The following is a 115,343-nucleotide window of genomic DNA, read 5'->3' as shown; positions in this document are numbered from 1 at the left end:
CATTCGACCCAAATTATCTTTATTACTGTGCGAAATCAGACTATTACGGCTCGAACGGGCGTCTCTGGAACTGGTCGTGACCGCATTTCGGGCATAGCGTCAGCACTTCCGGCGTGTAGATTGGGAGATGAAAATGACATTTCTCGCAGACCAGATTCCCCAGCCCTACCACTTCTCCGCTGTGGTAAACCCCGTGATGGTTGAGATCCTGGAAAACTTCGCGCCACTCAAGCTGCGTTTTATCGGTGATATCCGCCAGCTCCTGCCACAAGCTTTCTTTAATCACCCGCATAAAAACACTGTCAGATTCTTCTTTCAGACTCTCTTCATAGCTCATAGCGAACTCTTCCAGGTCACGTCTGACGGCGCGTGTCAGTTCATCGACCTCGGTTCGCGTTAACTCCCCTGTTTTTATTACGCGCTCGCGCGCCTGTTCTACCAGCGCGTCGATATCACGCTCGCCATTGCGCAGGCGTTCGCTCAGTGACGCGACCAGTTCACGGTAATATTGAGCAACCTTGTTCATCGTTTCATCTCCCGGGTCGTTAACTGACTATAATAATAGACGTTCTTTGTTCCTTACTTTGCTAATACGCCCACAAACTCTGTAAATTAATGTATGAATAATCCGGGCATCATTTCAACGTCGAGTGCGCGAAAGGCTGTTTTGACGCGGACGTTTGGGCTATGCTATGCGGATCTGAAAAACCACCTCAACGCTACATTTGTAGCCGTATTGAAAACAGGACCACTGGCTGCCATGCAAGAGCAATACCGCCCGGAAGAGATAGAATCCAAAGTACAGCTTCACTGGGATGAGAAGCGCACATTTGAAGTAACCGAAGACGAGAGCAAAGAGAAGTATTACTGCCTGTCTATGCTTCCCTATCCTTCTGGTCGACTACACATGGGCCACGTTCGTAACTACACCATTGGTGACGTGATCGCCCGCTACCAGCGTATGCTGGGCAAAAACGTTCTTCAGCCGATCGGCTGGGATGCGTTTGGTCTGCCTGCGGAAGGCGCAGCGGTGAAAAACAACACCGCGCCAGCACCGTGGACGTATGACAACATCGCGTACATGAAAAACCAGCTCAAAATGCTGGGCTTTGGTTATGACTGGAGCCGCGAGCTGGCGACCTGTACGCCAGAATACTACCGTTGGGAACAGAAATTCTTCACCGAGCTGTATAAAAAAGGCCTGGTATATAAGAAGACTTCTGCGGTCAACTGGTGCCCGAACGACCAGACCGTACTGGCGAACGAGCAGGTTATCGACGGCTGCTGCTGGCGTTGTGATACCAAAGTTGAACGTAAAGAGATCCCGCAGTGGTTTATCAAAATCACCGCTTACGCTGACGAGCTGCTTAACGATCTGGATAAACTGGATCACTGGCCAGACACTGTTAAAACCATGCAGCGTAACTGGATCGGTCGTTCCGAAGGCGTGGAAATCACCTTCAACGTTAACGACTATGACAACACACTGACCGTTTACACTACCCGCCCTGACACCTTTATGGGTTGTACCTACCTGGCGGTAGCGGCAGGTCACCCGCTGGCACAGAAGGCAGCGGAAAATAATCCTGAACTGGCGGCCTTTATTGATGAATGCCGTAACACCAAAGTTGCCGAAGCTGAAATGGCGACAATGGAGAAAAAAGGCGTCGATACCGGCTTTAAAGCTGTTCATCCATTAACTGGCGAAGAAATTCCGGTTTGGGCGGCAAACTTCGTATTGATGGAGTACGGCACTGGCGCAGTCATGGCCGTTCCGGGTCACGACCAGCGCGATTACGAATTTGCCTCTAAATATGGTCTGAACATCAAGCCGGTTATCCTGGCGGCTGACGGTTCTGAACCGGATCTCTCCCAGCAGGCGCTGACGGAAAAAGGCGTGCTGTTCAACTCTGGCGAGTTCAACGGTCTTGACCATGAAGCGGCCTTTAACGCCATTGCCGACAAACTGACGGCAATGGGCGTTGGCGAGCGTAAAGTTAACTATCGCCTGCGTGACTGGGGTGTTTCCCGTCAACGTTACTGGGGTGCGCCAATCCCAATGGTTACGCTGGAAGACGGTACTGTAATGCCAACTCCGGATGACCAACTGCCGGTGATCCTACCGGAAGATGTGGTGATGGACGGCATTACCAGCCCAATCAAAGCAGATCCTGAGTGGGCGAAAACCACTGTTAACGGTATGCCAGCACTGCGTGAAACCGACACCTTCGACACCTTTATGGAGTCCTCCTGGTACTATGCGCGCTACACTTGCCCGGAGTACAAAGAAGGTATGCTGGATTCCAAAGCAGCTAACTACTGGCTGCCGGTAGATATCTACATTGGTGGTATCGAACACGCCATCATGCACCTGCTCTACTTCCGCTTCTTCCATAAACTAATGCGTGATGCAGGTATGGTGAACTCTGACGAACCAGCGAAACAGTTGTTGTGTCAGGGCATGGTGCTGGCAGATGCTTTCTACTACGTTGGCGAAAACGGCGAGCGTAACTGGGTTTCTCCGGTTGATGCCATCGTTGAGCGTGACGAGAAAGGCCGTATCGTGAAAGCGAAAGACGCGGCAGGTCATGAGCTGGTGTATACCGGCATGAGCAAAATGTCCAAATCGAAGAATAACGGTATCGACCCACAGGTAATGGTTGAACGTTATGGTGCGGACACCGTTCGTCTGTTTATGATGTTCGCATCTCCGGCAGATATGACGCTCGAATGGCAGGAGTCCGGCGTTGAAGGGGCTAACCGCTTCCTGAAACGTGTCTGGAAACTGGTTTACGAGCACACTGCAAAAGGTGATGTTGCGGCACTGAACGTCGATGCACTGACTGAAGATCAGAAAGCTCTGCGTCGCGATGTTCATAAAACTATCGCTAAAGTAACCGATGATATCGGCCGTCGTCAGACCTTCAACACCGCAATTGCGGCGATTATGGAGCTGATGAACAAGCTGGCGAAAGCGCCGACCGATAGCGAGCAGGATCGCGCGCTGATGCAGGAAGCTCTGCTGGCCGTTGTGCGTATGCTTAACCCGTTCACGCCGCACATCTGCTTCACCTTGTGGCAGGAGCTGAAAGGCGAAGGCGATATCGACAACGCGCCGTGGCCGGTTGCTGACGAAAAAGCGATGGTGGAAGATTCCACGCTGGTGGTTGTGCAGGTTAACGGTAAAGTCCGTGCCAAAATCACCGTTCCGGTGGATGCAACGGAAGAGCAGGTTCGCGAACGTGCTGGCCAGGAACATCTGGTGGCAAAATATCTTGATGGCGTTACCGTACGTAAAGTGATTTACGTACCGGGTAAACTCCTCAATCTGGTCGTTGGCTAAGCGCGGGAGGAAGCGTGCGATATCTGGCAACATTGTTGTTATCTCTGGCGGTGTTAATCACCGCCGGGTGTGGCTGGCATCTGCGTAACACCACGCAGATTCCTTCCACCATGAAAGTCATGATCCTGGACTCTGGCGACCCGAACGGGCCGTTAAGCCGTGCGGTGCGTAATCAGTTGCGTCTGAACGGTGTTGAGCTACTTGATAAAGAAACTACACGCAAGGATGTCCCATCTCTGCGTCTGGGGGCTGTATCAATCTCTCAGGATACCGCTTCAGTCTTCCGTAATGGTCAAACCGCTGAATATCAGATGGTGATGACTGTCAGCGCGTCAGTATTGATCCCTGGCCGTGACATCTACCCGATTAGCGCCAAAGTCTTCCGTTCGTTCTTCGATAACCCGCAAATGGCGTTAGCGAAAGATAATGAGCAGAGCATGATCATTCAAGAGATGTACGACCGTGCCGCCGAACAGCTTATTCGTAAGCTGCCAAGCATTCGCGCTGCGGATATCCGTTCCGACGAAGATACGTCGACAACAACGGATACTACAGCAACGCCTGCACGCGTCTCCACCACACTGGGTAACTGATGATTCGGTTGTACCCAGAACAACTCCGCGCGCAGCTCAATGAAGGGCTGCGCGCGGCGTATCTTTTACTTGGTAACGATCCCCTGTTGTTGCAGGAAAGCCAGGACGCTGTTCGTCAGGTGGCTGCAGCACAAGGATTCGAAGAACACCACACTTTCTCCATTGATCCCAACACGGACTGGAATGCGATTTTTTCGTTATGCCAGGCCATGAGCCTGTTCGCCAGTCGACAAACGCTGTTGCTGTTATTACCAGAAAATGGGCCAAATGCAGCGATCAATGAACAACTATTCACGCTCACCGGACTTCTGCATGACGATCTGCTGTTGATCATACGCGGCAATAAGTTAAGTAAAGCGCAGGAAAATGCCGCCTGGTTTACCGCACTTGCCAATCGAAGTGTGCAGGTAACCTGTCAGACGCCGGAACAGGCCCAGCTCCCTCGCTGGGTTGCCACGCGAGCCAAACAGCTCAACCTGGAACTGGATGACGCCGCAAATCAGGTACTCTGCTATTGTTATGAAGGTAACCTGTTGGCGCTGGCACAGGCACTGGAGCGATTGTCGTTACTCTGGCCTGACGGCAAACTGACGCTGCCACGCGTTGAGCAAGCGGTGAATGATGCCGCGCATTTCACCCCTTTTCATTGGGTTGATGCTTTGTTAATGGGCAAAAGCAAGCGCGCGTTGCATATTCTTCAGCAACTGCGTCTGGAAGGCAGCGAGCCGGTTATTTTGTTGCGCACGTTACAACGTGAACTGTTGTTACTGGTTAACCTGAAACGCCAGTCTGCCCATACGCCATTACGCGTGTTGTTTGATAAGCATCGCGTTTGGCAGAACCGCCGGGGCATGATGGGTGAGGCGTTAAATCGCCTAAGCCAGCCGCAGTTACGTCAGGCCGTGCAACTTCTGGCACGAACGGAACTCACCCTCAAACAAGATTACGGTCAGTCGGTGTGGGCAGAGCTGGAGGGGTTATCTCTTCTGTTAAGCCATAAACCACTGGCGGACGTATTTATCGATGGTTGATATGAAATCTTTACAGGCTCTGTTTGGCGGCACCTTTGATCCGGTGCACTATGGTCATCTTAAGCCCGTGGAAACACTGGCGAATTTGATTGGTCTGACGCGGGTTACTATCATCCCTAACAATGTTCCTCCGCATCGTCCGCAGCCGGAAGCGAACAGCGCACAGCGAAAACACATGCTTGAACTGGCGATTGCCGACAAGCCTCTGTTTACCCTGGATGAACGCGAGTTAAAGCGCAATGCCCCCTCTTACACTGCACAAACACTAAAAGAGTGGCGGCAAGAGCAAGGACCAGATGTGCCGCTGGCGTTTATTATCGGTCAGGATTCATTGCTGACCTTTCCGACCTGGTACGAATACGAAACTATTCTCGACAATGCACACTTGATTGTCTGTCGGCGTCCCGGTTATCTGCTTGAAATGGCGCAACCACAGTATCAACAGTGGTTGGAAGATCATTTGACGCATAACCCGGAAGATCTGCATCTTCAGTCTGCCGGTAAAATTTATCTTGCTGAAACGCCGTGGTTTAACATTTCTGCGACCATTATCCGCGAACGTTTGCAAAACGGTGAATCGTGTGAGGATTTGTTGCCGGAATCAGTATTGACCTACATTAACCAACAAGGCTTGTATCGCTGATACCTGTCATCACGGAGGGAATGATGCGACTATGGTTAATTCGTCATGGAGAAACGCAAGCGAATGTCGATGGTTTATATAGTGGTCATGCGCCAACGCCACTGACCGCGCGCGGTGTCGAGCAAGCGCAAAGCCTGCATACCCTGCTGCGTGATGTTCCCTTCGATATAGTTTTATGCAGTGAACTGGAACGTGCGCAGCATACCGCGCGGCTGGTTCTCAGCGATCGTCAGCTCTCCCTACACACCGTCCCTGAACTCAACGAAATGTTTTTTGGTGACTGGGAGATGCGGCACCATCGCGATTTGATGCAAGAAGATGCTGAAAATTACAGCGCGTGGTGCGATGACTGGCAGCATACCATCCCGACTAACGGTGAAGGGTTTCAGGCGTTTTCGCAACGCGTAGAGCGCTTTATCGCCGGGCTTAAGGAATATCAGCAATATAAAAATATATTAGTCGTCAGCCATCAGGGCGTGTTGAGCCTGTTAATTGCCCGTTTAATTGGCATGCCCGCCGGGGCAATGTGGCATTTTCGCATCGACCAGGGATGCTGGAGCGCCATTGATATCAACGAAACATTTGTAACCTTGCGTGTCCTCAATAGCCGTGCCATCGGGTTCGAGAGCGCATGACTTTTCTGTTTTTTTACGGGTAAGCCGCAACGACCATTGACAGCCCCGGGCAGGCTGATATTCTCCGCAGCCAGACTTTTTCCGCTAAACACGACTTTGTAGAAATTGTTTTACAAAAATGGCGATGCAATCTGCGGCGCGGGGTGGGATGATAGCCCACTTTCGAAGCCGATTCGGAGACAATTGTCCCGAAATCGCCTCTGGTTCAGGTATACTGACAGACCATTTTTATCTTTTTTGATTCACCCAGGGGGAAAACTTGCAGGGTAAAGCACTCCAGGATTTTGTTATCGACAAAATTGATGACCTCAAAGGTCAGGACATCATCGCCTTAGACGTTCAGGGCAAATCCAGCATCACCGACTGCATGATCATCTGTACGGGTACATCCAGCCGTCATGTCATGTCTATTGCCGACCATGTGGTGCAGGAGTCCCGTGCAGCGGGTCTGTTGCCGCTCGGCGTTGAAGGTGAAAACAGCGCTGACTGGATCGTCGTCGATCTGGGCGATGTGATTGTCCATGTTATGCAGGAAGAGAGCCGTCGCCTGTATGAGCTGGAAAAACTCTGGAGTTAATGTGTGAAGCTGCAACTTGTCGCCGTAGGAACGAAAATGCCGGACTGGGTACAAACCGGTTTTACCGAGTACCTGCGTCGTTTTCCAAAAGATATGCCTTTTGAGCTGATTGAAATACCGGCCGGAAAACGCGGCAAGAACGCGGACATCAAGCGCATACTCGACAAAGAGGGTGAGCAAATGCTGGCAGCCGCAGGTAAAAACCGCATTGTCACCCTCGATATTCCAGGCAAGCCCTGGGACACGCCGCAGTTAGCCGCTGAACTGGAACGCTGGAAACTCGATGGCCGCGACGTCAGCCTGCTTATTGGCGGGCCGGAAGGGTTATCGCCTGCCTGTAAAGCAGCAGCAGAACAAAGCTGGTCGCTTTCCGCGCTGACACTCCCCCATCCGCTGGTTCGCGTACTGGTTGCAGAAAGTCTGTACCGGGCGTGGAGCATCACCACCAACCATCCTTATCATCGTGAGTGATAAGAAAGCTTTGAGTAGAAAACGCAGCGGATGAAACTACAGAACTCTTTTCGCGACTATACGGCAGAGTCCGCGCTGTTTGTGCGCCGGGCGCTGGTCGCCTTTTTGGGGATTTTGCTGCTGACCGGCGTGCTTATCGCCAACCTGTATAATCTGCAAATTGTTCGTTTTACCGATTATCAGACCCGTTCTAATGAAAACCGCATCAAGCTGGTGCCTATCGCCCCCAGCCGCGGCATTATATACGACCGTAACGGCATCCCTCTGGCACTCAATCGCACTATCTATCAGATAGAGATGATGCCAGAGAAAGTCGATAACGTGCAGCAAACGCTGGATGCCCTGCGCAACGTGGTCGATCTGACCGATGACGATATTGCAGCCTTCAGAAAAGAGCGCGCACGTTCACACCGTTTTACCTCCATTCCGGTGAAAACTAATCTGACCGAAGTACAAGTTGCACGCTTTGCCGTCAATCAGTACCGTTTTCCGGGGGTGGAAGTGAAAGGCTATAAACGCCGTTACTATCCCTACGGCTCAGCACTGACGCATGTCATCGGTTACGTCTCGAAAATCAACGATAAAGATGTCGAACGCCTGAATAATGACGGCAAACTGGCCAACTATGCCGCGACGCATGACATTGGTAAGTTGGGAATTGAGCGTTATTACGAAGACGTGCTGCACGGTCAGACGGGTTATGAAGAAGTTGAAGTTAACAACCGTGGTCGCGTTATCCGTCAGTTAAAAGAAGTCCCACCGCAAGCCGGGCACGATATTTACCTGACGATTGATCTCAAACTCCAGCAGTATATTGAGACACTGCTGGCAGGCAGTCGTGCGGCTGTCGTGGTCACCGATCCGCGTACAGGTGGCGTTCTGGCGCTGGTTTCCACGCCAAGCTATGACCCGAACCTGTTTGTTGACGGCATCTCCAGCAAAGATTATTCCGCGTTGCTGAACGACCCGAACACACCGCTGGTGAACCGCGCCACGCAGGGGGTTTATCCGCCAGCCTCGACTGTTAAGCCGTATGTGGCTGTTTCTGCGCTTAGCGCGGGCGTCATTACCCGCAATACCAGCTTGTTCGACCCCGGCTGGTGGCAACTACCGGGTTCGGAAAAACGTTACCGTGACTGGAAAAAATGGGGGCATGGCCGCCTGAATGTCACGAGATCGCTGGAAGAATCTGCGGATACCTTCTTCTATCAGGTTGCCTACGATATGGGGATCGATCGCCTTTCCGAATGGATGGGTAAATTCGGTTACGGTCATTACACCGGTATCGATCTTGCTGAAGAACGTTCCGGTAACATGCCTACCCGCGAATGGAAACAGAAACGCTTTAAAAAACCGTGGTATCAGGGTGACACCATTCCGGTCGGTATCGGTCAGGGTTACTGGACTGCAACCCCTATCCAGATGAGTAAAGCACTGATGATCCTGATTAACGACGGTATCGTGAAGGTTCCACATTTGCTGATGAGCACCGCCGAAGATGGCAAACAAGTGCCGTGGGTGCCGCCACATGAACCGCCAGTTGGCGATATTCATTCAGGTTACTGGGAGCTGGCAAAAGATGGCATGTTCGGGGTTGCCAACCGCCCTAATGGCACGGCGCATAAATACTTTGCCAGCGCACCGTACAAAATTGCGGCGAAATCTGGTACGGCGCAGGTCTTCGGTCTGAAAGCGAACGAAACTTATAATGCGCACAAAATTGCCGAACGTCTGCGTGACCACAAACTGATGACCGCATTTGCACCGTATAACAATCCGCAAGTGGCTGTCGCTATGATTCTGGAAAACGGCGGCGCGGGCCCGGCGGTCGGTACGCTAATGCGCCAGATCCTCGACCACATTATGCTTGGCGATAACAACACCGATCTGCCTGCGGAAAATCCAGCGGTTACCGCAGCGGAGGACCATTAATCATGACGGATAATCCGAATAAAAAAACATTCTGGGATAAAGTCCATCTTGATCCCACAATGCTGCTGATCTTACTGGCATTGCTGGTCTACAGTGCTCTGGTAATCTGGAGCGCCAGCGGCCAGGATATCGGCATGATGGAGCGTAAAATTGGCCAAATCGCAATGGGTCTGGTCATTATGGTGGTCATGGCGCAAATCCCTCCGCGCGTCTATGAAGGCTGGGCACCCTATCTCTATATCATCTGTATTATTTTACTGGTGGCAGTAGATGCCTTTGGTGCCATATCCAAAGGCGCTCAACGCTGGCTGGATCTCGGTATCGTCCGTTTCCAGCCATCGGAAATCGCCAAAATAGCCGTACCGTTGATGGTAGCTCGTTTTATCAACCGTGACGTTTGTCCGCCATCGTTAAAAAATACCGCCATCGCGCTGGTGCTGATTTTTATGCCAACACTGCTGGTGGCAGCGCAGCCAGACCTGGGGACATCAATCCTCGTTGCGCTTTCCGGGTTGTTTGTGCTTTTCCTCTCTGGCCTTAGCTGGCGCTTGATTGGCGTTGCGGTGGTGCTGGTAGCAGCATTCATTCCAATTCTGTGGTTCTTCCTGATGCATGATTACCAGCGCCAGCGCGTAATGATGCTCCTTGACCCGGAATCAGACCCACTCGGCGCGGGCTATCACATTATTCAGTCTAAAATTGCTATTGGCTCCGGTGGATTACGCGGCAAAGGCTGGCTGCACGGCACTCAGTCACAGCTTGAATTTCTGCCCGAACGCCATACCGACTTTATCTTCGCGGTACTGGCGGAAGAACTGGGGTTAGTAGGCATTTTGATTCTGCTCGCCCTCTACATTCTGTTGATCATGCGCGGACTGTGGATAGCCGCCAGAGCGCAAACCACCTTTGGTCGCGTCATGGCTGGCGGTTTAATGCTGATATTATTCGTTTATGTCTTCGTAAATATTGGTATGGTAAGCGGTATTCTGCCGGTTGTAGGGGTTCCGCTCCCACTGGTCAGTTATGGAGGATCGGCGCTCATAGTGCTGATGGCTGGGTTCGGGATTGTTATGTCAATCCACACCCACAGGAAAATGTTGTCGAAAAGCGTGTAAGAGGTGTGCAATGCGTAAGCAGTGGCTCGGGATCTGCATCGCGGCAGGAATGCTCGCGGCATGTACAAGCGATGATGGTCAGCAACAGACGGTAAGTGTGCCGCAGCCTGCGGTATGTAACGGCCCAATAGTTGAGATTGGCGGGGCAGAACCGCGTTTCGAACCACTGAACGCGACGGCGAATCAGGATTACCAGCGCGATGGCAAAAGCTACAAAATCGTGCAGGATCCTTCTCGCTTTAGTCAGGCGGGCCTGGCTGCTATTTATGATGCCGAACCTGGCAGCAATCTGACGGCCTCAGGTGAAGCATTCGATCCGATGCAGCTAACAGCGGCGCACCCGACGTTGCCGATCCCCAGCTATGCGCGAATCACTAACCTGGCTAACGGTCGGATGATTGTGGTGCGCATTAACGATCGTGGTCCTTATGGCAATGATCGCGTAATTTCGCTTTCTCGCGCAGCAGCCGACCGTCTTAACACGTCGAACAACACCAAAGTTCGCATCGATCCCATTATTGTGGCGCAAGATGGTTCGCTGTCTGGTCCCGGTATGGCCTGCACCACCGTCGCCAAGCAAACTTACGCCCTGCCCGCACCACCTGATTTAAGCGGCGGAGCGGGAACAAGTTCAGTATCTGGCCCGCAGGGCGATATTCTTCCCGTCAGCAATTCGACGCTGAAAAGCGAAGATCCAACCGGAGCCCCGGTAACCAGCAGCGGCTTCCTCGGCGCGCCAACCACCCTGGCACCTGGCGTGCTGGAAGGCAGTGAACCGACGCCTGCACCACAGCCCGTGGTCACAGCACCGGCTACAACGTCAGCAATGGTGACACCACAAGCCGCGTCGCCAGCCTCCAGCGGTAACTTTATGGTGCAAGTTGGCGCCGTTAGCGATCAGGCGCGCGCGCAACAGTATCAGCAGCAGTTAGGACAGAAGTTCGGAGTACCCGGGCGTGTGACGCAAAACGGCGCAGTCTGGCGTATTCAACTTGGCCCATTTGCCAGCAAAGCCGAAGCCAGTGCTTTGCAGCAACGTTTACAAACCGAAGCCCAATTACAGTCATTTATTACCACCGCGCAGTAGCGTAAAGCAGGCATCTGAAATGTCAATTTCTGTAAATGACATTAACAAAGTCACGCGGAAAGTCAGATGCCTGGCGGTAGTGCATTTGCTATAGTAGGGCACTTTTTTAATTCCATCACGGATGTCGTAGTTCAGACCATGAATACCATTTTTTCCGCTCGTTTCATGCAGCGCCTGGCGCTCACCACGGCTCTTTGCACAGCCTTTATCTCTGCTGCACATGCCGATGACCTGAATATCAAAACTATGATCCCGGGTGTACCGCAGATCGACGCGGAGTCCTACATCCTGATCGACTATAACTCTGGCAAAGTGCTCGCTGAGCAAAATGCAGATGTCCGCCGCGACCCTGCCAGCCTGACAAAAATGATGACCAGCTACGTTATCGGTCAGGCGATGAAAGCAGGTAAATTTAAAGAAACGGATTTAGTGACCATCGGTAACGACGCCTGGGCTACCGGTAACCCGGTGTTCAAAGGTTCTTCACTGATGTTCCTCAAACCTGGTATGCAGGTGCCGGTTTCACAGCTGATCCGCGGTATCAACCTGCAATCCGGTAACGATGCTTGTGTGGCGATGGCAGACTTTGCCGCCGGTAGTCAGGATGCTTTTGTTGGCCTGATGAACAGCTACGTTAACGCGCTGGGTCTGAAAAATACCCACTTCCAGACTGTACATGGTCTGGACGCTGACGGTCAGTACAGCTCCGCACGTGATATGGCGCTGATCGGACAGGCGTTGATTCGTGATGTGCCAAATGAATACTCTATCTATAAAGAGAAAGAGTTCACCTTTAACGGTATTCGTCAGCTCAACCGTAACGGCCTGCTGTGGGATAACAGCCTGAATGTTGACGGTATCAAAACCGGTCACACTGACAAAGCAGGTTACAATCTTGTCGCTTCCGCGACAGAAGGTCAGATGCGTCTGATCTCCGCAGTCATGGGCGGGCGCACTTTCAAAGGCCGTGAAGCCGAAAGTAAAAAACTGCTGACCTGGGGATTCCGTTTCTTCGAAACCGTTAACCCGCTGAAAGTCGGCAAAGAATTTGCCTCTGAACCGGTATGGTTTGGTAATACTGACCGCGCTTCGTTAGGTGTCGATAAAGATGTTTACCTGACTATTCCGCGTGGCCGCATGAAAGATCTGAAAGCCAGTTACGTGCTGAACAACAGCGAACTGCATGCGCCGCTGCAGAAGAATCAGGTGGTCGGCACAATTAACTTCCAGCTTGACGGCAAAACCATTGAACAGCGTCCGCTGGTAGTGTTACAGGAAATTCCGGAAGGTAACTTCTTCGGTAAAATCATTGATTACATTAAATTAATGTTCCATCACTGGTTTGGCTAAAAATTGAACACTTGAAAGTGTAATTTCCGCCCCCATATACTAAACATCAGTAAAAACTCCCGCCTTCTGGCGGGAGTTGCTATTTAATTACGTTACGCCGGAGCTGACATGAAAACCAAACTTAACGAACTGCTTGAATTCCCTACTCCGTTTACCTACAAAGTAATGGGGCAGGCGTTACCTGAGCTGGTTGATCAGGTGGTTGAAGTGGTACAGCGCCATGCGCCAGGTGACTACACCCCAACGGTAAAACCAAGCAGCAAAGGCAACTACCACTCGGTATCTATCACTATCAACGCCACTCATATCGAGCAGGTTGAAACTCTGTATGAAGAGCTGGGCAAAATCGATATTGTCCGCATGGTACTGTAATTCGTTTCTCCGTTACCCGGCCCTGGTCGGGTAACTCCCCTCCCCCCGCTGTGATATACTTTTTCTCCTCTTTTACTCATTCTCCACGGAGATGCCGTTTTGTATCAGGATAAAATTCTTGTCCGCCAGCTCGGCCTTCAGCCCTATGAGCCTATTTCACAGGCTATGCATGAATTCACCGATACCCGCGATGAAAACACCCTGGATGAGATCTGGTTGGTAGAACATCCCCCTGTATTTACTCAGGGGCAGGCGGGGAAAGCAGAACATATCTTAATGCCGGGCGATATTCCGGTGATCCAAAGCGACCGTGGCGGTCAGGTGACTTATCACGGCCCAGGTCAGCAGGTGATGTACGTTCTGTTCAATCTTAAACGCCGCAAACTGGGCGTGCGTGAGCTGGTGACCTTACTCGAACAAACGGTCGTTAATACCCTGGCTGAACTGGATATTGAAGCGCATCCTCGTGCTGATGCCCCTGGGGTCTATGTCGGGGAAAAGAAAATTTGCTCACTCGGCTTACGTATTCGTCGCGGTTGTTCATTTCACGGTCTGGCATTAAACGTCAATATGGATCTTTCTCCATTTTTACGCATTAACCCTTGTGGCTATGCGGGAATGGAAATGGCTAAAATATCGCAATGGAAACCTGATGCGACAACCGATAATGTAGCACCGCGTTTGCTGGCAAATATTTTAATGCTGCTAAACAACCCTGTCGTAGAATACATCCCTGTTTAATGGCTCTCATAAATGGCCCAACTTACACTGGGTCATTGCTTTCCCGCCCACGTTTATGTCCTCTTTAGCCGTTGCTGGCCTCTGGAGAGATAGCCCTTTCCAACATTAAATGAAGAGCAAATTGATTTTGCTGTTCATTACAAACGATTCATCCGCCCCCCCCTACTTCACGGTGAATGATTGATGTTACCGATAACGCATTTTGAAAAAAGTATTGTTACAGCCAGTTCACAGCGTAGAACGATAAAATGGCACAATCCAACAACAATTTTACATTTTCGCGACCGCTTTGGCTGCTTTCAGGTTCGTTTCAATGATATACTGCCAGTCGTTAATTCAAAAATAGTTGATAATTACAACAATCTATTGAATTGAAACGCTTTCCTTCGTAATTCGCAACTGGAACACGCACGCTATGAGTAAACCCATTGTGATGGAACGCGGTGTTAAATACCGCGATGCCGATAAGATGGCCCTTATCCCGGTTAAAAACGTGGCAACAGAGCGCGAAGCCCTGCTGCGCAAGCCGGAATGGATGAAAATCAAGCTTCCAGCGGACTCTACACGTATCCAGGGCATCAAAGCCGCAATGCGCAAAAATGGCCTGCATTCTGTCTGCGAGGAAGCCTCCTGCCCTAACCTGGCGGAATGCTTCAACCACGGTACAGCAACGTTTATGATCCTCGGCGCTATTTGTACCCGCCGTTGCCCTTTCTGTGACGTTGCCCACGGTCGCCCGGTAGCTCCGGATGCCAATGAGCCGGTGAAACTGGCGCAGACCATTGCCGATATGGCACTGCGCTATGTGGTTATCACTTCCGTTGACCGCGATGACCTGCGCGATGGCGGTGCTCAGCATTTTGCAGATTGCATTACTGCCATCCGGGAAAAAAGCCCGGAAATCAAAATTGAAACTCTGGTGCCGGATTTCCGTGGTCGTATGGATCGCGCGCTGGATATTCTGACCGCCACACCGCCAGACGTGTTCAACCATAACCTGGAAAACGTACCACGTATTTACCGTCAGGTACGCCCGGGTGCAGATTACAACTGGTCGCTGAAACTGCTGGAACGCTTTAAAGAAGCGCATCCGGAAATCCCGACCAAATCTGGTCTGATGGTAGGTCTGGGTGAAACCAATGAAGAAATTATTGAAGTAATGCGCGATCTGCGTCGTCATGGCGTGACCATGTTAACGCTGGGGCAATATTTGCAGCCAAGCCGCCATCACCTGCCGGTTCAACGTTACGTTAGCCCGGATGAGTTCGACGAAATGAAAGCCGAAGCGCTGGCGATGGGCTTTACCCATGCTGCATGCGGTCCGTTTGTCCGCTCTTCTTACCACGCCGACTTGCAGGCGAAAGGGATGGAAGTTAAGTAATTCTGTAATAATTACTTACATCTGTCTGATAAAAAACCCGCTATCTGAAGCGGGTTTTTTTATCGAACAAGATATTGAGGGAGCGTCCTGCTCGCCACGTCACTCTTTATGAGAGAGCTTTTCAGCCTGAAGATCAACATCTGCGCTTTTCTTCGCCGCAGCATCGTCGTCATTCATCGCTTTCTTGAATCCCTTAATGGCCGCTCCAAGGTCTCCGCCCAGCGTACGTAACTTCTTAGTCCCAAACAGCAGAACGACCAGTGCCGCAACTACCAGCAGTTTGGTAATACTAATCTCACCCATAGATACCTTCTTGACATAAAACAGGCAGCAGAACGCGCCTTAAAAACCAGAGAATATTAACGGTCATTCGACGCGCGCACACAATAGCAATCTGTAACAAGGTGAATCAAGCACCGAGTAAAAAAACATCATAATAATTGCGGCGGCGCAAACCGTCGGTTGTTTAAGACGGGGAGTTGCGCGCGCACCTGACGCACACGTTCGGGCGTCACTTCCGCCATAATGAGTGCAGGCATTTCAGCCGCTGCGGCAATAGTGACACCAAAAGGATCAATGATACGGCTTTGCCCGATGTTTTTGTTACCACACTCCCCCGCCGCCACCATATAACAGGTGGTATCCAGAGCACGAGCGGTGAGTAAGGTTGACCAGTGATGCTCTTTCAGCGGTCCGCGAACCCAGGCAGCGGGAAGTACAAGGATTTCTGCTCCCTGTAAAGCCTGTGCCAACGCCAGCTCCGGGAAACGCAAATCATAGCAAGTCATCAGACCGACTTTCATCCCCTCCACGTCCAGCAGTGGAGCAACCATATCCCCGGCATCCACGTGACGCGATTCCTGAATGGAGAACGCATCATAAAGATGCAGTTTGGCATAACGTGCGATGATTTTTCCCGCCTGGAGGGCCACCAGCATATTCCACGCGCGCCCCGGCGTTGAAGGAACATGAATCGTCAGAATCGTCGTCATCATGTTACGTTTACTTTCTCGCAGTAAACGTCCGAGAAATTCACCTTCCAGCAACTGTGCTGATTTAACAGACAGATCGGGATCATGATCGTCTCGTGCCAGCAGGGCTTCCGGCAGGACAAACAAAGAGACATCGCTTTCCGCCGCCTGCGCCATCAACGAGGCGCAAATTTCAGCGTTCTTTTCCCATACAGATGTAACAGCAAACTGTCCTGCGGCAACCAGCATTACTACCTCCTGTCAGAGTCGTAAAATTCGCCAACGACGATTATTCGGCGTTACACTTATCACTCATACAAATCAAATAGCAGGATTTTGCAGTGTTACAACTCCTTTTAGCAGTTTTTATTGGCGGTGGTACGGGAAGCGTGGCGAGATGGCTGTTAAGTATGCGGTTTAACCCGCTGCATCAGGCTATTCCGTTGGGGACGCTGGCAGCAAACCTGATTGGGGCATTCATCATTGGAATGGGATTTGCCTGGTTTAGCCGGATGACGAACATTGATCCCGTGTGGAAAGTGCTAATCACTACCGGGTTTTGTGGCGGGCTGACGACTTTCTCTACATTTTCAGCAGAAGTGGTGTTTTTGTTGCAAGAAGGACGCTTTGGCTGGGCGTTACTGAACGTCTTCGTTAACCTGTTAGGTTCATTTGCCATGACCGCGCTGGCTTTCTGGCTTTTTTCGGCGTCAACAGCACATTAAAGGCAAAAAAAACCCGCTGATTAAGCGGGTTTTGAATTCTTGCTGACGTATCTTACAGAGCGATTACGTTTGCAGCAGAAGGGCCTTTGGCACCGTTAGTGATTTCGAACTCTACGCGCTGACCTTCAGCAAGAGTTTTAAAACCATTAGTCTGGATTGCAGAGAAGTGTACAAACACGTCTTTGCTGCCGTCTTCCGGAGTAATGAAACCGAATCCTTTGGACTCATTAAACCACTTAACGTTACCTTTAATCTTAGACATCAAAATTACCTTTACATGAAAAATAGACACAAATGCTGTGTCGGTTACCAGTACACCAATTGTGGTACGCTTTGTCCAGTGCAACTTTGCTAAAAAGTGATAAAAGTCGCGTTATTTTTGATGCTCCTTGCCTTACATTATGTTTTTTAAGGCTTTTATAAAACCGCAACTTGTCTAAAACTGAAACCGCATCCAGGCAAAGTAAACATTGCCATTGTTGTAGATACCAGGAATGTAAGTCATCTGAAAGATAGCCAGCGGCTTTCACGGCCCTATCCAGCAACAGGCTCCCATTTATTCCACGAATCCTCAAATGTCATCACGTACAAACCGTGCCAGTTGCCTTTCTCATCCCAACGCGACTAACCGAAACCGCCGCCCCACGTTTTTAGTTATAGCGATCAGCTTTTTCTTTATCGTAAGCGAAACGTGCATGTCTGGTGATGGCAGGAATATACAAATCATATGTTCTGGCTGCCGTCATGTTGCTGCGACATTCTCTCTAAATGCCGTAATCCATTGTTCTGTACAGACAGAAATTTCATCACGCTGATTAACTTAATAAAAACAAAGGGAATTACGGTAATACATTCACTTATATCCATTAGTGACTATAAAATATTTATCAAAAATTCACTTCCAGCATAGCTGGACTAAAATGAACATAACCGTATTAACACCTACATAAAGAATACTATTAATATTTTATAGGCTTACACAAATAAATATCACCAAATTATTCTGGAGACTTAAGCAATATTTCCTTCCAAATGACAACTTAAGCAAAAAAAATCTTCCCCGACATAGACAGCAATAAACAAAAGAAAAAATCTCTTGCTTTTTAATCAGATGCAATGACAAGCTAACAAATAAATATCACTAACACTACCAGCGCGCACACATGAGCGCATATTTTTTAAACAAGTAAAGAAACCACTATCGCGCAATTTAACAAAATCACATCATTAACTTATCAATTAATACACATTATCACACTGGTAATTACCAACTATAAAAATTCATTTTGTTATTCATGTATAAAAAACAACAACATCAATGTATTAATGGTCGCTTTTCTTGATTTTAATCAGCATTCACCACCCATTTGTTCGGCATATTTTTCACTAGTTTTAGGAATTTGTTATTATTTATCTTGGAGTCTGGAACAGGAAAAATTATGCTGACAGTTATTGAGCTCCTTATTGGAGTTGTAGTTATTGTGGGTGTAGCTCGCTACATCATTAAAGGGTATTCCGCCACCGGGGTGTTATTTGCAGGCGGTCTGTTATTACTGATAATCAGTGCCATTATGGGGCACAAAGTTTTACCATCCAGCCAGACTTCAACGGGCTACAGCGCCACGGATATCGTTGAATACATTAAAATATTACTGATGAGTCGCGGTGGCGACCTCGGCATGATGATCATGATGCTGTGTGGCTTTGCCGCTTACATGACCCATATCGGCGCAAACGATATGGTCGTCAAACTGGCGTCAAAACCATTGCAGTACATTAACTCCCCTTACCTGCTGATGATTGCCGCCTATTTTGTTGCCTGTCTGATGTCACTGGCAGTTTCCTCCGCAACCGGCCTGGGCGTTTTACTGATGGCAACGCTGTTCCCGGTCATGGTGAACGTTGGTATCAGTCGCGGCGCGGCGGCTGCCATTTGTGCCTCACCTGCGGCGATTATTCTCGCGCCGACTTCAGGTGATGTGGTACTGGCGGCGCAGGCTTCCGAAATGCCGTTAATTGACTTCGCCTTCAAAACGACACTGCCAATCTCAATTGCTGCAATTATCGGCATGGCGATTGCCCACTTTTTCTGGCAGCGCTATCTGGACAACAAAGAGCATATTTCCCATGAAATGTTAGATGTCAGCGAAATCACGACCACCGCTCCTGCGTTTTACGCCATTCTGCCGTTCACCCCAATCATTGGCGTGCTGTTTTTTGACGGCAAATGGGGGCCGCAATTGCACATCATCACCATTCTGGTGATATGTATGCTAATTGCCTCCATTCTGGAATTTATTCGCAGCTTTAATACGCAAAAAGTCTTTTCTGGCCTGGAAGTGGCTTATCGTGGCATGGCTGATGCCTTCGCTAACGTAGTAATGCTATTAGTTGCCGCCGGTGTTTTTGCCCAAGGCCTTAGCACCATTGGCTTTATCCAGAGCCTGATCTCAATCGCTACCTCATTCGGTTCAGCGAGCATTATCCTCATGCTGGTGCTGGTTATCCTGACGATGCTGGCGGCGGTGACTACTGGTTCCGGCAATGCGCCGTTCTATGCATTCGTTGAGATGATCCCGAAACTGGCGCACTCTTCCGGAATTAACCCGGCATACCTGACAATTCCGATGCTACAAGCATCAAACCTGGGTCGTACACTTTCGCCAGTCTCTGGCGTGGTGGTTGCGGTTGCCGGAATGGCGAAAATTTCACCTTTTGAAGTGGTAAAACGCACCTCGGTGCCGGTGCTTGTTGGGCTGGTAATTGTCATCGTGGCCACGGAGTTGATGGTCCCCGGTACAACCGCCGCCGTTACTGGTAAGTAATTCTCTGGCCGGAGGCGTGCTTCCTCCGGCACTCTCTTCACCCACTGTGGTAAATACGCTGCGGTCTGCCGACTTTGCCGTGAACAATCTCGGCAATAACCAGATGGCGGCTGGCACAATATTCGAGATAACGTCTGGCGGTAGTGCGGCTGATGGTCAATGCCTGTGCTACCGTCTCCGCCGTATGTTGCACATCCGGCTCTTTGAAAAGTTTCCGCACTGCATTCAGTGTCAACGCATCAATACCGGTCGGAAGATCGTCCTTCGGTTCCCCGCGAGCATAAGCATTAAACATCTCATCAATTTGCTTTTGACTGGCACTATCAATACTTTCCAGCATATGTTTACGCTGGCGAAAGCGGGTCAATGTCTGCCCCAGACGCTCATAAGCAATTGGCTTGATCAGATAATCAAACACACCGCAGCGTACTGCTTCAGACACCGTTTCCATATCGCTGGCAGCAGTAGTAAACACCACATCGCCGGGATAATGCGCCTGCACCAGCTCATGCAGCAAATTAATACCTCTACCGTCAGGGAGATAGTTATCCAGCAAGATAAGCCCCGGCTTAAAACGCTCGATCATCATTCGGGCCTGCGCCAGGTTTCCCGCCAGCAATATCTGACTGAATCCAGGGATGTGACGAATATATTCCGCATGCATCTCTGCCAGCGGCGTCTCGTCCTCAACGATCAATAGAGTTAATGGAGCTGTCATTAGGTTTCACTTTCGGAATATAGATTGAAAATAAAGTACCGCAGGGATCATTATCTTCGAGAGTGATAACTCCCCCGCAGCGCGTTACATAGCTGGCAATAAGATACAACCCAATGCCATGCTCACCGGGTTCATCAGCACGCGTACTGACGCCCTGCTCAAATATTTTGTCGCGCAGAGACTCTGGGACGCCGCAACCCTGATCGGCCACTTCAATCACCACATCATCGCCTTCGTCGCTCAGATATAATTCGACGATCTTATTCCCTTTATCGTTGCGCAGACTGGCTTCGAAGGCATTGTCGAGTAAGTTGCCCACAATCGCCGCAAACTCAGTGCTGTCCAGCCCTGGCGGCAGTTGGGAAAGCTGGCTGCCGGGGACGATTGTCATTTTTAGCCCCAGTTCACGAGCGCGCTGCACTTTACCAAACAGCAACCCCGCCACCTGGCGATCGACAAATGCCTCGCGCAGGCTGTCAATAAGCTGTTGCTGGGCCTGAGACTCTCCCTGAACCATCGCCAGCACGCGATCATACTCTTTCATTTGCAACAGACCATTGAGCGTAGACATCCAATTGAGATGTTCATGACGCAATGTGCGCAGGCTTTCGACGTATTGTTTAATTTGCGTCAGTTGCGCATTAAGGGTGGAAATTTCGTCTTTACTACGAAAGCTGATTATTGCCCCCAGCAAATCATCACCAGAACGAATAGCTTCCCGATTAGCAATGACGCTCAGGCCGTTAAAATTTGTCACCACATCCTGGCGTTTTTCATCAATCTGCTCGATGAAGAAATCTGCGGGCCTGACCACTTCAGCAATGGGTCTGCCCAGCCACTGCCGTCCGGGAGAACTCAGCCCCAGCATTTTTCTTGCGTTACGGTTGATGGCGGTAATGTAACCGTGTGGATCCACCGCAATCAGTCCTTCATAAACAGAACTAAATAGCGCCTCTTGCTGACGAACCACGCGCGCAATTTGCTTCGGTTCCATCCCCATCATCTGGCGGCGAATATGCGCGGCTAAGAACCACGACAACAGCATCAGAATGCCCAACAGCACGACAAACACGCCTGCCATCGGTAATAAAAATTCGGCGCGCCAGCTATCGATTTTACTGACCAGATAACCCACCGACACCACGCCGATGACGTTGTCATCATCATCAAAGATCGGTGTTTTGGCGCGCATCGCCATACCTATCGACCCTTTACCCGTAATGAAGTAACTCTCTCCTTTCTCCAGTGCGCCGGGTTTGGTGAATTGCATAGGATGACCAATTTTCTCCGGATTAGGATGGTAAAGGCGGATCGAGTCGCGGTCGCCAATCACCACATAATCGAAATCAGTATCTCTTTGTAATTTGTTGGCAATGGTCGCCAGTCGTTTGTAGTCACGCGTTTTAACCGCCGTGATGATGCTGTCATTGGAGGCAATAATTTTTGCCTGATTCATTGCCATGTCACGCACATGGAGCGTTAAATAGTCCTCGAAACTGGCCGTAAAATATTGCGCCAGTGCTGCGATGACAAATATTGAGAACACCAGAATCAGCAGGAAGATACGCAGCGGAAATGCCAGTCGTTGGAAAAAAGCAAACTGTTTATTCTCATTAAACTGCAACATTGTTTTCCTTGCGGGGTAAACCCTGTTTTTGGTGAATGTAATTAAAATGTTGAATCTTGACAGATAAAAATAAAATATAATCGTGGCAAAATTCATTCATTAAATCAATTAAACAACTTAAAACCACGCGCCAATTCGCAATTACATTAATTAAAAAACTTAAAACCATTAAATAAATAAAAAACCACTAACTCTATGTGAAATAAATCAAAATTTCTCACTGCAATACTCCTTAGGATGTATAGCAAAAGGAGAAACAGATATACCTCACTCGCAGCCCTTTCTCCCAACTGAAAATAAATGATTACCAACTTGCAACATTCATTGCAAATTGATAACAACACATACCTTCAGGATACGACTTATTATGTTCGGCAATGATATTTTCACCCGGGTAAAACGTTCAGAAAATAAAAAAATGGCGGAAATCGCGCAATTTCTACATGAAAATGATTTGAGCGTTGACACAACAGTCGAAGTATTTATTACCGTAACCCGCAATGAAAAACTTATCGCTTGCGGTGGAATTGCCGGAAATATTATTAAGTGCGTGGCTATCAGTGAATCTGTTCGCGGTGAAGGACTGGCGCTGACATTAGCCACCGAACTAATAAACCTCGCCTATGAACGGCACTGCTCACATCTGTTTATTTATACCAAAACCGAATACGAAGCGCTGTTCCGCCAGTGCGGTTTCTCCACGCTGACCAGCGTACCAGGCGTGATGGTACTGATGGAAAACAGTGCCACGCGGCTGAAACGCTATGCTGAATCGCTGAAAAAATTTCGTCATGAAGGGAAGAAGATTGGCTGCATAGTGATGAACGCCAATCCCTTTACCAACGGCCACCGTTATCTGATTCAACAAGCCGCAGCACAGTGCGACTGGCTGCATCTATTTTTAGTCAAAGAAGATTCTTCGCGCTTTCCCTATGAAGACCGGCTGGATTTGGTGTTGAAAGGCACCGCTGATATTCCGCGCCTGACAGTGCATCGCGGTTCCGAGTACATCATTTCCCGCGCCACGTTCCCTTGCTACTTCATTAAAGAACAGAGCGTCATTAACCATTGTTACACCGAAATTGATCTGAAGATTTTCCGTCAGTACCTCGCTCCTGCGCTTGGCGTAACCCACCGCTTTGTCGGTACTGAACCGTATTGTCGCGTGACCGCCCAGTACAACCAGGATATGCGCTACTGGCTGGAAACACCGACTATCTCAGCACCGCCCATCGAACTGGTTGAAATTGAGCGACTGCGTTACCAGGAGATGCCGATATCCGCTTCACGGGTGCGCCAACTACTGGTGAAAAACGATCTCACGGCTATCGCGCCGCTGGTTCCGGCAGCCACGCTGCATTACTTGCAGAATCTGCTTGAACACTCCCGCCACGACGCGGCAGTTCGTCAAAAGACCCCCGCATAAAAAACAGGTGAAAAATGAAAATAAACCAGCCCGCCGTTGCAGGCACCCTAGAGTCTGGGGATGTGATGATACGCATCGCCCCACTCGATACGCAGGATATCGACCTGCAAATCAACAGCAGCGTTGAGAAACAGTTTGGCGATGCAATTCGTAGCACCATTCTGGACGTTCTTGCCCGCTATAACGTGCGCGGCGTACAGCTAAATGTCGATGACAAAGGCGCACTGGACTGCATTTTACGTGCACGACTGGAAGCTCTGCTGGCGCGCGCCAGCGGTATCCCGGCTCTGCCATGGGAGGATTGCCAATGATTTCCGCTTCGTTGCAACAACGTAAAACCCGCACCCGCCGCAGCATGTTGTTCGTACCTGGCGCTAATGCCGCGATGGTCAGCAACTCTTTCATCTACCCGGCTGATGCCCTGATGTTCGATCTCGAAGACTCCGTGGCACTGCGCGAAAAAGACACCGCTCGCCGCATGGTCTACCACGCGCTGCAACACCCACTGTATCGCGATATCGAAACCATCGTGCGTGTTAACGCGCTGGATTCTGAATGGGGCGTTAACGACCTGGAAGCTGTCGTTCGCGGCGGCGCAGACGTTGTACGTCTGCCGAAAACCGATACCGCTCAGGACGTTCTGGATATCGAGAAAGAAATCCTGCGCATTGAAAAAGCCTGCGGTCGTGAACCGGGTAGTACCGGTCTGCTGGCAGCGATTGAATCTCCGCTGGGCATTACCCGCGCGGTAGAAATCGCTCACGCTTCCGAGCGCTTAATCGGTATCGCGCTGGGCGCAGAGGACTATGTGCGCAACCTGCGTACAGAACGCTCCCCGGAAGGAACTGAGCTGTTGTTTGCTCGCTGCTCCATTTTGCAGGCCGCGCGCTCTGCCGGTATTCAGGCGTTTGACACCGTCTATTCCGACGCCAACAACGAAGCCGGATTCCTGCAAGAAGCTGCCCACATCAAGCAACTGGGCTTTGATGGCAAATCGCTGATCAACCCGCGTCAGATTGATCTGCTGCACAACCTCTACGCACCAACCCAGAAAGAAGTGGATCACGCACGCCGCGTCGTAGAAGCCGCTGAAGCCGCTGCTCGCGAAGGCCTCGGTGTGGTTTCTCTGAACGGCAAGATGGTTGACGGTCCGGTTATCGATCGCGCCCGTCTGGTGCTCTCCCGCGCAGAACTTTCCGGCATCCGCGAAGAATAAGGCAATCAAAATGACGCATAAAATTGAACAATCTCAACGACAAGAACGGGTAGCGGCCTGGAATCGTCACGCTGAATGCGATCTTGCCGCTTTCCAGAACTCACCGAAACAAACTTATCAGGCAGAAAAAGCGCGCGATCGCAAACTGTGCGCCAACCTGGAAGAAGCGATTCGTCGTTCTGGTTTGCAAGATGGCATGACCGTCTCTTTCCACCACGCTTTCCGCGGTGGTGACCTGACCGTCAACATGGTGATGGACGTCATCGCGAAAATGGGCTTTAAAAACCTGACCCTGGCATCCAGTTCCCTGAGTGATTGCCACGCGCCACTGGTAGAACATATTCGTCAGGGCGTGGTAACCCGTATTTATACTTCCGGTCTGCGCGGCCCACTGGCAGAAGAAATCTCCCGTGGTCTGCTGGCTGAACCAGTGCAAATCCACTCCCACGGCGGTCGTGTGCATTTGGTGCAGAGCGGTGAACTGAACATCGATGTGGCCTTCCTCGGCGTCCCATCCTGTGATGAGTTCGGTAATGCCAACGGCTACACTGGCAAAGCCTGCTGCGGCTCCCTCGGCTATGCGATGGTCGATGCCGACAATGCAAAACAGGTCGTGATGCTCACCGAAGAGCTGCTGCCTTATCCGCATAACCCGGCAAGCATTGAACAGGATCAGGTTGATCTGATCGTCAAAGTTGATCGTGTTGGTGATGCCGCGAAAATCGGCGCTGGCGCGACCCGTATGACCACGAACCCGCGCGAACTGCTGATTGCCCGCAGCGCCGCGGACGTGATTGTCAACTCCGGCTACTTCAAAGAAGGTTTCTCCATGCAAACCGGCACCGGCGGCGCATCGCTGGCGGTAACGCGTTTCCTGGAAGACAAAATGCGTAGCCGTGACATTCGCGCCGATTTCGCCCTCGGCGGCATCACCGCCACGATGGTTGATCTGCATGAAAAAGGTCTGATCCGCAAACTGTTGGACGTACAGAGCTTTGACAGCCACGCCGCACAATCACTGGCCCGTAACCCGAATCACATCGAAATCAGCGCCAACCAGTATGCCAACTGGGGTTCTAAAGGTGCATCAGTTGATCGTCTCGATGTAGTGGTACTGAGCGCGCTGGAAATTGACACCCAGTTCAACGTTAACGTGCTGACTGGTTCTGACGGCGTACTGCGCGGTGCTTCCGGCGGTCACTGCGATACCGCAATTGCCTCTGCGCTTTCCATCATCGTCGCGCCACTGGTTCGCGGTCGTATTCCAACTCTGGTGGATAACGTGCTGACCTGCATTACCCCTGGCTCCAGCGTCGATATTCTGGTCACCGACCACGGTATCGCTGTTAACCCGGCACGTCCGGAACTGGCAGAACGTCTGCAGGAAGCGGGAATTAAAGTGGTTTCCATTGAGTGGCTGCGTGAACGTGCGCGTCTGCTGACCGGTGAACCACAGCCGATTGAATTCACCGACCGCGTCGTTGCCGTCGTGCGTTACCGCGATGGCTCGGTGATTGATGTTGTACATCAGGTGAAGGAATAAGCCATGCACCTGCTCCCTGAACTCGCCAGCCACCATGCGGTTTCGATTCCCGAGTTGCTCATCAGCCGGGATGAAAGGCAAGCACGGCAACACGCCTGGCTCAAGCGCCATCCTGTTCCACTGGTCTCCTTTACCGTGGTTGCGCCTGGGCCGATTAAAGACAGCGAGGTCACACGCCGTATTTTTAATCATGGCGTAACTGCCCTGCATGCCTTAGCCGCAAAACAGGGCTGGCAAATTCAGGAGCAGGCTGCACTGGTTTCTGCCAGCGGGCCGGAGGGCATGTTGAGCATTGCCGCCCCGGCTCGCGACCTCAAGCTCGCGACCATTGAGCTTGAGCATAGTCATCCTCTCGGGCGTTTGTGGGATATCGATGTGCTGACGCCCGAAGGCGAAATTCTCTCCCGCCGCAATTATTCACTACCGCCTCGCCGCTGCCTGTTGTGCGAACAAAGCGCGGCTGTTTGCGCGCGTGGGAAAACCCATCAACTGACCGATTTACTCAACCGCATGGAGGCGCTGCTGAACGATGTCGATGCCTGCAACGTCAACTAAAACCACAAAGCTTGCTGCGTCATTAATCGATGACTACGCCCTGCTGGGCTGGCGCGCCATGCTGACTGAAGTCAATCTGTCACCAAAACCTGGCCTGGTGGATCGCATTAACTGCGGTGCGCACAAAGATATGGCGCTGGAAGATTTCCACCGTAGCGCACTGGCAATTCAGGGCTGGTTACCGCGTTTCATTGAATTTGGTGCCTGTAGCGCAGAAATGACACCGGAAGCGGTACTCAACGGATTACGCCCAATTGGTATGGCCTGCGAAGGCGATATGTTCCGCGCCACTGCGGGCGTAAACACCCATAAAGGCAGCATTTTTTCTTTAGGGCTACTGTGTGCGGCGATTGGTCGTTTGCATCAGCTCAACCAGCCGGTAACGCCCAAAACCGTTTGTGCGACGGCGGCAAGTTTCTGCCGCGGTCTGACCGATCGCGAACTACGTACCAATAATCAACAACTGACGGCAGGTCAACGGTTGTATCAACAACTTGGCCTAACCGGCGCGCGCGGCGAAGCCGAAGCGGGTTATCCGCTGGTGATCAACCACGCCCTGCCGCACTACCTCACTCTGCTGGGTCAGGGGTTAGATCCTGAACTGGCATTGCTCGATACCTTACTGCTGCTGATGGCGATGAACGGCGATACCAACGTTGCATCACGCGGTGGCGAAGGGGGGCTGCGCTGGCTACAACGCCAGGCGCAAACACTATTGCAAAAAGGGGGCATCCGAACCCCCGCCGATCTCGATTATCTCCGGCAGTTCGACAGGGAGTGTATCGAACGAAATCTCAGCCCAGGCGGCAGCGCCGACCTGCTGATTCTTACCTGGTTTTTAGCACAGATTTAAAAATTTAAACACTTGATAAATTTGGAAATATTAATTTTCGGAGAACCCGTATGTCTTTAGCAAAAGATAAGATATGGAAATTATTGGCCCCACTGGTGGTGATGGGCGTCATGTTTCTTATCCCTGTACCCGACGGTATGCCGCCGCAGGCATGGCATTACTTCGCCGTGTTTGTGGCAATGATTGTCGGTATGATCCTCGAGCCAATTCCGGCAACAGCAATCAGTTTTATTGCAGTAACTATTTGCGTTATTGGCAGTAATTATCTGCTCTTTGACGCCAAAGAATTAGCTAACCCCGCTTTTAATGCCCAAAAACAGGCGCTGAAATGGGGACTGGCTGGTTTTTCCAGTACCACTGTCTGGTTGGTATTTGGCGCATTTATCTTTGCATTAGGGTATGAAGTTTCCGGATTAGGTCGTCGTATCGCCCTTTTCCTGGTGAAATTCATGGGGAAACGCACGCTGACGTTGGGTTATGCGATTGTCATCATCGATATTCTGCTGGCACCATTTACACCGTCTAACACCGCACGTACAGGTGGGACCGTTTTCCCGGTCATTAAAAACCTGCCGCCACTGTTTAAATCATTCCCGAACGATCCGTCTGCACGTCGTATTGGCGGTTATTTAATGTGGATGATGGTCATCAGTACCAGTCTGAGTTCCTCCATGTTTGTCACCGGTGCTGCACCGAACGTGCTGGGTCTGGAGTTTGTCAGCAAAATTGCCGGTATCCAGATTAGCTGGTTGCAGTGGTTCCTCTGCTTCCTGCCAGTTGGCGTTATCTTACTTATCATTGCGCCGTGGCTTTCCTATGTACTGTACAAACCGGAAGTCACTCATAGTGAAGAAGTGGCAACCTGGGCGGGTGACGAACTGAAAACAATGGGTCGCCTGACTCGCAGAGAGTGGACGCTGATTGGTCTTGTTCTGCTTAGTTTGGGTTTATGGGTATTTGGTAGTGAAGTCATTAACGCCACTGCTGTTGGCCTGCTGGCGGTTTCGCTGATGCTGGCGCTGCACGTTGTGCCGTGGAAAGACATTACCCGCTATAACAGCGCATGGAACACGCTGGTTAACCTGGCAACACTGGTTGTCATGGCTAATGGCCTGACCCGTTCTGGCTTTATCGACTGGTTTGCCAACACCATGAGTACGCACCTGGAAGGTTTCTCACCAAACGCGACAGTGATTGTACTGGTTCTGGTGTTCTACTTTGCGCACTACCTGTTTGCCAGCCTGTCTGCGCATACCGCAACCATGCTGCCGGTGATTCTGGCCGTCGGTAAAGGTATTCCGGGCGTACCGATGGAACAACTGTGTATCCTGCTGGTTCTGTCTATCGGTATCATGGGCTGCCTGACTCCATATGCAACTGGCCCAGGAGTTATTATTTACGGCTGCGGCTATGTGAAATCGAAAGATTACTGGCGTCTGGGTGCCATCTTCGGGGTCATTTACATCGCCATGTTGCTGTTGGTTGGCTGGCCAATTCTGGCAATGTGGAACTAATACGTTCGCCAAACGCTGAATAAATCATCACGCCCGCCAGGTAAGCCCACCCGGCGGGCTTTTTTATGATTTAATAGATAGTATTCAGTGTATGTATGAGTCCCACACCCATTATGAAAGCATTCTGGCGTAACGCCGCTTTACTGACGGCTTCTCTGCTCCCCTTCTCTTCAGCTAACGCCGTGGCGTTACAGGCAAAACAGTACGGCGATTTTGATCGCTATGTGCTGGCTCTTTCCTGGCAAACCGGATTTTGCCAAAGCCAGCACGATCGCAATCGTAACGAACGCGATGAATGTCGTCTGCAAACCGAAACGACCAACAAAGCTGATTTCTTGACCGTACACGGCCTGTGGCCTGGGTTGCCAAAGTCGGTTGCGGCACGCGGTGTTGATGAACGCCGCTGGATGCGCTTTGGCTGCGCCACCCGCCCAATCCCAAACTTGCCAGAGGCACGCGCCAGCCGAATGTGTTCGTCACCGGAAACGGGGTTGTCGCTGGAAACGGCAGCTAAACTAAGTGAAGTGATGCCCGGCGCGGGTGGGCGTTCCTGCCTGGAACGTTACGAATATGCGAAACACGGCGCCTGTTTTGGTTTTGATCCGGACGCTTACTTCGGCACGATGGTGCGTCTGAATCAAGAAATCAAAGAAAGCGACGCTGGAAAATTTCTCGCTGAAAACTATGGTAAAACCGTGAGTCGAAATGACTTTGACGCCGCCTTCGCCAAAAGCTGGGGGAAAGAGAACGTCAAAGCGGTCAAGTTAACGTGTCAGGGTAATCCGGCATATTTGACTGAAATCCAGATTTCACTCAAAGCTGACGCCATCAACGCACCGCTTTCTGCAAACTCATTCTTGCCACAACCACATCCCGGTAACTGTGGCAAAGCCTTTGTGATTGATAAAGCGGGCTATCAATAATCTGACAGGCAAAACGCTGTGGTGCGTTTTTCATGAAACATGGCGATTAAGATTTCTACAATAATGCGCTGCATTGAGGAATTCCCTGAATGTGACGTAAATCACTTCAAAGTGTGAGCAACAGCCAGTATCATCATATGAGTTAAACCCTCGCCGCCTGACGGTGAGGGTTTTCTTTTGGGTATGTTTATCTGCGACACTCGCAGTACCGACGACATGGAGTAAAAATGTCCAGACCAACTATCATCATTAACGACCTGGATGCCGAACGCATCGATATTCTGCTGGAGCAACCCGCCTACGCCGGTTTGCCAGTCGCTGACGCGTTAAACGCAGAGTTGGATCGCGCCCAAATGTGTTCGCCAGAAGATATGCCACACGATGTGGTGACGATGAACAGCCGGGTTAAATTCCGCAATCTTAGCGATGGCGAAGTGCGTGTGCGCACGCTGGTGTATCCGGCCAAAATGACCGACAGCAATACTCAGCTTTCCGTTATGGCTCCGGTTGGAGCCGCACTGCTGGGGCTGCGCGTTGGCGACACCATTCACTGGGAACTTCCGGGCGGCGTTACCACCCACCTTGAAGTGCTGGAACTCGAATACCAGCCAGAAGCCGCTGGCGAATACCTGCTTTAATCCCATCTGCACAAGCGTTAAATCGCTTTGCTCAGAGGATGCGTCCGCATCCTCTTTCCGCTCAAATATCAACCAGATTTATCATTTTGCTCTTCCCCGCTACGTTCTAATCTGAACAGGTTATCAACCTGCGGACTCCATTATGAGTGAAGCTCTTGGTATTACAGCGTTTTATATTTTCATCGCAGCAATAATTGTTGTAGCGGTGCTATACCTTGAGCAACACTGGTAGTGCCAACACGAATACATTTTAAGCATCAATATTTAATAGATATAAAATCAACGTCGCAAATCACAGATCTAAAATCAATAATATGATGTTATGTATGCATGCAACAGCAAGGAGAGAATGCTTATGTACAAAACAATCATTATGCCAGTAGACGTATTTGAAATGGAATTAAGCGACAAAGCCGTTCGTCACGCTGAATTTCTCGCCCAGGATGATGGTGTAATTCATTTACTCCATGTATTACCAGGCGCTGCAAGCCTTAGTCTGCACCGTTTTGCTGCCGATGTGCGTCGTTTCGAAGAGCATTTGCAACATGAGGCGGAAGAGCGCCTGCAGACAATGGTGGGTCATTTCACTATTGATCCCTCCCGTATCAAACCACATGTCCGTTTTGGTAGCGTGAGAGATGAGGTGAATGAATTAGCCAAAGAACTGAATGCGGATGTTGTGGTTATCGGTTCGCGTAATCCATCAATCTCAACCCATCTGTTAGGTTCTAACGCTTCCAGCGTGATCCGCCACGCCCATCTGCCTGTATTAGTCGTTCGTTAACAAATTAACGTATTTACGGTGCCCTGCCCGGAGCCATCCCGGCAGGGTTTTCTATAACGAAAAAAAGCCGCCAGGTTTGACCCCGGCGGCTAAACAATTGCAGGTGAATCTTACTTCTTCTTATGCAGTTTTGGTGCGAATCAGGTAGTCAAAGGCACTCAGAGAGGCTTTGGCACCTTCGCCAGTGGCGATGATGATCTGTTTGTACGGAACCGTCGTACAGTCACCGGCTGCAAACACGCCTTTGACGTTGGTTTCGCATTTCGCATCGATGATGATTTCACCCATGCGGTTACGTTCTACTGCGCCTTCCAGCCAGTTGGTGTTCGGCAGCAGACCAATCTGAACGAAAATACCGGCCAGTTCGATATTGTGAATATCGCCGCTCACGCGATCACGGTATTCCAGACCAACAACTTTGCTACCGTCGCCTTTTACTTCAGTGGTTTGCGCATTCAGAATGATGTCGACGTTTTTCAGACTGCGCAGTTTGTCCTGCAGAACCTGGTCGGCTTTCATTTCTGGCGCAAACTCAAGCAGGGTAACGTGTTCAACAATACCCGCCAGATCAATCGCGGCTTCCACGCCGGAGTTGCCGCCGCCAATCACCGCTACACGTTTGCCTTTAAACAGCGGGCCGTCGCAGTGCGGGCAGTAGGTTACGCCTTTGGTGCGATACTGATCTTCACCCGGAACGTTCATGTTGCGCCATTTTGCGCCGGTCGCCACGATAATGCTGCGGGCTTTCAGTACCGCGCCGGAAGCTGTTTCAATCTGATGCAGACCGCCTTCAACCGCGGCCGGGATCAGCTTGCTCGCGCTCTGGCTGTCGATCACATCAACATCGTATTCATCAACGTGAACTTTCAGCGCACCAGCCAGTTTCTGGCCTTCGGTTTTCGGCACGGAGATGTAGTTTTCAATGTCAACGGTATCGAGGATCTGACCACCGAAACGTTCGCCCATCAGACCAGTACGGATACCCTTACGTGCGGAGTAAATTGCCGCCGCAGCACCCGCCGGGCCAGAACCAACGATCAGCACATCATAAGCGTCACGCTTGTTCAGCTCTTCTGCCGCACGTTTTTCAGCGCCAGTATCAATCTTCGCAACGATTTCAGTCAGCGTCATACGCCCCTGACCAAACTCTTTATCATTCACGAATACGGCCGGAACGCCCATCACGTTACGATCGGTGATTTCGTTCTGGAACGTACCACCGTCAATCGCCGTGTGTTTAATGCGCGGGTTCAGTACGCTCATCAGGTTCAGCGCCTGCACCACGTCCGGACAGTTATGGCAGGAAAGCGAATAATAAGTTTCAAATTCAAAATCACCGTCAATGTCGCGGATCTGCTCCAGCAGAGACTGCGCTTCTTTCGACGGATGACCACCGGTCCACAGCAGAGCCAGTACCAGCGAGGTAAATTCATGGCCCAGCGGAGAGCCTGCAAAACGCGGCCCCTGGTTAGAACCTGGGTTGGTGATCAGGAAAGACGGCTTACGCACCGGCAAGCTGTTATCTTCTTTAAAGGTGACTTTGTCTGACAGTTCTGCGATCTCAGCCAACAGTTCCTTGATTTCTGCCGATTTAGCGCTGTCATCCAGCGTGGCAATTAACTCAACAGGCTTGGTCAATTTCTCAAGGTAAGCCTTGAGTTGAGTTTTCATATTTGTGTCGAGCATGTTTATCTCCTGGGCTTTAAACATCATCATGCAAGCGGCCTCTGCGGCTACCTGGATGCAGCTTGCATCATGGTGCGGGGAAGAAAATCGGGTGCCGCAGCACCCGATTAATTAGGTGAATTTCCGAAGTATTTCGCGTCAGAGCAAGGCGGCTAGCCTGTGAACCCCCGGAGCTTACACAAGTAAGTGACCGGGGTGAGCGGGCGACGCCAACACTGCTATGGCGTGAAAGACGAAGAAAATTTAGATTTTACCAACCAGGTCCAGGGATGGAGCCAGAGTTGCTTCACCTTCTTTCCATTTAGCCGGGCAAACTTCACCTGGGTGAGAAGCCACGTACTGTGCTGCTTTGATTTTACGCAGCAGGTCAGATGCGTCACGGCCAATGCCTTCAGCGGTAACTTCGATAGCCTGGATGATACCCTGCGGGTCAACAACGAAGGTAGCACGGTCAGCCAGACCTTCATCTTCACGCATGTTGTCGAAGTTACGGGTCAGGGCGCCAGTCGGGTCACCGATCATTGCATATTTAATTTTAGCGATGGTTTCAGAGCTGCTGTGCCATGCTTTGTGGGTGAAGTGAGTATCGGTAGATACTGCGTATACATCTACACCCAGTTTCTGCAGTTCTTCGTAGTGGTCAGCAACGTCGCCCAGTTCGGTCGGGCATACGAAAGTAAAGTCAGCCGGGTAGAAGAAGAAGACGCTCCAGCGGCCTTCGGTGTCTTTCTCGGTGATTTCGATGAATTCGCCGTTTTTGAATGCCTGGTTTTTAAAAGGTTTAATTTTGGTGTTAATCAAGGACATCTATACTTCCTCCGTGTTTTCGATGAGATGTAAGGTAACCAATTTTTGCCGATTCGGCTAATGCGTTTCCATTATCAAATCGATAAGTTTTACCTTACAACCTTCGTAAGACAACTTTGTGAACTTTGCATCGCCAGTGGCGATAAAAAGTAAAATGGGTCCCCTTTCCAGGTGACCGCATAACCTGAACTACCCTTTGGTATCTTCAGCGCCTGTTCAACAGGCTACGGTGTTGCGATGATAATCGCAACGACGAGAGGGATTACAACACCCTCATAAACAAAGGGCAATCACCTGAGATAAGGTCTTAACTATGACAGTGATAGGTTAAGCCTTTTATTGTGTATTTGCACTGAACGAAAAGGACAAGACAATGTTAAAAAAGATAATTTTTTTTACCCTGCTCCCAGGAATTGCTTACGCCGAAGAGCTTCCTGCGCCCGTTAAAGCGATTGAAAAACAGGGAATTACGATTATTAAATCGTTCGATGCGCCAGGCGGTATGAAAGGTTATCTGGGGAAATATCAGGATATGGGGGTCACTATCTACCTTACGCCAGACGGTAAGCATGCCATCTCTGGCTATATGTACAACGAAAAGGGAGAAAACCTCAGTAACGCTCTTATTGAAAAAGAGATTTACGCACCTGCCGGACGCGAAATGTGGCAGCGTATGGAACAATCAAACTGGTTACTTGACGGTAAAAAAGACGCGCCGGTCGTGGTTTATGTTTTTGCCGATCCCTTCTGCCCGTATTGCAAACAATTCTGGCAACAAGCACGCCCATGGGTTGATGCCGGTAAAGTTCAGATTCGTACTCTGCTGGTTGGCGTGATAAAACCAGAAAGCCCGGCCACCGCGGCGGCAATCCTCGCGTCTAAAGATCCGGCAAAAACGTGGCAAGAGTATGAGGCATCTGGCGGCAAGTTAAAGCTGAACCTCTCAGGGAGCATCACACCTGAACAGATGAAGATTCTCAGTGCCAACGAGACGTTGATGGACGAACTGGGCGCAAATGTTACCCCTGCTATTTATTACATGAGCCCAGAAAACACATTACAGCAGGCTGTCGGATTACCAGATCAAAAAACATTTAATATCATTATGGGAAATAAATAACCTTCATTCTATGGATAACTGGAATATTTATCTCTTTTCAGTTATCCAAAAAATCGCAAGTATTGTTCACCCATCTAATATCAGCTATGCTATTTTAGAAAAACTTAATCGTGAATTAAGTAAAATAACATAATATATAAAAATACATAAAGCCATATCATTGACTTGATGAATATTATGAGAACAAGCATATGAATGGAGTGCATCATGGCTAATCTTTACGACTTAAAAAAATTCGATTTAAACTTGCTTGTCATTTTTGAGTGCATCTACCAACATCTTAGTATTAGCAAGGCCGCAGAATCATTATATATAACGCCTTCTGCGGTAAGCCAGTCTTTACAACGTCTACGGGCGCAATTTAATGACCCCTTATTTATTCGCTCCGGTAAAGGAATTGCACCAACAACGACAGGATTAAATCTGCATCATCATCTTGAGAAAAATCTCAAAAACCTTGAGCAAACCATCAACATTGTCAATAAATCCGAGCTGAAGAAAAAATTTATTATTTATGGTCCGCAACTTATCTCGTCAACCAACAGTAGTCTTTTGATCGGATGCCTACGACAAGACACATCGGTAGAAATTGAACATCATGACATTATGATGTCAGCAGAAAGCGCCGAAAATTTATTGGCTTATCGCAAAGCAGATCTGGTTATTACATTAATACCAGTCATCAGTCGCTCGGTGAGCTGTGTACCTTTTCAATCGATACGCAACACGCTTATCTGTAGTGCATCTCATCCGAGAATAACGGAATACAGTAGCCGCGAAGACATTCTTGATGAAGAGTTTACTTTTCTGACATCAAAAGCATCTGGCCTTGAAGATTTTCAGATGGAAATAGAAGCGATTCTGGCAAACCGAAAAATAGCATTCCGTAGTTCTTCTCTGTTTACTATTATCAATACTATTGCGGTAACCGATTTACTGGGTATTGTTCCCTTTGAACTATATCGTTGTCATCAGAAAAACCTGCAATTAAAACAAATAAAACTAAAACATAACCTCCCCTCTAATACACTTTATATTTCCTATAATAAATCATCATTAAACAATCTGGCGTTCTCTCGATTTATTGATCGCTTAAATGACAGCTTATCCTGAAAACCTATCAATAAGAACAATATTCATCATAAAAAAAAATTCACCTAGTGAATATAAAATAAGATATTTCATTTAAGTATATTAATATTATAATCAGCAAACTATTGCACTTTCTCCCGGTCATGTTAAGAGAGCGTTTACAGATGTCCATTTATAAAATTCCGCTTCCTCTCAATATTCTGGAAGCAGCACAAGACCGTATCACCTGGACACTTAATACACTGCCCCGCGTATGCGTCTCTTTTTCTGGTGGTAAAGATTCTGGCTTAATGCTTCATTTGACCGCAGGTCTGGCCAGGAAAATAGGAAAAAAAATAAACGTCCTGTTTATCGACTGGGAAGCACAGTTTTCTTGTACTATTGACTATGTTCAATCGCTACGGGAACAATATGCGGATGTCATCGAAACGTTTTATTGGGTGGCTCTACCGTTAACAACACAAAATTCATTATCCCAATATCAACCTGAATGGCAGTGCTGGCAACCTGATACTGAATGGGTTCGACAGCCACCAGAAGATGCGATAACCGACCCGGCATTTTTCTCGTTTTATCAATCGGGTATGACGTTTGAACATTTCGTGCGTGAATTTGCCGAATGGTTTTCACAACAACGACCAGCCGCAATGATGGTCGGGATCCGTGCCGACGAGTCTTATAATCGTTTCGTCGCCATTGCCAGTTTAAATAAACAACGTTTTGCTGACGATAAGCCGTGGACCACCGCCGCGCCAGGCGGTCATTGTTGGTACATTTACCCCATTTACGACTGGAAAGTCGCTGATATCTGGACCTGGTACGCTAAAGGCCAAAACCTCTGTAATCCGCTGTATAACCTGATGTACCAGGCTGGCGTCCCTCTGCGTCAAATGCGAATTTGCGAACCTTTTGGTCCAGAGCAACGGCAAGGTTTGTGGCTATATCATGTTCTTGAACCTGATCGATGGGCCGCAATGTGCGCCCGGGTCAGTGGCGTAAAAAGCGGTGGAATTTACGCTGGTCACAATAATCAATTCTATGGCCACAGGAAGATCCTAAAACCTGACCATTTAGACTGGCAGGAATATGCCTTATTACTGCTTAACAGCATGCCAGAAAAAACGGCTGACCATTATCGCAATAAAATTGCTGTTTATTTGCACTGGTATCAAAAAAAAGGAATCGAAATTCCTCAGACTCAACAAGGAGATATTGGCTCAAAAGACGTCCCCTCCTGGCGACGTATCTGCAAGGTATTACTCAACAATGATTATTGGTGCCGGGCGTTATCATTCAGCCCTACAAAAGCTAAAAATTATCAACGTTATAACGAACGGATGAAAGAAAAACGTCAGGAGTGGGGAATATTATGCAACAGCGATTAACTCAGGATTTAACGCAATTTCTCGCCAGTTTAGCGGAAGAAGATCGCATTAAGGCGATCAATGAGATCCGGATGGCGATACATCAAGTGAGTCCATTTCGCGACGAGCCGGTGGATTGTGTGTTATGGGTTAAAAATAGCCAACTCGTGCCAAACGATTACAATCCCAATAATGTGGCACCGCCAGAGAAGAAGCTATTAAAAAAATCCATTGAAATTGATGGTTTTACCCAACCGATTGTAGTAACCAACACCAGAGCTAATACGCTTGAAATTGTTGATGGTTTCCACCGCCATGAAATTGGTAAAGGCTCTAACACGTTAAAAACGCGCTTAAAAGGGTATTTACCGGTTACCTGTCTGGAAAGGGATCGTAACGAACGCATCGCTGCAACGATTCGCCACAACCGCGCGCGTGGCCGCCACCAAATCACAGCAATGTCAGAAATCGTTCGTGAACTCAGCCAGTTGGGATGGGACGATAATAAAATCAGTATAGAACTGGGTATGGACAGCGACGAAGTGCTACGCCTCAAGCAAATAAACGGCCTGCAAGAGTTGTTTGCCGACCGTAGATATTCCCGTGCCTGGACGGTGAAATAATTACAACTGGCGCAGGCGTTCAGCCGCCGCCAGCAGCGTCGATTCCTTCTTGGCAAAACAGAGACGAATCAGTTTATGCGGGAAGGGATCGGCACAAAACACCGACAGAGGGATCGCCGCTACACCATGCTCCTGCGTTAACCACTGACAGAACTCGACATCATTCAACGTAGAAACGGCGCTGTAATCCACCAGCAAAAAGTAAGTGCCTTCACAGGGTAAGATCTCCAGTCTGCTCTCTCGTAATGCATTCACAAGAATATCGCGCTTCTGGCGATAAAAGTCCGGTAACGCAAGATAATGTTCAGGTTCCTCCCGCAGCATATCGGCAAGCGCCAGTTGTGTGGGAGTATTGACCGAAAAAGTCAAATACTGATGCACCTTGCGGATCTCGGCGCTGATGGGCGCAGGCGCAACGCAATACCCCACTTTCCAGCCAGTCATATGATAGGTCTTGCCAAACGATGACACCGCCACCGCCCGCTCACGCAGTTGCGGATGCGCCAGTACACTGGCATGGCCCTGCTGTGAAAAATTGATGTGCTCGTAGACCTCATCGCTAATGACAAAAATCTCGCGCTCGGCAATCGCCTGCCACAAGGCTGCAAAATCAGCCTGCTGCCAGACAGTGGCGCTGGGATTATGCGGCGTATTGAGGATCACCAACCGGGTACGCTCGCTCAGTAACGCAGCAAACTCTTGCCAGTCAACGCGAAAATACGGCGGTTGCAGCGCGATGCGTTTCACTACCCCACCCGCTAGCGCGATGGCGGGTGCGTAACTGTCATAGCTGGGATCAAAACAGATAACCTCATCGCCACTACGTACCAACGCGGTAATCGCCGCATATAACGCCTCCGTCGCTCCTGCTGTTACGGTGATGTCATGTTCAGCATCCGGTTGATAGCCATACAGCCGTGCGGTTTTCTCAGCAATCGCCTCGCGCAATGCCTGCACGCCGGTCATTGGCGCGTATTGATTTGCGCCCTGAGCAACGTGATACGCCAACCGCTCCTGCAAATAGCGCGGGCCATCAAAATCAGGAAAACCTTGCGACAGATTAATCGCCTGGTGCTGCTGCGCCAACGCGCTCATCCGGGTAAAAATAGTCGTGCCTAGTTGTGGAAGTTTACTTTGTGGAATCAGAGGGTTATTTGTCATTTTTATCATGCCTGACGAAGTTGCGTGTTGAAGGCACTATAACACGATGTTAGTATTTGGCAATCAAGACGTTTAGATGTCTAAATAAAACAATAAGGACAACACAACATGCCTCACAATCCTATCCGCGTCGTCGTCGGCCCTGCTAACTACTTTTCTCATCCCGGAAGCCTGAATCACCTGCATGATTTTTTCACCAACGAACAGCTTGCTCGTGCCGTGTGGATTTATGGCGAACGTGCCATTGCTGCGGCAGAAACAAAACTTCCACCAGCGTTTGAGCTGCCCGGCGCAAAACATATTTTGTTTCGTGGTCATTGCAGCGAAAACGATGTGCAACAACTGGCGGCTGAGTCTGGTGACAATCGCAGCGTCGTGATTGGCGTCGGCGGCGGCGCACTGCTCGACACCGCGAAAGCCCTCGCCCGCCGTCTGGGTCTGCCGTTTGTTGCCGTTCCGACGATCGCCGCTACCTGCGCTGCCTGGACACCGCTCTCCGTCTGGTATAACGACGCCGGACAGGCGCTACATTATGAGATTTTCGACGACACCAATTTTATGGTGCTGGTGGAACCAGAGATTATCCTCAATGCACCGCAAGAATATCTGCTGGCGGGTATCGGTGACACGCTGGCGAAATGGTATGAAGCGGTGGTGCTGGCACCGCAACCGGAAACATTGCCGCTGACTGTGCGTCTGGGGCTCAATAGCGCACAGGCCATCCGCGACGTATTGTTAAGCAGTAGCGAACAGGCTCTTGCCGATCAGCAAAACAAGCAGTTAACGCAGTCATTTTGCGATGTGGTGGATGCGATTATCGCCGGTGGAGGTATGGTAGGAGGTCTGGGCGATCGTTTTACGCGTGTGGCGGCAGCTCATGCCGTGCATAACGGTCTGACCGTGCTGCCGCAAACCGAGAAATTTCTCCACGGCACCAAAGTTGCTTACGGCATTCTGGTACAAAGCGCCTTGCTGGGACAGGATGACGTGCTGGCGCAATTAACCGGGGCATATAAGCGTTTTCATCTACCGACCACGCTGGCGGAACTGGAAGTGGATATCAATAATCAGGCGGAAATCGACAAAGTGATTGCCCATACTTTGCGTCCGGTGGAGTCCATTCATTATCTGCCGGTCACGCTGACACCTGATACGTTGCGTGCAGCGTTCGAAAAAGTGGAATCATTTACCGTCTGACATGCAGATTTAGCAACAGCGCGCGCCGCCTTTGCCACCGTAGCGCGCGTCCTGCCGCTCGCGGAAAAACTCTTCATAAGTCATCGGCGTCTGATCAGGATGATTGACCCGCATATGTTCGACATAGTTATCGTAATCGGGCATGCCAATCATCAGCTTCGCCGCCTGACCTAAATATTTTCCGGCTTTTGCCAGTGAATCAAACATCAATACCTCCGGTAATCAGATTGCTGAGATATTGCCGGATGCGGCGTGAACACCTTATCCTGTCTACAAATGTTGCAGCGCATCAGGCAATTTTGCGTTTGTCATCAGCCTTACGCTCTCCCAAAAGAGAGAGCGTAATAGTGATAATTTAGTGTGCGCCTTTCGCCTGCGCCACGATCTCCTCAACATTTTCCGGCATCGGCTCATACGGCGTTTCTTTCGCCGTCGGCTTCGACTCTTTCAATGCCGCCAGTGCCGTCTTAATCGAGAACAGCGCCAGAACCACCACAACCACCATAAAGAAGATGGTCAGTCCGGCATCCAGACGGTTGTTGAACACCAGTTGCGCCAGTTGTGACTCGGTATACTGCGACGGAATATTACCGCTGTCGATCATTGCCTGGAACTTGTTCGCAATTGCCAGGAAGCCGACCTTCGCATCCGGGCTAAACGCTTTCTGCCAGCCTGCGGTCAGGGTACAAATCAGCAACCAGGCCGTTGGCACCAGTGCCACCCAGGCATAACGTTGACGTTTCATCTTGAACAGCACCACGGCACAAAGCATCAGCGCCATCCCCGCCAGCATCTGGTTAGCAATACCAAACAGCGGCCACAGGGTATTAATGCCGCCCAGCGGATCGACCACGCCCTGATGCAGGAAGTAACCCCAGGCCAGTACGCACAGCGCCGTCGCCAGCAGGTTAGCAGGCAGTGAATCCGTCCGTTTCAGACCAGGAGAAACCACGCCCAGCAGATCCTGCAACATAAAGCGCGCAGCACGCGTACCCGCATCTACCGCCGTCAGAATAAACAGCGCTTCAAACAGAATGGCAAAATGATACCAGAACGCCACATCCATCATGCCGCCCAGCGCGCCGTGCAGGATGTAGGCCATCCCTACCGCCAGCGTTGGCGCACCGCCCGCACGAGAAATGATCGACTGTTCACCGACTTCACTGGCAATCTGGTTTAACGTATCCGGTGTAATTGCAAAGCCCCAGCTACTCACCACTTGCGCTGCAGAAGCCACCACATCTGCCGTACCTGCCGGAGCCAGCACCGCCATCGGGCTGTTCATGGCGAAGTACACGCCCGGATCGATGATACAGGCGGAAACCAGCGCCATAATCGCCACGAAGGATTCCATCAACATTCCGCCGTAACCGATAAAGCACGCCTGACCTTCGTTCGCCAGCATCTTTGGCGTGGTGCCGGAAGAGATCAGCGCATGGAAGCCAGACACTGCACCACAGGCGATGGTGATAAACAGGAACGGGAACAGGTTACCGGTCCATACCGGGCCAGTACCATCGATAAATTTGGTCAGCGCCGGCATGGTCAGCGTGGGGCGCATAATCAGAATTCCCACCGCCAGACCAACGATAGTCCCGATTTTCAGGAAGGTAGAGAGGTAGTCACGCGGAGCCAACAGCAGCCATACCGGCAGCACTGCCGCCACAAAACCGTAGCCCACCAGCATCCAGGTCAACTGCACGCCCGTAAAGTCAAAGTACGGTGCCCAGGTCGGACTTTCTGCCACCCAGCCGCCAGAAATGATGGCGAAAATCAGGAACACCAGACCGATGATCGACACTTCACCAATGCGACCTGGACGCAGGTAGCGCAGGTAGATCCCCATAAAAAGCGCCAGCGGAATAGTGAACGCAACGGTGTACGTTCCCCACGGACTATGGGTCAGGGCTTTCACCACGATCATCGCCAGCACCGCCAGAATGATCACCATGATCATAAAGCAGGCCACCAGCGCAATCACCCCGGCGGTTGGTCCCATTTCTTCTTTGACCAGTTCACCCAACGAGCGACCATCGCGGCGCGTGGAAACAAACAGCACCATGAAGTCCTGCACCGCACCGGCGAGAACCACCCCGGCAAGCAGCCAGATCATCCCCGGCAGGTAGCCCATCTGCGCCGCCAGCACCGGCCCGACCAGTGGGCCTGCGCCGGCAATGGCCGCAAAATGGTGACCGAACAGCACTTTTTTGTCCGTCGGCACATAGTCCAGACCGTCGTTATGGCGCACGGCTGGCGTCATACGAGTCGGGTCAACCGCCAGCACTTTTTTGGCGATAAACAGACCGTAAAAACGATAAGCGATGAGATAGATACAGACCGACGCCACCACAATCCACAGCGCGTTAATCTGTTCCCCACGATTTAAAGCAATGTATCCCAGAGCGAATGCTCCCATCACAGAGAGCACTGTCCAGACGAGGTATTTCCCTGACTTGTTCATAATTGTTATCCGTGTACGTATCCATAGAGATGTTACATTTTGTTTCTATAACATCTTTGCAAAATTTAACAACGCGATAACCAAACAAATAAGAGTTAAAACCAATAATTAACTTCACAATGTTAACTCGATCACTCCATTAACCGAGTTTTCCTGCAATCTCATTTTATTCTGTCGGGTTCATCCCAAAACCGCCGTACCCAGCCGACAGGTGCAGCAACGCCGTCCCTGTTCATCGAAAACGACAATCTCCCAGCTCTGATTTTGTCGCCCAAGATACAGCGGCTGACAGACGCCACGCACCTTTCCCTGCGAGACAGGGCGATGATGGGTGGCATTAAGTTCCGTCCCCACCACGCACTGCCCGTCGCGAGTCATCATAAATCCAGCCATCGATCCCAACGTTTCTGCCAGCGCCGCCGACGCGCCGCCGTGCAGCAGACCAAACGGCTGATGAGTACGGGTATCGACCGGCATTTCGGCTTCCAGCACATCATCACCCAGACGGGTGTAAACAATTCCCAGATGCGCCACCATCGTGTTATCGCTGGTAGCGTTCAGTTCATCCAGGGTCAAATGACGTTTCCAGATCACAGTTATGCTCCCAGCGTTGAGCCGCCATCCACCACGATATCCTGTAGCGTGATATGGCTGGCGAGATCGGAGGCGAGGAACAAAATCGTGTTGGCGATCTCCTGCGGACGGGCGATTTTCCCCAGTGGAATGCCAAGCTTAAACTGCTCACCAAAGCCGCGAATACGCTGCTCTTCCGCGTCATCGCTCACCCACAGCGTGCGTTGCATGTCGGTGTCGGTGGAACCCGGCGAAACCACGTTGCAACGTACTCCACTACCTGCCAGTTCCAGCCCGACGCTCAACGCCAGACTTTTCAGCGCCGCTTTCGACGCGCCATAAGCACTCATACCAATACGCGGCGTGTGTGCGGCATCGGACGCTACCGTAACAATCGCTCCACCCCGCTGACGGCGAAACTGATTCATGGTCTGTTGAAACAGGTTAAACGCACCGCCGACGTTGACCGCAAAAGTCTGCTGCCAGTCCTCTTTACTCAGTTGGTCTGTCGCGCCCATGCGCAAAATTCCTGCCGCATTGACCAGCACGTCCAGGCGCTGCGTTTCGCCTAACAGCCGCTGGCAGACTTGCGCCACCTGCCCGGCATCAGCAACATCCAGCACTTCAGTCGCAAAGGGATAATGCTCCAGCGTGAATGCCCGATCAAAGCCTGTGACTTTTGCTCCCGCTTCAACAAACGCCAGCGCCGTGGCATAGCCGATGCCTTTCCCTGCGCCGGTTACCCAGACATTTTTGCCGCTGAAATTCATTATTTCACCTCGCGAGAGAGTAGCTTCCACCAGGCGTCGATGGTCGGATTTTTCGCCAGCATGACAAAATCGATATCGCCATGCACTTTGCGCCAGCGCGCCGCCAGCGCCATCATGCGCACCGAATCCAGACCGTAGTCGATCAGGTTGTCGTCATCAAACGGTTCATCGGATTCATCCAGCAACGGCAGAATCACCTCGCGCAGCTCCGCTTTACTGGCAGGGATCGGTGCTGGCAGTAACTCTTCAGTCATCACCACCCGACCGGAACGCCCGGCAACATATTTCAGCGACATCAAATGCTCGTCACGGCTGAAATCGGCCAACGCATCAGCCACCATAAACGGTTTAATATCGCGCATAAACGCGTCGGTCGCAGTGGTCATACAACCGATGTGCGCATACACTCCGGTAATAATCAGTTGGTTACGTCCGCTCTCTTTAAGCATTTGTTCCAGCGGGGAACGATGAAACGCGCTGTAGCGCCACTTCACCAGCACTGTATCGTCAGCATCTGGCGTCAGGCGATCCACCACCTTTTGTTGTTCCGGCGAACGCGTCAGGCCCGGCCCCCACATATCATTCAGCAGCGCCCGATCTTCATCGCTCTGCTCTTTTGGCTGGGCAGTGTAATAAACCGGAATATTGTGTTGCTTACAGTAGTCACGCAGGGCGGCAATATTAGCGATCACCTGCTCCATCATCGGGCAGTTATCGCCCCAGAAGCTGACAAAATAGTCTTGCATATCATGGATTAATAGCGCAGCACGTTGCGGTTCAAAGGCCCAGTCGACTTTATTTTGCGGAATATCGTGAGACTCCGGCAGTGCGTAAGCCTGTAATTTTGGAATAGCCATCGTGTTCTCTCCTTCAGGCTGATGCGCGTGACGCCAGCCACTGACGTAATTGTTTTTTATCGACTTTCCCGACCGCCGTCAGCGGAAGTGAATCCACACACTCCACGCGATCCGGTAATTTAAATTCGGCAATACCCTGTTCACGCAGGAAACGACGCACCTGCACCGCACGCAGCGGCTCTTTTACCACCAGATAAGCGCAGCTTTTTTCGCCCATCAGCTCATCTTCCATGCTCACCAGCGCGGCATAGATCACCGCCGGATGGCGCAGTAACAGGTTTTCGATCTCTTCGGCAGCGATCTTCTCACCGCCACGGTTGATCTGATCTTTCTCGCGCCCCTGCACAGTGATGTAACCGTCTGGATCTATGGAGATCAGATCACCGGAACAGTAAAAACCGTTGGCGTCAAAGGCACTGGCATTGTGCTGCGGGCTTTTGTAATAACCGCGAAAGGTGTACGGCCCACGCGTCATCAGACGCCCGACTTCCCCTTGTGGCAATGGATTTCCGTCGGCATCGGCAACCCACACTTCATCGTCCGGACACATTGGGTAGCCCTGGGTATGGATAATTTTCTCCGCGCTATCATCAAGACGGGTGTAGTTCACCAGCCCTTCCGCCATGCCAAACACCTGCTGCAACTGGCAGCCAATCTCTGCGGGAATACGCGCCGCCAACGTGGCAGAAAGACGCGCGCCGCCGACCTGTAACAGTTTTAACGAGGCGAGTTGCGCCCGGCTTTCGCCCTCGCTCAATGCCTGTAACCACAGGCTGACTGCCGGTGGCACCAGTGCGGTAACGTTAACCTGATGTTTGGCAATCAATGGGAAACAGAGCGTGGCGCTGGGATCGTCCGCCAGAACCACAGTGCCGCCTGCGAGAAAAACCCCCAGCGATCCAGGCGAACTCATGGCGTAATTGTGAGCCGCCGGAATCGCGCACAGGTAGCGTGTCTGTTGCGTGAACTGACAAATCTCGACGCTACGGCGCACACTGTAGTAATAGTCATTATGGGTACGCGGGATCAACTTCGGCGTGCCGGTCGTGCCGCCGGAAAGCTGGAAATACGCCACTTCATCGGCAGGCGACGGCGTGGCAGTAAAACCGTCTGCCGGGTGGTTAATCGCATCCTGCAAATTGTGCTCGCCGCTGTCGTTCAGCAGTTGCACCACGCGAATGGAGGAATGCTCTGCAACAAATGTATTGAGGAAATCATCCCCGCTAAACAGCGCATGTTGGCGATCGGCAATCAGTAATGCCGGTTCAATCTGGCTGGCATAGGCGTTCAGTTCGCTACGCTGATGGCTGAACAGCGCCAGCACCGGCGCAACGCCCAGTTTCAGCAACGCGAAAAAGGTAATGTAAAGTTCAGCGACGTTACCTAAGTGTACCAGCGCGGTTTCACCAGGTTTAATGCCCTGACGGCGCAAACTACACGCGAGGTTATCAGCCGCTTGATTCAACTGGCGATAACTCAACTGCCGCTCGCCGTCGATAACCGCGACGCTGTCACTCTCAGCATGTCGCGTCAGAATGTCAGTTAGTGGCAAATCCTGCCAGTAGCCTTTTTCCCGATAGCGACGGGCAAATTCTTCCGGCCAGCGGGTGAATGGAATGCTCATCCTCACTCCTTAATGCAATCCAAAAACATTCAACATGGTAGAAAGTTTGACGCCCGTTTCGCGCCACTCCCCCAGCGGTGACGACGCAGGCACAATCCCCGCACCGGCAAACAGACGCACCTGATTTTCCCGCAGCTTCGCGCAGCGGATGGTCACCACCCACTCGCCGTTACCTTCGCTGTCGCACCAGCCAACAATGCCGCCAAACAGTTCGCGGTCGAACGGCTCCAGTTCAGCAATAACCTGGGTCGCGGCCTGATGCGGGAAACCGCTCAGCGCGGGGGTCGGATGCAGCAGACAGGCCAGCGTCAGTGCGTTTTCTTGCGAATTCGCTTTACCTTCAAAGGGCGTTGCGAGATGCCACAGCGTCGGCGTGGTGATCAATTGTGGAGAGGAGGGAACGTGTAACTCACTGCTGCGCTCGCGCAGTACCTCTTTCATCGCCTGGGTCACCAGTTCATGTTCATGGCGATCTTTTTCCGACGCCAGCAGACGATTACCCGCTTCGCGATCGAGCACTTCATCCGGCTGACGACGCGCGGAACCGGCTAACGGAATCGAGCTAAAACGCTCGCCATCTTTACGCAACAGCAGTTCCGGGCTGGCTCCGAGCAGGACTCCACCATCGGCCAGCGGCACATGGAAGTTGTAACTAACCGGGTTTTGCGCGATCAACCGTTCCAGCAGTACGCCGCTGTCGATGGCGGCATCGGTGGTGATATCAATCAACCGTGACAACACCACTTTGTCGACTTGCGGTGTGGCGGTAAGTGCGGCAGCGCGGGCAACCATCTGTTCAAACGTGGCTTGTTCCGGAATTGCCTGCCGTTCAACCACATTCAGCGACTGGCTGCGGGTAAAACGGCGCGCAGAAGCTTGTTTTTCCTGGCGGGAGAATGGCTGCCAGGATTCGGGAATATACAGCGATGAAGGTTGACGTGGATCGAAGGGGATTGCCCCGACCATCACTGGATTTTTAATGCCCTGCGATTTGGCATTAGCAAACAGGGCGGTGAGTCTTTGCTGGAAGGGACTGTCTGGCGAATCCCCGTTCACAGCCGGTTCATCAAAGCGGGCGAAACATCCTGACGTCGTAAAACTGCGGTACGGCGACATAAAGAAAAAGCGATTGGGCGCAAGTGTTGCCATGGTCTGCTGTACTTCCTCAGCCAGTGACGTATCCATATCATCCTCCACAAAATGATAAAGGCTTTAATAATGATTATCATTTATATTTTCGGTCGCTAACCTAAAAGCAAACAGCCACTATGTCAACTCTTGCCGCAACACAATCTACGACTCGGGCTTGCATCTGCTTGTCGTTACAATGAAAATGAGAAGCATTAACTTCACTAATAACAGGACGCTGATTCGTGAGACTCGCCCCGCTCTACCGTAAGACCCTTTTCTTAGCAGGACTTTTGCTTTCAGGAATATCCGCAGTGCAGGCCGCCGACTGGCCGCGTCAGGTGACTGACAGCCGCGGCAGCCATACGCTGGAAAGCCAGCCACAGCGCATCGTCTCAACCAGCGTCACGCTGACGGGGTCGCTGCTGGCGATAGACGCTCCGGTGATTGCCAGTGGTGCAACTACGCCGAATAACCGCGTCGCGGACGACCAGGGATTCTTGCGCCAGTGGAGCGATGTTGCGAAGGAACGCAAACTGCAGCGCCTCTATATCGGAGAACCGAACGCCGAAGCGGTAGCCGCACAAATGCCGGATCTGATTTTGATTAGCGCAACCGGCGGCGATTCTGCAATGCCACTGTACGATCAGCTTTCCACCATCGCGCCGACGTTAATTATCAATTACGACGACAAAAGCTGGCAGTCGCTGTTAACGCAACTTGGCGAAATTACCGGGCATGAGAAACAAGCGGCAGAGCGGATTGCGCAGTTTGATAAGCAACTGGCGGCAGCGAAAGAGCAAATCAAATTACCGCCGCAGCCGGTCACTGCCATTGTCTATACCGCCGCTGCACACAGTGCCAATCTCTGGACGCCGGAATCAGCACAAGGGCAGATGCTGGAACAACTCGGCTTTACGCTGGCGAAACTGCCAGCGGGCTTAAACGCCAGTCAAAGTCAGGGCAAACGCCATGACATCATTCAGCTTGGTGGAGAAAATCTGGCTGCCGGGTTAAACGGTGAGTCGCTGTTCCTGTTCGCCGGCGATCAGAAAGATGCCGATGCAATTTATGCTAATCCGCTGCTCGCGCACCTGCCTGCAGTACAGAACAAGCAGGTTTATGCACTGGGAACCGAGACGTTCCGTCTGGATTACTACAGCGCCATGCAAGTGCTGGAACGACTTAAGGCGCTGTTCTAAGCATTAACTGTCGGACGCTGCCGCTTGTGGTGGCGTCTGGCGAAAACGGCGCAACTCCACCAGCACCAGCAACAACAATACACCGATAATCAACAAGCCAAAGCCACTGACACTGGCGGATGTAACCGGTGTCATCATCGCCCCCAGACCGCCCAGCAACGCCGCACCAATCGCATCGCCCGTCACGTTCTGCGCCGTCCACAAACCGTTAATCCGCCCTAACATCGCTTCCGGAGTTTGCGTTTGCAGCATTGTATATTGCAGCAACGAACTGACCGCGCTCAGCCAGCCGAACAGCGCCAGACAAACCACGCCCGGAATCCACATTGGCATCAGGCCAAACAAACCAATGGCGAGAAATGAACCTAATGTGGAAAGCAGCATTAACAATCCTGGCCGCACGCTATGCGCCAGTTTCCCGCTAGTCAACGCCCCGATTGCCGCACCGAGCGGAATTGCCGCATAGAGAAAGCCAATCTGCGCCGCCGACATCTGCCAGTTGATTGCCAGCGCCGGATACAGTACCCGCACCGCACTCGCCATCGTCAACAACCCACCCAACAGCGCAATGCCGCCCACCAGCGGGCTGGCGAGCAGAAAACGAAAGGCTGCCAGAAGCGATTTCAGCGGATGCTCACGCGGCTGCGGTGGCGGCGGCAGTGCCGGAAGGCTTAACAGAGGCAGTAAAGTGATGAACGTTCCTGCCGCCGCCAGCCCGTAGTTCCAGGCGACGCCGCCAGTCGCCAGCAGTAAGCCACCCATCATGGGCGAAATTACCGATCCCAGGCGCACGGTCAACATGGTAATCGCCCCGGCCTGCATTAAGTTTTCCCGCCCAACTAGCGCAGGCGTTGCCGCCAGCAGCGCCGTAACGCCCAGCGAGGCAAAAAAACCATCCCATAAACCGAGTAAATAGATTGCCAATAGTGATGACTCCGGCAACAGCGCGTTCAGACACAGACCAATAAAGCCAATGCCACAGGTGCCGCGCGCCAGCAAAATCACTTTTTTGCGCTCATAACGATCCGCCAGCACACCACCGACCATCAGACCGACAAACATCGCGCCGCCGGTCAGCGTCACTGAAAGCCCAACCTGCCAGGTGGAATTCGTCATCATCTGGATCTGCACCGGCACCGCGACGCCGAGCAACCCCAGAGAAACAATTGAGATAAAACGAGCGAGGAATACTGCGCGAAACGCCGGGTGCGTTTTCAACAGGCTGAGGTTAAGCAGCCAGGATTGTTTATTCATTACAATGCCTTGCCATCAAATATTTTAAATACCTATTCTTAGGCTGCACATGCTAACATATCCAAATAAGATCGATAACGATAATTAATTTCATTATCATGGAAGTTCGTATGTCTGGTTCTGTTGCCGTGACACGCGCCATTGCCGTGCCCGGATTGCTGTTATTACTGATTATCGCGACGGCATTAAGCCTGCTCATTGGGGCAAAATCACTCCCCGCCTCCGTGGTCCTGGAGGCACTCTCCGGCACCTGCCAGAGCGCCGACTGCACCATCGTGCTCGACGCCCGACTGCCGCGCACCCTTGCCGGATTGCTGGCGGGCGGAGCGCTTGGCCTTGCCGGGGCGTTAATGCAAACCCTCACCCGAAACCCGCTTGCCGATCCCGGTTTGCTTGGCGTGAACGCCGGAGCCAGCTTTGCCATTGTGCTCGGCGCAGCGCTGTTTGGTTACTCTTCCGCCCAGGAACAACTGGCGATGGCTTTCGCTGGCGCGCTGGTGGCCTCGTTGATTGTTGCCTTTACCGGCAGCCAGGGCGGCGGGCAGTTAAGTCCGGTGCGTTTAACCCTGGCGGGCGTGGCGCTGGCGGCGGTACTGGAAGGGCTGACCAGCGGCATCGCCCTGCTTAACCCTGACGTCTACGATCAGTTGCGTTTCTGGCAAGCCGGTTCACTGGATATTCGCAACCTCCATACCTTAAAAGTGGTGCTGCTCCCGGTGCTGATCGCCGGAGTAACCGCACTCTTACTGAGTCGTGCGTTGAATAGTTTAAGTCTGGGAAACGACACCGCGACGGCGCTGGGTAGCCGCGTAGCGCGCACACAGTTGATTGGTCTGCTGGCGATTACTGTGCTTTGCGGTAGTGCGACGGCAGTGGTGGGTCCGATTGCCTTTATTGGCCTGATGATGCCGCATATGGCGCGCTGGTTAGTAGGAGCAGATCATCGCTGGTCACTCCCCGTTACACTACTCGCCACGCCTGTCCTGCTGCTGTTTGCCGATATCATCGGGCGTGTGATTGTGCCCGGCGAGCTGCGCGTTTCCGTGGTCAGCGCCTTTATTGGCGCACCGGTATTAATCTTCCTCGTCCGACGTAAAACGCGAGGTGGCGCATGATTTACGTCTCTCGCAGATTACTCATAACCTGTTTGTTGCTGATTACCGCCTGTATCGTGGCGGGCATCTGGGGATTACGCAGTGGTGCTGTGACACTGGAAACATCGCAGGTATTCGCCGCGCTGATGGATGATGCTCCCCGCAGTATGACAATGGTCGTCACCGAATGGCGCTTACCGCGCGTGCTGATGGCGCTGTTAATTGGCGCGGCGCTGGGCGTCAGCGGCGCTATTTTTCAGTCGCTGATGCGTAACCCACTCGGCAGCCCTGACGTGATGGGCTTTAACACCGGGGCGTGGAGCGGCGTGCTGGTGGCGATGGTACTGTTTGGTCAGGACCTGACGGCTATCGCCCTGGCAGCAATGGCGGGTGGCATTGTCACTTCACTACTGGTCTGGCTGCTCGCCTGGCGTAACGGTATCGACACCTTTCGCCTGATTATTATCGGTATCGGCGTTCGCGCCATGCTGGTGGCCTTTAATACCTGGCTATTGCTTAAAGCCTCATTAGAGACGGCGCTAACGGCGGGTTTGTGGAATGCCGGCTCGCTCAACGGCCTGACATGGGCGAAAACCTGGCCTTCCGCGCCAATCATTATTTTGATGTTAATTGCCGCAGCCTTGCTGGTAAGGCGGATGCGCTTGCTGGAGATGGGCGATGATACCGCCTGCGCGCTGGGCGTCAGCGTCGAACGCTCGCGTCTGTTAATGATGCTGGTGGCGGTGGTGCTTACCGCTGCTGCAACTGCACTGGCGGGGCCGATCTCCTTTATTGCGCTGGTCGCGCCGCATATTGCCCGACGCATTAGCGGCACCGCTCGCTGGGGGCTGACCCAGGCGGCGCTATGTGGCGCGCTGTTACTGCTGGCAGCAGACCTCTGCGCTCAGCAACTGTTTATGCCGTATCAACTTCCGGTTGGCGTCGTCACCGTCAGCCTCGGCGGTATTTACCTTATCGTCTTGTTAATTCAGGAGTCTCGCAAAAAATGACCGAATCAGTAGCCCGTTTGCGCGGCGAGCAGTTAACCCTGGGATATGGCAAATATACCGTTGCGGAAAATCTGACCGTAGAGATCCCTGACGGTCATTTCACGGCGATTATCGGGCCAAACGGCTGCGGTAAATCCACGTTGCTGCGCACGTTAAGTCGTCTGATGACACCCGCTCACGGGCATGTCTGGCTGGATGGCGAACAGATTCAGCGTTTCGCCAGTAAAGAGGTCGCACGCCGGATTGGTCTGCTGGCGCAAAACGCTACCACGCCGGGCGACATCACCGTTCAGGAGCTGGTAGCGCGTGGGCGCTATCCGCATCAGCCGTTGTTTACCCGCTGGCGGAAAGAAGACGAAGAGGCGGTTACAAAAGCGATGCAGGCCACGGGAATTACCCATCTGGCGAATCAAAGCGTGGATACCCTCTCCGGCGGGCAACGACAGCGAGCGTGGATCGCGATGGTGCTGGCCCAGGAAACGGCGATTATGTTGCTCGATGAGCCAACGACCTGGCTGGATATCAGTCATCAGATTGATTTGCTGGAGTTGCTCAGTGAACTAAACCGCGAGAAAGGCTATACGCTGGCTGCGGTGCTGCACGATCTCAACCAGGCCTGTCGTTACGCCAGCCATTTGATTGCGCTGCGAGAAGGAAAAATTATCGCCCAGGGTGCACCTAAGGAGATTGTCACTGCCGAATTAATTGAGCGTATCTATGGTTTGCGCTGCATGATTATTGATGATCCCGTGGCAGGAACACCATTGGTGGTGCCGCTCGGACGAACGGCACCTTCAACCGCGAAGATTTAAACTAAGTGGCCTTCCATCATGGCATCCTGTTTTCTGGATGCCATTGCATGGCGCAAAAGCACGCTGCCACACGCAACCATACCGCCGACCAACGCGGCAAGGATCACAATAATCGCTTTGCCAGGACCGTCTTTTTTCACCGGCAAACTCGGACGCAACTGATATTTAAACGGCGTAAAATTGACATCGCTGACATTTGCTTTTGTTAATTGCTCAACAAGATACTGGCGATTACGTAAATCACCGTTCAGTTCGGCAACATCGGTGACCGCTTTTTCAATTTCCAGTTTACGCTCAATACCGTCTGCGCCGAGAGAAATAGAGAACTCAGGGTCGTCTTTTACTGCCTGACCATTACTGTAAACGGGTTTTTTAATTCCTGCCGCATTAGCAATATCGAGTGAATAATTGAGGCGCTGAATGTTTGCATCAAGATGGTTTCTGGTTTTAATCCGATCCTGGGCCAGTTTTTCTTTTTCGAACTGGGTTTTAATTTCCAGTTTATTACGCACATTTTCTAGCGACTCTTTCACCACCAACGTAGAGATATAATCGATATACCCTGCCAGAACGGTCTGGGCTTCTTCACTGGTGGGCGCGGTAAAACTTAGCGTCCAGGAAGTATAAAGTGTCGGCTCATCTTTTTTCTTACTGGCATTGTCATCAACCGCTTTCATTTTTTCGCTCAATGCGACAATAGCGCGATGCAAATCCAGTTCGTCGATTTTCGCCTCTTTTAGTTGGTCCATAACATAAGGTGATGAACGCAGATACTCTTCCAGTAAGCTAACCGACTGAAACTTTTTAATAAAAAGATTGAAAACACCGCCGCGGTCGATATTGACATCGAGATCCAGCACGCGGAGTTTAGTGAAAGTTTTCTCCAGGTCTTGCCACTGAACAGCCTCTGCGGGGGTGATGACAGCCGAACTGGTCCATTTTTGCGGCAGGATGAAAGAGATAAGTAAACCTGCGCAGGCAAACGCAAAAACGACTGCCATGATCGTTTTTTTTGCCCGCCATAAAACGTCGATTAGATTAAGTAAATCAATTTCATTATTACTGGGCGACGCCAGGTGATAATCGGGAAAATGAGAGTCACTTCCCTGCTTAATATTCAGTGATGACATGCGGTATAACCTGAAAATGAGTCCAATATGAGTAAATCTCCATAGCGCTCACTTTACCAGTTGGTGAGAATTATCCGAAGCTGAAGTTTGTAAATTACACGCACGAACGCAATATTTGGAGCATTTTCAGTCAATCCACTCAGGGGGTATTAATATGATAAATAATAAAATCCATAATTATTTATCATAATTATGGATTTGTATTTAAGATAAAGTTATTTATTTAGTATCGTATGAATTATTGGCCCGATTTTTTCAAACGTCATTGGCGATATAATATCCACGTGCGCGCAATCATGGCGATAAATATCCAGATCTGCAATCCACGGTGACCAGGCGCGCTCCGGGCTGACACCTTCCGGTAATGTACGCTCAGCAACAAACAGCGTGGCTTTACCATCAAATGTCACACTATGAGCAGTGGTCAACAATCGCACCGCATCAGCATAGTTGCCTTCAATGGAGGTAAACAGCTCCGTTGAAGTACTTCCCTGCTGTGCCGCCAGGAACGCCTCGCGCTCGCGGTTAATCTCCGCCAGCACTTCCGGATCCAGACCGTTGGCTTCTTTTTCCTGCCAGTTTTGCGTTTCTGGTGGCCAGGTATCCAGCAAACCAAGAAATGCTACCTGTTCGCCACGAGCACGCAGTCGCGCCGCGATACCCTGCGCCAGCGTACCGCCCAGCGAATAACCCAGCAAGTAATAAGGGCCACGAGGTTGTTGTGCCAGTAATGTTGCCAGATGCGCTTCGCATACTTCATCCAGGTTTGTCGCCGTCTGCATGGGGCCATTGGGGCGCGGTGACTGAATACCGATAATCGACCATTGTGGGTCGAGATAACGCGAGAGCACGCTAAACTGCCAGGCAAAACCGGACGCCGGATGGAAACAGAACAGCGTCGGGCCATTGCTTTCACGCAGTGGAAGAACGGTTTCAAATCCCAGACGCTGGGCGTTTTCTGCTCCGCCATCAATAATCATTGCCAGTTTAGCGACGGTTGATGCCACCATCACCTGCCCCGGTGTGACCTGGCGAGCAAACTGTCGACTTAACTGCGCTGCCAGTTTCATCGCCAGTAGCGAATGACCGCCAAGAGCGAAGAAATCAGCGTCGGCATCCTGCACGTCACAACCCAGTAATGACGAAAACGCTTCAGCAATAATCGATTCACTGCCCGTTTTCAGCGCACGTCCCGACGTATGGGCTTTTAGTTCCGGCAACGGCAGAGCTTTGCGATCCAGCTTGCCATTGGCGCTGAGCGGCAACTGCGCAAGTTGCAGCAGAACTACAGGCACCATATGCGGCGGCAATGTTTCGCGCAATTGCGCCTGCAGTGCAGTGGTATCCAGCGGCAAACCTGATTGCGACACCAGATACCCCACCAACTGACGCGCATCACCGCCGGTTGCTGCCGCCTGGTTAATGACACAAGCGTGGGTAACGGCCTGCTCGACATCTGGCAGCGCCTGCATCACGCGATCGATTTCACCCAGTTCAATACGCTGACCACGGATTTTTAGCTGATCATCACTGCGCCCGAGATACTCCACCGCGCCATTTTCCAGCCAGCGAGCCACATCGCCAGTACGATACATGCGTTCACCAGGAGCGAACGGATCGGCAATAAAACGGCTGGCTGTGAGATCGGGTCGTCCAAGATAACCCTGCGCCAGTTGGATGCCGGTGAGATAGAGATCTCCCGCAACACCTGGCGGTACTGGATGCATCATCGCATCAAGAATGCGCAGCCCCGTGTTCCAGACCGGATAGCCAATCGGTACGCTGCTACCACTCACCGCCGCCAGTTCATCGCCAAAGGCCGGATACCAGCTCACATCCACCGCCGCTTCTGTAGGGCCATAGAGATTATGTAACGGCGCGCCGGTTAATTGCTGCCACTCACGGCATAAATCGGTCGGTAATGCTTCGCCACTACAGAACACCTGTTTCAACGTCGCGCAACTTTGGCGAGCGGTTTCCGCTGTCAGCGAAGCAACAAACGCCGCCAGCATCGACGGTACAAAGTGTGTGGTCGTCACGCCGTATTCGGCAAAAAACCGTTGCATAGCGAGCGGATCGCGGTGCGCTTCCGGCTCTGCCATTACCAGTTTTGCCCCAGCGATAAACGGCCAGAAAAATTCCCATACTGAGACATCAAAACTGCACGGCGTTTTTTGAGCAACGACATCTTCACCTGTCAGCGGGTAATGGTTTTGCATCCATAACAGGCGATTAACGATAGCCTTCTGCCCGACCATCACCCCTTTCGGCCTGCCGGTAGAACCGGAAGTAAAGATGATATAAGCGGTGTGGTGCGGCTGCGAAAGTTGCAGTGGCGCACTGCCGTGAGGGGTGAGTGGGGCGTTATAGCAAAGGCGGGTTAAATTTGCTACATCGCTAAAGCGCGGCAGTTGATCGTCGCTGGTGATTAACAACGACGGGCGTGCATCTTCCAGCATCATCTTCAGACGATCGTCCGGATAGCCCGTATCCAGCGGTAACCAGGCCGCGCCTGCTTCAACAATCGCATGTAATGCCTGGGTCAAAAAGACCGAGCGCGGCAATGCCACCGCTACGCTGTCGCCGGGTTTAACGCCGCGCTCACGCAGCAGATTAGCCAGCGCCACCACCTGCTCGCGCATTTCCCGATAGCTGAACTGGTAATGTGCATCTGCCAGTGCCGGAGCATCCGGCGTTTTCGCTGCCTGTTCTGCCACCAGCGCGCTCAGTGTGGTTTCAGGAATATCGACCTGGGTGGCGTTGATCTGCGCCAACTGAGCATATTCGTCTGGCAGCATAATATCGACATCGCCACACAACAGCGTCGGATCCGCGGCAAATTGCGCAATCAGCATTTTCAGGCGTTCAGCGTGCTGGATTAACGTTGACTCATCGTAACGTTGTTTATTGGCGAGGATTTCAATACTCAAATCACCGTGCTCATCCGGGAACAGCGCCAGTTCAAGGTCATTAACCGGACCGGTTGCCAGGGTGTGAGTTTGCGACTGCACGCCCGGAATATCCAGTTGATAATCAAATACCTTGATATTGAGTACCGGGCCGAAAAGCGGTTCCTCTCCCGCCGCACGTCCGCTGTCACGCACAATTTGTTCCGCATCATAACGTTGATGGCGGCGCATCTTTTTCAACTGCCCTGCCAGCCGGATTGCCAGTTGCGGCAGCGTTTCTTGCGCTGCAATGTGAATACCCAATGGCAAAACGTTGAGCACAGGTCCGGTTGCCGTCAACGCCGCCGATCCCAGGCGGCGCATAAAAATAAATCCGGCGGCATAGTCCATGCGGTTGCATAATCGCCCCAGCCACAAGGCTGCCAGTGCAAGAGCCAGATCGGTACGTTGTACATCTGGTAATTGCGTAGCCAGTTGGCGGAATTCACCGTCAGTAAATTCCAGTTTCAGGCGCAGAATATCCGCCGAAGCGTTACGCCCAGGCAAAGGTGCGGAAGAGAGTGAAGCTGGCGGCGGCAACTGACAGCGCTGTTCTGCCCAGAATGCTGCATCACGCTGCCAGGCGTCGCTTTCGCGGTACTGCTGGTACTCTTCCACCACTTCAGCAAAAGGAGTAAACGGCGAAACAGGCGTTGGTTCGCCCTGCAGCCATGTGCAGTAAATGTTGGCAATTTGGCGGGTAATCGCCGGGAAACTGAAGCCATCAACCAGCAAATGGTGATAACGTTGATACCAGTACCAGCGGTTATCCGCAATCTGAATGAGCTGATGAAACACCAGCGGTTTACCGCTATCGACGCGCAGGTTTTGGTGTAAATCAGCCTGCATCAATGCCAGCGCAGTGCCGTGAGGATCAATGTTGGTACGCAGGTCGATAATTTCTGGCTGTTCGAACGTCATCGCGTCATCGACCCATTGCCAGACTTCGCCGTTATCTTCCGTAAAACGCATCCGCAGCGTATCAGCCTGTGCTACCCCGGCAACCACCGCGCGGGCCAGTAATGGCGCATCAATATCTCCGGTTAATTCAACGTAATGCGCCACGCTCCAGGCGGAAGGTAAATCAGACAGTTTTTCTGCCATCCAGATGCCAGATTGCGCTGCAACCAAAGGTAAATGCTGACTCATTGCGCCTCCTGCGGCTGGGTGAAATTCGCGGGTGTCAGAGTATGCCAGTTAGCTTCCAGCCACTGCTGGCAAGCTTGCTGCGACTGCGGTTCACAAACAACGTCCCAACCCGCCGGTAACGCGCACGGTTGCGGCCACAGACTGAATTGCCCCTGCGCATTGCGCAAAACGTAAAACGCTCCCTGTGGATCATCGAAGGGATTACTGAATGCCATATTCAACTCCTGTCATGGAAAAGCGGTTGCCAGAGGTCGATTAGCCCCTGCATCAAACCGCCGCGCCAACAAAGCGCATCATGTCCGCCGTCAACCTGACGCCAGAAAATGGATTGTTGTGTGGTCTGTAATTGTGCATACAGCGCCTGGTTAGCTCGCATAATCACCGGTTCGCGAATCCCGGCCTCCAGCACTATGCGCAAGCCTTCAGCACTAACATCGCCTGATTTAAGCTGTTCGATCAGTTGCCCCTCCGGCTGCCCACTCCGATGCGGCCACCAGTACGATCCCGACTGGCTTAATACACAGCCAAAACGTTCAGGCCAGTGCAGTCCGGCATACAGTGCTGAAAGGCCGCCAAAACTTTGCCCGGCGACCACGGTACGATCAGCACGATCGCTGAAAGGGGTAATGGCTTTCACCAGGGGTAATAACTCTTGCTGTACTGCCAGCCAGAAATCAGCATTACACGGAAGTTCGCGTGCACGATGCGCGGTGTCGATGGCATCGATCAACACATACACAGCAGGTGGAAGTTGCTGACGGCGGGTCAACGAAGTCAGCGGCGACCAGACGGGCATGCTTTGCGCCCAAAATTCACCATCGAGCAGAATGGCTAACGGACGCTCTTCGGCTGGTACATCGCCGGTGGTAAAAATCCATACACGGCGTGAATTTCCCAGCCGTTCACTTCTCCAGGTAATTTCCCTGGCTGAATTTTCTGGCGTTTGCCGGCAATCCCAACCAGGTTGCAGGGGCGCTTGCGGCATTTCGAGTGCGGAAACAGCGTGCCCTCGCCCTCCTTTCCAGCTTTGCGGATTCAGCGGATCGGCTATCGCCTGAGGGAGTAATTTTTGCCATCCCTCGCGTAATTCGAGGCGATCTGGTGATGGTGTAGAAAAAATGTCAGCACGTTCGGTGGGAATAAAACAGTAGCTGCCGCGCCAGTTGGCATTAAGTTGTGTCGTCCACTGCCAGACATCGGTGCCTGCTATGCGTTGCATCGACTGGGGCTGGCTGTTCTGATGATGATCGGTAACACCAGTGATATAGACCCATACGCGCTTTATCGCTGAGCGTTCTTCAGAACCTTGTGGGTCACGCCACCAGAAAGTGACCTGATACATTTCGTCATTAAGACGCTGCCATTGCGGGCCATGTTTCGACTGCCACCAGCTATCACTTCCCACCTTTAACGCCGTCACATCATAACCTTATGTTTATTGTGAATTTTTTCATTGATTACAGAAATATATTGATAATATTATTGATAACTATTTGCATTTGCAATAGCGTATTGGCGCGCTATGTCAAGCGCGGGCATTAATTAACCAACTGCACTGCGTGTCTTTCAGGAATCAAAGGTTTTCGCAGTGACGGGCGACATCAATCCAGCTTACGTCTCTTTAGACCGTTGGAATTCGTGGCAAAAATGCAGGAAAAAAACAATGAACAAGAAGATTCATTCCCTGGCCTTGTTGGTCAATCTGGGGATTTATGGAGTAGCGCAGGCACAAGAGCCAACCGATACCCCTGTTTCACAGGACGATACCATTGTCGTGACCGCCGCCGAGCAGAACTTGCAGGCTCCCGGCGTTTCGACCATCACCGCAGATGAAATCCGCAAAAACCCGGTGGCCCGCGATGTATCGGAAATCATCCGTACCATGCCAGGCGTAAACCTGACGGGTAACTCCACCAGCGGTCAGCGCGGTAATAACCGCCAGATTGATATTCGCGGCATGGGTCCGGAAAACACCCTGATTTTGATTGACGGTAAACCGGTCAGCAGCCGCAACTCGGTGCGTCAGGGCTGGCGCGGTGAGCGTGATACCCGTGGCGATACCTCCTGGGTGCCACCTGAGATGATCGAACGTATTGAAGTTTTGCGTGGTCCGGCGGCGGCCCGTTACGGTAACGGTGCGGCAGGTGGCGTGGTTAACATCATCACCAAAAAAGGCAGTGGCGAGTGGCACGGTTCCTGGGATGCTTATTTCAATGCCCCTGAACATAAAGAGGAAGGTGCCACCAAACGCACCAACTTCAGCCTCACCGGTCCACTGGGCGACGAGTTCAGCTTCCGTTTGTACGGCAACCTCGACAAAACGCAGGCCGACGCGTGGGATATTAACAAAGGTCATCAGTCCGCACGTGCAGGAACCTATGCAACTACCCTACCAGCCGGGCGCGAAGGGGTGATCAACAAAGACATTAACGGCGTAGTTCGCTGGGACTTCGCACCGCTGCAATCGCTGGAACTGGAAGCAGGTTACAGCCGCCAGGGCAACCTGTATGCGGGCGATACCCAGAACACCAACTCTGACGCTTACACTCGCTCTAAATACGGCGATGAAACCAACCGTCTCTATCGCCAGAACTACTCACTGACCTGGAACGGCGGCTGGGATAACGGCGTGACCACCAGCAACTGGGTGCAGTATGAACACACCCGTAACTCGCGTATCCCGGAAGGTCTGGCGGGCGGCACCGAAGGAAAATTTAACGAAAAAGCGACGCAGGATTTCGTCGATATCGATCTCGATGACGTGATGCTGCATAGCGAAGTTAACCTGCCGATTGATTTCTTCGTTAACCAGACGCTGACGCTGGGTACGGAGTGGAATCAGCAGCGGATGAAGGACTTGAGTTCCAACACCCAAGCGCTGACCGGAACGAATACCGGCGGTGCTATTGATGGTGTGAGTGCCACCGACCGTAGCCCATATTCAAAAGCAGAAATTTTCTCGCTGTTTGCAGAAGACAATATAGAACTGACCGACAGCACCATCGTAACGCCGGGGCTGCGTTTCGATCATCACAGCATTGTCGGTAATAACTGGAGCCCGGCGTTAAACGTATCGCAAGGCTTAGGCGATGACTTCACGCTGAAAATGGGTATCGCACGCGCCTATAAAGCGCCGAGCCTGTATCAGACTAACCCGAACTACATTCTCTACAGTAAAGGTCAGGGCTGCTATGCCAGCGCAGGCGGCTGCTATTTACAAGGTAACGATGACCTGAAAGCAGAAACCAGCATCAACAAAGAGATTGGTCTGGAATTCAAACGCGACGGCTGGCTGGCGGGCGTGACCTGGTTCCGTAACGACTATCGCAACAAGATTGAAGCGGGCTATGTGGCTGTAGGGAAAAATGCGGCAGGCACCGATCTCTATCAGTGGGATAACGTGCCGAAAGCGGTGGTTGAAGGTCTGGAAGGATCGTTAAACGTGCCGGTTAGCGAGACGGTGATGTGGACCAACAACATCACTTATATGCTGAAGAGTGAAAACAAAACCACGGGAGACCGTTTGTCGATCATCCCGGAATATACGTTGAACTCAACGCTGAGCTGGCAGGCGCGGGAAGATTTGTCGATGCAAACCACCTTCACCTGGTATGGCAAACAGCAGCCGAAGAAATATAACTACAAAGGCCAGCCAGCGGTTGGCCCGGAAACCAAAGAGATTAGCCCGTACAGTATTGTTGGCCTGAGTGCGACCTGGGACGTGACGAAGAACGTCAGTCTGACTGGCGGCGTGGATAACCTGTTCGACAAGCGTTTGTGGCGTGAAGGGAATGCCCAGACCACGGGTGATCTTGCCGGTGCGAACTATATCGCAGGTGCTGGCGCGTATACCTATAACGAACCAGGACGGACATGGTATATGAGCATTAATACTCACTTCTGATACTAACGTCAGATTGTTGACAAAGGGCGTGTCGTTCATGCCGGATGCGGCGTGAACGACTTATCCGGCCTACAAAATCTTGCCAATTCAAATATATTGCAGAACCACGTAGGTCTGATAAGCGTAGCGCATCAAGCAGTTTTGCGTTTGTCATCAGTCTCTAATATGGGCGAAATGAAAACCACGCATACCTCCCTTCCCTTTGCCGGACATACGCTGCACATTGTTGAGTTCGATCCTGCAAGTTTTCACGAGCAGGATTTGTTCTGGCTGCCGCATTACGCACAACTGCAACATGCCGGACGTAAACGCAAAGCCGAACATTTAGCCGGGCGGATTGCTGCTGTTCATGCGTTGCGGGGATATGGCTATAAATGTGTGCCCGCAATCGGTGAACATCGCCAACCACTTTGGCCTACGGGCTTATACGGCAGTATTAGTCACTGCGGGGATACGGCTATAGCAATCGTCTCTCACCAACCGATTGGTGTGGATATCGAAGAAATTTTTTCTGCACACACAGCCAGAGAATTGACAGATAACATCATTACCCCCACTGAACGCGAGTTTATTACAGGCTGCAATTTACCTTTCCCTGTGGCACTTACACTGGCATTTTCAGCAAAAGAGAGTGCATTTAAGGCAAGCAAGATACAGACCGACGCAGGATTTCTAAATTATCAGGTGGTTAACTGGAATAAACAGCGAATCATTATTCGTTGGGAGGACGAGATTTTTGCTGTGCACTGGCAGATAAGAGGAAAACACATCATAACGCTGTGCCAACACGATTAATGGATAACTCTTGCTGTGGCTCGCCCGCAGCCATCACTGAACGCGGGCGAAAGTGTAAAGCAGGTGCCCTACCATTCCTGACCTGACAACCGGATATGCAGGGATTTCTCCCCGCACAGCGGCGATTTCTTCGGTTCGTAAGCGAGAACAGCCTTAAACTCAATATTACGTTCCTTTACGGTGAACTCACACAGCGAGTCTCCGACCAGAAGCGTAAATCCCAGTACCGTCAAACACAGTACTATGACTGCCACAAGGGCATATTTCGTCAGCGTGTTTATATTGCCTCCATGCGAAGAAGGGACTAGCATCCAAATTGTTCAGGTTTGGGTAGGTAGCCCCAGGGTTGATAGAAATATCTCCTGGGCTTCATCTTTCCAGACCTCAGAGTAAACCTGAAACCGGAAAGCTTCAGGCACCCGCGGTTATCTTACCCTTCCTTAGCAAAATAACTGTTTGTTTATACAGTAAATCCTGTTTCGGGCTTTCCACAATTCATCAGATCAACTGAAGCTGAGCCAGTTTTTCTGTACGCCCCAATCGTCAAAATTCTTCGCCACCAGCCAGCTCAGCCATAACTTGTCACATTGCAAAAGTAGCCAAATTGCTTCAGTAGCAATCGGTTCATCATCACCAAAAAAAGAAACATTCCAGAACTTCCGCATCTCGCCCAGCCGCGCCCACTTCTATACTGAAACGAAAACGCCCACATAAGAGAAACCTATGTCATTACCCGATTTTCATATTTCTGAACCTTTTACCCTCGGTATTGAGCTGGAAATGCAGGTGGTTAATCCGCCGGGCTATGATCTTAGTCAGGACTCTTCAACGCTAATTGATGCGGTAAAAAGTGAGATTAGCGCCGGGGAAGTGAAGCACGATATCACCGAAAGTATGCTGGAACTGGCAACTGGTGTTTGCCGTGATATCAACCAGGCTGCCGGGCAATTTTCAGCAATGCAGAAAGTCGTTCTGCAAGCTGCGGCGGAGAATCATCTGGAAATTTGCGGTGGCGGTACGCACCCATTTCAGAAATGGCAGCGTCAGGAGGTGTGCGATAACGCACGCTATCAGCGGACGCTGGAACACTTTGGTTATCTCATTCAGCAGGCGACTGTTTTTGGTCAGCATGTTCACGTTGGCTGCGCCAGTGGCGATGACGCCATTTATTTGCTACACGGCTTATCGCGCTTTGTGCCGCACTTTATCGCCCTTTCTGCCGCGTCGCCGTATATGCAGGGAACAGATACCCATTTTGTCTCCTCACGGCCAAATATCTTTTCCGCCTTTCCCGATAATGGCCCGATGCCGTGGGTCAGTAACTGGCAGCAATTCGAAGCCCTGTTTCGCTGCCTGAGTTACACCACGATGATCGACAGCATTAAAGATTTGCACTGGGATATTCGCCCCAGCCCTCATTTTGGCACAGTAGAAGTTCGGGTGATGGATACCCCGTTAACCCTTAGCCATGCGATAAATATGGCGGGATTGATTCAGTCCACCGCTCACTGGCTGCTGACGGAACGCCCTTTTAAGCATCAGGAAAAGGATTATCTGCTGTATAAGTTCAACCGTTTCCAGGCCTGCCGCTATGGTCTGGAAGGCGTTGTTACCGATCCACACACCGGCGATCGTCGGCCACTAACAGAAGACACCTTACGATTGCTGGAAAAAATCGCCCCTTCTGCGCATAAAATTGGTGCGTCGAGTGCGGTTGAGGCCCTACATCGCCAGGTCGCCAGCGGTCTGAATGAAGCACAGTTGATGCGTGATTTCGTTGCCGATGGCGGCTCGCTGATTGGGCTGGTGAAAAAGCATTGTGAGATTTGGGCCGGAGACTAAGTCGGGAATTGCCTTACAGAAGAATATCCCTGACAATGGTGTTTTAACTTACATTTAACAATGTTATGAAACATCCTTTAGAAACCTTGGCCGCCGCAGCAGGCATTTTGTTGATGGCTTTCCTCTCTTGCCTGCTGCTGCCCGCCCCCGCGCTGGGGCTGACGCTGGCACAGAAACTGATGGCCACGTTCCATCTGATGGATCTGAGTCAGCTTTACACTTTGTTATTTTGTCTGTGGTTTTTAGTGCTGGGCGCTATTGAATATTTTATTCTTAGATTTATCTGGCGACGCTGGTTCTCGCTGGCGGATTAAACATCGATTATCGCCGCGGTTCGCGGCATACTTTGCTTATTCTCCTTCGCCTTAAGGAAAGTTTATGGATAAGCAATCACTGCTTGAAACGGCGAAACGCCTGGCGCTTGAGCTGCCTTTCGTCGAGCTTTGCTGGCCGTTTGGCCCGGAGTTTGATGTTTTTAAAATTGGCGGCAAGATTTTTATGCTGTCGTCAGAACTGCGCGGCGTCCCCTTCATAAATCTGAAGTCCGATCCACAAAAATCCCTGTTAAATCAGCAGATATATCCGAACATTAAGCCTGGATATCACATGAATAAAAAGCACTGGATTTCGGTGTATCCCGGCAAGGAAATCTCCGAAGCGTTACTTCGCGATCTGATCAACGATTCATGGAATTTAGTGGTTGATGGCTTAGCCAAACGCGATCAAAAAAGACTGCGCCCAGGCTAAAACGTAAATCTATAGAGCATTTTTCTCGCTTACCATTTTACTTCGATCCTTGTAATCTGCTGGCACACAAATGTCTTTCACAAGGAGTCTTTATGGATATTATTTCTGTCGCCTTAAAGCGTCATTCCACTAAGGCATTCGATGCCAACAAAAAACTTACCCCAGAACAGGCGGAGCAGATCAAAAACCTGCTGCAATACAGCCCTTCCAGCACCAACTCCCAGCCGTGGCATTTTATCGTTGCCAGCACTGAAGAAGGCAAAGCGCGTGTCGCCAAATCCGCTGCCGATAATTACGTGTTCAACGAACGTAAAATACTTGATGCCTCGCACGTCGTGGTGTTCTGCGCGAAAACCGCAATGGACGATGCCTGGCTGAAGCTGGTTGTTGACCAGGAAGATGCTGATGGCCGCTTTGCCACGCCGGAAGCGAAAGCCGCGAACGATAAAGGCCGCAAATTCTTCGCGGATATGCACCGTAAAGATCTGCAAGATGATGCAGAGTGGATGGCAAAACAGGTATATCTCAACGTCGGTAATTTCCTGCTGGGCGTTGCGGCACTGGGTCTGGACGCGGTGCCAATCGAAGGTTTTGACGCCGCGATCCTCGATGAAGAATTTGGTCTGAAAGAGAAAGGCTACACCAGTCTGGTGATCGTTCCGGTGGGTCATCATAGCGTCGAAGATTTTAACGCTACCCTGCCAAAATCTCGTCTGCCACAAAGTATCACTTTAACCGAAGTGTAATTCTCCCTTGCCGGGCATCCGCCCGGCTATTTATCCTCAGATTTTACTTATTTGCATAACCCCCTTTCACCCGTCATCATAGGCCGCTGTTGTATAAAGGAGACGTTATGCAGGATTTAATATCCCAGGTTGAAGATTTAGCGGGTATTGAGATCGATCACACCACTTCAATGGTGATGATTTTCGGTATTATTTTTCTGACCGCCGTAATAGTGCATATTATTTTGCACTGGGTGGTACTGCGTACCTTCGAAAAACGCGCCATCGCCAGCTCACGGCTGTGGTTGCAAATCATTACCCAGAATAAACTCTTCCACCGTTTAGCTTTTACCCTGCAGGGGATTATCGTCAATATTCAGGCGGTATTCTGGCTGCAAAAAGGCACCGAAGCGGCTGATATCCTGACCACCTGTGCGCAGTTGTGGATCATGATGTATGCGCTGCTTTCAGTCTTCTCCCTGCTGGATGTTATTTTAAATCTGGCTCAGAAATTCCCGGCGGCAAAACAGTTGCCGTTAAAAGGGATATTTCAGGGGATCAAACTGATCGGCGCGATTCTGGTCGGCATATTAATGATCTCACTGCTGATTGGTCAGTCACCGGCAATTCTGATCAGTGGTCTTGGCGCGATGGCTGCCGTACTGATGTTGGTGTTTAAAGATCCGATTCTTGGTCTGGTTGCAGGGATTCAGCTTTCCGCGAACGATATGTTGAAACTGGGCGACTGGCTGGAGATGCCAAAATACGGCGCGGATGGCTCAGTGATCGATATCGGCTTAACTACCGTCAAAGTGCGTAACTGGGATAATACCATTACCACTATTCCCACCTGGTCGTTAGTATCCGACTCCTTTAAAAACTGGAGCGGGATGTCAGCCTCTGGCGGTCGACGTATTAAACGCAGCATCAGTATTGATGTCACCAGTATTCGTTTTCTTGATGAAACCGAAATGCAGCGGCTGAATAAAGCGCATTTGTTGAAACCCTATTTAACCAGCCGCCATCAGGAAATTAACGAGTGGAATCGCCAGCAAGGTTCTACGGAGTCAGTATTAAACCTGCGCCGAATGACCAATATTGGAACGTTTCGCGCCTATCTGAACGAATATCTACGCAATCATCCGCGGATTCGTAAAGATATGACCTTAATGGTGCGCCAGTTAGCTCCCGGCGATAATGGTTTACCGCTTGAGATCTATGCGTTTACTAATACTGTGGTGTGGCTGGAATATGAAAGCATTCAGGCTGATATATTCGACCACATATTTGCCATCGTCGAAGAGTTTGGTCTGCGACTTCATCAGTCACCAACCAGCAATGATATTCGCTCCCTGGCAGAAGCATTTAAGCAGTAATTAAAAAACCGCTCTCATCGAATGGATGAGAGCGGCTTCAAATTGTTGACATCATTTTGTCGGATGCGGCGTGAACGCCTTATCCGACCTACACTATTATTTCGCTTTCCGGCGCAGTGTTTTAAACGCCACAAACAGGAACACAATCCACACCGGCAGCAAAATTGCCGACAAGCGCATATCATCCATCGTGCACATCAACAGCAAAATCATGCCGAGGAAGGCAATGCAAAGATAGTTGCCAAACGGATAGAGCAGCGCCTTAAACTGTGTTTCACGCCCCTGACGTCGCATCGCTGCACGAAAACGCAAATGCGCCAGGCAGATCATAATCCAGTTCAACAGCAAGGTTGCCACCACCAGTGCCATCAGCAAACCAAACGCTTTTTGCGGCAACAGATAGTTGATCAACACCACCAGTGAGGTGATCGCCCCGGAAAGCATCAGCGAGTTGATCGGCACGCCGCGACGGCTAACACGGGTAAGGAACTTCGGTGCGTTACCCTGGACGGAAAGGCCAAACAGCATCCGGCTGTTAGAGTAAACCCCGCTGTTATACACTGACAGCGATGCCACCAGAATGACGAAGTTCAGCGCAGAAGCCACCACGTTGCTGTCGAGGTTATGGAAAATCATCACAAACGGGCTACTGTTAGATTTCACTTCCACCCACGGGTAGAGCGCCAGTAATACCACCAGCGAACCGATATAAAACAGCAAGATACGATAAACCACCTGATTTACCGCCTTCGGGATGCTTTTTTCCGGATCGCGCGCTTCAGCGGCAGTGATCCCAATCAGCTCCAGGCCGCCGAAGGAGAACATGATCACCGCCAGCGACAAAATCAGCCCGTTCCAGCCAGTGGCAAAGAAACCACCAAAGCGCCAGAGGTTATCGATACTGGCTTTCTCGCCACCGTGACCAGAAAACAGCAGCCACAGACCAAAACCGATCATGCCGATAATCGCCAGCACTTTAATCAGCGCAAACCAGAACTCGGTTTCGCCATACAAGCGCACGTTCACCAGGTTAACGGCGTTGATGATAATAAAGAAGGCGGCGGCCCAGACCCACGTTGGAACATCCGGGAACCAGTACTGCATATAGATGCCCGCAGCGGTCAGCTCTGCCATTCCCACCAGCACAAACATTACCCAATAGTTCCAGCCGGAAAGGAAGCCTGCAAACGGTCCCCAGTATTTATAAGCAAAGTGGGCAAACGAACCGGAAACCGGCTCCTCAACCACCATCTCGCCAAGCTGGCGCATAATCAGGAAAGCGATGATCCCGGCGACGCCGTAGCCCAGCAACACGGCCGGCCCCGCCATCTGAATCGCCGGGCCAATGCCAAGAAACAGACCAGTACCAATTGCACCGCCCAGCGCAATCAGTTGAATATGACGGTTATGTAATCCCCGATGAAGCGTCGGCTCTTGATTCGACGCGGTATCTTCCGATACGGTTGACGCGTTTTTCACGCCTTTCCCCTGTGTGTCTTTTTTAATGAGGGGCATCTTTTAACATTTAGTGCTGGTCGTCGCAAGATACAATCCACACAGTTAAACCGGGTATCCTTTTCTTATGCAAATTGCCGACAAAAAGTACTCTGTTATTGCCAAATAAGGTGTTAACGCCTTATTTGGCCTACAGAAACGTGCAAATTCAATAAATTATAATTCACGCTGTAGGCCTGATAAGGCATAGCGCATCAGGCAATTTGCCTAAACCCGATGGCGGTGCAGCCACATCAACTTATACGCCGCCGGGATAATAAACAGCGACAGCAACGGTGCGGTGATCATACCGCCAATCATCGGCGCAGCGATGCGACTCATCACTTCGGAACCCGCCCCTGTTCCCCACAGAATCGGCAGCAGACCAGCGATAATCACCGCCACCGTCATCGCTTTCGGGCGCACGCGCAGTACCGCGCCGTGATACAACGCCTCATCCAGCTTCTGTTCACTAAAGGTTTGCGGATTATCCAGCGACGGCTCTGCCTCTATGGCGTGACGTAAATACATCAACATCACCACACCAAACTCGGCAGCGACTCCGGCGAGAGCGATAAAACCGGTGCCCGTTGCCACGGAAAGATGAAAGCCCATCCACCACAGGAACCAGATACCGCCCACCAGCGCAAACGGTACACTGCTGATAATCAACAACGCTTCGCCTACGCGACGGAACGCCAGATATAACAGCACGAAAATGATCATCAACGTCATCGGCACCATGAGTTTCAGCTTATGGTTCGCGCGCTCCAGTAACTCGAACTGCCCGGAGAACGCCACACTAGTGCCCGGTTTCAACTGCACTTTCTCGGCAATCGCTTTTTGCAGATCGTGAACCACCGACACCATGTCACGGTCGCGAGCGTCGATATAAATCCAGCTCGTCGGTCGCGCATTCTCGGTTTTCAGCATTGACGGTCCGCCAGAGACTTTGACGTCAGCAACGTCAGCAAGGGTGATTTGCTGTTTCATCGGCGTCAGAATCGGTAGCTGTCGCAGCGCCTGCGGGCTGTCGCGCCAGCTTTGTGGATAACGCAGATTAATCGGGTAACGAGCAATCCCTTCCACCGTTTCGCCAACCATCGCTCCGCCCACTGCGGATGTCACAAACAACTGCACATCCGCCACCGTCATACCGTAACGCGCGGCTTTTTCGCGGTTAATCTCAACGTTGATATAGCGCCCACCTTCCAGGCGTTCGGCAAGCGCAGAAGCCACGCCAGGCACCGTTCGCGCCACTTCTTCGATTTGTTCCGCCATCGCGTCGATATCCGCCAGCACGTTGCCGGAAACCTTAATCCCGATGGGACTTTTAATGCCGGTCGAGAGCATATCGATACGGTTACGGATTGGCGGCACCCACAGATTTGCCAGCCCCGGCAGCCGCACTGTGTTATCCAGCTCTTCGATGATTTTGTCCATCGTCATACCTGGCCGCCACTGATCCTGCGGCTTAAGTTGAATGGTCGTTTCTACCATCTCCAGCGGAGCAGAATCAGTTGCCGTTTCCGCTTTCCCGGTCTTGCCAAATACCCGCGCCACTTCCGGCACGCTCATGATCAGCTTGTCAGTTTTTTGCAGCATACTCGCCGCTTCCGCCGCGGAAATCCCCGGTAGCGTCGAAGGCATATACAGCAAGTCCCCTTCATTGATCTGCGGTAAAAATTCGCCGCCAACTTTATTGAGCGGCCAGATTACCGTCAGCACCGAAAGCGCCGCCACCAGCAGCGTGGTTTTTGGCCAGTGCAATACTTTCAGCAACAGCGGATGGTAAATCCGAATCAAAAAGCGGTTGAGCGGATTACTACTTTCTGGCGGAATTTTGCCACGGATCCAGTAACCCATCAGGATCGGGATCACCACGATCGCCAGCAGCGCTGCCCCCGCCATCGCATAGGTTTTAGTGAACGCCAGTGGACCAAACAAACGCCCTTCCTGTCCTTCAAGGGTGAAGATCGGGATAAACGACAACGTAATAATCAGCAAGCTGATAAACAGCGCTGGCCCTACTTCAACAGAAGCATCGGTGATCACCTGCCAGCGTGTTTTATTATCCAGCGGGGCGTCAGGATGCTGATGCTGCCACTCTTCCAACCGTTTATGGGCATTCTCGATCATGACGATAGCGGCATCGACCATCGCCCCGACGGCAATCGCAATACCGCCCAGCGACATAATATTGGCGTTCAGCCCCTGAAAGTGCATGACAATAAAAGCAATACACAACCCCAGCGGCAACGAAATAATCGCCACCAGCGCCGAGCGCACATGCCAGAGGAACAGCGCACAGACTACCGCCACCACAATAAACTCTTCCAGCAGCTTGCCGCTGAGATTGTCGATAGCGCGGTCAATAAGCTGGCTGCGATCGTATGTTGTAACTATCTCCACGCCTTCCGGCAGGCTGCTTTTCAGCGCTTCCAGTTTGTCCTTCACGGCGGCAATAACTTCACGGGCGTTTTTGCCGGAGCGCAGGATAACGACCCCACCCGCCACTTCGCCTTCGCCGTTCAGCTCCGCAATACCCCGGCGCATTTCCGGCCCAACCTGAACCTTCGCTACATCACGCAGATAAACGGGAACACCATTTTCACTGGCTTTTAAAACGATGTGATTAAAGTCGTCGAGCGTTTGCAGATAGCCACTGGCACGTACCATATACTCTGCTTCCGCCAGTTCAATCGACGAACCGCCTGCTTCCTGGTTTGAGGCATCCAGCGCACTTTTCACTTCTGCGAGACTGATGCCATATTGCGCCAGGCGCTGAGGATCGATAACTACCTGATACTCTTTTACCACACCGCCCACCGATGCCACTTCCGCAACATTGGGGATGGTTTTTAGCTCATATTTAAGAAACCAGTCCTGCAATGAGCGTAAATCAGCCAGATCGTGCTTCCCGCTGCGATCCACCAGCGCGTATTCATAAATCCAGCCAACGCCCGTGGCATCTGGCCCCAACTCGGCACTGACACCCGCAGGCAGCTTACCCTGCACCTGGTTGAGGTACTCCAGCACCCGCGAGCGCGCCCAGTACGGATCGGTGCCATCTTCGAAAATGACATACACATAAGAGTCGCCAAACTGCGAGAAACCGCGCACTGTCTTCGCGCCCGGCACCGACAGCATGGTAGTGGTTAGCGGATAAGTGACCTGATTTTCAACGATTTGTGGTGCCTGACCGGGGTAACTGGTTTTAATAATCACCTGCACATCGGAGAGATCCGGCAGTGCATCCACTGGCGTGTTAATAATGGTCCAGGTGCCCCAGATACTCAGAAACAATGCGCCCATCAGCACCAGAAAACGGTTCGCCACCGAGCGACGAATAATCCATTCAATCATTGGTTATTCCCTCAATGCGCATGGGTAGCGCTTTCAGAGCGCATCCGCTCCAGCGCACCAGAAATATTGGCTTCGGAATCAATCAGAAACAGCCCGCTGGAAACCACCTTTTCACCTTCCGCCAGACCAGAGCGTAGCGCGGTGATACCTTGTGATGCCTGGAAAACGGAAACGCGTTTCGGAACAAAACGCCCGTCGGCATCAACGGTAATCACCCGCTGTTCGCTGCCGGTGTCGATCAGCGCCTGTGAAGGAATCAGCAGCATCGGTTCGCTGGCGGTATTGAGTTGCAACCAGGCGTTCATTCCCGGTTTTAGCGCCTCTTCGGCGTTGTCGACTTCCAGACGCAGTTGCAGCGTGCGGGTCGCGGCATCCACGCCGGGTAGCAGCGTCCATTTGCGAATGGTGAGCGTTTTATCGGGTCGCGCCGGAACGGTGAGCGTAAACTGCGAGGCATCTTTCACCAGCCAGGCGATGGACTCCGGGATCGCGGCAGTGACCCACACCGGGTTCATACCCTGAATTTTCGCTACCACGTTATCTTTGGCGATATTCATTCCCGCGCGCAGATCAAACGCGGTGATCACGCCATCAATGGGCGCTTTGAGCGTAAAGCGAGTCTGGATTTTTTGCGTGGCGATCAAGCGGCGAATATCGGCCTCCGGCATTCCCGCCAGTCGCAGCCGCTCAAGAATGCCTTCGATCTGGGTCGCCGTACCGCCGGTTTCACGTAGCAGTAAATACTCACTCTGCGCTTCCACCCAGTCGGGAATAGTCAGCTCGAGAAGCGGCGCGCCCTTTTTCACTTTATCGCCCACGGTAAGCGGATAAACCTTGTCGATAAACCCGGCGGCGCGGGCCTGCACAATAGCAAACTGATACTCGTTGTAACTGACGTTTGCCGGGAAACTCTGGGCAAACGTCAACGACCCGCGCGTGACGGTGGCCGTTTTCACCCCCAGATTCTGCGTCTGGGTCGGGTCAATACGCACACCAGACGCAGAATTCTCTTCATCGGCATATTTCGGCACCAGATCCATATCCATAAACGGCGATTTACCCGGTTTATCGAACCGCGTATTGGGATACATCGGGTCATACCAGAATAAAATTTTACGTTCTGCGGTTGGTGTTTTTTCTGCTGGCTGTTCCGCCTGGGCAAACCAGGTAAAACCTGCCGCGGAAATAATACCGCCCGCGATCATGCTGCCGATAATAAGCGCGATTTTTTTCATTTCATTAAACCTGGGTTACTGGCTGACTTTAATATCCTGTAATAAAGAAAGGTTGCCCTGCTGGACAAAATTAAACGCCACTTTGTCGCCGGTTTTAATTTCGCTCATTTTCGTCTGCGGGGTGATGGTAAAACGCATGGTCATCTCCGGCCAGTTCACGGCAGCAATCGGATCGTGATGGATAGTGATTTTTTTGCTTTCCAGATCAACACCTTTTACCACACCGGTGGCGCTAATTACCTGCGGTTGTGCTTCGCTCATCGTTTCATGATGATGTTCGTTAGCCTGCGCATTAAAGCCAATAACAGTAAACAGACTGAACATTGCGACTTGCAGTGTCTTTTTCATTTTATATCTCCTGGTGTTAAAAAATTATTGCTGCCAACCGCCACCCAGAGCGGTATATAAGGAAACTTCGTTAACCTGACGGGCATAATTCAGGTCGAGTAAGGTTTGTCGGGTAGCAAATAAAGAACGTTCGGCATCCAGCACTTCCAGATAACTTACCGCGCCGTGCTGATATAACGTCCGCGCCCGTTGCAGGGTAATTTGCAACGACGCCAGATAACGCTGCTGAGCGCTGATTTGATCATTCAGGCTTTGGCGTAACGCCAGCGCATCGGCCACTTCTTTAAAGGCGTTCTGGATTTTCTGTTCATAATTCACCACCGACTGCTGCTGGCGAATTTCAGCGATATCCAGATTGGCCTGATTACGTCCGGCATTAAAAATGGGGCTCTCAATTTTGGGGATAAAATTCCACATCCCGCTGCTGGCGTTAAATAATGACGACAGATCGCTGCTGGCGGTTGATATTCCGCTGGTCAGGCTTATAGACGGAAAAAATGCCGCGCGTGCAGCACCAATATTGGCATTGGCCGCCATTAATGCATGTTCGGCTTCCATAATATCCGGGCGTTGCAATAAGATTTGCGATGACAAACCCGCCGGTAATTTAACGCTTTGCAAGCTGTCGCTGTTTGCTGCCTGCGCTTGCGGCAGCTTGCCGTAGCGTCCCAATAACAGTTGCAACGCATTATTCGCCTGCGCCAGTTCCCCCTGACGTTTAGCAATATCGCTACGGGTACTTTCAATCACCCCGCGAGCCTGTTCCAGCGCCAGAACATTGCTGCTACCGGTTAACAGTTGTTTTTCGACAAACGCATATGACTGTTGATAATTACGCAGCGTTTCTTCGGCTATTTGCAATTGCGCATAAGCCAGTTGCTGGTTGTAATAGCTTTGCGCGACATTCGAAACCAGCAGAATATGCACCGCGCGCCGGGCTTCCTCAGTAGCTAAATAATTTTGTCGCTCGGCTTCGCTCATGTTCTTTAAGCGACCGAAAAAATCGAGGTCAAAACTGGTGTTAAGGCCAGTCGAGAACTCCCGTGTCGTGGCGGTATTGCCTTTAAGATTACCGCTCCAGTTGCCGCTACCCTCGCCGTTGAGTTGCGGGTAGCGATCGGCATCGGTCAGTCGATATTGCGCCCGCGCCTCCTGCACTTTTAGCGCCGCCATACGCAAATCCCGGTTATTCGCCAGCGCCTCGCTAATCAGCGTCTTCACCTGATTATCAACAAAAAAGGTGCGCCAGCCCGCACTCTGGTAATTATCGACCGGGTTGATCAGGCTGTTCTGACTTAACGAAAACTGCTGCGGCACGGGCATTGCCGGGCGCTGATAATCCGGTGCCAGTGAGCAACCACTTAGCGCGAGGGCCACACTAAGTGTCAGGAGTTTACAATGAGACATAGGCGCATAATTTCTGGTGATTTTATGCCGCCAACTTTACCCGCCAGGCTCTGATTTTCCGGTGACAGGAAAATGACAAAATTGTCATTTTGCCAATAAGCGATTGCCATCTGATCGCGCTCCTCTAGAATTGGCCGGGCAGTATGCGGAGGAAACATGAAACTGTTGATTGTCGAAGATGAAAAGAAAACCGGCGAATATCTGAACAAAGGGTTAACCGAAGCCGGTTTTGTGGTCGATTTGGCCGATAACGGACTTAACGGCTACCATCTGGCGATGACTGGAGATTACGACCTGATAATCCTCGATATTATGCTGCCAGACGTGAACGGCTGGGATATCGTGCGCATGTTGCGTTCTGCCAACAAAGGGATGCCGATTCTGCTGCTCAGCGCGCTGGGTACGATTGAACATCGCGTCAAGGGGCTGGAGCTGGGAGCGGATGATTATCTGGTGAAGCCATTCGCTTTTGCTGAACTGCTGGCGCGGGTGCGCACCTTACTGCGGCGCGGAGCGGCGGTGATTATCGAAAGCCAGTTTCAGGTTGCCGACCTGATGGTCGATCTTGTCAGCCGCAAAGTCACCCGTAGCGGCACGCGTATCACTTTGACCAGTAAAGAATTTACCCTGCTGGAGTTTTTCCTCCGTCATCAGGGCGAAGTACTGCCCCGCTCGCTTATCGCTTCACAGGTATGGGACATGAATTTTGACAGCGACACCAACGCCATTGATGTGGCGGTGAAGCGACTGCGCGGCAAAATCGACAATGATTTTGAGCCAAAGCTGATTCAAACCGTGCGTGGCGTGGGTTACATGCTTGAGGTGCCGGATGGCCAATAAGCCATTTCAGCGCCCGTTTTCGCTGGCAACCCGCCTGACCTTTTTTATCAGCCTTGCCACCATCGCGGCATTTTTCGCCTTTGCATGGATCATGATCCACTCGGTAAAAGTCCATTTTGCTGAGCAGGATATTAATGATTTAAAAGAGATTAGCACCACCCTTGAACGGGTACTTAATCACCCTGACGAGACACAAGCCCGACGCTTAATGACGCTGGAAGATATCGTCAGTGGTTATTCCAACGTCTTGATTTCCCTGGCAGATAGCCACGGTAAAACGGTATATCACTCCCCAGGCGCGCCGGATATCCGCGAGTTTGCACGCGATGCCATACCCGATAAAGACGCACGTGGTGGTGAGGTGTATCTCCTCTCCGGCCCGACGATTATGATGCCGGGCCACGGTCACGGGCATAGGGAACACAGCAACTGGCGGATGATTAACTTGTCGGTTGGCCCGCTGGTGGACGGCAAACCGGCTTATACGCTCTACATTGCGCTGTCGATCGATTTTCATCTTCATTACATAAATGATTTGATGAATAAACTTGTAATGACTGCATCGATCATCAGCATCCTGATCGTCTTTATCGTGCTGCTGGCGGTACATAAAGGTCACGCGCCGATCCGCAGCGTCAGCCGCCAGATCCAGAATATCACTTCGAAAGATCTCGACGTTCGCCTGGACCCGCAGACCGTGCCGATTGAGCTGGAGCAACTGGTGCTGTCGTTTAATCATATGATTGAACGTATTGAAGATGTCTTTACCCGCCAGTCCAACTTCTCGGCAGATATCGCCCACGAAATTCGCACGCCAATTACGAATCTGGTGACGCAAACGGAAATTGCCCTGAGTCAGTCGCGCAGCCAGAAGGAACTGGAAGATGTGCTCTACTCTAATCTGGAAGAGTTGACGCGAATGGCGAAAATGGTCAGCGATATGCTGTTTCTCGCCCAGGCCGATAACAACCAGCTAATCCCGGAAAAGAAAATGCTCAACCTGGCAGATGAAGTCAGCAAAGTTTTCGATTTTTTCGAGGCGTTAGCGGAAGATCGCGGCGTGGAACTGCGATTTGTTGGCGACAAGTGTCAGGTCGCGGGCGATCCGTTGATGTTGCGTCGGGCGTTAAGCAACCTGCTTTCTAACGCCCTGCGTTATACGCCGCCCGGAGAGGCAATTGTAGTGCGTTGCCAGGCTACCGATCGCCAGGTACAGGTTACCGTCGAAAACCCCGGTACGCCCATTCCGCCCGAACACTTACCGCGATTGTTCGACCGCTTCTACCGCGTTGACCCCTCCCGCCAACGAAAAGGTGAAGGTAGCGGCATTGGCCTGGCGATTGTGAAATCGATTGTTGTCGCGCATAAAGGCACGGTTGCGGTAACGTCAGATGCGCGTGGGACAAGGTTTGTGATCTCATTACCCGCTTAATCATTCAGCAAACAGCAACTTTTATCACCAGTGTAAAAATAACGTGCCGCAATAGTCATACCTATTAATGGTAAAAAGCTGTCACAATTCATAAAAAACCTTAATATACGCCACCCTAAACATAAGCAGCGTTAATGTAAGGTTTTGGCGTGGACTGGCTTCTTGATGTTTTTGCTACCTGGCTTTATGGCTTAAAAGTAATCGCGATAACGTTAGCGGTCATAATGTTCATCAGCGGACTGGACGATTTTTTCATTGATGTCGTCTACTGGGTTCGTCGCATTAAGCGCAAGTTGAGTGTTTATCGGCGCTACCCACGAATGAGTTACCGCGAACTGTACAAACCAGATGAAAAACCGTTAGCGATTATGGTTCCGGCGTGGAATGAAACTGGCGTCATCGGCAATATGGCCGAGCTGGCGGCAACCACGCTCGACTATGAAAACTATCATATCTTTGTCGGCACTTACCCGAACGACCCCGATACTCAGCGTGATGTTGACGAAGTGTGTGCTCGCTTCCCGAACGTGCATAAGGTGGTCTGCGCACGTCCTGGCCCCACCAGCAAAGCAGATTGTCTGAACAATGTGCTGGACGCCATCACCCAGTTTGAGCGAAGCGCCAATTTCGCCTTTGCGGGTTTTATTCTGCATGACGCCGAAGATGTGATTTCGCCAATGGAACTGCGTCTGTTCAACTACCTTGTCGAGCGTAAGGATCTGATTCAGATCCCGGTGTATCCGTTCGAACGCGAATGGACGCACTTCACCAGCATGACCTATATCGATGAGTTTTCCGAACTGCATGGCAAAGATGTTCCGGTGCGTGAAGCCCTCGCCGGACAGGTGCCCAGCGCAGGTGTTGGCACCTGTTTCAGCCGCCGCGCCGTGACCGCGCTGTTGGCTGACGGTGACGGCATTGCTTTTGACGTGCAAAGTCTCACCGAAGATTACGACATTGGTTTCCGCCTGAAAGAGAAAGGAATGACGGAGATTTTTGTCCGTTTTCCGGTGGTGGACGAAGCTAAAGAACGCGAGCAGCGTAAATTTTTACAGCACGCGCGGACGTCAAACATGATCTGCGTGCGCGAATATTTCCCCGATACCTTTTCCACCGCAGTACGGCAAAAGTCTCGCTGGATCATCGGCATTGTTTTCCAGGGATTTAAAACCCATAAATGGACTTCCAGCCTGACACTCAACTACTTTCTCTGGCGTGACCGCAAAGGGGCAATCAGCAACTTTGTTAGTTTCCTCGCGATGCTGGTGATGATCCAACTTTTGCTGTTACTGGCGTATGAAAGTTTATGGCCTGATGCCTGGCATTTTCTTTCTATTTTCAGCGGCAGCGCATGGTTAATGACCCTGCTATGGCTAAACTTTGGCTTGATGGTTAACCGTATTGTGCAGCGGGTGATTTTTGTCACCGGTTACTACGGCCTGACGCAGGGCCTGCTATCCGTCCTGCGGCTATTCTGGGGCAACCTGATTAACTTTATGGCTAACTGGCGCGCGTTGAAACAGGTGCTTCAACATGGCGATCCGCGTCGCGTAGCGTGGGATAAAACGACGCACGATTTCCCCAGCGTGACTGGCGATACCCGTTCGTTGCGCCCGTTAGGTCAAATTTTGTTGGAAAATCAGGTCATCACCGAAGAACAACTCGATACAGCACTGCGTAATCGTGTCGAAGGTCTGCGTCTCGGCGGTTCGATGCTGATGCAGGGGTTGATCAGCGCCGAACAACTGGCGCAGGCGCTGGCTGAGCAAAACGGCGTGGCGTGGGAATCGATCGATGCCTGGCAGATCCCTTCCTCGCTGATTGCCGAAATGCCGGCTTCCGTAGCACTGCATTATGCGGTGCTGCCGCTGCGTCTGGAAAATGATGAGTTAATTGTCGGTAGTGAAGACGGCATTGATCCGGTGTCACTGGCGGCACTGACGCGCAAGGTTGGACGTAAAGTGCGCTACGTCATTGTTCTGCGCGGGCAAATTGTCACCGGATTACGCCACTGGTATGCACGCCGCCGCGGTCACGATCCGCGGGCAATGTTGTACAATGCGGTTCAGCATCAGTGGCTCACGGAACAACAGGCCAGCGATATTTGGCAGCAATATGTGCCGCATCAGTTCCTGTTTGCCGAAATACTGACCACACTCGGCCATATTAATCGTTCAGCGATTAATGTGCTGCTACTGCGTCATGAACGCAGCTCTCTGCCGCTCGGCAAATTTTTGGTTACTGAAGGTGTCATCAGCCAGGAAACGCTGGATCGCGTACTGACAATTCAACGCGAATTACAAGTTTCGATGCAATCTCTATTACTCAAAGCAGGTTTAACCACAGAACAGGTTGCGCAACTGGAGTCCGAAAATGAAGGAAAATAACCTTAATCGCATCATCGGATGGTCTGGTTTACTGCTGACGTCTTTATTGAGTACTGGCGCACTCGCAGACAATATTGGCACCAGCGCCAAAGAGCTGGGGCTTAGCGACTATCGCCATTTTGTTATTTATCCCCGCCTCGATAAGGCGCTGAAAGCACAGAAAAATAACGACGAAGCAACCGCCATCCGTGAATTTGAATATATTCATCAGCAGGTGCCGGATAATATTCCGCTGACTTTATATCTGGCAGAAGCCTATCGCCATTTTGGTCATGATGACCGCGCGCGGCTGTTGCTTGAGGATCAGCTTAAACGAACTCCCGGCGATGCCCGGCTTCAACGTAGCCTTGCGGCAATTCCTGTGGAAGTCAAAACAGTGAATACCGTCGAGGAACTGTTGGCACAGCAAAAAGCGTGCGATGCTGCGCCGACTCTGCGTTGCCGCAGTGAAGTTGGGCAGAATGCGCTGCGGCTGGCACAGTTATCTGTTGCCAAAGCGCAACTGAACGATGCGACGTTTGCCGCATCGCCGGAAGGAAAAACGTTACGAACCGATCTGCTGCAACGCGCAATCTACCTGAAACAATGGTCCCAGGCGGATACGCTATACAATGAAGCACGCCAGCAGAATACATTAAGCGCAGCAGAGCGCCGTCAGTGGTTTGACGTGCTTCTTGCCGGGCATCTGGATGATCGGATCCTGGCGCTGCAATCAGTGGGGATCTTCACCGATCCACAGTCGTATATTACTTACGCGACCGCACTGGCTTATCGTGGCGAAAAAGCACGCCTCCAGCGTTATCTCGCTGAAAACAAACCTCTGTTCACTACTGACTTACAAGAGAAAAGCTGGCTCTATCTGTTATCAAAATACAGTGACACTCCGGTGCAAGCGTTGGCGAATTACACGGTACAGTTTGCCGATAACCGCCAGTACGTTATTGGCGCAACGCTTCCGGAGCTGTTAAAAGAGGGTCAGTACGACGCGGCGCAAAAACTGCTCGCCACCCTCCCCGCCAATGAAATGCTTGAAGAGCGTTATGCCGTCAGTGTGGCAACCCACAACAGAGTTGAAGCACTACGTCTGGCGCGGTTGCTGTATCAGCGAGAACCAGCAAATCTTACGCGCCTGGATCAACTGACCTGGCAACTGATGCAGAACGGACAGTCACGTGAAGCTGCCGATTTGTTACTGCAACGCTACCCTTTCCAGGGCGATGCAAGCGCCAGCCATACGTTAATGACGCGGCTGGCGTCTCTGTTGGAAAGTCATCCTTACCTGGCAACGCCAGCGAAAGTGGCGATTTTATCGAAACCGTTGCCGCTGGCGGCGCAACGCCAGTGGCAAAGCCAGTTGCCGGGTATTGCTGACAATTGCCCGGCAATCGTCCGTTTACTGGGCGATATGTCACCGACTTACGATGCAGCCGCCTGGAACCGTCTGGCGAAGTGTTATCGGGAGACGCTACCTGGTGTAGCGTTGTATGCATGGCTTCAGGCAGAAAAACGGCAACCGAACGCGTGGCAACATCGCGCGGTGGCCTATCAGGCGTATCAGGTTGAAGACTACGCCACCGCACTGGCGGCCTGGCAGAAAATCAGTCTTCACGACATGAGCAATGAAGATCTGCTCGCTGCCGCCAATACCGCCCAGGCGGCTGGAAATGGCACAGCTCGCGATCGCTGGCTTCAGCAGGCAGAACAACGCGGGCTGGGCAACAATGCTCAGTATTGGTGGCTACATGCACAACGTTATATTCCTGCTCAGCCAGAACTTGCACTGAACGATCTCACTCGCTCAATTAACATTGCGCCTTCAGCTAACGCTTACGTTGCGCGGGCGACGATTTATCGGCAACGTCATAATGTCTCAGCGGCAGTGAGCGATTTGCGCGCCGCTCTGGAACTGGAACCGAATAACAGCAATACCCAGGCGGCGCTCGGTTACGCCTTGTGGGATAGCGGCGATATCGCGCAGTCGCGGGAGATGCTGGAACAGGCGCATAAAGGGCTACCGGACGATCCGGCACTCATCAGACAACTGGCTTACGTGAATCAGCGTCTGGATGATATGCCTGCGACGCAACACTACGCCCGGCTGGTGATTGATGACATTGATAACCAGGCGCTGATTACACCGCTGACACCGGAACAAAATCAGCAACGCTTCAATTTCCGTCGTCTGCATGAGGACGTAGGTCGCCGCTGGACGTTCAGTTTCGATTCCTCCATCGGCTTGCGTTCCGGCGCGATGAGTTCAGCTAGCAATAACGTCGGTGGCGCTGCGCCAGGTAAAAGCTATCGTAGCTACGGACAACTGGAAGCCGAATACCGTATCGGGCGCAATATACTGCTGGAAGGCGACCTGCTTTCGGTTTACAGCCGTGTGTTTGCCGATACCGGAGAAAACGGTGTGGTGATGCCGGTGAAAAATCCGATGTCCGGCACCGGCCTGCGCTGGAAGCCGCTGCGCGATCAGATCTTTTTCCTTGCCGTTGAACAGCAGTTCCCGCTGAATGGGCAAAATGGCACCTCCGACACCATGCTGCGTGCCAGCGCCTCGTTCTTTAACGGCGGCAAATACAGCGATGAGTGGCACCCGAACGGTTCAGGCTGGTTTGCCCAAAACCTGTATCTCGATGCGGCGCAATATGTCCGCCAGGATATTCAGGCGTGGACGGCTGATTACCGTGTGAGCTGGCATCAGAAAGTCGCGAACGGGCAGACAATCGAACCTTACGCTCACATACAGGATAACGGCTATCGTGATAAAGGCACTCAGGGCGCACAGCTTGGTGGCGTCGGCGTGCGCTGGAATATCTGGACCGGCGAGACGCATTACGATGCCTGGCCGCACAAAGTCAGTCTCGGCGTCGAATATCAGCATACCTTTAAGGTGATTAATCAACGTAGCGGGGAGCGCAACAACGCGTTTCTCACCATTGGAGTGCACTGGTAAATGCGTAAGTTCATTTTCGTATTGCTGACACTGCTCCTGGTCAGCCCTTTTTCCTTTGCAATGAAAGGTATTATCTGGCAACCGCAAAACCGTGACAGTCAGGTCACCGACGCCCAGTGGCAGGGACTGATGAGTCAGTTGCGTCTCCAGGGCTTCGACACCCTGATTCTGCAATGGACTCGTTATGGCGATGCATTCACCCAGCCAGAACAGCGCGCGTTATTGTTTAAGCGTGCCGCAGCAGCGCAACAGGCTGGTCTGAAGCTGATTGTTGGTCTGAACGCCGATCCGGAATTTTTTCTGCATCAGAAGCAGTCATCTGCAGCGCTGGAAAGCTACCTTAATCGCCTGCTGGCCGCCGATCTCCAGCAAGCCAGATTATGGCGTGCCGCGCCTGGCGTAACGCCGGATGGCTGGTACATCAGTGCGGAAATTGACGATCTGAACTGGCGCAGTGAAGCCGCCCGACAACCTTTACTAAAATGGTTAAACAATACGCAGCGACTGATTAGCAATGTTTCAGCAAAACCGGTTTATATCAGTAGCTTTTTCGCTGGCAATATGTCGCCCGATGGCTATCGGCAACTGCTGGAACAAGTTAGAGCGACAGGCGTTAATGTCTGGGTACAGGATGGCGGCGGCGTTGATAAACTCACCGCCGAACAGCGTGACCGTTATCTGCAAGCCAGCGCAGATTGCCAAACTGCCTCACCCGCCAGCGGCATTGTTTATGAGTTGTTTGTCGCGGGCAAAGGTAAAACGTTTGCAGCTAAACCAAAACCGAATGCGGAGATCGCCTCGCTACTAGCAAAACGTTCCGCCTGTGGCAAAGACGCACTCTATTTCTCTCTGCGCTATTTGCCCGTCGCGCGTGGCATCCTCGAGTATTAATTGTTTAAGGGAGCAACTTTGCTTGCTCCCTTCCTTTTCACTTGCCTGATCAGAATTCTGTCTGTATTAATTCTCAGTTTTCAACGCATTTTATGCGTCTGACGTTTTTCAATTATTTAACCAAACCGCGATCAAAAAGTGATAGTGTAATTTGCGAAAGAGGAGGCGTTAAAGGAAGAATATAGGTGAAACTAATTTCATCGACTAACTGTTTGTTCTGGAGGTCTTCATTCTCCTACCGGTCAATAGATAACCGGAAGGTTTTAAACTGCTGTTTGTCATGAAACTTCAAAGCTCATTCTTTCATACGTTATCTTTTAATTATCTGCCCTCCAGTCAAGTATTCTTATCAGCGGTTACACCATTATATTCACAATAAACATCATTACCCGCTTTACCATTTGTCACCACATGATAGTTGCCATCAGATCTTGCAATGCTTCGGCTCAGGATTACGCTTGCGACGATTTGGCACTTTCCAGATATTCCCGTACATAACACAAATAAGCGACGTAACCACTACTCAGAGGGATTATATAATCATATTTATACCGCTATATAACTTTTAAATAAGAACAATTATTCATCAAGCGCATTAATATCAGCATATTCCTTTACACAGGAATAAAACCTTTTATTTAATAAACAAAGAGAGTCAATGATGAGTAAAATTACAGGCGTTTTAGTTGACAACCATATCTATGATATTAAAAATGATATGACGAATGGTTACCATTTCCCTAACTGCTTGTTTCCAGGTGCCACCTTTAAGATGGTCATTGATAATGACCCGGTTAATAATGGCAAGGTAAAATGGAGCTGTAGCACTGATGCAGACAATAATGTTCTGGCGATCAGTCAGGATGGCACAGTAACTTTTCCTGACGTTGACGAAAAGTGCATCGGGAATATTTTTGCCATTTTCGCTACTGATAAATCAACGAACAAATCTGCCGGTATTTATATTTTTACTGTGAAGCGTTTTTTCAAATACAGCATTGAAGCCTATGATTCAGTTAAAGATATTTTACCGTGGGTTAAAAAAATGAACGGAGAATTTCCCGAAGCGCAGGATATCGATAGTTACGATTATAATGATCATGATTCAGGGCATATTATTAAGCGAGAAGTTAACGCAGGACTTTACCAGGAATGGGGCGATGTAGCTAATAGTGGATGGAAAACAAATAGTGAATGTGCGGGCATTTGTAGAATTTACGCTTTTAATAAAGAAGATAATATTTATTATTGGCTTAAAAATGATGGGGTCAGACAGGAATTGAGCGTGGGTTTCACCGCTCAGGCAGTTGCATCCTACGGTGAATCCATCGCCTGATTGTGTTTTTGTCCACTATCATTTGTATTATTGTAGCGTAAACATTCACTGAAATTATAAAATTTAACTTACGTAAAACCACCCGTTCAGCGGGTGGTTCTCATATTTATCCACGATGTGGATGAAGTTTAAAAAACAAACAGACTTAAGAGTTTCTTGTTATATTGCTATAAACCATTTAATCACAAAATGCCGACAGTATTTCTTGCCTACAACTTTGTTATTGCTATTCAAAACACAAATATGGCAATCCCCTGCTCCACTTGCCAAAAAACATTTACCTGCAGTATAAAAAAGCAGCCCGTATAAACATACGAGCTGACGTATTTCATTAAACTCGAACGAAACTCTTTTTAATGTGGTGCGCTTCGTGACAATAAGTTAATTACCAACACTCCGGCACAAATCAACATCATGCCTATAATGGCTGGAAGATCCAGCCGTTGGCCGAAAAATCCCCAGGACAGTAAGCTAATCAGGACGATACCGACGCCTGACCAGATAGCATAAGCAATCCCTGTAGGAATATAAGCCAGCGTCTGAGCTAATAACCAGAATGATGTACAGTAACAAATAATTGTACCAACAGAGGGCCATAACCGTGTAAAACCCTCTGAAAACTTCATTAAGGTTGTACCAATAACCTCTGCAAGTATTGCACCACCAAGATAAATATAAGGGTTCATAGCATATTCATTCCTGTTAATACCGGAGAGAATTGTTCTACAGTTTGAACTTAACTCACTGCTTCCCCCTGGTGCATTCATTGATGCTCTTCATCAGTGCTTCAGGGAATGGGCGGATGGGGATCCATAGAAATGGTGCGTAGATATGCTCACCTTACGTCTAATCATTTGACAGAGCACGCGAGGAAAATAGACGATATTTTTGGTAATGATGTCCCAAATACGTCCACTCTGAAATTATGAAGGTGGTAAAGAAGGTGTAACTGGTTGAATTGTAATGGCGCGCCCTGCAGGATTCGAACCTGCGGCCCACGACTTAGAAGGTCGTTGCTCTATCCAACTGAGCTAAGGGCGCATTGATACCACGATGTGCTGTAATCGCGTGAATTATACGGTCAACCCTTGCTGAGTCAATGGCTTTTGAACTGGTTGCTGAACAAGTGTACGGTCGTGTCTGATTTATCTCACTACGACGGCAAACCAACGGCGGTTATCATTATCGGCGTTAATCTGCCTGGTACAGAAGGTTTTACTTTTCAGAAAACGAAAACTGACAGCGCGCTACGCTTCTGACAAAATAGACGCATCCCCTTCGACCTACGTAACAGATGGAATCCTCTCTCTGATGGCAGCAAAGATTATTGACGGTAAAACGATTGCGCAGCAGGTGCGCTCTGAAGTTGCTCAAAAAGTTCAGGCACGCGTTGCGGCCGGACTGCGGGCGCCAGGACTGGCCGTTGTGCTGGTCGGCAGCAACCCTGCATCGCAAATTTATGTCGCAAGCAAACGCAAAGCTTGCGAAGAAGTCGGGTTCGTCTCCCGCTCCTATGACCTTCCTGAAACCACCAGCGAAGCAGAACTGCTTGAGCTTATCGATGCGCTGAATGCCGACAATACCATCGATGGTATTCTGGTGCAGTTGCCGCTTCCGGCGGGAATTGACTACGTCAAAGTACTGGAACGTATTCACCCGGACAAAGACGTAGACGGTTTCCATCCTTATAACGTTGGTCGTCTGTGCCAGCGTGCGCCGCGCCTGCGTCCTTGCACCCCGCGCGGTATCGTCACGCTGCTTGAGCGTTACAACATTGATACCTTTGGCCTTAATGCTGTGGTGATTGGTGCATCGAATATCGTCGGTCGCCCGATGAGCATGGAACTGCTACTGGCAGGTTGCACCACCACCGTGACTCACCGCTTCACCAAAAATCTGCGTCATCATGTGGAAAACGCCGATTTGTTGATCGTCGCCGTCGGCAAGCCAGGCTTTATTCCCGGTGACTGGATCAAAGAAGGCGCAATTGTGATTGATGTCGGTATCAACCGTCTGGAAAATGGCAAAGTTGTGGGCGACGTCGTGTTTGAAGAAGCGGCTAAGCGCGCCTCATACATTACGCCTGTTCCTGGCGGCGTTGGCCCAATGACGGTTGCCACGCTGATTGAAAACACGCTACAGGCGTGCGTTGAATATCATGATCCACAGGGTGAGTAACATGGCGACATTTTCTTTAGGTAAACATCCGCACGTTGAGCTGTGCGACTTGCTGAAACTGGAAGGCTGGAGCGAAAGCGGCGCGCAGGCGAAAATCGCGATTGCTGAAGGCCAGGTGAAAGTCGACGGCGCAGTTGAAACGCGCAAACGTTGCAAAATCGTCGCCGGTCAGACAGTGAGTTTTGCAGGTCACAGCGTACAGGTTGTTGCCTGACCCCATTCCGGCCTGCCTGTATGCAGGCCGATTCTCTTTTCAGACCTTTGCCCTCTTCGTTGCTTTCATTCATGCTGTTAGCATCAACATTTTGCCGAAGCAATCATCATGCCAACCGTTATTACCCACGCCGCCGTCCCCCTTTGTATTGGTTTAGGGTTGGGGTCGAAAATCATCCCGCCGCGTCTGTTATTTGCCGGAATCATCCTGGCGATGCTGCCAGACGCCGACGTATTGTCGTTTAAATTTGGCGTTGCCTACGGCAATGTTTTTGGCCATCGCGGTTTTACTCATTCGCTGGTATTTGCGTTTGTTGTCCCGCTGTTATGCGTGCTTATTGGGCATCGATGGTTCAGGACGGGGCTGATTCGCTGCTGGCTATTTTTAACCGTATCGCTGCTATCACACAGCTTGCTGGATTCGGTAACCACTGGCGGCAAAGGTGTTGGCTGGTTGTGGCCGTGGTCAGAGGAACGATTTTTCGCCCCCTGGCAGGTGATTAAAGTCGCGCCGTTTGCGTTATCGCGTTACACCACGCCATATGGGCATCAGGTGATTATTTCAGAGCTAATGTGGGTATGGTTACCGGGAATAATAGTGATGGGAATATTGTGGTGGGGCAGGCGTAAATTGCGCTGAGCGTATCCTCTCCCTTACGGGAGAGGATAAGAGTGAGGGTGTTACTTACGACGCCAGGTGGTTCCTTGCGGGCCATCTTCCAGCACGATCCCCATCTCGTTAAGACGATCACGCGCCGCATCCGCTGCCGCCCAGTCTTTGGCTTTACGAGCATCCAGACGCTGTTGAATTAACGCTTCAATCTCAGCCACTTCGCTGTCGTCTGCCTGTGCGCCGCTTTGCAGGAACGCCTCCGGTTCTTGCTCCAGCAGACCCAGCACGGCAGAGAGTTTACGCAGGTGAGACGCCATTGCGTTCGCCGCTGCCATATCTTCTGCTTTCAGACGGTTCACTTCACGCGCCATATCAAACAACACGGAATAGGCTTCCGGCGTGTTGAAGTCGTCATTCATCGCCTCGATAAAGCGCGCTTCAAACGCTTCGCCACCCGCAGGAGCAACGGTTTTGTCTGTGCCACGCAGCGCAGTGTAGAGACGTTCCAGCGCCGCACGCGCCTGTTTCAGGTTCTCTTCACTGTAGTTCAACTGGCTGCGATAGTGACCCGACATCAGGAAGTAACGCACGGTTTCGGCATCGTAGTATTTCAGCACATCGCGCACGGTGAAGAAGTTACCCAGCGATTTAGACATCTTCTCGCGGTCAACCATCACCATGCCGGAGTGCATCCAGTAGTTGACGTATTGACCATCGTGCGCACAGGTGGACTGGGCAATTTCGTTCTCGTGGTGCGGGAACATCAGGTCAGAACCGCCGCCGTGGATATCAAAGTGATTACCCAACTGTTTGCAGTTCATTGCCGAACATTCAATGTGCCAGCCAGGACGACCCGCGCCCCACGGAGAAGGCCAGCTCGGTTCGCCCTCTTTCGACATCTTCCACAGCACGAAGTCCATCGGGTTGCGTTTGTCATCGACCACGTCAACGCGCGCGCCTGCCTGCAACTGGTCGAGATCCTGACGCGAGAGCACGCCGTAAGTTGGATCGGTCGGTACGTCGAACATCACGTCGCCGTTGTCCGCCACATAGGCGTGACCTTTAGCAATCAGTTGTTCAGTGAGTTCAATAATTTCTGCGATATGGTGCGTTGCACGCGGCTCCATGTCCGGGCGCAGGATATTCAAAGCATCGAAATCTTTGTGCATTTCAGCGATCATGCGATCCACCAGTGCCACAAAGCTTTCGCCGTTTTCATTGGCGCGTTTGATGATTTTGTCGTCGATATCGGTAATGTTGCGCACATACTTCAGCTTATAGCCGAGGAAACGCAGGTAACGCGCAACCACGTCAAAGGCGACAAAAGTACGCCCATGACCAATATGACAGAGATCGTAAACGGTGATTCCACACACGTACATGCCGACTTCCCCGGCGTGAATAGGCTTAAATTCCTCTTTTTGGCGTGTCAGAGTATTGAAGATTTTTAGCATCGAAGATTCCGTTTAGACATGTGTGGGTAATTGAGTTGCGTATAATACCCATATTTCCCGCGCGAATCAGCATACATTGCGAGATGATCCGATCGTGCGGTTATGCTATAACACCACCCTATATATGACCCGAACCGGGTTGAAGCACCAATCAAACGGAACAGGATGCAAAAATGGTTACTTTCCACACCAATCACGGCGATATTGTCATCAAAACTTTTGACGATAAAGCACCTGAAACAGTTAAAAACTTCCTGGACTACTGCCGCGAAGGTTTTTACAACAACACCATTTTCCACCGTGTTATCAACGGCTTTATGATTCAGGGCGGCGGTTTTGAACCGGGCATGAAGCAAAAAGCCACCAAAGAGCCAATCAAAAACGAAGCCAACAACGGTCTGAAAAACACCCGTGGTACGCTGGCAATGGCTCGTACTCAGGCTCCGCACTCTGCAACTGCCCAGTTCTTCATCAACGTGGTTGATAACGACTTCCTGAACTTCTCCGGCGAGAGCCTGCAAGGTTGGGGTTACTGCGTATTTGCCGAAGTGGTTGAAGGCATGGACGTAGTCGACAAAATCAAAGGTGTCGCAACCGGTCGTAGCGGTATGCACCAGGACGTGCCAAAAGAAGACGTTATCATTGAAAGCGTGACCGTTAGCGAGTAATCGTGGCGACACTCTTTATTGCAGATCTTCATCTCTGCGTGGAAGAACCGGCGATCACCGCCGGTTTTCTGCGTTTTTTAGCGGGAGAAGCCCGCAAGGCCGACGCGCTGTATATTCTTGGCGATCTGTTTGAAGCATGGATTGGCGACGATGATCCCAGCCCGTTTCATCGCCAGATGGCGGCGGCGATCAAAGCGGTATCCGACTCCGGCGTTCCCTGTTATTTCATTCATGGCAACCGTGATTTTCTGCTCGGCAAACGCTTTGCCCGTGAAAGCGGCATGACGTTATTGCCAGAAGAAAAAGTGCTCGAACTTTATGGTCGTCGGGTGCTGATTATGCATGGCGACACGCTGTGCACCGATGACGTCGGTTATCAGGCTTTTCGCGCCAAAGTCCACAAGCCCTGGTTGCAAACGCTATTCCTCGCCCTGCCGCTGTTTTTACGTAAACATATTGCTGCGCGAATGCGCGCAAACAGTAAAGAAGCCAACAGCAGTAAATCGCTGGCGATCATGGACGTTAACCAAAACGCGGTGGTCAGTGCGATGGAAAAGCATCAGGTGCAATGGCTGATCCACGGGCATACGCATCGCCTGGCGGTGCATGAACTCATCGCCAATGCGCAACCTGCTTTCCGCGTCGTGCTGGGAGCCTGGCATACCGAAGGTTCGATGGTGAAAGTCACGGCAGATGACGTTGAGCTAATCCACTTTCCTTTCTGACCGCGAATGAACAGATTCTGAAAAAGCGCCAGACTACCGCAACCTGTATATCTTTTTCTGAGTCAGCAAGGTAATAAGTCCCTGAGTGAAATAACAACAGGGAATATTATTATGCGACGCTGCAACGGATTTTTGATTTCTGGCATCGCCCTTACGGCAGGAGCGCCTCTGTGTATTAGCTGGTTTGGCCTTGTCGGCTTCTATTTTGGCGTATTGTCACTGGTAGCTGCGGCGGTCATTTCGTGGATAGTCTATTTCTGGCTCATTTACTTAGTACTCACCCGCCCCCATAACCAACGTTTTGTCGAAAGATTTGTATTGATTGTCGGTATTTGCTTTTTTCCGTGGAGCATTGTGCTGATATGGGCATTCTTTGCCAGTTCATCCAGAGCGCATAATCAACACGCAGATCAGATTAAAAACTCAACAAATGACGGTTAATCCCGCCTACGCAACCGTTTTCCTTGCTCTCTTTCCGTGCTATTCTCTGTGCCCTCTAAAGCCGAGAGTTGTGCACCACAGGAGTTTTAAGACGCATGTCTTCCCGCAATAATCCGGCGCGTGTCGCCATCGTGATGGGGTCCAAAAGCGACTGGGCTACCATGCAGTTCGCCGCCGAAATCTTCGAAATCCTGAATGTCCCGCACCACGTAGAAGTGGTATCTGCTCACCGCACCCCTGATAAACTGTTCAGCTTCGCTGAAAGCGCCGAAGAGAACGGTTATCAGGTGATTATTGCGGGCGCTGGCGGCGCAGCGCACCTGCCAGGCATGATTGCCGCAAAAACGCTGGTGCCGGTGCTGGGCGTACCAGTACAGAGCGCCGCACTGAGCGGTGTCGATAGCCTCTACTCCATCGTGCAAATGCCGCGCGGCATTCCGGTGGGTACGCTGGCGATTGGTAAAGCGGGCGCGGCAAACGCGGCGTTACTGGCAGCACAAATTCTTGCTACTCATGATAAAGAACTGCACCAGCGTCTGAATGACTGGCGCAAAGCCCAGACCGACGAAGTACTGGAAAACCCGGACCCGCGAGGTGCGGCATGAAACAGGTTTGCGTCCTCGGTAACGGGCAGTTAGGCCGTATGTTGCGCCAGGCAGGCGAACCGTTAGGCATTGCTGTCTGGCCGGTCGGGCTGGACGCTGAACCGGCGGCGGTGCCTTTTCAACAAAGCGTGATTACCGCTGAGATCGAACGCTGGCCAGAAACCGCATTAACTCGCGAGCTGGCGCGCCATCCGGCCTTTGTGAACCGCGATGTATTCCCGATTATTGCCGATCGCCTGACTCAGAAGCAGCTTTTCGACAAACTTCACCTACCGACCGCGCCGTGGCAGTTACTTGCCGATCGCAGCGAGTGGCCTGCGGTGTTTGATCGTTTAGGTGAGCTGGCGATTGTTAAGCGTCGTATTGGTGGCTATGACGGTCGCGGTCAATGGCGTTTACGCGCCGATGAAACCGAACAGTTACCGGCTGAATGCTACGGCGAATGTATTGTCGAGCAGGGCATTAACTTCTCTGGCGAAGTGTCACTGGTTGGCGCGCGCGGCTTTGATGGCAGCACAGTGTTTTATCCGCTGACGCACAACCTGCATCAGGACGGTATTTTACGCACCAGCGTGGCTTTCCCGCAGGCCAATGCACCGCAGCAGGCGCAGGCCGAAGAAATGCTGTCAGCGATTATGCAGGAACTGGGTTATGTCGGTGTGATGGCGATGGAGTGTTTTGTCACCCCGCAAGGTCTGTTGATCAACGAACTGGCTCCGCGTGTGCATAACAGCGGTCACTGGACGCAAAACGGTGCCAGCATCAGCCAGTTTGAGCTGCACCTGCGGGCGATTACCGATCTGCCGTTACCGCAACCGGTGGTTAATAGCCCGTCGGTGATGATCAACCTGATTGGTAGCGATGTGAACTATGACTGGCTGAAACTGCCGCTGGTGCATCTGCACTGGTACGACAAAGAAGTACGCCCAGGTCGTAAAGTGGGGCATCTGAATTTGACCGACAGCGACACATCGCGTCTGACCGCGACGCTGGAAGCATTAATCCCACTGCTGCCGCCGGAGTATGCCAGCGGCGTGATTTGGGCGCAGAGTAAGTTCAGTTAACCTGGTGCTCATATTCTTGCCGGATGCGGCGTGAACGCCTTATCCGGCCTACCGATCCGGCACCAATTGTAGGCCTGATAAGATGCGCCGGCATCGCATCAGGTATCGTGCGCCAACTGCCGGATGCGGCGGGAACGCCTTATCCGGCCTACCGATCCGGCACCAATTATAGGCCTGATAAGATGCGCCAGCATCGCATCAGGCATCGTGCGCCAATTACCGGATGCGGCGGGAACGCCTTATCCGGCCTACCGATCCGGCACCAATTGTAGGCCTGATAAGATGCGTCAAACATCGCATCAGGCACAAATGCCTACGACGACAACGAAATACAGGTTCCCGCCTCGCCCGCCAGCGTCTCTTCAATTCGCGATAACGCACCAATCCACGCGGGTTTACCACGGCTTCTGACATAACCACTCACCGCCGTCACCTTCGGCCCCATCGAACCATCGGCTTTGGCAAATGGCGCTAACTCATCCGGTGTGGCATGGCGAATGGCGCGTTGCTGTGGCGTTCCCCAGTTTTCATATACCGCATCAGCATCGGTGAGGATCACCAGCCCATCGGCATTAATCTGCCTGGCGAGCAACGCAGCGGCGAGATCTTTATCAATCACCGCTTCACTCCCAGCTCCGTCATCCGTCACCGGAACACCGCCGCCGCCACTACAAATCACCACATGCCCCTCTTTGAGCAACAACTCAATGGCTTCGCTGTCGAGAATTTTACGCGGTTGTGGAGATGCCACCACCCGGCGCAAGTATTTACCGTCGCGTTTCATCTGCCAGCCATATGCCGTTTCCAGCGACTCTTGCTCTTCCGGCTGATAAACCGGACCGATAAACTTCTCTGGCTGCGAAAATGCCGGATCATCAGGTGAAACTTCAATGCGCGTCAGCACCGTCGTCACCGGTGGCATCTGCGGCTGTGCGCTCAAACTCTGCGCCAGCATATAGCCAATCATCCCCTGGCTTTCCGCCACCAGCACATCCAGCGGATACGGTTCCACCTCTTTCCACGCCAGATTCTGTAACGCCAGCAGCCCCACCTGCGGCCCGTTGCCGTGAACAATCGCCAGCCGATAAGAACGCGCCAGACGTGCCAGCGCGGGTACAGCACTGGCAATATTGCGATATTGATTTTCTGCCGTCAGCGCCTCACCGCGCTGGAGTAAGGCGTTGCCCCCAAGAGCTACAACCAGTGTTTTCATGGTGTTCCTTGTAATAATTGTTGACCAAGCCAGAACCCCAGCAGCGTATCTGCCCCTGACGTATGCCCCAGCGCCAACAGCGAATCAATCGCTGCTTCGATACGTTTCGGGCAACTCAGAGCATGAACAAAGTGCAGGAGTGGCGAGGCGAAATAGCCTTGGGCGGCGTAACGCAAATAACTAACGCTCACCGCCGTGGTAACGTGTTGAAGATTGTCGGAACAGGCAAAAAACGGGCGACCGGAGCGCGCATCTAAAGCGCCATAATACCAGGCCGCCAGCAGCATTCCGCTCAGCGTGTCATCATGACTTGGCGTTAATCCCGGACCTTTGCCCAGCCAGTGCCGCCAGTCGGTCTTAACGCCATTGAGTGCGGTCTGAAAACAGTGACGAAACTGGCGCAATTCAGCGGGTAGCGGATCGCTTAGCGCCAACACCAGTGGCCCAAAAAGCCCGGTTTCCTCCGCGCGTTGCATCCATGCAGCGGCAAGCGGTTGAGGATGCGCAGGCGGCGTAATACGTAGCAAACAATAACGCTGTGGCTGTTTAACCGTAAAACGCCCGAGGCAAATCCCTTGAGCCACAACTTGCGGTCGTTCATTGCCACGTAATCCACCGCATAACGCATCGAATTGCGCGCGGCGAAGCACCCATCCTCCGGGGCCGAAACCACTTCCCTGACGATGCAGCGTTAACAGTTCGCCGCTTTCCGTCAGCAGATTAATCGCCCGCCGCCAGACGCCCGCTAACCGCCAGGACTGGCGATAGTCTGGTGCGCTACGACTGGCAAGCAGAGGATGGATGATCGTCATCGCGCGTTCCTCAACCAATACCCATACTTTCAGCCAGGGCTTCCAGCGCCTGTTCAAAGCAGGCCAGCGGTGCCCGTACAGTGCCTGCCCCTATCTGCCCGATCCCCGCTTCTTTATGGGCGATACCAGTATTGATGAGCGGCGTAATGCCGGTTTCCACAACGCGACGAATATCCAGCCCCAGACATGCGCCCTGGAAATCCCAGCCGGGGATCGGCAACTGCATATTGCGTTCAAAGAAGATTTCCGCCATCTCTTCAGATACCGTTCTTGCAGCCTCCACGCCACCCGCACCGACAAAACGCGTTACGCCTGGGGCGGCGATCATTGCCGCTCCACCGATACCAAAGGTTTCGGTAATCGCGCTATCGCCCATATCCGGATTCGCCTGCTCCTGCGAGAAGCCGGAGAAAAACAGACCTTGTGGAGTGTTAACTGGCGCAGTAAACCAGCGATCGCCCAGACCGCTTACCCGAATCCCAAACATATTGCCGTTGCGGGTCATTGCCGTAACGATGCTGCCCGCGCGGATCATCGCACCTGCATCCATCGCCGCCTTGCAATAGGCCATCGCGAGATTGAGGAAGAACTGATCGGTCACGCTAAGGAAGTCCATCACCTCCGCGATTTGCTGTTTATCGTGATCGAGACGGGCGATTTGCGGTGCCAGCGCACGCATCAACAGTGCTGAGGAAGCAATGTTGCGTTGATGGAACTCATCGCCCATCGTAATGCCCTGCGCCATCATCGTGGTGAGATCGATACCATGCTCTATGCGCCCCAGCGCGGCGCTTAATACTGGCATCAACACATCGCGCATCCAGCGATGGCGAGTCAGAACATCTTCGCCATAGGCACCGAAACGCATCACTTTGCCGATACCTTCGTTGAGGTTGCAATACGCCCGGTTACCGTCGGTCACATTCTCAACCACCAGCATCGGCATACTGGCAGAGGTAATACCGCCCATTGGCCCGACAGCATTCACATGGTGGCAAGGAATGAAGTTCACTTCCCCCTGCTCCAGCATCGCCAAAGCCTGCGCTTCATCTTTTGCCCAGCCTTCAAACAGACATGCGCCCACGCACGCTCCTTTCATTGGCCCGGTCATCTCCTGCCAGCGCATCGGTGGCCCGGCGTGAAGCAGTGTTTTACCCTGATTTAACGCGCTAATGAGTGAAGAAGCCGGTTGCACATCCAGCCAGTGTGGACGAGCGCGACGAATTTGTTCGATAACCGCAGTATTGGCTTGCGCCACTGATGTAAACATGGGAACCCCTTATTGCAAACGTTCTAATAAACGAGCCAGTTTTTTATTGCCGCCAGCGACTGGCACCCATTGGTAATGCACTACCGGTTTGCTGGCACTTTGAAGATCCAGCGCAAAACTGCGTAACCCGGCGTTAATCACAGCGACGTTTTTCAGTAATGATGGAGTGTATTTATGCGTGGCTGGCGAAAGCGGATGAATCAGCGCCGCCGCCAGCAACGTGGCTTCAGGCAGTGAACTGACCACCGCGATCCCCGCATCTTCCAGTGTGGCAATTTGTTGCGAACGGCATTGCGGGTCACGTTCAGTACCCGTCACCGTGGCAATGGCATACAGAGGTTGACTATCTGGACGGGCGTCACAGGCTTGTTGCCATGCGCTTACCAGCGATGCGGCAGGATCGGCAGTCGCACCAAAACCAATCACCACATCGAGTAGCAATACACGCACTTGTGGTTTAGCACCGAGATCGGCAATCAACAGATTACGTAACGTCGGGTCGATCATCGGATGGGGACGCCCGACGGTGTAGAAATCATCGCCCAGATCGAGGATCTGGTGACCATCAGCGTCCAGCATCATGCCGTGATGATGGGCATCGTCGGCTGGCACGCCCAGATGTCCGGCGAGTAATCCCGCCGCTTCGGCTGCCAGCGTACCGCCGGTATACAAGCCGCAAATAAATCCACTGCTGGCCGGAGCTATCGCGTTACGTCGCGCTGTAACGCGTGAAAGCAGGCAAGCCAGACGCGCGGCATCATCCAGCGAGGAGGCAAACCACACATTCTCGTCACGAGTCGCCGTCGGGGTATAACCTAAAAACAGCGCCACCGTCGGTTTGCCGGTTACTTTCATGGCATTAACAATTTTCAGGCGCACGGCTTCGGCTGGCGGTTTTGAGACAAACGCCAGCACTTCGCTTTTCTCGTCTGCACTGAGCATTTCCAGCGCCGTCAGCGCACTGATGCCGCCCACTTCACGGCTGAGATCGCGCCCGCCCAGACCAATTGCGTGGGAGATCCCCTCCCCTGCCAGCGCAATCTGCGAGCACAATTCCTGGATCCCTGTACCAGAAGCGCCAATGACACCAATATTGCCTTCCGGCATCACATTAGCGAAAGCCAGCGGCGTAGAGGCAATCATCGACGTACCGCAATCCGGCCCCATCACCAGCAAGCCTTTTTCCCGCGCATGAGTTTTGAGTTGGATTTCGTCTTCCAGCGTGACGTTATCGGAGAACATCATCACGTTGAGGTTGCGATCCAGCGCCTGATTAGCCAGTTCCGCCGCGTACTCACCCGCCACTGAAATCAGCGCCAGATTAGCGGCGGGTAATTTCTGACAGGCGCTATCCCAGCGGCGCACCTGCGTTAACGCCTGGCTGCTGACCGTCCCCTGCGCCAGTTGCTTTAACGCCTCTTCAAGCTGCTGCATAATCGCCTGCGCGATCCCCGCATCCGCCGCTTCGCTACGAATTGCCACGCAAATATCGTTCGGCGTGGCGTTATTAAAATCGTCATGCCAGAAACCTGTAGTCTCTAATAACGCTTTATTAGCGGGCGTACCCATCATTACGGAAACATCATCAACATTTTCTGATTCGCTGAGTTTTCGTGAAATAATCATTAAACTGACCGAATCCTGAAAACACCCTTTTTTAATAAAGGCGTGGATCATAACAACTCCTTAAAAATTGCACCCATGGCAATTGCACGAGCAGTATTAATGTGTCAATTACGGTATCGTCGGCCGATGGTAAATAAGGTGATAAACATCACACAGAGATTATTAGTAAAATAAATCAAATAACCGCCAGAGCATTACGTGTTATTTTTTAACAAGCGACGTAATTTTAAAAATCAGATTAAAAACAGGCGGATTATCAAATAAATTCTAACTATATTTTTTTGCCTGTCTGGATCACATAATCCAGATATTTTCCCTGTATGTTAATTGCAGTCATGCTTCACACCGTCGTTAAAAAGGAAGACAGATGAAAATCAGTCGGGAAACACTCCACCAGCTAATTGAGAATAAACTCTGCCTGGCTGGGTTAAAACGTGAGCACGCTGCAACCGTTGCTGAAGTATTGGTTTACGCCGATGCCAGAGGGATCCACTCTCATGGCGCGGTACGCGTGGAATACTACGCAGAACGCATTTCAAAAGGCGGCACTAACCGCGAACCGGCATTCCGTCTTGAGGAGACAGGGCCGTGCTCGGCAATTTTACATGCCGACAACGCCGCCGGGCAGGTTGCCGCAAAAATGGCTATGGAACATGCCATCAAAACCGCCCAACAAAATGGCGTTGCCGTGGTCGGCATTAGCCGGATGGGGCACAGCGGTGCAATCTCTTATTTTGTGCAGCAGGCAGCTCACGCCGGATTAATTGGCATTTCGATGTGTCAGTCCGATCCCATGGTGGTGCCATTTGGCGGGGCGGAAATTTACTACGGTACTAACCCGCTGGCCTTTGCCGCGCCGGGAGAAAGTGACGAGATCCTTACCTTTGATATGGCGACTACCGTACAGGCATGGGGGAAAGTACTCGACGCGCGCTCGCGCAATATGTCTATTCCGGAGACCTGGGCGGTCGATAAAAACGGAGCACCAACAGCCGATCCATTCTCGGTTAACGCCCTGCTGCCTGCTGCCGGACCGAAAGGTTATGGCCTGATGATGATGATTGATCTGCTTTCAGGCGTGTTACTCGGTTTACCGTTCGGGCGTCAGGTCAGTTCAATGTATGACGATTTACACGCCGGACGTAATTTGGGGCAATTACATCTGGTAATTAATCCTGACTTTTTCTCCTCCAGCGAATTATTCCGACAACATCTTAGCCAGACCATGTGCGAATTAAATGCCATTACCCCCGCGCCCGGTTTTAGCCAGGTTTATTATCCCGGACAGGATCAAGATATTAAACAACGCAAAGCCGCCGTCGAAGGTATCGAGATTGTTGATGATATTTACCAGTATTTAATTTCCGACGCGCTTTATAACACGTCATATGAAACGAAAAATCCCTTTGCACAATAATAATTGAGACAGGACTTTCCTATGATCACACATTTTCGCCAGGCCATAGAAGAAACGCTGCCCTGGCTTTCCTCTTTTGGCGCAGACCCAACGGGTGGAATGACCCGTTTACTTTATTCGCCGGAATGGCTGGAAACCCAGCAACAATTCAAAAAAAGAATGGCCGTCAGCGGGCTGGAAACACATTTCGACAAAGTGGGGAATTTATACGGCCGCCTGAGCGGCACCGAATACCCACAGGAAGTGGTTCTGAGCGGTTCGCATATCGATACCGTTGTTAACGGCGGTAACCTTGACGGGCAATTCGGCGCACTGGCGGCGTGGCTGGCAATTGACTGGCTGAAAACGCAATACGGCGCGCCGCTGCGTACAGTCGAAGTGGTGGCGATGGCAGAAGAAGAAGGCAGCCGCTTCCCATATGTCTTCTGGGGCAGTAAAAACATTTTCGGTCTGGCGAATCCTGACGATGTGCGGAATATCTGTGATGCCAAAGGCAACAGCTTCCTTGATGCGATGCTCGCCTGCGGATTTGCCCTGCCGAACACGCCGCTACCACCACGCGAGGACATCAAAGCCTTTGTCGAACTGCATATTGAACAAGGCTGTGTGCTGGAAAGTAATGGTCAATCAATTGGCATCGTGAATGCAATTGTCGGGCAACGTCGCTACACGGTGACGCTGAACGGCGAATCAAACCATGCAGGCACCACGCCGATGGGCTATCGTCGTGATACGGTCTACGCGTTCAGTCGCATTTGCAATCAAGCGGTTGAAAAAGCGAAAAAGATGGGCGATCCGCTGGTGCTCACCTTTGGCAAGGTGGAGCCGCGCCCGAATACGGTGAATGTGGTGCCGGGGAAAACCACTTTCACTATTGATTGTCGCCATACTGACGCCGCCGTGTTGCGTGATTTCACCCAACGGTTAGAAAACGACATGCGGGCGATTTGCGATGAAATGGATATCGGTATTGATATCGATTTATGGATGGATGAAGAACCCGTGCCAATGAACAAAGAACTGGTCGCCACCCTGACGGAGCTGTGCAAGAAGGAAGCCCTGAACTATCGGGTAATGCACAGCGGTGCCGGACACGACGCGCAAATTTTCGCGCCTCGCGTGCCGACCTGCATGATTTTCATTCCCAGCATTAACGGGATCAGCCATAACCCGGCGGAACGCACCAATATTAACGACCTTGCCGAAGGGGTCAAAACGTTGGCACTCATGCTTTATCAACTTGCCTGGCAGAAATAAGGAGTCATAAATGGGATATTTAAATAACGTCACGGGTTACCGCGATGATTTACTGGCTAACCGCGCGATTGTGAAACACGGTAATTTCGCACTGTTAACCCCAGACGGCCTGGTGAAAAATATTATTCCGGGCTTTGAAAATTGTGACTCGACGATCCTGTCTACACCAAAGCTGGGCGCTACGTTTGTCGATTATCTGGTCACGCTGCATCAAAACGGCGGTAATCAGCAGGGTTTCGGCGGCGATGGGATAGAAACTTTCCTGTATGTGATTTCTGGAAATATCACTGCCGAAGCTGAAGGGAAAAAATTTGACTTAAGCGAAGGTGGGTATCTGTATTGCCCGCCAGGTTCCTTAATGACGTTTGTTAATTCCCAGACCGAAGACAGCCAAATCTTCTTATATAAGCGCCGTTATATTCCGGTAGAAGGCCATGCGCCGTGGCTGATTTCTGGCAATGCAAATGAACTGGAACGTATTCACTATGAAGGTATGGACGATGTGATCCTGCTGGACTTCCTGCCAAAAGAGTTAGGCTTTGATATGAACATGCATATCCTCTCTTTTGCGCCAGGTGCCAGCCACGGTTATATCGAAACCCACGTTCAGGAACACGGTGCCTATATTCTTTCCGGTCAGGGGGTTTATAACCTCGACAATAACTGGATCCCAGTGAAAAAAGGCGATTACATCTTTATGGGCGCATATTCCTTGCAAGCCGGTTATGGCGTAGGGCGCGGTGAAGCGTTTAGTTATATTTATTCGAAAGATTGCAACCGCGACGTTGAAATTTAATTAATACCACTCTCGCTGAGATTTTTATTTTAGCTATGTTGGATTTCGCCACGGTTTATACCGTGGCTTTTTTTTCGCAACATTACCTGATGCGCTTCACTTATCAAGCCTACATGATAATTTTCGCGATTTCCAGGACGGAACCGGCATACACAACACGCACGTTGTCAGTAATCTGAACGGATGCGATATGAACCGCATCCACTTTATTAAGGTAAAAATCAGAGTTTAATTCCCTGACCTATTTTAATGGCACAGGCAATATTCCGCGCGCTGTTAAAGAGATTGGTTTCACCACTGGCAAGCACTTCGGCTAAAGGTGCCAGCCGCGGCAGTATACTGAAAACAGCGTCGATACCATATTGATGCACCACTTCCACGCCATCACCCAATACGCCAGCAATCCCAATCACCGGGACATTTAATTTCTTCGCCACTGACGCCACACCCAGCGGCGCTTTACCGCCTGCCGTTTGTGAGTCAATGCGCCCCTCACCGGTGATCACCAGCGCCGCACCTTGCACCGCCTGCGCAAGATTGACCGCATTTAACACAATATCAATACCCGGTTTGATATCCGCATTGAGAAACACTGCCGCCGCAATGCCCATTCCGCCCGCTGCGCCGCCACCTGCCATCTGGCAGACGTTAATTTCAGTTTGCTGTTGTAAAACACGGGCGTAATTTTGCAGCCCCTGTTCCAGCTCTTCGACCATTTCCGGCGTTGCCCCCTTTTGTGGGCCAAACACCGTAGCCGCACCGCGTGCCCCTACCAGCGGGTTATCGACATCGCACGCGACTTCGATATGGCAGCTCACCAGACGCGGATCGCGCTCCTCTATCTCAATGCTTGCCACACGGGCTAAATTACCGCCATTTGCCGCCAGCACCAGACCATCAGCATCGAGAAAACGCACACCGAGTGCCTGCGCCATGCCCATGCCGCCGTCTACCGTCGCGCTGCCGCCAATGCCGAGAATAATATGACGAATGCTGTTATCAAGCGCATGGCGAATTAACTCACCGGTGCCATAACTTGACGCCAGTAGCGGATTACGCTTTTCAGGTGCGACCAGCATCAGGCCACTTGCCGCCGCCATCTCGATCACCGCCGTTTTCCCATCCCCAGTAATGCCATAAAAAGCATTCACTTTTTCGCCCATCGGTCCACAGACTTCATGCGTCACGATTTTGCCGCCCGTCGCAGCAACCATCGCATCAACCGTCCCCTCTCCACCATCCGCTATCGGCAAACAGATATAGTGCGCATCGGGAAAGAGGGTCGAAAATCCAGCTTTAATTGCCTGACAACATTTTTCTGCACTTAAGCTCTCTTTAAAAGAGTCTGGCGCAATGACAATTTTCATTATTAATCCTTTTTCAACAAATTATTCGATGCGTTCCCACGGAATTAGATTATCCATAAGAACAGCCAGTAAAATTCCGACCAGTAGGCCGTTACTGAGTAGAGGACGAAGCGTTAATGGAAGATCTTGCAGATACACAGGCGGTAATGCCATTAAAAATATGCCGACAAATAACGGCAATGCGAGGCGATAAATATTGCGAGCGGTAAAAGTTATTTGCTGGCTAAATACCAGAGCAGAAAAGAGCAGCGGTAGATAAGAAACCAGCATAACCGCGCTACTCACCGGTAATGGAATACTACAGAACAGTCGTGTAAGTGCAGGAATCAGCGCCACCAGCAGACAAATAACGCTGCCATAAATAAACGAGCGTCGCGAGTAATCGCCGGTCTGGGTTAATAAACCAATTGATGAAACAAACGGCGAGAATGGAATTACCGACAACGGTACGGTTATCAAGGTCATAAATCCGGTCACCACAAAGCTGCGACGATAACGCGCATTCCCCGCGCCCTGTTGCGGATAAAAAACATCTGTACCGCGAATCGCACCGTAGGTATTACTGATATTAACCAGACCGGTAATCACCGCCGTCAGAATAATTCCCGGTGACAACGTGCCACCACTGCCGAGCGGGAACCACTGCCAGTGCAACTCACCGGAAAGCGAATGCGAGGACGAAAAGCAAAAATGCCATAACAACCACCCGGTTATCGTGCCGACCAGCAAGCCGTAACGGGCAAAACGTTGCGGCAGAAAGATAATCATCGCCAGCACCAGACACATTACCGCCACCGAGAGCGCGAACGGCGGTAACTGAATTTTAAAATCAGGATCGGCTATGCCAAACGGCAGCCCGAGCATACCTTTAAAAAAGATGCTGGTCAGTTGTGCGCCAAGCATCAGCATAAACAGCACCATCACCGTCGGGGTAAATAACCGCGCCAGGCGATGACCTAAGCCACTAACACCAATCATTATTGTCAGTACGCCGGAGAGCGCAATTCCCACCGCCAGACTGGTGGCGATATCGTTGATCGGTGTACCGCGCGACGCTTCTCCGAGGGTGATGGTGAGGATGGTTCCCCACCACAGGCCCCCCGGCCCTTCCATAATTGCGCGACGATGACCGCAGAATGCCTGAGCAAAGCAGGCCAGCGCGGTTGAGAGAAAAGCATATTGGGTGAGCGTAAGCAGGCTACTTTGCGGCAACTGAAAAGCCGAAAGCAACGTAGGAGGAACCACAACGGTGTTGCAAAAAATAAAGAAAAACCACTGAAACCCTGATAACAGGCTTTCGCGGCTGACTACAAAATTGAACATAAACACACCTTAACCGGAGAATGCCCGCACGCGGCGGGCATTGCAGGGGCCAGATTACTGCTGATGTTTAAGGATAAATTGACCTTTAGGCGCAACAGGGAAGCCCTGTTCGATGTCGTAAATCACATCACCACGTAAGATGGTTTTCGTGATACGCGCGCCAATGGTACGGCCAACATACGGGCTGACTTTGTGGCGATATTCCAAATCGTCATTGGTAAGAACATAGCTGCTATTCGGCTGAATGAAGACGAAGTCGGCATCTTTTCCTGGGGCGATACGGCCTTTTTGCTGCAAACCGAAAATATCCGCCGCATTGGTGGCCATTAATTTGCCAAACATGGCCAGAGACATACCACGTTTCTGTACCGCTTCATCGAACATCACGTCCATGCAGCTTTGCAGACCAGCGATACCGCCCCATGCTTTCATGATGTTACCGGCTTTCATTTCAGGAGGGCATGGAGAGTGGTCAGAAACCAGGCAGTCGATTTCACCGTTGAACAGTTTTTCCCACATGCCGTTCTGGTTTTCCAAATCGCGGATCGGCGGTGAACACTTCGCCAGAGTGCCTATTTCTTCAAACTGATCGGTATCCAGCACAAAGTAATGCGGGCAGGATTCACAGGTAACGTCCTGACCTTCCTGACGCGCACGAGTCACTTCTTCAACACCTTCCGGGCTGCTGATGTGGCAAACGTGCAGACGGCAACCGGCAACTTTTGCCAGATACAGTACGCGGCGAATCGCTTCCACTTCCGTAAATACCGGGCGCGAAGCGACATAGTCATGCGCGGTTACGCGGCCTTCACGCTTCGCTTCTTCGCCCAGTTCGTCACAGATCAGCGCGTTTTCGCAGTGCACCAGCACCGGCTGACCCAGTTCGCCCAGCTTCTGCGCGCCTTTGAAGAACTGCCAGTCATTGACGTCACGGAAGTCATTGTCGATACCGCGATCGCCACAGGTTGCGACGAAGCATTTGAAGCCGACAACGCCCACTTCATCCAGCTCATGCAGACGGTCGATGTTGTAAGACACCAGGCCACCGAGTTGTGCCGCATCGATAGTCAGCTTGCCTTTAGCGGCATCAAACTTCAGTTCAATAGAAGCGCGGTCAACGGTAGCTGGCAACTGGTTGAGCGGCATTTCGATCATGGTGGTAATACCGCCTTTTGCCGCTGCGCGAGTGCCGGTTTCATAACCTTCCCAGTGGCTGCGACCTGGCTCAGAAATATGGGTGTGCGCATCAACCATGCCCGGAGAGACCACCAGACCAGACGCATCCATAATTTCTTTTGCATCGCCCAGCTCCTGACCGATAGCGGCAATTTTTCCGCCTTTAACGGCGATATCTACAACGCGAGCTTCATTTTCTAAAATGACAGTGCCGTTTTTAATAATTAAATCAAAAGACATAACAAACTCCTTGTAAAATACAGATTGGTTTTTTAACTCAATGTTCAATATCGGGATTAATTAACCTGTGACTTTTTGTTCTCCTGTTTTTTCTATTGCTGTGCGTTTTTTTAATAAAGCGTAAGCCGCAAAGGCGACGATAACGCCGACAAACCATGAAATTCGAGATAATGGTTCCATGACCGGAATAAATTTACCGCCGAGAGATAAAATAACCGCCACCAGAGTTACTGAGAACGCGGTAAGGTTAAAGCCGTTATCGTAGTATTTAAAATCACCGGATGCGGTATACAATTCATCAAGATTAATTTGCCCACGCATGACCACGAAATAGTGAGCCATCATCACACCAATTACCGGCCCCAGCATTCCGCCGATAATATCGAGGAACAGATAAATACTGTCCTGATTTTCCATTAATTTCCACGGGCAGATCAGCAGGCTGATAATACTGGCAATCAGTACGCCGTTTTTATAGGTCAGTTTCGTCGGTGCAATAGCAGCAATCTGATAACCGGCCGGAATAATATTACCGGTGGCGTTAGTCGAAATGGTTGTCATCAGAATAACCAGTACCGCAAAGAATGAGGCGAACAGGCTGTCCCAACGTTGAACAATATCCAGCACGTTCCAGGTATCAGCGCCGTAATGAATACTGGCTCCGGCAATAATACTTACCCCAGCAACCGCAAACAGAATATAGGCCACGACCAGACCCAGCGTTTGCCCCAGCGCCTGCTCACGAAACGAGTGGGCGTTTTGCGTAAAGTCAGATGCGCTTACCGCCGGTGCTGCCCAGACCGCAACCACCGCGTTTATCACCACCAGGAACAGGAAACCACTGTTTTCTGCTTTCTGTACACCACTGGGGATGTAGTCGAGGATTGGACCGATCCCAACCAACGAAATCGCCCAAATCGCCATGCCACCGAAAACGATATAGATGCACGGGTTAAGAATGGCGGTGAATTTATTTAAAACTTTGCCGCCACCGAAGCCAATTCCAACGTTAACCAGCCAAAAAAACAAGAAGGTAATCAGGCCGGGTAGAGAAAGTCCTAACAGAGTGAAATCACCACCGAGAGTTAAAAACCCCGGCCAGATTTTGCCAATCAGGATCAAGCAGGCCAGTGACCCCGCGTAGCATTGCAGGCCAAACCACATGATAGCGGCAATACCACCTCTTAATAATCCGGGAAACAGTGCGCCACGTACACCGTAAGAAGCACGCAGGATCATGGCAAATGGTACGCCGTATTTACTGCCCGCCGCACCGTTTAATACCATTACCGCTGCAATAAAAAAGGCACTAAGGATAATTGCCAGCATAATACTAAAGGTAGACAAGCCGAGAATAAAAAAGCCACCTACCATTACGTAGTTGGGAACGTTATGTACCGACCCCATCCATAAGGTAAAATAGTTAAATGTTTTCCAGGTCCGCTGGTTTTGCGTTTTCGGTAATAGATCTTCGCTATAGCCACGTTGCTGGAATAGTTTTCTCTGATGTTCCATAAATCCCTCTTAATTTCACGTATTGAATAACGCTGTTTTAATCTAGCTATGAGGAACTAATAAAATAAAAAATAGATTTAATACTGAAGCAACATCGTTGGCTGCTTTCTTTTTTACTGCAGGCCGAATCAATTATTTGATATCGGCCATTATTTATTGCGGGCATCGTAGCTTCATCAGCCATGATGCTCATTTATCAGGCCAGTTTATGATTCGCCATTAATTCCAGCGCCTGCACTAACGCAGAGTGATCCAACTGGCTGCCGCCGTTTGCTGCACAGGTATTAAATAATTCCTGGCAGGTCGCGGTGTTTGGCAGATTCAGCGCCAGCGCTTTCGCACTTTGTAGCGCCAGGTTGAGATCTTTCTGGTGCAGAGCGATTTTGAAGCCCGGATTAAAGGTGCGTTTAATCATACGCTCTCCGTGAACTTCCAGAATGCGCGAGGAGGCAAAGCCGCCCATCAACGCCTGACGCACACGCACAGGATCAGCACCGGCTTTCGAAGCAAACAACAGGGCTTCAGAAACCGCTTCAATATTGAGCGCCACGATAATCTGGTTCGCCACTTTGCAGGTTTGACCGTCGCCGTTACCGCCCACGAGGGTGATATTTTTACCGAGCAGTTCAAACAGCGGTTTCACGCGTTCAAATACCGCTTCGTCACCGCCAACCATAATTGACAACGTCCCTTCACGCGCGCCAATTTCACCGCCGGAAACGGGCGCATCGAGATAATCACCACCCAGTTCATTTACCTGACGAGCAAAACGTTTAGTTTCAATCGGTGAAATAGAACTCATATCAACAATGGTTTTGCCCTTCAGCGCAGCTTTAGTACAGCCATTGTCACCAAACAGAACCTCTTCAACGTGCGGCGTATCCGGCACCATAATAAAAATGATGTCGGCAGCGTCCGTTACCTGGCGCGCGGTTTCGACATTAACGGCACCGAGTGACAGTAATTCATCAGCAACCGGTCCAATGGTCGTGACATGTAATTGATGACCGGCACGCGCCAGATTAATGGCCATCGGGGTGCCCATAATGCCTAAGCCAATAAATCCCAGTTTCATAATTAACCTCTTTTAAATGTCGCCATTCCTGAATTCAGACAACACGATCCCCTGCCGATGTTGCGGCCTAAAAAAGCATTGTCTGAACAGCGTTACGTTTTAACGGTACGGTTCCATCCAGCGTAAACCGGCTTCCGTAGTGGTTTGGGGTTTATATTCACACCCAACCCAACCGTTGTAGTCAGAATTTTCAATTACCGTAAAGAGATAATCGTAATTAATTTCTCCAGTTCCTGGTTCGCCGCGATGTGGATTATCAGCGATTTGCAGATGACCAATTTTATCGGCCCATTGGGTTATGGTATTGGTTAATTCACCTTCCATCCGTTGCATATGATAAATGTCATACTGGATTTTTACATTGCAGCAGCCAACATCTTCAATCAGTTTCAGTGCCTGCTGAGTTCCGGTGAGATGAAAACCAGGAATATCGAAATGGTTGATTGGCTCAATCAATAATAAAATATCTTCTTTCATCAGCATATTCGCGGCATAACGCAGATTTTCCACAAGCGTTGCGTGAATCTGTTCACTGCTGAAGCCTGCTGGTGTTTTCCCGACCAGACAGTTAACTTTTTTATTACCCAGCGCACGGGCATAACGAATCGCTGCTGCTACGCCATCACGAAACTCTTCTTCACGCCCTGGAATACAGGCAATACCCCGCTCGCCTGCCGCCCAGTCACCCGCCGGTAAATTATGCAGCGTATGTTCAAGTTTATTACTCGCCAGTACCTGTTTTAATTCTTCAATGTCGTAGTCATAAGGAAACATAAATTCAACACCGCGAAAACCACACTGAGCGGCTTTCTCAAAACGGCTGAGAAAATCATATTCGCCAAATAACATCGATAAATTAGCAGAGAAACGTAACATTATTTATCTCCCTTATTCATAGTGCATGAAACAGGTTTCCGTCGGCGCGTCCATTGCGTTATCCGCAATATCTTCAAATTCCATGACGTTATCCAGTTCACTGCCCATCGAAATATTAGTCACACGCTCCAGCATAATTTCCACTACCACCGGAACACGGTACTGATTCATTAAGGCTTTCGCCTGTTCAAAGGCCGGAGCAATATCTTCCGGTTTGAAGACGCGAATGGCTTTACAACCCAAACCTTCCGCTACTTTCACGTGGTCAACGCCGTAACCGTTCACATCACTGGAGTTAATATTTTCGAACGCGAGCTGTACGCAGTAATCCATATCAAATGCACGCTGCGACTGGCGAATCAGACCGAGATAGGCGTTATTGACCAGCACATGGATGTACGGAATGTTGAACTGTGCGCCAACGGCTAACTCTTCAATCAGGAACTGGAAGTCGAAGTCACCGGAAATCGCCACCACATTACGCTCTGGATCAGCCGCACACACGCCCAGCGCCGCCGGAATGGTCCAGCCCAGCGGGCCTGCCTGACCACAGTTGATCCAGTGACGGTCTTTAAAGACATGCAGCATTTGTGCAGCGGCAATTTGCGACAGACCAATAGTGGTGACATAGCAAACATCGCGTCCAAAGGCTTTGTTCATCTCTTCATACACGCGCTGCGGTTTCACCGGCACGTTGTCGAAGTGGGTTTTGCGCAGCAGAGTGCGTTTGCGCTGCTGGCACTCTGCAACCCACTCTTTACGACAAGGCAGACGCCCGGCTTTTTGCATCTCCTGCGCCACTTCAACCAGCAGCATCAGCGCCGCTTTAGCGTCAGAGACAATACCCAGATCCGGACACAGCACGCGGCCAATTTGTGTCGGCTCAATATCGATGTGGACGATTTTGCGCCCTTCGGTATATTTCTCTACCGAACCGGTATGACGGTTGGCAAAACGGTTACCAATACCAAACACCATGTCGGACGCCAGCAACGTTGCGTTACCGTAGCGATGCGCGGTTTGCAGCCCCACCATCCCGGCCATCAGTTCGTGATCGTCCGGAATACAGCCCCAGCCCATCAGCGTTGGGATCACCGGAACACTGGTCAGTTCAGCAAACTGTTGTAACAGCGCCGCGGCATCGGCGTTGATTACCCCGCCCCCGGCAACAATCACCGGACGTTCGGCCTGAATTAACATTTCTACCGCTTTTTCGATCTGCATACGGCTGGCAGCAGGTTTGTAGGCCGGCAGCGGTTCGTACATGTCAGGATCAAACTCGATTTCCGCAACCTGAACGTCGAACGGTAAATCCACCAGTACCGGCCCCGGACGACCAGAACGCATCAGGTGAAATGCCTGTTGCAGCACACGAGGCACCAGCGCCGCTTCACGTACAGTAACCGCCATTTTACTGACCGGTTTGGCGATAGCTTCGATATCCACCGCCTGGAAATCTTCTTTATGCAGACGAGCGCGCGGAGCCTGACCGGTAATGCACAAAATAGGAATGGAATCAGCAGAAGCAGAATAGAGCGCGGTGATCATGTCCGTGCCCGCAGGCCCGGAAGTCCCCAAACAAACGCCGATATTCCCTGCCGTTGCGCGGGTATAGCCTTCAGCCATGTGCGACGCACCTTCTACGTGACGCGCCAGGATGTGACGAATACCGCCGTGCTTACGCATCGCTGAATAGAAAGGGTTGATTGCTGCTCCCGGAACGCCGAAGGCAGTGGTGATACCTTCTTTCTCCAGCACATACATTGCCGCGTCAACGGCTCTCATTTTTGCCATTTTATTCCTACCTCTATTAATTGGAAAAATTTTCCAACTTTCATTTTTTGTCAAAAAAACCCGCTCCGCAGAGCGGGATGCGACAGACACTATGGATGTGCTTTCAGTCCCAACGCCGTACTAATATCGCGGGCGGTGTCTCTGACCAGCTCACCCTGGCTGACAAAACGATCTTCTGTCAGTCGTGATGAAGGCCCGGAGATAGAGATAGCGGCAACAACACTACCTACATCGTCGTAAATTGCTGAAGCTATGCAATTCAGGCCTACAACATGCTCTTCTTTATCTACGGTATAGCCCAGTTCACGCGCTTGTTCCAGGTCCTTCAGCAAGGTGGGCATATCCACAAGCGTCGTTGGCGTAAACTGCTGCAAACCGGTTTGCAGGATGATGCTCATCAGCTCCTCTTCCGCCAGCGGATAAAGCAGCGCCTTGCCTGCGCCGGAAGCATGTAACGGCAGACGACTGCCCAGCGGCGCGCACATCCTGACCATCGATTTACACTCTAACTGACCAATTAAAACCGCTTCATTGCCGTTACGAATTGCGACATTGACCGTCTCGCCGGAAAGCAACATCAGGCGGCGCATAAACGGCCCGGCAACGGAGAGGACATCGCGGTTATGGATGTACGCCGCGCCGACGTTAAAGACACCTAATCCTATATGCCACCAGCCTAACTGACTGTCCTGATAGACAAAATCCGCTGCCTGTAAAACCTTCAGCAAGCGAAAGGTCGTTGAGAGCGGCAAATCCAGATTGAGAGAAATATCGCTAACCGATGAACTTCCCCCACTTTTTTCCAGATATTGCAGGATCGCAATTCCCCGTTCTAACGCCTGTGCGCCCTTCTGTGCCACAGGCTCTGCCTGTCCTGGCCTGCCGCGCCGTCTAACTTCCGTCATACCTACGTTAACTCCGACCTACAAGTGAGCATAAACAATGAACAATTAGTTTATCTTATGCAAGTCGGTTCCAGGCGTCACGCAAAACAGAGTTCCTGTTCAGGAATACTTTCGACATCACAGTTGTCACTGCCGCCGCGATCGATGGTCAGAAAATCGGTAACCTGCTGCCAGGCGAAAAGCGGATGGTGCCAGACATTACGATGGTAATTCACCCCCTGCTCACCGTTGGTGATAAACGCCCGCAGCGTTGACAGATCTGGGGTTTCATCACCTGACGCCACGACCACCACAAACGCTTCCCCTTTCAACGGAATAAATGCCTGGGTGCCCAACGGATGGCGTTCGAGTTCGTGGATGGTCAGCGGCAGATTCGCCGGTTGCGCGCGGTTAATGCTGATAAGCGTCCGGTCTTGCTCAAGAATCTCAACGAGCGCCAAATCGTGATAACGCTCCACCAGTCCATTGTTTATATGGAAAAAATCCCGTTGCTGCGTTTCGATAACGTCGCCATAAGCACTGAAGGCTTCCTGACTTAACGGTAATACCTGAAGTTTCATCTTTTTGTCCTTGTAACATAATTCCGTTCAACCACCGCCGACCGGTCAGCCAGGTTTCAATAACAGGCAATCTAAAACCTTAAGAGAACAACATCAATACAAAAGTTGGAATATTTTTCCAAAACCAGATTTAGTCCACAAATCACGCAGGGTTATCATGTGAAAATACAGGTAAATCAAAGGACAGGAAAATCACGCAACTTGCTGATTTAAATTGGGATACCTGAAGATGTTTGATCCAGAAACCTTGCGAACTTTTATTGCTGTTGCTGAAACAGGAAGTTTTTCAAAAGCGGCTGAACGATTATGTAAAACCACGGCGACTATCAGTTATCGCATTAAACTTCTGGAAGAGAATACCGGGGTGGCGTTGTTTTTCCGCACGACTCGCAGCGTGACGTTGACAGCGGCAGGCGAGCATCTGCTTTGTCAGGCCAGAGACTGGCTGAGCTGGCTGGAAAGTATGCCCAGCGAGCTGCAACAGGTGAATGATGGCGTGGAACGCCAGGTGAATATCGTCATCAACAACCTGCTCTACACCCCCCAGGCCGTCGCCCAACTGCTGGCGTGGCTGAATGAACGTTATCCCTTTACCCAGTTTCACATCTCCCGACAAATCTATATGGGTGTCTGGGATTCGCTATTGTACGAAGGCTTTTCCCTGGCTATCGGCGTCACGGGGACCGAAGCACTGGCAAATACTTTTAGCCTTGATCCTTTAGGTTCGGTGCAATGGCGCTTTGTTATCGCGGCGGATCATCCGCTGGCGAACGTTGAAGAGCCGCTAACAGAAGCGCAGTTACGGCGCTTTCCGGCGGTCAATATTGAAGACAGCGCCCGAACCTTAACCAAACGCGTCGCCTGGCGTTTGCCGGGACAAAAGGAAATTATTGTTCCTGATATGGAAACGAAAATCGCCGCCCATCTGGCGGGCGTTGGCATTGGTTTTTTGCCAAAATCACTTTGCCAGTCGATGATTGATAATCAACAACTGGTCAGCCGGGTCATCCCGACGATGCGCCCTCCTTCGCCATTAAGTCTGGCATGGCGCAAGTTTGGCAGCGGCAAAGCGGTGGAAGATATTGTGACCTTGTTTACCCAGCGCAGGCCGGAAATCAGCGGTTTTTTAGAAATTTTCGGCAACCCTCGTAGTTAAAAATCAAGTTTCCTTGCGCGTTGGCGCGTAAAATAGCGCGCAAGCTGATTTGAGGTTCACTTTTTACTATGCAAGAGAGATACACGGAACAGGACTATCGTGCCCTGCTGATTGCTGATACGCCCATTATTGATGTTCGTGCCCCCATCGAGTTTGAGCAAGGCGCAATGCCCGCCGCTATCAACCTGCCGTTAATGAATAACGATGAACGCGCCGCCGTTGGCACCTGCTATAAACAGCAAGGATCAGAGGCGGCGCTGGCGTTGGGGCATAAACTGGTGGCGGGTGAAATTCGTCAGCATCGCATGGACGCCTGGCGGGCAGCGTGCCTGCAAAATCCACAAGGTATTCTCTGCTGCGCCCGCGGTGGTCAACGTTCACATATTGTGCAACGCTGGCTGCATGACGCAGGGATTGATTATCCGCTGGTGGAAGGCGGTTATAAGGCACTGCGCCAGACCGCGATTCAGGCGACCATTGAACTGTCAAAAAAACCGATAGTGCTGATTGGCGGTTGTACCGGCAGCGGCAAAACGCTGTTAGTGCAACAGCAACCGAACGGTGTTGATCTGGAAGGGCTGGCGCGCCATCGTGGTTCTGCTTTTGGTCGCACGTTACAACCACAACTTAGCCAGGCGAGTTTTGAAAACCTGCTGGCCGCCGAAATGCTAAAAACCGACGCCCGTCAGGATCTGCACCTGTGGGTGCTGGAAGATGAAAGCCGGATGATTGGTTCAAATCACCTTCCGGAATGTCTGCGCGAGCGAATGACCCAGGCGGCGATTGCGGTGGTGGAAGACCCGTTTGAGATCCGTCTTGAACGCCTGAACGAAGAGTATTTCCTGCGTATGCATCATGATTTTACCCATGCATATGGTGAAGAACAGGGCTGGCAAGAGTATTGCGAGTACCTGCATCATGGGCTTTCAGCAATTAAACGTCGGCTGGGATTACAGCGCTATAACGAACTGGCGGCACGGCTGGATGCGGCGCTGACAACGCAACTCGCAACCGGCAGCACCGACGGTCATATGGCCTGGCTGGTGCCGCTGCTTGAAGAGTATTACGACCCGATGTATCGCTATCAGCTTGAGAAAAAAGCGGAAAAAGTTGTCTTTCGCGGTGAGTGGGCGGAAGTGATGGAGTGGGTGAAGGCGCAGTGATGGGCGGCATTCTGTGCACGTTGTTCATGCCGGATGCGGCGTAAACGCCTTATCCGGCCTACATTTTGCCCGTAGACCGTAGGCCTGATAAGACGCGCAAAGCGTC

At 51.3% G+C, this 115,343-nt stretch carries 105 protein-coding genes, 1 tRNA gene and 5 pseudogenes; 66 read left to right on the top strand and 45 right to left on the bottom strand.

Annotated elements, in window-relative coordinates:
• Nucleotides 1-43 precede the first annotated feature (43 nt).
• Nucleotides 44-526 carry a zinc ribbon-containing protein gene (locus tag BEA93_RS13860; protein WP_001044880.1) on the bottom strand — a complete coding sequence of 161 codons (483 nt, stop codon included), beginning with the start codon at nucleotides 524-526 and terminating at the stop codon, nucleotides 44-46.
• Between the two features lie 234 nt (nucleotides 527-760).
• On the opposite strand from BEA93_RS13860, the gene leuS reads away from it, so the two are divergent.
• The 15 genes and pseudogenes from leuS to lipA all read left to right on the top strand — a co-directional run bounded on the left by leuS (nucleotide 761) and on the right by lipA (nucleotide 15,271).
• On the top strand, nucleotides 761-3,343 hold the full coding sequence (gene leuS / locus BEA93_RS13855) for a leucine--tRNA ligase (RefSeq protein ID WP_001366479.1): 2,583 nt from the start codon (nucleotides 761-763) through the stop codon (nucleotides 3,341-3,343).
• Nucleotides 3,344-3,357: 14 nt separating this feature from the next.
• Entirely contained in the window at nucleotides 3,358-3,936 is a 579-nt protein-coding gene (gene lptE, locus BEA93_RS13850; protein ID WP_016248459.1) for an LPS assembly lipoprotein LptE, read from the top strand.
• A complete protein-coding gene (holA, locus tag BEA93_RS13845) occupies nucleotides 3,936-4,967 on the top strand; it encodes a DNA polymerase III subunit delta (protein WP_000620521.1) in 1,032 nt (343 codons plus the stop codon). Before lptE ends, holA begins: the two co-directional genes overlap by 1 nt.
• Before the next feature lies 1 nt (nucleotide 4,968).
• Nucleotides 4,969-5,610 (top strand): nicotinate-nucleotide adenylyltransferase, encoded by a 642-nt coding sequence (gene nadD, locus BEA93_RS13840; RefSeq protein ID WP_105224676.1) that lies wholly within the window; start codon nucleotides 4,969-4,971, stop codon nucleotides 5,608-5,610.
• 23 nt (nucleotides 5,611-5,633) lie between these two features.
• The gene (locus BEA93_RS13835; RefSeq protein ID WP_016248457.1) at nucleotides 5,634-6,245 is read left to right on the top strand and encodes an adenosylcobalamin/alpha-ribazole phosphatase; all 612 of its coding nucleotides are present in this window, start codon (nucleotides 5,634-5,636) and stop codon (nucleotides 6,243-6,245) included.
• 259 nt (nucleotides 6,246-6,504) lie between these two features.
• Complete coding sequence (gene rsfS, locus BEA93_RS13830) at nucleotides 6,505-6,822, top strand: ribosome silencing factor (protein ID WP_001161664.1); 318 nt, start codon at nucleotides 6,505-6,507, stop codon at nucleotides 6,820-6,822.
• Nucleotides 6,823-6,825: 3 nt separating this feature from the next.
• Nucleotides 6,826-7,293, top strand: coding sequence for a 23S rRNA (pseudouridine(1915)-N(3))-methyltransferase RlmH (rlmH, locus tag BEA93_RS13825; protein ID WP_000776104.1), 468 nt, complete (start codon nucleotides 6,826-6,828; stop codon nucleotides 7,291-7,293).
• A gap of 30 nt (nucleotides 7,294-7,323) precedes the next feature.
• The gene (gene mrdA / locus BEA93_RS13820; protein ID WP_000776176.1) at nucleotides 7,324-9,225 is read left to right on the top strand and encodes a peptidoglycan DD-transpeptidase MrdA; all 1,902 of its coding nucleotides are present in this window, start codon (nucleotides 7,324-7,326) and stop codon (nucleotides 9,223-9,225) included.
• A gap of 2 nt (nucleotides 9,226-9,227) precedes the next feature.
• Nucleotides 9,228-10,340, top strand: coding sequence for a peptidoglycan glycosyltransferase MrdB (mrdB, locus tag BEA93_RS13815; RefSeq protein ID WP_000131717.1), 1,113 nt, complete (start codon nucleotides 9,228-9,230; stop codon nucleotides 10,338-10,340).
• Nucleotides 10,341-10,350: 10 nt separating this feature from the next.
• The gene (gene rlpA / locus BEA93_RS13810) at nucleotides 10,351-11,427 is read left to right on the top strand and encodes an endolytic peptidoglycan transglycosylase RlpA (RefSeq protein WP_001231396.1); all 1,077 of its coding nucleotides are present in this window, start codon (nucleotides 10,351-10,353) and stop codon (nucleotides 11,425-11,427) included.
• 138 nt (nucleotides 11,428-11,565) lie between these two features.
• Nucleotides 11,566-12,777: a D-alanyl-D-alanine carboxypeptidase DacA gene (gene dacA, locus BEA93_RS13805; RefSeq protein WP_010380725.1), complete on the top strand. Its 1,212-nt coding sequence runs from the start codon at nucleotides 11,566-11,568 to the stop codon at nucleotides 12,775-12,777.
• A gap of 108 nt (nucleotides 12,778-12,885) precedes the next feature.
• Complete coding sequence (gene ybeD, locus BEA93_RS13800; RefSeq protein WP_000850550.1) at nucleotides 12,886-13,149, top strand: DUF493 family protein YbeD; 264 nt, start codon at nucleotides 12,886-12,888, stop codon at nucleotides 13,147-13,149.
• 99 nt (nucleotides 13,150-13,248) lie between these two features.
• Nucleotides 13,249-13,890 (top strand): lipoyl(octanoyl) transferase LipB, encoded by a 642-nt coding sequence (gene lipB / locus BEA93_RS13795; protein WP_000284037.1) that lies wholly within the window; start codon nucleotides 13,249-13,251, stop codon nucleotides 13,888-13,890.
• A gap of 42 nt (nucleotides 13,891-13,932) precedes the next feature.
• Nucleotides 13,933-14,096: pseudogene (locus BEA93_RS25715) on the top strand (YbeF family transcriptional regulator); the annotation flags it as partial.
• A 209-nt stretch (nucleotides 14,097-14,305) separates the two neighbouring features.
• Entirely contained in the window at nucleotides 14,306-15,271 is a 966-nt protein-coding gene (gene lipA, locus BEA93_RS13785; RefSeq protein WP_000042625.1) for a lipoyl synthase, read from the top strand.
• A 99-nt stretch (nucleotides 15,272-15,370) separates the two neighbouring features.
• Here the strand turns inward: lipA and tatE are convergent, their stop codons facing one another.
• Together tatE and BEA93_RS13775 are read right to left on the bottom strand one after the other, a co-directional pair.
• Complete coding sequence (gene tatE / locus BEA93_RS13780) at nucleotides 15,371-15,574, bottom strand: twin-arginine translocase subunit TatE (protein WP_000503933.1); 204 nt, start codon at nucleotides 15,572-15,574, stop codon at nucleotides 15,371-15,373.
• 128 nt (nucleotides 15,575-15,702) lie between these two features.
• Nucleotides 15,703-16,491 (bottom strand): deaminated glutathione amidase, encoded by a 789-nt coding sequence (locus tag BEA93_RS13775; protein ID WP_000959110.1) that lies wholly within the window; start codon nucleotides 16,489-16,491, stop codon nucleotides 15,703-15,705.
• A 92-nt stretch (nucleotides 16,492-16,583) separates the two neighbouring features.
• Here BEA93_RS13775 and crcB point away from each other — a divergent pair, with 92 nt between their 5' ends.
• Nucleotides 16,584-16,967: a fluoride efflux transporter CrcB gene (gene crcB / locus BEA93_RS13770; protein ID WP_000939738.1), complete on the top strand. Its 384-nt coding sequence runs from the start codon at nucleotides 16,584-16,586 to the stop codon at nucleotides 16,965-16,967.
• A 52-nt stretch (nucleotides 16,968-17,019) separates the two neighbouring features.
• Here the strand turns inward: crcB and cspE are convergent, their stop codons facing one another.
• Together cspE and pagP are read right to left on the bottom strand one after the other, a co-directional pair.
• The gene (cspE, locus tag BEA93_RS13765) at nucleotides 17,020-17,229 is read right to left on the bottom strand and encodes a transcription antiterminator/RNA stability regulator CspE (protein ID WP_000034825.1); all 210 of its coding nucleotides are present in this window, start codon (nucleotides 17,227-17,229) and stop codon (nucleotides 17,020-17,022) included.
• Between the two features lie 174 nt (nucleotides 17,230-17,403).
• Nucleotides 17,404-17,834 (bottom strand): annotated as a pseudogene (pagP, locus tag BEA93_RS13760) (lipid IV(A) palmitoyltransferase PagP).
• A gap of 572 nt (nucleotides 17,835-18,406) precedes the next feature.
• Here pagP and dcuC point away from each other — a divergent pair.
• Nucleotides 18,407-19,792 carry an anaerobic C4-dicarboxylate transporter DcuC gene (gene dcuC / locus BEA93_RS13755; RefSeq protein WP_000958609.1) on the top strand — a complete coding sequence of 462 codons (1,386 nt, stop codon included), beginning with the start codon at nucleotides 18,407-18,409 and terminating at the stop codon, nucleotides 19,790-19,792.
• Between the two features lie 37 nt (nucleotides 19,793-19,829).
• Here the strand turns inward: dcuC and dpiA are convergent, their stop codons facing one another.
• Both dpiA and dpiB read right to left on the bottom strand, forming a co-directional pair.
• Nucleotides 19,830-20,510, bottom strand: coding sequence for a two-component response regulator DpiA (gene dpiA, locus BEA93_RS13750; protein ID WP_000126491.1), 681 nt, complete (start codon nucleotides 20,508-20,510; stop codon nucleotides 19,830-19,832).
• Nucleotides 20,479-22,137, bottom strand: a complete 1,659-nt coding sequence (gene dpiB / locus BEA93_RS13745) for a sensor histidine kinase DpiB (RefSeq protein WP_000938914.1) — start codon at nucleotides 22,135-22,137, stop codon at nucleotides 20,479-20,481. The genes dpiA and dpiB overlap by 32 nt, the downstream gene beginning before the upstream one ends.
• A 367-nt stretch (nucleotides 22,138-22,504) precedes the next feature.
• Here dpiB and citC point away from each other — a divergent pair, with 367 nt between their 5' ends.
• The 11 genes from citC (at nucleotide 22,505) to uspG (ending at nucleotide 31,589) form a co-directional block, all read left to right on the top strand.
• Nucleotides 22,505-23,563, top strand: coding sequence for a [citrate (pro-3S)-lyase] ligase (gene citC / locus BEA93_RS13735; protein ID WP_105224661.1), 1,059 nt, complete (start codon nucleotides 22,505-22,507; stop codon nucleotides 23,561-23,563).
• 14 nt (nucleotides 23,564-23,577) lie between these two features.
• A complete protein-coding gene (citD, locus tag BEA93_RS13730; RefSeq protein ID WP_000700699.1) occupies nucleotides 23,578-23,874 on the top strand; it encodes a citrate lyase acyl carrier protein in 297 nt (98 codons plus the stop codon).
• Nucleotides 23,871-24,779, top strand: a complete 909-nt coding sequence (gene citE, locus BEA93_RS13725) for a citrate (pro-3S)-lyase subunit beta (protein WP_000622357.1) — start codon at nucleotides 23,871-23,873, stop codon at nucleotides 24,777-24,779. The genes citD and citE overlap by 4 nt, the downstream gene beginning before the upstream one ends.
• A 10-nt stretch (nucleotides 24,780-24,789) precedes the next feature.
• Nucleotides 24,790-26,322 (top strand): citrate lyase subunit alpha, encoded by a 1,533-nt coding sequence (gene citF / locus BEA93_RS13720; protein WP_000149038.1) that lies wholly within the window; start codon nucleotides 24,790-24,792, stop codon nucleotides 26,320-26,322.
• 3 nt (nucleotides 26,323-26,325) lie between these two features.
• On the top strand, nucleotides 26,326-26,877 hold the full coding sequence (citX, locus tag BEA93_RS13715; protein WP_000550392.1) for a citrate lyase holo-[acyl-carrier protein] synthase: 552 nt from the start codon (nucleotides 26,326-26,328) through the stop codon (nucleotides 26,875-26,877).
• Nucleotides 26,852-27,730 carry a triphosphoribosyl-dephospho-CoA synthase CitG gene (gene citG / locus BEA93_RS13710; protein ID WP_105224662.1) on the top strand — a complete coding sequence of 293 codons (879 nt, stop codon included), beginning with the start codon at nucleotides 26,852-26,854 and terminating at the stop codon, nucleotides 27,728-27,730. Before citX ends, citG begins: the two co-directional genes overlap by 26 nt.
• 50 nt (nucleotides 27,731-27,780) lie before the next feature.
• Entirely contained in the window at nucleotides 27,781-29,244 is a 1,464-nt protein-coding gene (citT, locus tag BEA93_RS13705) for a citrate/succinate antiporter CitT (RefSeq protein WP_000050312.1), read from the top strand.
• A gap of 113 nt (nucleotides 29,245-29,357) precedes the next feature.
• Nucleotides 29,358-30,167 (top strand): ribonuclease I, encoded by an 810-nt coding sequence (gene rna / locus BEA93_RS13700; protein WP_010380708.1) that lies wholly within the window; start codon nucleotides 29,358-29,360, stop codon nucleotides 30,165-30,167.
• Nucleotides 30,168-30,394: 227 nt separating this feature from the next.
• On the top strand, nucleotides 30,395-30,805 hold the full coding sequence (gene rnk, locus BEA93_RS13690) for a nucleoside diphosphate kinase regulator (protein WP_000089740.1): 411 nt from the start codon (nucleotides 30,395-30,397) through the stop codon (nucleotides 30,803-30,805).
• Between the two features lie 142 nt (nucleotides 30,806-30,947).
• A complete protein-coding gene (gene yldA / locus BEA93_RS26345; protein WP_353889723.1) occupies nucleotides 30,948-31,037 on the top strand; it encodes a small membrane protein YldA in 90 nt (29 codons plus the stop codon).
• Nucleotides 31,038-31,160: 123 nt separating this feature from the next.
• Nucleotides 31,161-31,589 carry a universal stress protein UspG gene (gene uspG / locus BEA93_RS13685; RefSeq protein ID WP_001515959.1) on the top strand — a complete coding sequence of 143 codons (429 nt, stop codon included), beginning with the start codon at nucleotides 31,161-31,163 and terminating at the stop codon, nucleotides 31,587-31,589.
• Between the two features lie 120 nt (nucleotides 31,590-31,709).
• Here uspG and ahpF read toward each other — a convergent pair whose 3' ends face one another.
• A complete protein-coding gene (gene ahpF, locus BEA93_RS13680; RefSeq protein ID WP_105224663.1) occupies nucleotides 31,710-33,275 on the bottom strand; it encodes an alkyl hydroperoxide reductase subunit F in 1,566 nt (521 codons plus the stop codon).
• Nucleotides 33,276-33,518: 243 nt separating this feature from the next.
• The gene (gene ahpC, locus BEA93_RS13675; RefSeq protein ID WP_000052796.1) at nucleotides 33,519-34,082 is read right to left on the bottom strand and encodes an alkyl hydroperoxide reductase subunit C; all 564 of its coding nucleotides are present in this window, start codon (nucleotides 34,080-34,082) and stop codon (nucleotides 33,519-33,521) included.
• A 373-nt stretch (nucleotides 34,083-34,455) separates the two neighbouring features.
• On the opposite strand from ahpC, the gene dsbG reads away from it, so the two are divergent.
• The 4 genes from dsbG to BEA93_RS13655 all read left to right on the top strand — a co-directional run bounded on the left by dsbG (nucleotide 34,456) and on the right by BEA93_RS13655 (nucleotide 38,281).
• Nucleotides 34,456-35,202 carry a thiol:disulfide interchange protein DsbG gene (gene dsbG, locus BEA93_RS13670; RefSeq protein WP_000913734.1) on the top strand — a complete coding sequence of 249 codons (747 nt, stop codon included), beginning with the start codon at nucleotides 34,456-34,458 and terminating at the stop codon, nucleotides 35,200-35,202.
• Between the two features lie 207 nt (nucleotides 35,203-35,409).
• Nucleotides 35,410-36,315 (top strand): DNA-binding transcriptional repressor CitR, encoded by a 906-nt coding sequence (gene citR / locus BEA93_RS13665; RefSeq protein WP_000002459.1) that lies wholly within the window; start codon nucleotides 35,410-35,412, stop codon nucleotides 36,313-36,315.
• 143 nt (nucleotides 36,316-36,458) lie between these two features.
• On the top strand, nucleotides 36,459-37,679 hold the full coding sequence (locus BEA93_RS13660) for a phosphoadenosine phosphosulfate reductase (RefSeq protein ID WP_105224664.1): 1,221 nt from the start codon (nucleotides 36,459-36,461) through the stop codon (nucleotides 37,677-37,679).
• Nucleotides 37,652-38,281 carry an IbrB-like domain-containing protein gene (locus BEA93_RS13655; RefSeq protein WP_000526876.1) on the top strand — a complete coding sequence of 210 codons (630 nt, stop codon included), beginning with the start codon at nucleotides 37,652-37,654 and terminating at the stop codon, nucleotides 38,279-38,281. Before BEA93_RS13660 ends, BEA93_RS13655 begins: the two co-directional genes overlap by 28 nt.
• Here BEA93_RS13655 and ybdL read toward each other — a convergent pair whose 3' ends face one another.
• A complete protein-coding gene (gene ybdL, locus BEA93_RS13650; protein ID WP_000183958.1) occupies nucleotides 38,282-39,442 on the bottom strand; it encodes a methionine-oxo-acid transaminase in 1,161 nt (386 codons plus the stop codon).
• A 108-nt stretch (nucleotides 39,443-39,550) separates the two neighbouring features.
• Here ybdL and hcxA point away from each other — a divergent pair, with 108 nt between their 5' ends.
• A complete protein-coding gene (hcxA, locus tag BEA93_RS13645) occupies nucleotides 39,551-40,639 on the top strand; it encodes a hydroxycarboxylate dehydrogenase HcxA (RefSeq protein ID WP_001515956.1) in 1,089 nt (362 codons plus the stop codon).
• Between the two features lie 9 nt (nucleotides 40,640-40,648).
• Here hcxA and BEA93_RS13640 read toward each other — a convergent pair whose 3' ends face one another.
• The 7 genes from BEA93_RS13640 to entC all read right to left on the bottom strand — a co-directional run bounded on the left by BEA93_RS13640 (nucleotide 40,649) and on the right by entC (nucleotide 48,109).
• Entirely contained in the window at nucleotides 40,649-40,846 is a 198-nt protein-coding gene (locus BEA93_RS13640; RefSeq protein ID WP_000460431.1) for a YbdD/YjiX family protein, read from the bottom strand.
• Between the two features lie 148 nt (nucleotides 40,847-40,994).
• On the bottom strand, nucleotides 40,995-43,100 hold the full coding sequence (cstA, locus tag BEA93_RS13635) for a pyruvate/proton symporter CstA (RefSeq protein ID WP_001043117.1): 2,106 nt from the start codon (nucleotides 43,098-43,100) through the stop codon (nucleotides 40,995-40,997).
• A gap of 180 nt (nucleotides 43,101-43,280) precedes the next feature.
• Nucleotides 43,281-43,694, bottom strand: a complete 414-nt coding sequence (gene entH / locus BEA93_RS13630) for a proofreading thioesterase EntH (RefSeq protein ID WP_000637956.1) — start codon at nucleotides 43,692-43,694, stop codon at nucleotides 43,281-43,283.
• A gap of 2 nt (nucleotides 43,695-43,696) precedes the next feature.
• Nucleotides 43,697-44,443, bottom strand: coding sequence for a 2,3-dihydro-2,3-dihydroxybenzoate dehydrogenase EntA (gene entA, locus BEA93_RS13625; protein ID WP_001011656.1), 747 nt, complete (start codon nucleotides 44,441-44,443; stop codon nucleotides 43,697-43,699).
• A complete protein-coding gene (gene entB / locus BEA93_RS13620) occupies nucleotides 44,443-45,300 on the bottom strand; it encodes an enterobactin biosynthesis bifunctional isochorismatase/aryl carrier protein EntB (protein WP_001007132.1) in 858 nt (285 codons plus the stop codon). Before entB ends, entA begins: the two co-directional genes overlap by 1 nt.
• Nucleotides 45,301-45,313: 13 nt before the next feature.
• Nucleotides 45,314-46,924: a (2,3-dihydroxybenzoyl)adenylate synthase EntE gene (entE, locus tag BEA93_RS13615; protein WP_016248454.1), complete on the bottom strand. Its 1,611-nt coding sequence runs from the start codon at nucleotides 46,922-46,924 to the stop codon at nucleotides 45,314-45,316.
• Nucleotides 46,925-46,933: 9 nt separating this feature from the next.
• On the bottom strand, nucleotides 46,934-48,109 hold the full coding sequence (gene entC, locus BEA93_RS13610) for an isochorismate synthase EntC (RefSeq protein ID WP_016248453.1): 1,176 nt from the start codon (nucleotides 48,107-48,109) through the stop codon (nucleotides 46,934-46,936).
• Between the two features lie 188 nt (nucleotides 48,110-48,297).
• Between entC and fepB the strand changes: the two genes are divergently transcribed.
• Nucleotides 48,298-49,254 carry a Fe2+-enterobactin ABC transporter substrate-binding protein gene (gene fepB / locus BEA93_RS13605; protein ID WP_001515950.1) on the top strand — a complete coding sequence of 319 codons (957 nt, stop codon included), beginning with the start codon at nucleotides 48,298-48,300 and terminating at the stop codon, nucleotides 49,252-49,254.
• 3 nt (nucleotides 49,255-49,257) lie between these two features.
• Here fepB and entS read toward each other — a convergent pair whose 3' ends face one another.
• Nucleotides 49,258-50,508 (bottom strand): enterobactin transporter EntS, encoded by a 1,251-nt coding sequence (gene entS, locus BEA93_RS13600; protein ID WP_061090779.1) that lies wholly within the window; start codon nucleotides 50,506-50,508, stop codon nucleotides 49,258-49,260.
• Between the two features lie 110 nt (nucleotides 50,509-50,618).
• Here entS and fepD point away from each other — a divergent pair, with 110 nt between their 5' ends.
• The 3 genes from fepD to fepC are packed head-to-tail and all read left to right on the top strand — an operon-like array spanning nucleotide 50,619 to nucleotide 53,424.
• A complete protein-coding gene (gene fepD, locus BEA93_RS13595) occupies nucleotides 50,619-51,623 on the top strand; it encodes a Fe(3+)-siderophore ABC transporter permease (protein ID WP_105224665.1) in 1,005 nt (334 codons plus the stop codon).
• Nucleotides 51,620-52,612: an iron-enterobactin ABC transporter permease gene (gene fepG, locus BEA93_RS13590; protein WP_000640983.1), complete on the top strand. Its 993-nt coding sequence runs from the start codon at nucleotides 51,620-51,622 to the stop codon at nucleotides 52,610-52,612. Before fepD ends, fepG begins: the two co-directional genes overlap by 4 nt.
• Nucleotides 52,609-53,424 carry an iron-enterobactin ABC transporter ATP-binding protein gene (fepC, locus tag BEA93_RS13585; RefSeq protein ID WP_000140656.1) on the top strand — a complete coding sequence of 272 codons (816 nt, stop codon included), beginning with the start codon at nucleotides 52,609-52,611 and terminating at the stop codon, nucleotides 53,422-53,424. The genes fepG and fepC overlap by 4 nt, the downstream gene beginning before the upstream one ends.
• On the opposite strand, the gene wzz(fepE) is transcribed toward fepC, so the two are convergent.
• From wzz(fepE) to fes, 4 genes are all read right to left on the bottom strand, one after another.
• Nucleotides 53,421-54,554, bottom strand: a complete 1,134-nt coding sequence (wzz(fepE), locus tag BEA93_RS13580) for an LPS O-antigen length regulator Wzz(fepE) (protein ID WP_105224666.1) — start codon at nucleotides 54,552-54,554, stop codon at nucleotides 53,421-53,423. The two genes, fepC and wzz(fepE), sit on opposite strands and share 4 nt — an antisense overlap.
• Before the next feature lie 215 nt (nucleotides 54,555-54,769).
• The gene (gene entF, locus BEA93_RS13575; RefSeq protein WP_105224667.1) at nucleotides 54,770-58,651 is read right to left on the bottom strand and encodes an enterobactin non-ribosomal peptide synthetase EntF; all 3,882 of its coding nucleotides are present in this window, start codon (nucleotides 58,649-58,651) and stop codon (nucleotides 54,770-54,772) included.
• On the bottom strand, nucleotides 58,648-58,866 hold the full coding sequence (locus tag BEA93_RS13570) for an MbtH family protein (protein ID WP_000885802.1): 219 nt from the start codon (nucleotides 58,864-58,866) through the stop codon (nucleotides 58,648-58,650). Before BEA93_RS13570 ends, entF begins: the two co-directional genes overlap by 4 nt.
• A gap of 2 nt (nucleotides 58,867-58,868) precedes the next feature.
• Nucleotides 58,869-60,071: an enterochelin esterase gene (gene fes, locus BEA93_RS13565; protein ID WP_001515944.1), complete on the bottom strand. Its 1,203-nt coding sequence runs from the start codon at nucleotides 60,069-60,071 to the stop codon at nucleotides 58,869-58,871.
• A gap of 243 nt (nucleotides 60,072-60,314) precedes the next feature.
• Here fes and fepA point away from each other — a divergent pair, with 243 nt between their 5' ends.
• The gene (gene fepA, locus BEA93_RS13560) at nucleotides 60,315-62,555 is read left to right on the top strand and encodes a siderophore enterobactin receptor FepA (RefSeq protein ID WP_001034945.1); all 2,241 of its coding nucleotides are present in this window, start codon (nucleotides 60,315-60,317) and stop codon (nucleotides 62,553-62,555) included.
• 174 nt (nucleotides 62,556-62,729) lie between these two features.
• Complete coding sequence (gene entD / locus BEA93_RS13555) at nucleotides 62,730-63,350, top strand: enterobactin synthase subunit EntD (protein WP_105224677.1); 621 nt, start codon at nucleotides 62,730-62,732, stop codon at nucleotides 63,348-63,350.
• Nucleotides 63,351-63,475: 125 nt separating this feature from the next.
• On the opposite strand, the pseudogene BEA93_RS13550 reads toward entD, so the two are convergent.
• Nucleotides 63,476-63,661, bottom strand: a pseudogene (locus BEA93_RS13550) (Hok/Gef family protein); the annotation flags it as partial.
• Here BEA93_RS13550 and BEA93_RS26220 point away from each other — a divergent pair.
• Nucleotides 63,594-63,861: pseudogene (locus tag BEA93_RS26220) on the top strand (hypothetical protein). The pseudogenes BEA93_RS13550 and BEA93_RS26220 sit on opposite strands and share 68 nt — an antisense overlap.
• Here the strand turns inward: BEA93_RS26220 and BEA93_RS25310 are convergent.
• Nucleotides 63,854-64,015, bottom strand: a complete 162-nt coding sequence (locus BEA93_RS25310; protein ID WP_061090776.1) for a hypothetical protein — start codon at nucleotides 64,013-64,015, stop codon at nucleotides 63,854-63,856. The pseudogene BEA93_RS26220 and the gene BEA93_RS25310 sit on opposite strands and share 8 nt — an antisense overlap.
• 58 nt (nucleotides 64,016-64,073) lie before the next feature.
• Here BEA93_RS25310 and BEA93_RS13540 point away from each other — a divergent pair, with 58 nt between their 5' ends.
• The 5 genes from BEA93_RS13540 to ybdG all read left to right on the top strand — a co-directional run bounded on the left by BEA93_RS13540 (nucleotide 64,074) and on the right by ybdG (nucleotide 68,040).
• Complete coding sequence (locus tag BEA93_RS13540) at nucleotides 64,074-65,192, top strand: YbdK family carboxylate-amine ligase (protein WP_000056358.1); 1,119 nt, start codon at nucleotides 64,074-64,076, stop codon at nucleotides 65,190-65,192.
• Nucleotides 65,193-65,257: 65 nt separating this feature from the next.
• Nucleotides 65,258-65,506, top strand: a complete 249-nt coding sequence (locus tag BEA93_RS13535) for a DUF1158 domain-containing protein (RefSeq protein ID WP_105224668.1) — start codon at nucleotides 65,258-65,260, stop codon at nucleotides 65,504-65,506.
• A 64-nt stretch (nucleotides 65,507-65,570) separates the two neighbouring features.
• Complete coding sequence (locus tag BEA93_RS13530; RefSeq protein ID WP_000360970.1) at nucleotides 65,571-65,939, top strand: MmcQ/YjbR family DNA-binding protein; 369 nt, start codon at nucleotides 65,571-65,573, stop codon at nucleotides 65,937-65,939.
• Between the two features lie 92 nt (nucleotides 65,940-66,031).
• Nucleotides 66,032-66,685: an oxygen-insensitive NAD(P)H nitroreductase gene (gene nfsB / locus BEA93_RS13525; protein WP_105224669.1), complete on the top strand. Its 654-nt coding sequence runs from the start codon at nucleotides 66,032-66,034 to the stop codon at nucleotides 66,683-66,685.
• Between the two features lie 107 nt (nucleotides 66,686-66,792).
• A complete protein-coding gene (ybdG, locus tag BEA93_RS13520; RefSeq protein WP_001153127.1) occupies nucleotides 66,793-68,040 on the top strand; it encodes a mechanosensitive ion channel YbdG in 1,248 nt (415 codons plus the stop codon).
• Nucleotides 68,041-68,136: 96 nt separating this feature from the next.
• On the opposite strand, the gene pheP is transcribed toward ybdG, so the two are convergent.
• The 5 genes from pheP to cusC all read right to left on the bottom strand — a co-directional run bounded on the left by pheP (nucleotide 68,137) and on the right by cusC (nucleotide 75,890).
• Entirely contained in the window at nucleotides 68,137-69,519 is a 1,383-nt protein-coding gene (gene pheP, locus BEA93_RS13515) for a phenylalanine transporter (RefSeq protein WP_000786335.1), read from the bottom strand.
• Nucleotides 69,520-69,762: 243 nt separating this feature from the next.
• Nucleotides 69,763-72,900 (bottom strand): Cu(+)/Ag(+) efflux RND transporter permease subunit CusA, encoded by a 3,138-nt coding sequence (cusA, locus tag BEA93_RS13510; RefSeq protein ID WP_000574009.1) that lies wholly within the window; start codon nucleotides 72,898-72,900, stop codon nucleotides 69,763-69,765.
• 11 nt (nucleotides 72,901-72,911) lie between these two features.
• Nucleotides 72,912-74,135 (bottom strand): Cu(+)/Ag(+) efflux RND transporter periplasmic adaptor subunit CusB, encoded by a 1,224-nt coding sequence (gene cusB / locus BEA93_RS13505; RefSeq protein ID WP_105224670.1) that lies wholly within the window; start codon nucleotides 74,133-74,135, stop codon nucleotides 72,912-72,914.
• A gap of 15 nt (nucleotides 74,136-74,150) precedes the next feature.
• Nucleotides 74,151-74,483 carry a Cu(+)/Ag(+) efflux RND transporter periplasmic metallochaperone CusF gene (gene cusF / locus BEA93_RS13500; RefSeq protein WP_000753226.1) on the bottom strand — a complete coding sequence of 111 codons (333 nt, stop codon included), beginning with the start codon at nucleotides 74,481-74,483 and terminating at the stop codon, nucleotides 74,151-74,153.
• Between the two features lie 24 nt (nucleotides 74,484-74,507).
• Nucleotides 74,508-75,890 carry a Cu(+)/Ag(+) efflux RND transporter outer membrane channel CusC gene (gene cusC / locus BEA93_RS13495; protein ID WP_105224671.1) on the bottom strand — a complete coding sequence of 461 codons (1,383 nt, stop codon included), beginning with the start codon at nucleotides 75,888-75,890 and terminating at the stop codon, nucleotides 74,508-74,510.
• A gap of 156 nt (nucleotides 75,891-76,046) precedes the next feature.
• On the opposite strand from cusC, the gene cusR reads away from it, so the two are divergent.
• The 6 genes from cusR (at nucleotide 76,047) to BEA93_RS13465 (ending at nucleotide 85,735) form a co-directional block, all read left to right on the top strand.
• Nucleotides 76,047-76,730, top strand: coding sequence for a copper response regulator transcription factor CusR (cusR, locus tag BEA93_RS13490; RefSeq protein ID WP_105224672.1), 684 nt, complete (start codon nucleotides 76,047-76,049; stop codon nucleotides 76,728-76,730).
• Nucleotides 76,720-78,162 carry a Cu(+)/Ag(+) sensor histidine kinase CusS gene (cusS, locus tag BEA93_RS13485; RefSeq protein WP_038355223.1) on the top strand — a complete coding sequence of 481 codons (1,443 nt, stop codon included), beginning with the start codon at nucleotides 76,720-76,722 and terminating at the stop codon, nucleotides 78,160-78,162. The genes cusR and cusS overlap by 11 nt, the downstream gene beginning before the upstream one ends.
• Before the next feature lie 149 nt (nucleotides 78,163-78,311).
• Nucleotides 78,312-80,549 (top strand): cyclic di-3',5'-guanylate-activated glycosyltransferase NfrB, encoded by a 2,238-nt coding sequence (gene nfrB, locus BEA93_RS13480; protein ID WP_000383933.1) that lies wholly within the window; start codon nucleotides 78,312-78,314, stop codon nucleotides 80,547-80,549.
• Nucleotides 80,536-83,508, top strand: coding sequence for a bacteriophage adsorption protein NfrA (gene nfrA, locus BEA93_RS13475; RefSeq protein ID WP_001515934.1), 2,973 nt, complete (start codon nucleotides 80,536-80,538; stop codon nucleotides 83,506-83,508). Before nfrB ends, nfrA begins: the two co-directional genes overlap by 14 nt.
• On the top strand, nucleotides 83,509-84,399 hold the full coding sequence (locus tag BEA93_RS13470) for a DUF4434 family protein (protein ID WP_105224673.1): 891 nt from the start codon (nucleotides 83,509-83,511) through the stop codon (nucleotides 84,397-84,399).
• Between the two features lie 658 nt (nucleotides 84,400-85,057).
• Entirely contained in the window at nucleotides 85,058-85,735 is a 678-nt protein-coding gene (locus BEA93_RS13465; RefSeq protein WP_016248441.1) for a hypothetical protein, read from the top strand.
• A gap of 353 nt (nucleotides 85,736-86,088) precedes the next feature.
• Here BEA93_RS13465 and emrE read toward each other — a convergent pair whose 3' ends face one another.
• On the bottom strand, nucleotides 86,089-86,421 hold the full coding sequence (gene emrE, locus BEA93_RS13460; protein ID WP_001070455.1) for a multidrug efflux SMR transporter EmrE: 333 nt from the start codon (nucleotides 86,419-86,421) through the stop codon (nucleotides 86,089-86,091).
• A gap of 93 nt (nucleotides 86,422-86,514) precedes the next feature.
• Here emrE and BEA93_RS13455 point away from each other — a divergent pair.
• A pseudogene (locus BEA93_RS13455) lies at nucleotides 86,515-86,684 on the top strand (integrase); the annotation flags it as partial.
• 15 nt (nucleotides 86,685-86,699) lie between these two features.
• On the opposite strand, the gene BEA93_RS13450 reads toward BEA93_RS13455, so the two are convergent.
• Nucleotides 86,700-86,776 (bottom strand) — tRNA-Arg (locus BEA93_RS13450).
• Between the two features lie 95 nt (nucleotides 86,777-86,871).
• Here BEA93_RS13450 and BEA93_RS26100 point away from each other — a divergent pair.
• The 4 genes from BEA93_RS26100 to BEA93_RS13430 all read left to right on the top strand — a co-directional run bounded on the left by BEA93_RS26100 (nucleotide 86,872) and on the right by BEA93_RS13430 (nucleotide 88,766).
• A complete protein-coding gene (locus BEA93_RS26100; RefSeq protein WP_256734171.1) occupies nucleotides 86,872-86,994 on the top strand; it encodes a hypothetical protein in 123 nt (40 codons plus the stop codon).
• 52 nt (nucleotides 86,995-87,046) lie between these two features.
• Nucleotides 87,047-87,913: a bifunctional methylenetetrahydrofolate dehydrogenase/methenyltetrahydrofolate cyclohydrolase FolD gene (folD, locus tag BEA93_RS13440; protein WP_000729173.1), complete on the top strand. Its 867-nt coding sequence runs from the start codon at nucleotides 87,047-87,049 to the stop codon at nucleotides 87,911-87,913.
• 1 nt (nucleotide 87,914) lies between these two features.
• Nucleotides 87,915-88,127, top strand: coding sequence for a ribosome-associated protein YbcJ (gene ybcJ / locus BEA93_RS13435; RefSeq protein ID WP_000190288.1), 213 nt, complete (start codon nucleotides 87,915-87,917; stop codon nucleotides 88,125-88,127).
• 108 nt (nucleotides 88,128-88,235) lie between these two features.
• Nucleotides 88,236-88,766 (top strand): metal-dependent hydrolase, encoded by a 531-nt coding sequence (locus tag BEA93_RS13430; protein WP_105224674.1) that lies wholly within the window; start codon nucleotides 88,236-88,238, stop codon nucleotides 88,764-88,766.
• Between the two features lie 41 nt (nucleotides 88,767-88,807).
• Here the strand turns inward: BEA93_RS13430 and cysS are convergent, their stop codons facing one another.
• A complete protein-coding gene (gene cysS, locus BEA93_RS13425) occupies nucleotides 88,808-90,193 on the bottom strand; it encodes a cysteine--tRNA ligase (protein WP_000912352.1) in 1,386 nt (461 codons plus the stop codon).
• Nucleotides 90,194-90,366: 173 nt separating this feature from the next.
• Between cysS and ppiB the strand changes: the two genes are divergently transcribed.
• The 5 genes from ppiB to purK all read left to right on the top strand — a co-directional run bounded on the left by ppiB (nucleotide 90,367) and on the right by purK (nucleotide 93,696).
• On the top strand, nucleotides 90,367-90,861 hold the full coding sequence (gene ppiB, locus BEA93_RS13420; protein WP_000256002.1) for a peptidylprolyl isomerase B: 495 nt from the start codon (nucleotides 90,367-90,369) through the stop codon (nucleotides 90,859-90,861).
• Nucleotides 90,862-90,863: 2 nt separating this feature from the next.
• Nucleotides 90,864-91,586, top strand: coding sequence for a UDP-2,3-diacylglucosamine diphosphatase (gene lpxH, locus BEA93_RS13415; protein WP_105224675.1), 723 nt, complete (start codon nucleotides 90,864-90,866; stop codon nucleotides 91,584-91,586).
• A gap of 111 nt (nucleotides 91,587-91,697) precedes the next feature.
• Nucleotides 91,698-92,027, top strand: a complete 330-nt coding sequence (locus tag BEA93_RS13410; RefSeq protein WP_001515931.1) for a hypothetical protein — start codon at nucleotides 91,698-91,700, stop codon at nucleotides 92,025-92,027.
• A 95-nt stretch (nucleotides 92,028-92,122) separates the two neighbouring features.
• On the top strand, nucleotides 92,123-92,632 hold the full coding sequence (gene purE / locus BEA93_RS13400) for a 5-(carboxyamino)imidazole ribonucleotide mutase (RefSeq protein WP_001295318.1): 510 nt from the start codon (nucleotides 92,123-92,125) through the stop codon (nucleotides 92,630-92,632).
• The gene (gene purK / locus BEA93_RS13395) at nucleotides 92,629-93,696 is read left to right on the top strand and encodes a 5-(carboxyamino)imidazole ribonucleotide synthase (protein ID WP_000815515.1); all 1,068 of its coding nucleotides are present in this window, start codon (nucleotides 92,629-92,631) and stop codon (nucleotides 93,694-93,696) included. The genes purE and purK overlap by 4 nt, the downstream gene beginning before the upstream one ends.
• Nucleotides 93,697-94,009: 313 nt before the next feature.
• Here the strand turns inward: purK and BEA93_RS13385 are convergent, their stop codons facing one another.
• The 4 genes from BEA93_RS13385 to BEA93_RS13370 are packed head-to-tail and all read right to left on the bottom strand — an operon-like array spanning nucleotide 94,010 to nucleotide 98,668.
• Nucleotides 94,010-94,909 carry a carbamate kinase gene (locus BEA93_RS13385; RefSeq protein ID WP_000855393.1) on the bottom strand — a complete coding sequence of 300 codons (900 nt, stop codon included), beginning with the start codon at nucleotides 94,907-94,909 and terminating at the stop codon, nucleotides 94,010-94,012.
• Nucleotides 94,906-95,721 carry a DUF2877 domain-containing protein gene (locus BEA93_RS13380; protein WP_016263019.1) on the bottom strand — a complete coding sequence of 272 codons (816 nt, stop codon included), beginning with the start codon at nucleotides 95,719-95,721 and terminating at the stop codon, nucleotides 94,906-94,908. Before BEA93_RS13380 ends, BEA93_RS13385 begins: the two co-directional genes overlap by 4 nt.
• Before the next feature lie 10 nt (nucleotides 95,722-95,731).
• The gene (locus BEA93_RS13375; RefSeq protein WP_105225103.1) at nucleotides 95,732-96,991 is read right to left on the bottom strand and encodes a DUF1116 domain-containing protein; all 1,260 of its coding nucleotides are present in this window, start codon (nucleotides 96,989-96,991) and stop codon (nucleotides 95,732-95,734) included.
• Between the two features lie 9 nt (nucleotides 96,992-97,000).
• Complete coding sequence (locus BEA93_RS13370) at nucleotides 97,001-98,668, bottom strand: acyl-CoA synthetase FdrA (RefSeq protein ID WP_105225102.1); 1,668 nt, start codon at nucleotides 98,666-98,668, stop codon at nucleotides 97,001-97,003.
• Nucleotides 98,669-98,984: 316 nt separating this feature from the next.
• Here BEA93_RS13370 and allD point away from each other — a divergent pair, with 316 nt between their 5' ends.
• From allD to allE, 3 genes are read left to right on the top strand one after another with little or no spacing between them, the layout of a single operon-like run.
• Nucleotides 98,985-100,034 (top strand): ureidoglycolate dehydrogenase, encoded by a 1,050-nt coding sequence (allD, locus tag BEA93_RS13365; RefSeq protein ID WP_001515927.1) that lies wholly within the window; start codon nucleotides 98,985-98,987, stop codon nucleotides 100,032-100,034.
• A gap of 21 nt (nucleotides 100,035-100,055) precedes the next feature.
• Nucleotides 100,056-101,291 carry an allantoate deiminase gene (gene allC, locus BEA93_RS13360; RefSeq protein WP_061090767.1) on the top strand — a complete coding sequence of 412 codons (1,236 nt, stop codon included), beginning with the start codon at nucleotides 100,056-100,058 and terminating at the stop codon, nucleotides 101,289-101,291.
• A 10-nt stretch (nucleotides 101,292-101,301) separates the two neighbouring features.
• On the top strand, nucleotides 101,302-102,087 hold the full coding sequence (gene allE, locus BEA93_RS13355; protein ID WP_105225101.1) for a (S)-ureidoglycine aminohydrolase: 786 nt from the start codon (nucleotides 101,302-101,304) through the stop codon (nucleotides 102,085-102,087).
• A gap of 221 nt (nucleotides 102,088-102,308) precedes the next feature.
• On the opposite strand, the gene glxK is transcribed toward allE, so the two are convergent.
• The 9 genes from glxK to allA all read right to left on the bottom strand — a co-directional run bounded on the left by glxK (nucleotide 102,309) and on the right by allA (nucleotide 112,918).
• Nucleotides 102,309-103,454, bottom strand: a complete 1,146-nt coding sequence (glxK, locus tag BEA93_RS13350) for a glycerate 3-kinase (protein WP_001515924.1) — start codon at nucleotides 103,452-103,454, stop codon at nucleotides 102,309-102,311.
• A gap of 21 nt (nucleotides 103,455-103,475) precedes the next feature.
• A complete protein-coding gene (locus BEA93_RS13345; RefSeq protein WP_001515923.1) occupies nucleotides 103,476-104,777 on the bottom strand; it encodes a uracil/xanthine transporter in 1,302 nt (433 codons plus the stop codon).
• 54 nt (nucleotides 104,778-104,831) lie between these two features.
• Nucleotides 104,832-106,193 (bottom strand): allantoinase AllB, encoded by a 1,362-nt coding sequence (gene allB / locus BEA93_RS13340; RefSeq protein WP_000006909.1) that lies wholly within the window; start codon nucleotides 106,191-106,193, stop codon nucleotides 104,832-104,834.
• Nucleotides 106,194-106,253: 60 nt separating this feature from the next.
• Nucleotides 106,254-107,708 carry an allantoin transporter gene (locus tag BEA93_RS13335; protein WP_105225100.1) on the bottom strand — a complete coding sequence of 485 codons (1,455 nt, stop codon included), beginning with the start codon at nucleotides 107,706-107,708 and terminating at the stop codon, nucleotides 106,254-106,256.
• Between the two features lie 196 nt (nucleotides 107,709-107,904).
• Entirely contained in the window at nucleotides 107,905-108,783 is an 879-nt protein-coding gene (glxR, locus tag BEA93_RS13330) for a 2-hydroxy-3-oxopropionate reductase (RefSeq protein WP_016248432.1), read from the bottom strand.
• A 99-nt stretch (nucleotides 108,784-108,882) separates the two neighbouring features.
• The gene (gene hyi / locus BEA93_RS13325) at nucleotides 108,883-109,659 is read right to left on the bottom strand and encodes a hydroxypyruvate isomerase (protein ID WP_000943579.1); all 777 of its coding nucleotides are present in this window, start codon (nucleotides 109,657-109,659) and stop codon (nucleotides 108,883-108,885) included.
• A gap of 12 nt (nucleotides 109,660-109,671) precedes the next feature.
• On the bottom strand, nucleotides 109,672-111,453 hold the full coding sequence (gene gcl, locus BEA93_RS13320) for a glyoxylate carboligase (RefSeq protein WP_105225099.1): 1,782 nt from the start codon (nucleotides 111,451-111,453) through the stop codon (nucleotides 109,672-109,674).
• Nucleotides 111,454-111,542: 89 nt separating this feature from the next.
• Nucleotides 111,543-112,358 (bottom strand): HTH-type transcriptional repressor AllR, encoded by an 816-nt coding sequence (gene allR, locus BEA93_RS13315; protein WP_000141275.1) that lies wholly within the window; start codon nucleotides 112,356-112,358, stop codon nucleotides 111,543-111,545.
• Nucleotides 112,359-112,435: 77 nt separating this feature from the next.
• Nucleotides 112,436-112,918 (bottom strand): ureidoglycolate lyase, encoded by a 483-nt coding sequence (gene allA / locus BEA93_RS13310; protein WP_000776381.1) that lies wholly within the window; start codon nucleotides 112,916-112,918, stop codon nucleotides 112,436-112,438.
• Nucleotides 112,919-113,147: 229 nt separating this feature from the next.
• Between allA and allS the strand changes: the two genes are divergently transcribed.
• Both allS and mnmH read left to right on the top strand, forming a co-directional pair.
• Nucleotides 113,148-114,074 (top strand): HTH-type transcriptional activator AllS, encoded by a 927-nt coding sequence (gene allS / locus BEA93_RS13305; RefSeq protein ID WP_105225104.1) that lies wholly within the window; start codon nucleotides 113,148-113,150, stop codon nucleotides 114,072-114,074.
• A 68-nt stretch (nucleotides 114,075-114,142) separates the two neighbouring features.
• Nucleotides 114,143-115,237, top strand: a complete 1,095-nt coding sequence (mnmH, locus tag BEA93_RS13300) for a tRNA 2-selenouridine(34) synthase MnmH (RefSeq protein ID WP_001158163.1) — start codon at nucleotides 114,143-114,145, stop codon at nucleotides 115,235-115,237.
• The last annotated feature ends 106 nt before the right edge of the window (nucleotides 115,238-115,343 follow it).

This window comes from Escherichia sp. MOD1-EC5950, from assembly GCF_002965345.1.
Taxonomy (GTDB): domain Bacteria; phylum Pseudomonadota; class Gammaproteobacteria; order Enterobacterales; family Enterobacteriaceae; genus Escherichia; species Escherichia marmotae.
The sequence above is the reverse complement of the archived record's forward strand: the minus strand, read 5'-3'. Positions and strand labels throughout refer to the sequence as shown.

Bases quoted from the DNA above. Each gene is read 5' to 3' on its own strand.
- BEA93_RS13860 (WP_001044880.1), bottom strand. From the start codon at position 526: ATGAACAAGGTTGCTCAATATTACCGTGAACTGGTCGCGTCACTGAGC.
- leuS (WP_001366479.1), top strand. From the start codon at position 761: ATGCAAGAGCAATACCGCCCGGAAGAGATAGAATCCAAAGTACAGCTT.
- holA (WP_000620521.1), top strand. From the start codon at position 3,936: ATGATTCGGTTGTACCCAGAACAACTCCGCGCGCAGCTCAATGAAGGG.
- nadD (WP_105224676.1), top strand. From the start codon at position 4,969: ATGAAATCTTTACAGGCTCTGTTTGGCGGCACCTTTGATCCGGTGCAC.
- BEA93_RS13835 (WP_016248457.1), top strand. From the start codon at position 5,634: ATGCGACTATGGTTAATTCGTCATGGAGAAACGCAAGCGAATGTCGAT.
- mrdA (WP_000776176.1), top strand. From the start codon at position 7,324: ATGAAACTACAGAACTCTTTTCGCGACTATACGGCAGAGTCCGCGCTG.
- mrdB (WP_000131717.1), top strand. From the start codon at position 9,228: ATGACGGATAATCCGAATAAAAAAACATTCTGGGATAAAGTCCATCTT.
- rlpA (WP_001231396.1), top strand. From the start codon at position 10,351: ATGCGTAAGCAGTGGCTCGGGATCTGCATCGCGGCAGGAATGCTCGCG.
- dacA (WP_010380725.1), top strand. From the start codon at position 11,566: ATGAATACCATTTTTTCCGCTCGTTTCATGCAGCGCCTGGCGCTCACC.
- ybeD (WP_000850550.1), top strand. From the start codon at position 12,886: ATGAAAACCAAACTTAACGAACTGCTTGAATTCCCTACTCCGTTTACC.
- lipA (WP_000042625.1), top strand. From the start codon at position 14,306: ATGAGTAAACCCATTGTGATGGAACGCGGTGTTAAATACCGCGATGCC.
- tatE (WP_000503933.1), bottom strand. From the start codon at position 15,574: ATGGGTGAGATTAGTATTACCAAACTGCTGGTAGTTGCGGCACTGGTC.
- BEA93_RS13775 (WP_000959110.1), bottom strand. From the start codon at position 16,491: ATGCTGGTTGCCGCAGGACAGTTTGCTGTTACATCTGTATGGGAAAAG.
- cspE (WP_000034825.1), bottom strand. From the start codon at position 17,229: ATGTCTAAGATTAAAGGTAACGTTAAGTGGTTTAATGAGTCCAAAGGA.
- dcuC (WP_000958609.1), top strand. From the start codon at position 18,407: ATGCTGACAGTTATTGAGCTCCTTATTGGAGTTGTAGTTATTGTGGGT.
- dpiA (WP_000126491.1), bottom strand. From the start codon at position 20,510: ATGACAGCTCCATTAACTCTATTGATCGTTGAGGACGAGACGCCGCTG.
- dpiB (WP_000938914.1), bottom strand. From the start codon at position 22,137: ATGTTGCAGTTTAATGAGAATAAACAGTTTGCTTTTTTCCAACGACTG.
- citC (WP_105224661.1), top strand. From the start codon at position 22,505: ATGTTCGGCAATGATATTTTCACCCGGGTAAAACGTTCAGAAAATAAA.
- citD (WP_000700699.1), top strand. From the start codon at position 23,578: ATGAAAATAAACCAGCCCGCCGTTGCAGGCACCCTAGAGTCTGGGGAT.
- citE (WP_000622357.1), top strand. From the start codon at position 23,871: ATGATTTCCGCTTCGTTGCAACAACGTAAAACCCGCACCCGCCGCAGC.
- citF (WP_000149038.1), top strand. From the start codon at position 24,790: ATGACGCATAAAATTGAACAATCTCAACGACAAGAACGGGTAGCGGCC.
- citX (WP_000550392.1), top strand. From the start codon at position 26,326: ATGCACCTGCTCCCTGAACTCGCCAGCCACCATGCGGTTTCGATTCCC.
- citG (WP_105224662.1), top strand. From the start codon at position 26,852: ATGTCGATGCCTGCAACGTCAACTAAAACCACAAAGCTTGCTGCGTCA.
- citT (WP_000050312.1), top strand. From the start codon at position 27,781: ATGTCTTTAGCAAAAGATAAGATATGGAAATTATTGGCCCCACTGGTG.
- rna (WP_010380708.1), top strand. From the start codon at position 29,358: ATGAAAGCATTCTGGCGTAACGCCGCTTTACTGACGGCTTCTCTGCTC.
- rnk (WP_000089740.1), top strand. From the start codon at position 30,395: ATGTCCAGACCAACTATCATCATTAACGACCTGGATGCCGAACGCATC.
- yldA (WP_353889723.1), top strand. From the start codon at position 30,948: ATGAGTGAAGCTCTTGGTATTACAGCGTTTTATATTTTCATCGCAGCA.
- uspG (WP_001515959.1), top strand. From the start codon at position 31,161: ATGTACAAAACAATCATTATGCCAGTAGACGTATTTGAAATGGAATTA.
- ahpF (WP_105224663.1), bottom strand. From the start codon at position 33,275: ATGCTCGACACAAATATGAAAACTCAACTCAAGGCTTACCTTGAGAAA.
- ahpC (WP_000052796.1), bottom strand. From the start codon at position 34,082: ATGTCCTTGATTAACACCAAAATTAAACCTTTTAAAAACCAGGCATTC.
- dsbG (WP_000913734.1), top strand. From the start codon at position 34,456: ATGTTAAAAAAGATAATTTTTTTTACCCTGCTCCCAGGAATTGCTTAC.
- citR (WP_000002459.1), top strand. From the start codon at position 35,410: ATGGCTAATCTTTACGACTTAAAAAAATTCGATTTAAACTTGCTTGTC.
- BEA93_RS13660 (WP_105224664.1), top strand. From the start codon at position 36,459: ATGTCCATTTATAAAATTCCGCTTCCTCTCAATATTCTGGAAGCAGCA.
- ybdL (WP_000183958.1), bottom strand. From the start codon at position 39,442: ATGACAAATAACCCTCTGATTCCACAAAGTAAACTTCCACAACTAGGC.
- hcxA (WP_001515956.1), top strand. From the start codon at position 39,551: ATGCCTCACAATCCTATCCGCGTCGTCGTCGGCCCTGCTAACTACTTT.
- BEA93_RS13640 (WP_000460431.1), bottom strand. From the start codon at position 40,846: ATGTTTGATTCACTGGCAAAAGCCGGAAAATATTTAGGTCAGGCGGCG.
- cstA (WP_001043117.1), bottom strand. From the start codon at position 43,100: ATGAACAAGTCAGGGAAATACCTCGTCTGGACAGTGCTCTCTGTGATG.
- entA (WP_001011656.1), bottom strand. From the start codon at position 44,443: ATGAATTTCAGCGGCAAAAATGTCTGGGTAACCGGCGCAGGGAAAGGC.
- entB (WP_001007132.1), bottom strand. From the start codon at position 45,300: ATGGCTATTCCAAAATTACAGGCTTACGCACTGCCGGAGTCTCACGAT.
- entE (WP_016248454.1), bottom strand. From the start codon at position 46,924: ATGAGCATTCCATTCACCCGCTGGCCGGAAGAATTTGCCCGTCGCTAT.
- entC (WP_016248453.1), bottom strand. From the start codon at position 48,109: ATGGATACGTCACTGGCTGAGGAAGTACAGCAGACCATGGCAACACTT.
- entS (WP_061090779.1), bottom strand. From the start codon at position 50,508: ATGAATAAACAATCCTGGCTGCTTAACCTCAGCCTGTTGAAAACGCAC.
- fepD (WP_105224665.1), top strand. From the start codon at position 50,619: ATGTCTGGTTCTGTTGCCGTGACACGCGCCATTGCCGTGCCCGGATTG.
- fepG (WP_000640983.1), top strand. From the start codon at position 51,620: ATGATTTACGTCTCTCGCAGATTACTCATAACCTGTTTGTTGCTGATT.
- fepC (WP_000140656.1), top strand. From the start codon at position 52,609: ATGACCGAATCAGTAGCCCGTTTGCGCGGCGAGCAGTTAACCCTGGGA.
- entF (WP_105224667.1), bottom strand. From the start codon at position 58,651: ATGAGTCAGCATTTACCTTTGGTTGCAGCGCAATCTGGCATCTGGATG.
- BEA93_RS13570 (WP_000885802.1), bottom strand. From the start codon at position 58,866: ATGGCATTCAGTAATCCCTTCGATGATCCACAGGGAGCGTTTTACGTT.
- fepA (WP_001034945.1), top strand. From the start codon at position 60,315: ATGAACAAGAAGATTCATTCCCTGGCCTTGTTGGTCAATCTGGGGATT.
- entD (WP_105224677.1), top strand. From the start codon at position 62,730: ATGAAAACCACGCATACCTCCCTTCCCTTTGCCGGACATACGCTGCAC.
- BEA93_RS25310 (WP_061090776.1), bottom strand. From the start codon at position 64,015: ATGCGGAAGTTCTGGAATGTTTCTTTTTTTGGTGATGATGAACCGATT.
- BEA93_RS13540 (WP_000056358.1), top strand. From the start codon at position 64,074: ATGTCATTACCCGATTTTCATATTTCTGAACCTTTTACCCTCGGTATT.
- BEA93_RS13535 (WP_105224668.1), top strand. From the start codon at position 65,258: ATGAAACATCCTTTAGAAACCTTGGCCGCCGCAGCAGGCATTTTGTTG.
- BEA93_RS13530 (WP_000360970.1), top strand. From the start codon at position 65,571: ATGGATAAGCAATCACTGCTTGAAACGGCGAAACGCCTGGCGCTTGAG.
- nfsB (WP_105224669.1), top strand. From the start codon at position 66,032: ATGGATATTATTTCTGTCGCCTTAAAGCGTCATTCCACTAAGGCATTC.
- ybdG (WP_001153127.1), top strand. From the start codon at position 66,793: ATGCAGGATTTAATATCCCAGGTTGAAGATTTAGCGGGTATTGAGATC.
- cusA (WP_000574009.1), bottom strand. From the start codon at position 72,900: ATGATTGAATGGATTATTCGTCGCTCGGTGGCGAACCGTTTTCTGGTG.
- cusB (WP_105224670.1), bottom strand. From the start codon at position 74,135: ATGAAAAAAATCGCGCTTATTATCGGCAGCATGATCGCGGGCGGTATT.
- cusF (WP_000753226.1), bottom strand. From the start codon at position 74,483: ATGAAAAAGACACTGCAAGTCGCAATGTTCAGTCTGTTTACTGTTATT.
- cusC (WP_105224671.1), bottom strand. From the start codon at position 75,890: ATGTCTCATTGTAAACTCCTGACACTTAGTGTGGCCCTCGCGCTAAGT.
- cusR (WP_105224672.1), top strand. From the start codon at position 76,047: ATGAAACTGTTGATTGTCGAAGATGAAAAGAAAACCGGCGAATATCTG.
- cusS (WP_038355223.1), top strand. From the start codon at position 76,720: ATGGCCAATAAGCCATTTCAGCGCCCGTTTTCGCTGGCAACCCGCCTG.
- nfrA (WP_001515934.1), top strand. From the start codon at position 80,536: ATGAAGGAAAATAACCTTAATCGCATCATCGGATGGTCTGGTTTACTG.
- BEA93_RS13470 (WP_105224673.1), top strand. From the start codon at position 83,509: ATGCGTAAGTTCATTTTCGTATTGCTGACACTGCTCCTGGTCAGCCCT.
- BEA93_RS13465 (WP_016248441.1), top strand. From the start codon at position 85,058: ATGATGAGTAAAATTACAGGCGTTTTAGTTGACAACCATATCTATGAT.
- emrE (WP_001070455.1), bottom strand. From the start codon at position 86,421: ATGAACCCTTATATTTATCTTGGTGGTGCAATACTTGCAGAGGTTATT.
- folD (WP_000729173.1), top strand. From the start codon at position 87,047: ATGGCAGCAAAGATTATTGACGGTAAAACGATTGCGCAGCAGGTGCGC.
- ybcJ (WP_000190288.1), top strand. From the start codon at position 87,915: ATGGCGACATTTTCTTTAGGTAAACATCCGCACGTTGAGCTGTGCGAC.
- BEA93_RS13430 (WP_105224674.1), top strand. From the start codon at position 88,236: ATGCCAACCGTTATTACCCACGCCGCCGTCCCCCTTTGTATTGGTTTA.
- cysS (WP_000912352.1), bottom strand. From the start codon at position 90,193: ATGCTAAAAATCTTCAATACTCTGACACGCCAAAAAGAGGAATTTAAG.
- ppiB (WP_000256002.1), top strand. From the start codon at position 90,367: ATGGTTACTTTCCACACCAATCACGGCGATATTGTCATCAAAACTTTT.
- BEA93_RS13410 (WP_001515931.1), top strand. From the start codon at position 91,698: ATGCGACGCTGCAACGGATTTTTGATTTCTGGCATCGCCCTTACGGCA.
- purE (WP_001295318.1), top strand. From the start codon at position 92,123: ATGTCTTCCCGCAATAATCCGGCGCGTGTCGCCATCGTGATGGGGTCC.
- purK (WP_000815515.1), top strand. From the start codon at position 92,629: ATGAAACAGGTTTGCGTCCTCGGTAACGGGCAGTTAGGCCGTATGTTG.
- BEA93_RS13385 (WP_000855393.1), bottom strand. From the start codon at position 94,909: ATGAAAACACTGGTTGTAGCTCTTGGGGGCAACGCCTTACTCCAGCGC.
- BEA93_RS13380 (WP_016263019.1), bottom strand. From the start codon at position 95,721: ATGACGATCATCCATCCTCTGCTTGCCAGTCGTAGCGCACCAGACTAT.
- BEA93_RS13375 (WP_105225103.1), bottom strand. From the start codon at position 96,991: ATGTTTACATCAGTGGCGCAAGCCAATACTGCGGTTATCGAACAAATT.
- BEA93_RS13370 (WP_105225102.1), bottom strand. From the start codon at position 98,668: ATGATCCACGCCTTTATTAAAAAAGGGTGTTTTCAGGATTCGGTCAGT.
- allD (WP_001515927.1), top strand. From the start codon at position 98,985: ATGAAAATCAGTCGGGAAACACTCCACCAGCTAATTGAGAATAAACTC.
- allC (WP_061090767.1), top strand. From the start codon at position 100,056: ATGATCACACATTTTCGCCAGGCCATAGAAGAAACGCTGCCCTGGCTT.
- allE (WP_105225101.1), top strand. From the start codon at position 101,302: ATGGGATATTTAAATAACGTCACGGGTTACCGCGATGATTTACTGGCT.
- glxK (WP_001515924.1), bottom strand. From the start codon at position 103,454: ATGAAAATTGTCATTGCGCCAGACTCTTTTAAAGAGAGCTTAAGTGCA.
- BEA93_RS13345 (WP_001515923.1), bottom strand. From the start codon at position 104,777: ATGTTCAATTTTGTAGTCAGCCGCGAAAGCCTGTTATCAGGGTTTCAG.
- allB (WP_000006909.1), bottom strand. From the start codon at position 106,193: ATGTCTTTTGATTTAATTATTAAAAACGGCACTGTCATTTTAGAAAAT.
- BEA93_RS13335 (WP_105225100.1), bottom strand. From the start codon at position 107,708: ATGGAACATCAGAGAAAACTATTCCAGCAACGTGGCTATAGCGAAGAT.
- glxR (WP_016248432.1), bottom strand. From the start codon at position 108,783: ATGAAACTGGGATTTATTGGCTTAGGCATTATGGGCACCCCGATGGCC.
- hyi (WP_000943579.1), bottom strand. From the start codon at position 109,659: ATGTTACGTTTCTCTGCTAATTTATCGATGTTATTTGGCGAATATGAT.
- gcl (WP_105225099.1), bottom strand. From the start codon at position 111,453: ATGGCAAAAATGAGAGCCGTTGACGCGGCAATGTATGTGCTGGAGAAA.
- allR (WP_000141275.1), bottom strand. From the start codon at position 112,358: ATGACGGAAGTTAGACGGCGCGGCAGGCCAGGACAGGCAGAGCCTGTG.
- allA (WP_000776381.1), bottom strand. From the start codon at position 112,918: ATGAAACTTCAGGTATTACCGTTAAGTCAGGAAGCCTTCAGTGCTTAT.
- allS (WP_105225104.1), top strand. From the start codon at position 113,148: ATGTTTGATCCAGAAACCTTGCGAACTTTTATTGCTGTTGCTGAAACA.
- mnmH (WP_001158163.1), top strand. From the start codon at position 114,143: ATGCAAGAGAGATACACGGAACAGGACTATCGTGCCCTGCTGATTGCT.